Annotated in this window: 97 protein-coding genes (1 of these 97 cut by a window edge); 43 read left to right on the top strand and 54 right to left on the bottom strand. The window is 45.3% G+C overall.

Going from position 1 to position 115,343, the window contains the following annotated elements; all coding sequences use genetic code 11:
• A protein-coding gene (locus ACN0QW_RS11845) for an Hpt domain-containing protein (protein ID WP_299377443.1) crosses the window boundary here: on the top strand, nt 1–55 show its 3' portion. Its footprint begins 308 nt before the window's first position; only the last 55 of its 363 coding nucleotides appear in the window; its start codon lies off the left edge, out of view; the stop codon is at nt 53–55.
• A 292-nt stretch (nt 56–347) separates the two neighbouring features.
• Here the strand turns inward: ACN0QW_RS11845 and ACN0QW_RS11840 are convergent, their stop codons facing one another.
• On the bottom strand, nt 348–914 hold the full coding sequence (locus ACN0QW_RS11840) for a hypothetical protein (protein ID WP_417431731.1): 567 nt from the start codon (nt 912–914) through the stop codon (nt 348–350).
• A gap of 549 nt (nt 915–1,463) precedes the next feature.
• Between ACN0QW_RS11840 and ACN0QW_RS11835 the strand changes: the two genes are divergently transcribed.
• From ACN0QW_RS11835 to ACN0QW_RS11825, 3 genes are all read left to right on the top strand, one after another.
• Nucleotides 1,464–3,104, top strand: a complete 1,641-nt coding sequence (locus ACN0QW_RS11835; protein ID WP_417431729.1) for an ATP-binding protein — start codon at nt 1,464–1,466, stop codon at nt 3,102–3,104.
• 176 nt (nt 3,105–3,280) lie between these two features.
• Nucleotides 3,281–4,129, top strand: coding sequence for a DUF2189 domain-containing protein (locus tag ACN0QW_RS11830; protein WP_299378593.1), 849 nt, complete (start codon nt 3,281–3,283; stop codon nt 4,127–4,129).
• A gap of 302 nt (nt 4,130–4,431) precedes the next feature.
• Nucleotides 4,432–4,971: a hypothetical protein gene (locus ACN0QW_RS11825; RefSeq protein ID WP_417431727.1), complete on the top strand. Its 540-nt coding sequence runs from the start codon at nt 4,432–4,434 to the stop codon at nt 4,969–4,971.
• Nucleotides 4,972–5,738: 767 nt separating this feature from the next.
• On the opposite strand, the gene yghU is transcribed toward ACN0QW_RS11825, so the two are convergent.
• Nucleotides 5,739–6,635 (bottom strand): glutathione-dependent disulfide-bond oxidoreductase, encoded by an 897-nt coding sequence (yghU, locus tag ACN0QW_RS11820; RefSeq protein ID WP_417431725.1) that lies wholly within the window; start codon nt 6,633–6,635, stop codon nt 5,739–5,741.
• A 519-nt stretch (nt 6,636–7,154) separates the two neighbouring features.
• On the opposite strand from yghU, the gene ACN0QW_RS11815 reads away from it, so the two are divergent.
• Together ACN0QW_RS11815 and ACN0QW_RS11810 are read left to right on the top strand one after the other, a co-directional pair.
• The gene (locus ACN0QW_RS11815) at nt 7,155–8,060 is read left to right on the top strand and encodes an HAD hydrolase family protein (RefSeq protein WP_417431723.1); all 906 of its coding nucleotides are present in this window, start codon (nt 7,155–7,157) and stop codon (nt 8,058–8,060) included.
• Nucleotides 8,061–8,548: 488 nt separating this feature from the next.
• On the top strand, nt 8,549–8,776 hold the full coding sequence (locus tag ACN0QW_RS11810) for a DUF1127 domain-containing protein (protein ID WP_299373118.1): 228 nt from the start codon (nt 8,549–8,551) through the stop codon (nt 8,774–8,776).
• A gap of 183 nt (nt 8,777–8,959) precedes the next feature.
• On the opposite strand, the gene ACN0QW_RS11805 is transcribed toward ACN0QW_RS11810, so the two are convergent.
• The 3 genes from ACN0QW_RS11805 to ACN0QW_RS11795 all read right to left on the bottom strand — a co-directional run bounded on the left by ACN0QW_RS11805 (nt 8,960) and on the right by ACN0QW_RS11795 (nt 11,764).
• The gene (locus ACN0QW_RS11805) at nt 8,960–9,451 is read right to left on the bottom strand and encodes a PAS domain-containing protein (protein WP_417431720.1); all 492 of its coding nucleotides are present in this window, start codon (nt 9,449–9,451) and stop codon (nt 8,960–8,962) included.
• A 152-nt stretch (nt 9,452–9,603) separates the two neighbouring features.
• On the bottom strand, nt 9,604–10,125 hold the full coding sequence (locus tag ACN0QW_RS11800) for a PAS domain-containing protein (protein WP_417431718.1): 522 nt from the start codon (nt 10,123–10,125) through the stop codon (nt 9,604–9,606).
• 49 nt (nt 10,126–10,174) lie between these two features.
• Nucleotides 10,175–11,764, bottom strand: a complete 1,590-nt coding sequence (locus tag ACN0QW_RS11795) for a PAS domain-containing sensor histidine kinase (RefSeq protein WP_417431716.1) — start codon at nt 11,762–11,764, stop codon at nt 10,175–10,177.
• 402 nt (nt 11,765–12,166) lie between these two features.
• Here ACN0QW_RS11795 and ACN0QW_RS11790 point away from each other — a divergent pair, with 402 nt between their 5' ends.
• The 4 genes from ACN0QW_RS11790 (at nt 12,167) to ACN0QW_RS11775 (ending at nt 18,913) form a co-directional block, all read left to right on the top strand.
• Complete coding sequence (locus ACN0QW_RS11790) at nt 12,167–13,186, top strand: ABC transporter substrate-binding protein (RefSeq protein WP_417431714.1); 1,020 nt, start codon at nt 12,167–12,169, stop codon at nt 13,184–13,186.
• Nucleotides 13,187–13,231: 45 nt separating this feature from the next.
• On the top strand, nt 13,232–15,244 hold the full coding sequence (locus ACN0QW_RS11785) for an ATP-binding protein (protein WP_417431712.1): 2,013 nt from the start codon (nt 13,232–13,234) through the stop codon (nt 15,242–15,244).
• Nucleotides 15,245–15,430: 186 nt separating this feature from the next.
• Complete coding sequence (locus ACN0QW_RS11780) at nt 15,431–18,016, top strand: ATP-binding protein (protein ID WP_417431710.1); 2,586 nt, start codon at nt 15,431–15,433, stop codon at nt 18,014–18,016.
• Nucleotides 18,017–18,091: 75 nt separating this feature from the next.
• Nucleotides 18,092–18,913 (top strand): class I SAM-dependent methyltransferase, encoded by an 822-nt coding sequence (locus ACN0QW_RS11775; protein WP_417431708.1) that lies wholly within the window; start codon nt 18,092–18,094, stop codon nt 18,911–18,913.
• 107 nt (nt 18,914–19,020) lie between these two features.
• Here the strand turns inward: ACN0QW_RS11775 and ACN0QW_RS11770 are convergent, their stop codons facing one another.
• From ACN0QW_RS11770 to ACN0QW_RS11735, 8 genes are all read right to left on the bottom strand, one after another.
• Nucleotides 19,021–19,878, bottom strand: a complete 858-nt coding sequence (locus ACN0QW_RS11770) for a branched-chain amino acid aminotransferase (protein WP_417431706.1) — start codon at nt 19,876–19,878, stop codon at nt 19,021–19,023.
• 206 nt (nt 19,879–20,084) lie between these two features.
• Nucleotides 20,085–21,713, bottom strand: coding sequence for an ATP-binding protein (locus ACN0QW_RS11765; protein WP_417431704.1), 1,629 nt, complete (start codon nt 21,711–21,713; stop codon nt 20,085–20,087).
• Between the two features lie 188 nt (nt 21,714–21,901).
• A complete protein-coding gene (locus ACN0QW_RS11760; RefSeq protein ID WP_417431702.1) occupies nt 21,902–22,876 on the bottom strand; it encodes a quinone oxidoreductase family protein in 975 nt (324 codons plus the stop codon).
• Between the two features lie 207 nt (nt 22,877–23,083).
• The gene (locus ACN0QW_RS11755) at nt 23,084–23,488 is read right to left on the bottom strand and encodes a carboxymuconolactone decarboxylase family protein (RefSeq protein WP_299381572.1); all 405 of its coding nucleotides are present in this window, start codon (nt 23,486–23,488) and stop codon (nt 23,084–23,086) included.
• A 76-nt stretch (nt 23,489–23,564) separates the two neighbouring features.
• Nucleotides 23,565–24,653, bottom strand: coding sequence for a lipid A deacylase LpxR family protein (locus tag ACN0QW_RS11750; protein WP_417431700.1), 1,089 nt, complete (start codon nt 24,651–24,653; stop codon nt 23,565–23,567).
• Nucleotides 24,654–24,870: 217 nt separating this feature from the next.
• On the bottom strand, nt 24,871–25,497 hold the full coding sequence (locus ACN0QW_RS11745) for a hypothetical protein (protein WP_417431698.1): 627 nt from the start codon (nt 25,495–25,497) through the stop codon (nt 24,871–24,873).
• A gap of 167 nt (nt 25,498–25,664) precedes the next feature.
• On the bottom strand, nt 25,665–26,504 hold the full coding sequence (locus ACN0QW_RS11740; protein ID WP_417431696.1) for a cyclase family protein: 840 nt from the start codon (nt 26,502–26,504) through the stop codon (nt 25,665–25,667).
• 289 nt (nt 26,505–26,793) lie between these two features.
• Nucleotides 26,794–27,609: a helix-turn-helix domain-containing protein gene (locus ACN0QW_RS11735; RefSeq protein WP_417431694.1), complete on the bottom strand. Its 816-nt coding sequence runs from the start codon at nt 27,607–27,609 to the stop codon at nt 26,794–26,796.
• A 543-nt stretch (nt 27,610–28,152) separates the two neighbouring features.
• On the opposite strand from ACN0QW_RS11735, the gene ACN0QW_RS11730 reads away from it, so the two are divergent.
• From ACN0QW_RS11730 to ACN0QW_RS11715, 4 genes are all read left to right on the top strand, one after another.
• Nucleotides 28,153–28,794 (top strand): LysE family translocator, encoded by a 642-nt coding sequence (locus ACN0QW_RS11730; RefSeq protein ID WP_299381557.1) that lies wholly within the window; start codon nt 28,153–28,155, stop codon nt 28,792–28,794.
• A gap of 112 nt (nt 28,795–28,906) precedes the next feature.
• Nucleotides 28,907–29,662: a Crp/Fnr family transcriptional regulator gene (locus tag ACN0QW_RS11725; RefSeq protein ID WP_299381554.1), complete on the top strand. Its 756-nt coding sequence runs from the start codon at nt 28,907–28,909 to the stop codon at nt 29,660–29,662.
• 62 nt (nt 29,663–29,724) lie between these two features.
• Entirely contained in the window at nt 29,725–30,456 is a 732-nt protein-coding gene (locus ACN0QW_RS11720) for a Crp/Fnr family transcriptional regulator (RefSeq protein ID WP_417431691.1), read from the top strand.
• Nucleotides 30,457–30,491: 35 nt separating this feature from the next.
• Complete coding sequence (locus ACN0QW_RS11715; RefSeq protein ID WP_417431689.1) at nt 30,492–31,034, top strand: hypothetical protein; 543 nt, start codon at nt 30,492–30,494, stop codon at nt 31,032–31,034.
• A 42-nt stretch (nt 31,035–31,076) separates the two neighbouring features.
• Here the strand turns inward: ACN0QW_RS11715 and ACN0QW_RS11710 are convergent, their stop codons facing one another.
• From ACN0QW_RS11710 to ACN0QW_RS11700, 3 genes are all read right to left on the bottom strand, one after another.
• Nucleotides 31,077–31,868, bottom strand: coding sequence for a formylglycine-generating enzyme family protein (locus ACN0QW_RS11710; RefSeq protein WP_417431687.1), 792 nt, complete (start codon nt 31,866–31,868; stop codon nt 31,077–31,079).
• Nucleotides 31,869–31,932: 64 nt separating this feature from the next.
• Nucleotides 31,933–33,141, bottom strand: a complete 1,209-nt coding sequence (gene nirK, locus ACN0QW_RS11705; protein WP_417431685.1) for a copper-containing nitrite reductase — start codon at nt 33,139–33,141, stop codon at nt 31,933–31,935.
• Nucleotides 33,142–33,471: 330 nt separating this feature from the next.
• Complete coding sequence (locus ACN0QW_RS11700; protein WP_417431683.1) at nt 33,472–34,317, bottom strand: hypothetical protein; 846 nt, start codon at nt 34,315–34,317, stop codon at nt 33,472–33,474.
• Nucleotides 34,318–34,561: 244 nt separating this feature from the next.
• On the opposite strand from ACN0QW_RS11700, the gene ACN0QW_RS11695 reads away from it, so the two are divergent.
• The 5 genes from ACN0QW_RS11695 (at nt 34,562) to ACN0QW_RS11675 (ending at nt 40,841) form a co-directional block, all read left to right on the top strand.
• Nucleotides 34,562–35,017, top strand: a complete 456-nt coding sequence (locus ACN0QW_RS11695) for a c-type cytochrome (protein WP_299381537.1) — start codon at nt 34,562–34,564, stop codon at nt 35,015–35,017.
• A 16-nt stretch (nt 35,018–35,033) separates the two neighbouring features.
• Nucleotides 35,034–36,380, top strand: coding sequence for a cbb3-type cytochrome c oxidase subunit I (locus ACN0QW_RS11690; protein WP_417431680.1), 1,347 nt, complete (start codon nt 35,034–35,036; stop codon nt 36,378–36,380).
• Nucleotides 36,381–36,480: 100 nt separating this feature from the next.
• A complete protein-coding gene (locus ACN0QW_RS11685; RefSeq protein WP_299381531.1) occupies nt 36,481–37,263 on the top strand; it encodes a CbbQ/NirQ/NorQ/GpvN family protein in 783 nt (260 codons plus the stop codon).
• A gap of 70 nt (nt 37,264–37,333) precedes the next feature.
• Entirely contained in the window at nt 37,334–39,322 is a 1,989-nt protein-coding gene (locus tag ACN0QW_RS11680; RefSeq protein ID WP_417431678.1) for a nitric oxide reductase activation protein NorD, read from the top strand.
• Between the two features lie 133 nt (nt 39,323–39,455).
• The gene (locus ACN0QW_RS11675; protein WP_417431676.1) at nt 39,456–40,841 is read left to right on the top strand and encodes a hypothetical protein; all 1,386 of its coding nucleotides are present in this window, start codon (nt 39,456–39,458) and stop codon (nt 40,839–40,841) included.
• 127 nt (nt 40,842–40,968) lie between these two features.
• Here the strand turns inward: ACN0QW_RS11675 and ACN0QW_RS11670 are convergent, their stop codons facing one another.
• From ACN0QW_RS11670 to ACN0QW_RS11660, 3 genes are all read right to left on the bottom strand, one after another.
• Nucleotides 40,969–42,345, bottom strand: a complete 1,377-nt coding sequence (locus tag ACN0QW_RS11670) for a tryptophanase (protein WP_417431674.1) — start codon at nt 42,343–42,345, stop codon at nt 40,969–40,971.
• 261 nt (nt 42,346–42,606) lie between these two features.
• Nucleotides 42,607–43,677 (bottom strand): TIGR04552 family protein, encoded by a 1,071-nt coding sequence (locus ACN0QW_RS11665; RefSeq protein WP_417431672.1) that lies wholly within the window; start codon nt 43,675–43,677, stop codon nt 42,607–42,609.
• A 403-nt stretch (nt 43,678–44,080) separates the two neighbouring features.
• Entirely contained in the window at nt 44,081–44,593 is a 513-nt protein-coding gene (locus ACN0QW_RS11660) for a 2OG-Fe(II) oxygenase (protein ID WP_417431670.1), read from the bottom strand.
• Between the two features lie 382 nt (nt 44,594–44,975).
• Between ACN0QW_RS11660 and ACN0QW_RS11655 the strand changes: the two genes are divergently transcribed.
• From ACN0QW_RS11655 to ACN0QW_RS11620, 8 genes are all read left to right on the top strand, one after another.
• Nucleotides 44,976–46,511, top strand: a complete 1,536-nt coding sequence (locus ACN0QW_RS11655) for a multicopper oxidase domain-containing protein (RefSeq protein ID WP_417431668.1) — start codon at nt 44,976–44,978, stop codon at nt 46,509–46,511.
• A gap of 28 nt (nt 46,512–46,539) precedes the next feature.
• Nucleotides 46,540–46,878: a c-type cytochrome gene (locus ACN0QW_RS11650; RefSeq protein WP_417431666.1), complete on the top strand. Its 339-nt coding sequence runs from the start codon at nt 46,540–46,542 to the stop codon at nt 46,876–46,878.
• Nucleotides 46,875–47,612, top strand: coding sequence for a phytochelatin synthase family protein (locus ACN0QW_RS11645; protein ID WP_417431664.1), 738 nt, complete (start codon nt 46,875–46,877; stop codon nt 47,610–47,612). Before ACN0QW_RS11650 ends, ACN0QW_RS11645 begins: the two co-directional genes overlap by 4 nt.
• 95 nt (nt 47,613–47,707) lie before the next feature.
• On the top strand, nt 47,708–48,184 hold the full coding sequence (locus ACN0QW_RS11640; protein ID WP_417431662.1) for a hypothetical protein: 477 nt from the start codon (nt 47,708–47,710) through the stop codon (nt 48,182–48,184).
• A complete protein-coding gene (locus ACN0QW_RS11635; RefSeq protein ID WP_417431660.1) occupies nt 48,184–49,821 on the top strand; it encodes an FAD-dependent oxidoreductase in 1,638 nt (545 codons plus the stop codon). The genes ACN0QW_RS11640 and ACN0QW_RS11635 overlap by 1 nt, the downstream gene beginning before the upstream one ends.
• 89 nt (nt 49,822–49,910) lie before the next feature.
• Nucleotides 49,911–51,389 (top strand): hypothetical protein, encoded by a 1,479-nt coding sequence (locus ACN0QW_RS11630; protein WP_417431658.1) that lies wholly within the window; start codon nt 49,911–49,913, stop codon nt 51,387–51,389.
• Nucleotides 51,390–51,402: 13 nt separating this feature from the next.
• Nucleotides 51,403–51,714, top strand: coding sequence for a hypothetical protein (locus ACN0QW_RS11625; RefSeq protein ID WP_417431656.1), 312 nt, complete (start codon nt 51,403–51,405; stop codon nt 51,712–51,714).
• A gap of 3 nt (nt 51,715–51,717) precedes the next feature.
• Nucleotides 51,718–52,248 (top strand): L-2-amino-thiazoline-4-carboxylic acid hydrolase, encoded by a 531-nt coding sequence (locus ACN0QW_RS11620; protein ID WP_299377799.1) that lies wholly within the window; start codon nt 51,718–51,720, stop codon nt 52,246–52,248.
• A gap of 112 nt (nt 52,249–52,360) precedes the next feature.
• Here the strand turns inward: ACN0QW_RS11620 and ACN0QW_RS11615 are convergent, their stop codons facing one another.
• The 3 genes from ACN0QW_RS11615 to ACN0QW_RS11605 form a co-directional block, all read right to left on the bottom strand.
• Nucleotides 52,361–55,099 carry a type I secretion C-terminal target domain-containing protein gene (locus ACN0QW_RS11615; protein WP_417431653.1) on the bottom strand — a complete coding sequence of 913 codons (2,739 nt, stop codon included), beginning with the start codon at nt 55,097–55,099 and terminating at the stop codon, nt 52,361–52,363.
• 503 nt (nt 55,100–55,602) lie between these two features.
• Entirely contained in the window at nt 55,603–62,190 is a 6,588-nt protein-coding gene (locus tag ACN0QW_RS11610; protein ID WP_417431651.1) for a DUF5801 repeats-in-toxin domain-containing protein, read from the bottom strand.
• Nucleotides 62,191–62,385: 195 nt separating this feature from the next.
• Nucleotides 62,386–62,532: a hypothetical protein gene (locus ACN0QW_RS11605; protein ID WP_417431649.1), complete on the bottom strand. Its 147-nt coding sequence runs from the start codon at nt 62,530–62,532 to the stop codon at nt 62,386–62,388.
• Here ACN0QW_RS11605 and ACN0QW_RS11600 point away from each other — a divergent pair.
• Nucleotides 62,522–63,154: a 2-hydroxychromene-2-carboxylate isomerase gene (locus ACN0QW_RS11600; protein WP_417431647.1), complete on the top strand. Its 633-nt coding sequence runs from the start codon at nt 62,522–62,524 to the stop codon at nt 63,152–63,154. The two genes, ACN0QW_RS11605 and ACN0QW_RS11600, sit on opposite strands and share 11 nt — an antisense overlap.
• Nucleotides 63,155–63,298: 144 nt before the next feature.
• Here ACN0QW_RS11600 and ACN0QW_RS11595 read toward each other — a convergent pair whose 3' ends face one another.
• The 3 genes from ACN0QW_RS11595 to ACN0QW_RS11585 all read right to left on the bottom strand — a co-directional run bounded on the left by ACN0QW_RS11595 (nt 63,299) and on the right by ACN0QW_RS11585 (nt 66,542).
• Nucleotides 63,299–63,997: an MOSC domain-containing protein gene (locus ACN0QW_RS11595; RefSeq protein WP_417431645.1), complete on the bottom strand. Its 699-nt coding sequence runs from the start codon at nt 63,995–63,997 to the stop codon at nt 63,299–63,301.
• A gap of 155 nt (nt 63,998–64,152) precedes the next feature.
• A complete protein-coding gene (locus ACN0QW_RS11590; RefSeq protein WP_299377204.1) occupies nt 64,153–65,499 on the bottom strand; it encodes a dihydroorotase in 1,347 nt (448 codons plus the stop codon).
• The gene (locus ACN0QW_RS11585; protein WP_417431643.1) at nt 65,496–66,542 is read right to left on the bottom strand and encodes a glycosyltransferase; all 1,047 of its coding nucleotides are present in this window, start codon (nt 66,540–66,542) and stop codon (nt 65,496–65,498) included. Before ACN0QW_RS11585 ends, ACN0QW_RS11590 begins: the two co-directional genes overlap by 4 nt.
• Before the next feature lie 456 nt (nt 66,543–66,998).
• Here ACN0QW_RS11585 and ACN0QW_RS11580 point away from each other — a divergent pair, with 456 nt between their 5' ends.
• Nucleotides 66,999–68,024, top strand: coding sequence for a glycosyltransferase family 9 protein (locus ACN0QW_RS11580; RefSeq protein WP_417431641.1), 1,026 nt, complete (start codon nt 66,999–67,001; stop codon nt 68,022–68,024).
• Between the two features lie 88 nt (nt 68,025–68,112).
• Here the strand turns inward: ACN0QW_RS11580 and ACN0QW_RS11575 are convergent, their stop codons facing one another.
• Together ACN0QW_RS11575 and ACN0QW_RS11570 are read right to left on the bottom strand one after the other, a co-directional pair.
• Complete coding sequence (locus ACN0QW_RS11575) at nt 68,113–68,922, bottom strand: glycosyltransferase family 2 protein (RefSeq protein WP_417431639.1); 810 nt, start codon at nt 68,920–68,922, stop codon at nt 68,113–68,115.
• A gap of 30 nt (nt 68,923–68,952) precedes the next feature.
• A complete protein-coding gene (locus tag ACN0QW_RS11570; protein ID WP_417431637.1) occupies nt 68,953–69,921 on the bottom strand; it encodes a glycosyltransferase family 9 protein in 969 nt (322 codons plus the stop codon).
• A 182-nt stretch (nt 69,922–70,103) separates the two neighbouring features.
• Between ACN0QW_RS11570 and ACN0QW_RS11565 the strand changes: the two genes are divergently transcribed.
• Together ACN0QW_RS11565 and ACN0QW_RS11560 are read left to right on the top strand one after the other, a co-directional pair.
• Nucleotides 70,104–70,997, top strand: coding sequence for a YgfZ/GcvT domain-containing protein (locus tag ACN0QW_RS11565; RefSeq protein ID WP_417431635.1), 894 nt, complete (start codon nt 70,104–70,106; stop codon nt 70,995–70,997).
• A complete protein-coding gene (locus tag ACN0QW_RS11560; RefSeq protein ID WP_417431633.1) occupies nt 70,994–71,515 on the top strand; it encodes a GNAT family N-acetyltransferase in 522 nt (173 codons plus the stop codon). The genes ACN0QW_RS11565 and ACN0QW_RS11560 overlap by 4 nt, the downstream gene beginning before the upstream one ends.
• A gap of 11 nt (nt 71,516–71,526) precedes the next feature.
• Here ACN0QW_RS11560 and ACN0QW_RS11555 read toward each other — a convergent pair whose 3' ends face one another.
• From ACN0QW_RS11555 to ACN0QW_RS11545, 3 genes are all read right to left on the bottom strand, one after another.
• Nucleotides 71,527–71,859 (bottom strand): DMT family transporter, encoded by a 333-nt coding sequence (locus tag ACN0QW_RS11555; RefSeq protein ID WP_299377191.1) that lies wholly within the window; start codon nt 71,857–71,859, stop codon nt 71,527–71,529.
• 124 nt (nt 71,860–71,983) lie between these two features.
• The gene (locus ACN0QW_RS11550; RefSeq protein ID WP_417431631.1) at nt 71,984–73,210 is read right to left on the bottom strand and encodes a Card1-like endonuclease domain-containing protein; all 1,227 of its coding nucleotides are present in this window, start codon (nt 73,208–73,210) and stop codon (nt 71,984–71,986) included.
• Nucleotides 73,207–74,157, bottom strand: a complete 951-nt coding sequence (locus ACN0QW_RS11545) for an ArgK/MeaB family GTPase (RefSeq protein ID WP_417431629.1) — start codon at nt 74,155–74,157, stop codon at nt 73,207–73,209. Before ACN0QW_RS11545 ends, ACN0QW_RS11550 begins: the two co-directional genes overlap by 4 nt.
• 153 nt (nt 74,158–74,310) lie before the next feature.
• On the opposite strand from ACN0QW_RS11545, the gene ACN0QW_RS11540 reads away from it, so the two are divergent.
• Together ACN0QW_RS11540 and ACN0QW_RS11535 are read left to right on the top strand one after the other, a co-directional pair.
• Nucleotides 74,311–75,186, top strand: coding sequence for a class I SAM-dependent methyltransferase (locus ACN0QW_RS11540; RefSeq protein ID WP_417431627.1), 876 nt, complete (start codon nt 74,311–74,313; stop codon nt 75,184–75,186).
• 119 nt (nt 75,187–75,305) lie between these two features.
• Nucleotides 75,306–75,737, top strand: a complete 432-nt coding sequence (locus ACN0QW_RS11535; protein WP_417431625.1) for a VOC family protein — start codon at nt 75,306–75,308, stop codon at nt 75,735–75,737.
• A 139-nt stretch (nt 75,738–75,876) separates the two neighbouring features.
• Here ACN0QW_RS11535 and ACN0QW_RS11530 read toward each other — a convergent pair whose 3' ends face one another.
• From ACN0QW_RS11530 to ACN0QW_RS11520, 3 genes are read right to left on the bottom strand one after another with little or no spacing between them, the layout of a single operon-like run.
• On the bottom strand, nt 75,877–77,181 hold the full coding sequence (locus ACN0QW_RS11530; RefSeq protein ID WP_417431623.1) for a hypothetical protein: 1,305 nt from the start codon (nt 77,179–77,181) through the stop codon (nt 75,877–75,879).
• Nucleotides 77,182–77,193: 12 nt separating this feature from the next.
• Nucleotides 77,194–78,015 (bottom strand): outer membrane lipoprotein-sorting protein, encoded by an 822-nt coding sequence (locus tag ACN0QW_RS11525; RefSeq protein ID WP_417431621.1) that lies wholly within the window; start codon nt 78,013–78,015, stop codon nt 77,194–77,196.
• Between the two features lie 18 nt (nt 78,016–78,033).
• Nucleotides 78,034–80,376 (bottom strand): efflux RND transporter permease subunit, encoded by a 2,343-nt coding sequence (locus tag ACN0QW_RS11520; protein ID WP_417431619.1) that lies wholly within the window; start codon nt 80,374–80,376, stop codon nt 78,034–78,036.
• 328 nt (nt 80,377–80,704) lie between these two features.
• On the opposite strand from ACN0QW_RS11520, the gene ACN0QW_RS11515 reads away from it, so the two are divergent.
• On the top strand, nt 80,705–81,385 hold the full coding sequence (locus ACN0QW_RS11515; RefSeq protein ID WP_417431617.1) for a TetR/AcrR family transcriptional regulator: 681 nt from the start codon (nt 80,705–80,707) through the stop codon (nt 81,383–81,385).
• A 96-nt stretch (nt 81,386–81,481) separates the two neighbouring features.
• Here ACN0QW_RS11515 and ACN0QW_RS11510 read toward each other — a convergent pair whose 3' ends face one another.
• The gene (locus ACN0QW_RS11510; protein WP_417431615.1) at nt 81,482–82,987 is read right to left on the bottom strand and encodes an aldehyde dehydrogenase family protein; all 1,506 of its coding nucleotides are present in this window, start codon (nt 82,985–82,987) and stop codon (nt 81,482–81,484) included.
• Nucleotides 82,988–83,365: 378 nt separating this feature from the next.
• On the opposite strand from ACN0QW_RS11510, the gene ACN0QW_RS11505 reads away from it, so the two are divergent.
• Nucleotides 83,366–83,890 (top strand): hypothetical protein, encoded by a 525-nt coding sequence (locus ACN0QW_RS11505; RefSeq protein WP_417431613.1) that lies wholly within the window; start codon nt 83,366–83,368, stop codon nt 83,888–83,890.
• Nucleotides 83,891–83,952: 62 nt separating this feature from the next.
• Here the strand turns inward: ACN0QW_RS11505 and ACN0QW_RS11500 are convergent, their stop codons facing one another.
• The 3 genes from ACN0QW_RS11500 to ACN0QW_RS11490 form a co-directional block, all read right to left on the bottom strand.
• Complete coding sequence (locus tag ACN0QW_RS11500; RefSeq protein WP_417431611.1) at nt 83,953–84,726, bottom strand: ABC transporter ATP-binding protein; 774 nt, start codon at nt 84,724–84,726, stop codon at nt 83,953–83,955.
• Nucleotides 84,723–85,850 carry a FecCD family ABC transporter permease gene (locus ACN0QW_RS11495; protein ID WP_417431609.1) on the bottom strand — a complete coding sequence of 376 codons (1,128 nt, stop codon included), beginning with the start codon at nt 85,848–85,850 and terminating at the stop codon, nt 84,723–84,725. The genes ACN0QW_RS11500 and ACN0QW_RS11495 overlap by 4 nt, the downstream gene beginning before the upstream one ends.
• A 141-nt stretch (nt 85,851–85,991) precedes the next feature.
• Entirely contained in the window at nt 85,992–87,155 is a 1,164-nt protein-coding gene (locus ACN0QW_RS11490; RefSeq protein ID WP_417431607.1) for an ABC transporter substrate-binding protein, read from the bottom strand.
• 262 nt (nt 87,156–87,417) lie between these two features.
• Between ACN0QW_RS11490 and ACN0QW_RS11485 the strand changes: the two genes are divergently transcribed.
• Nucleotides 87,418–88,302 (top strand): DMT family transporter, encoded by an 885-nt coding sequence (locus ACN0QW_RS11485; protein ID WP_417431605.1) that lies wholly within the window; start codon nt 87,418–87,420, stop codon nt 88,300–88,302.
• A 3-nt stretch (nt 88,303–88,305) separates the two neighbouring features.
• Here ACN0QW_RS11485 and ACN0QW_RS11480 read toward each other — a convergent pair whose 3' ends face one another.
• From ACN0QW_RS11480 to ACN0QW_RS11425, 12 genes are all read right to left on the bottom strand, one after another.
• Nucleotides 88,306–89,022: a substrate-binding periplasmic protein gene (locus tag ACN0QW_RS11480; RefSeq protein WP_417431604.1), complete on the bottom strand. Its 717-nt coding sequence runs from the start codon at nt 89,020–89,022 to the stop codon at nt 88,306–88,308.
• Nucleotides 89,023–89,285: 263 nt separating this feature from the next.
• Nucleotides 89,286–90,029: a substrate-binding periplasmic protein gene (locus ACN0QW_RS11475; protein ID WP_417431602.1), complete on the bottom strand. Its 744-nt coding sequence runs from the start codon at nt 90,027–90,029 to the stop codon at nt 89,286–89,288.
• Nucleotides 90,030–90,138: 109 nt separating this feature from the next.
• Nucleotides 90,139–92,079: a methyl-accepting chemotaxis protein gene (locus ACN0QW_RS11470; RefSeq protein WP_417431600.1), complete on the bottom strand. Its 1,941-nt coding sequence runs from the start codon at nt 92,077–92,079 to the stop codon at nt 90,139–90,141.
• A 73-nt stretch (nt 92,080–92,152) separates the two neighbouring features.
• A complete protein-coding gene (locus ACN0QW_RS11465; protein ID WP_417431598.1) occupies nt 92,153–92,566 on the bottom strand; it encodes a rhodanese-like domain-containing protein in 414 nt (137 codons plus the stop codon).
• 653 nt (nt 92,567–93,219) lie between these two features.
• A complete protein-coding gene (gene ppdK, locus ACN0QW_RS11460; RefSeq protein ID WP_417431596.1) occupies nt 93,220–95,880 on the bottom strand; it encodes a pyruvate, phosphate dikinase in 2,661 nt (886 codons plus the stop codon).
• Nucleotides 95,881–95,888: 8 nt separating this feature from the next.
• Nucleotides 95,889–97,970: a glycine--tRNA ligase subunit beta gene (gene glyS / locus ACN0QW_RS11455; protein ID WP_417431594.1), complete on the bottom strand. Its 2,082-nt coding sequence runs from the start codon at nt 97,968–97,970 to the stop codon at nt 95,889–95,891.
• Nucleotides 97,971–97,974: 4 nt separating this feature from the next.
• Nucleotides 97,975–99,036 (bottom strand): glycine--tRNA ligase subunit alpha, encoded by a 1,062-nt coding sequence (locus ACN0QW_RS11450; protein ID WP_417431592.1) that lies wholly within the window; start codon nt 99,034–99,036, stop codon nt 97,975–97,977.
• A 92-nt stretch (nt 99,037–99,128) separates the two neighbouring features.
• On the bottom strand, nt 99,129–99,392 hold the full coding sequence (locus ACN0QW_RS11445) for a hypothetical protein (RefSeq protein WP_299379368.1): 264 nt from the start codon (nt 99,390–99,392) through the stop codon (nt 99,129–99,131).
• Between the two features lie 140 nt (nt 99,393–99,532).
• The gene (locus tag ACN0QW_RS11440) at nt 99,533–100,429 is read right to left on the bottom strand and encodes a S49 family peptidase (protein WP_299379365.1); all 897 of its coding nucleotides are present in this window, start codon (nt 100,427–100,429) and stop codon (nt 99,533–99,535) included.
• Between the two features lie 107 nt (nt 100,430–100,536).
• Nucleotides 100,537–101,319, bottom strand: a complete 783-nt coding sequence (locus tag ACN0QW_RS11435) for a tRNA1(Val) (adenine(37)-N6)-methyltransferase (protein WP_417431589.1) — start codon at nt 101,317–101,319, stop codon at nt 100,537–100,539.
• On the bottom strand, nt 101,319–101,537 hold the full coding sequence (locus tag ACN0QW_RS11430; RefSeq protein ID WP_299379359.1) for a DUF2007 domain-containing protein: 219 nt from the start codon (nt 101,535–101,537) through the stop codon (nt 101,319–101,321). The genes ACN0QW_RS11435 and ACN0QW_RS11430 overlap by 1 nt, the downstream gene beginning before the upstream one ends.
• Nucleotides 101,538–101,852: 315 nt before the next feature.
• Nucleotides 101,853–102,773 carry a LysR family transcriptional regulator gene (locus ACN0QW_RS11425; protein WP_417431586.1) on the bottom strand — a complete coding sequence of 307 codons (921 nt, stop codon included), beginning with the start codon at nt 102,771–102,773 and terminating at the stop codon, nt 101,853–101,855.
• A 190-nt stretch (nt 102,774–102,963) separates the two neighbouring features.
• Between ACN0QW_RS11425 and ACN0QW_RS11420 the strand changes: the two genes are divergently transcribed.
• From ACN0QW_RS11420 to ACN0QW_RS11395, 6 genes are all read left to right on the top strand, one after another.
• Complete coding sequence (locus tag ACN0QW_RS11420) at nt 102,964–103,668, top strand: glutathione S-transferase family protein (RefSeq protein ID WP_417431584.1); 705 nt, start codon at nt 102,964–102,966, stop codon at nt 103,666–103,668.
• Nucleotides 103,669–104,168: 500 nt separating this feature from the next.
• Nucleotides 104,169–105,167: a polyprenyl synthetase family protein gene (locus ACN0QW_RS11415; protein WP_417431810.1), complete on the top strand. Its 999-nt coding sequence runs from the start codon at nt 104,169–104,171 to the stop codon at nt 105,165–105,167.
• A 332-nt stretch (nt 105,168–105,499) separates the two neighbouring features.
• Complete coding sequence (locus ACN0QW_RS11410; protein ID WP_417431582.1) at nt 105,500–106,117, top strand: LysE family translocator; 618 nt, start codon at nt 105,500–105,502, stop codon at nt 106,115–106,117.
• A gap of 156 nt (nt 106,118–106,273) precedes the next feature.
• Nucleotides 106,274–106,924, top strand: a complete 651-nt coding sequence (locus tag ACN0QW_RS11405) for a hypothetical protein (protein ID WP_417431580.1) — start codon at nt 106,274–106,276, stop codon at nt 106,922–106,924.
• A gap of 245 nt (nt 106,925–107,169) precedes the next feature.
• On the top strand, nt 107,170–108,063 hold the full coding sequence (locus ACN0QW_RS11400; RefSeq protein WP_417431578.1) for a DMT family transporter: 894 nt from the start codon (nt 107,170–107,172) through the stop codon (nt 108,061–108,063).
• Nucleotides 108,064–108,173: 110 nt separating this feature from the next.
• Nucleotides 108,174–109,877, top strand: coding sequence for a methyl-accepting chemotaxis protein (locus tag ACN0QW_RS11395; RefSeq protein ID WP_417431576.1), 1,704 nt, complete (start codon nt 108,174–108,176; stop codon nt 109,875–109,877).
• 107 nt (nt 109,878–109,984) lie between these two features.
• On the opposite strand, the gene ACN0QW_RS11390 is transcribed toward ACN0QW_RS11395, so the two are convergent.
• From ACN0QW_RS11390 to ACN0QW_RS11370, 5 genes are all read right to left on the bottom strand, one after another.
• A complete protein-coding gene (locus ACN0QW_RS11390) occupies nt 109,985–110,227 on the bottom strand; it encodes a hypothetical protein (RefSeq protein WP_417431574.1) in 243 nt (80 codons plus the stop codon).
• 283 nt (nt 110,228–110,510) lie between these two features.
• A complete protein-coding gene (locus ACN0QW_RS11385; protein WP_417431572.1) occupies nt 110,511–111,620 on the bottom strand; it encodes a DUF2336 domain-containing protein in 1,110 nt (369 codons plus the stop codon).
• A 259-nt stretch (nt 111,621–111,879) separates the two neighbouring features.
• The gene (locus ACN0QW_RS11380) at nt 111,880–112,626 is read right to left on the bottom strand and encodes a substrate-binding periplasmic protein (protein ID WP_417431570.1); all 747 of its coding nucleotides are present in this window, start codon (nt 112,624–112,626) and stop codon (nt 111,880–111,882) included.
• 254 nt (nt 112,627–112,880) lie between these two features.
• Nucleotides 112,881–113,525 carry a class I SAM-dependent methyltransferase gene (locus ACN0QW_RS11375; protein WP_299375399.1) on the bottom strand — a complete coding sequence of 215 codons (645 nt, stop codon included), beginning with the start codon at nt 113,523–113,525 and terminating at the stop codon, nt 112,881–112,883.
• Between the two features lie 199 nt (nt 113,526–113,724).
• Nucleotides 113,725–114,228 (bottom strand): DUF302 domain-containing protein, encoded by a 504-nt coding sequence (locus ACN0QW_RS11370; RefSeq protein ID WP_417431568.1) that lies wholly within the window; start codon nt 114,226–114,228, stop codon nt 113,725–113,727.
• Between the two features lie 399 nt (nt 114,229–114,627).
• Between ACN0QW_RS11370 and ACN0QW_RS11365 the strand changes: the two genes are divergently transcribed.
• Nucleotides 114,628–115,146 (top strand): adenine phosphoribosyltransferase, encoded by a 519-nt coding sequence (locus ACN0QW_RS11365; protein WP_417431808.1) that lies wholly within the window; start codon nt 114,628–114,630, stop codon nt 115,144–115,146.
• Nucleotides 115,147–115,343: the final 197 nt, after the last annotated feature.

Below are 115,343 nucleotides of genomic sequence, written 5' to 3'. Positions count from 1 at the left end.
TATACAAACCACAGAAGAGACAATTACTTGGTGGAACAACAAATTAAGCTCATAAATCCGAGATACCATTGTTCGTACTCGAATTCACCACTGACAATCTAGTTAAGGGCCTAAAAATCACTTTCTCTCCAGCCCCAAGCAACAGCATAAATGCCTGTAGTATAAATTTTGGATCACGGTTGCTGTAGCCAAAGATACTACTCTGTGTGCAGTTTATATCCCCTGCTCAGTTTTTGTTCAGCTTGCGGGATCGGCTGAATGCTTACCGACCCCCCATTCTGCAAGTGGCGTCTATAAAAATTCACCCCTCTTAAGGCATCCCTTTCAAGGCGTCCCCCTTCAAAGTATCAATGCATCTGACCCTTGGGCACCGGGCCAGTTGAAAACCCTGCTTGTGTTGCCCGCCCTTGCCTGAACTGTCTCTCTTCGGGAAAGACTTCGTTCAAGACACCGCCCAAATGTTTGGCTTTGTCCAATAGTGCCTCTAATCCCGGCCAATACCCTGCTTGGTCCAGCGTCAATCGTCCGGCTGTTTCCATCGCAAGGCTGTTGTCAGTTCTCGCCGCCTGAATTAACCACAAAGCATTTAGTTCGGTAACACAAACCTGTTGCCGACAAACCTCGCAACAAGAAACAATAAATTCAAACGACGCCTTACGTTCGTAGCGAATTGCACGAATAAATGATGCCGTCGCATTTACAACCCATGCGCCATCATAGGGTCCAAGCTCTTTTTCCGCCAAAGTAACCGCCTTTTCCCAAGCTTGGGAATCAGGGTCGGCATATGACTGGCAAAAATAACGCAGCAGCTCTAGAACCAATAGTTCAGAGGGTTCAAAACGGTAATTTTTAAGGGGGTAACTTTTAGATAATTGAGACCAGTTTCCTTGGCCCGGTGTTTTTGAACAGGTCATTCTCTTCACTTTCCAGCCCAATATTTCAGAGAGAAACAAGCACTTAACTACTTATTATCAAGTCTAAAAATCAGACCTTATGTTTTAAAATGTCCTGACGTTTTTATATGCCTGTCATTCTTTCGTGACGGCCACGGGATTATTGAAAATACCCTATCAAAGGTCAAGAGAACGATTTGAAAATAATCGACGCAAAGCCACATCCGGAAGTCACAAATTGACGGATATAATATAATATTAACGATTTAAGCGATAAGATACCTGACACTATAAGCACATAGGTTGAGTGAGTTTGGGTTTCGTTGGTTTGACATAATACCAACCGCGCAAAGGCTGGCAGGCAAAGGTTATCAGAAAGATGCGGAACAGAAAATTTCACTCTTTCTGATTAGGAACATTTATATCAAATCAGATAACGGGCCCGTTTTAGGTTTAGGTTGTTACAAAATATGGAAAAGATAACGGCGTTTCAAAAAATAATGCCGTATAAAAAAAATTACATCTACCATCCACGCGATGAACAGATAGCAAGCCCGAACGGGGTCGCCTATGGCTGATCTGATATCACCTGAATGGCAAAATCTTTGCGCAACTGCATTACCAATACCTGTACTCTATGTCGATGACGACACTGCTTTTGTCGAAGACGTAAAACAGGCGTTATTACCTTTGGACTACAAGGTCACATCCTTGCCAACGGCCCAGGATGCCCTTGATTTTCAAAATGTTTCCCCTGCATTCCTTGTTATTATCAACCATACACTCCCCGATAGTTCCGGTATTGATCTAGTCAACAAGATGCTCTCCATAAATCCGCAGCTTCAAACTGTTTTCATCACGTCCCAAGAAACGGAAGCCGAAGCAGCTAAAGCACTGCGGGCTGGTGTAACCTGTTATATAAACAAAGATCCAAAAGCCATTTTCTTTGAAGTCCTACCCGCTATTCTAGAACGTACCTTGTTACGGGCAGAAACGGCAAAGAGACAACAAACCCTAGAAGCTGAGATCAGACTATCACAATTAAGGCTCTCACAGGCGGTGACAATGGCAGAATTGGGGTTCTGGGAATGGGACGAAACCAGAAACACGGCTCTCTATTATTCTCCCGAGCTTTTAAAAATCTATGAAATGGACGCCAGTCAAATTGATTTGGGTTCCTGGACAGCTAACGAGGACTTGAAGCACCTTCATCCCGATGACTTCGAGAACTATCGCTATAAATCGCATTTTCACGACGGCAAGACCGATCGATTTGATATCGAATTCAGAATCATAAAAAGCAGCGGCTCAATTGCCTATCTGCGTGAAATTGGACAGGCTGTTCGAAATGACACGGGTGAAATTATCCGATCTTATGGAACAGTTCAGGACATCACGCGCACCAAAAACATCGAACAAAGCTTGCAGTTGGCTTTAAGCCAAACCGAAAAAGCAAATATTGCCAAGACATCATTTCTGGCAACCATGAGCCACGAACTGCGCACACCATTGAATGCGATATTGGGGTTCAGTGAAATTTTAACCCAAGAGCACTTCGGACCTCTTGGTTCTGACAAATATAAAAAGTATGCGCAAGACATCCATCATTCCGGTAGCCATCTTTTGAGCATGATCAGTAATATTCTGGAAGTATCATCAGCTGAAACCGGAAAGCTAGAGATAGAAAAAGAAAGTTTGCCTCTCTGCCAGCTCATCAAAGAGTGCTACGACGAAGCCACACCTATCTTTACAAAGGCAGACCTTCGGACAGAACTCTTCACTCCACAGCACGTAACATCAATAAATGCAGATGCCAGAGCAATCAGACAAATATTATTTAATTTGCTAACCAACGCCGTTAAGTTTACTCCGAAAAATGGTTCTATCGCCGTTACATTGAACGAAGTAACTTTAAGTCAAACTGCCCCAGAACAAACTAATCCCCAGACAAAACGACCTAATGGCGAACCAGCCCGGCCAGGACATGCGCATATCTCTATCGCCGATACTGGCGTCGGTATGAACTCAACGGATCTATTCAAACTACAGCAACCCTTTGCCAGAATGAATATTGATCCCCATCTCACCCAAGAAGGTATGGGGCTGGGCCTGACCATCGTGAAATCATTGATTGAAGCCCACAACGGCATCATGGAAATTGAAAGTCGCCTTGGCAAAGGGACAACCGTCCACCTTTACATTCCCTTGTAACACTTTCGTTGAGTAGTATCAGCATGTTAGGAAACACGAACAAAAACTAGGTTCCATATGAATATTTCCTAAACTGAACAATTAATAGTATAAATTCTATAGAAAATACCCTACCCTGTTGGCAAAAGAGCAACTACTGATAGAACCAGTTGCCACATGTTATTGGGGAAATAAAAATGGGAAATAAGTCAAAGGAAATTAATCCGTCCAGCCCTGTTGGGAACCAAGTGCTTGGGGATAATTCCGTCGTCAAAAAAAGAAATCCAAACTGGCCTGATGTTTATCATATTACCCCGTCTATAATTCCGGAAATACTCCGTGCTGGTATATCAGATTTTTTAAGCTCAATGACATACGGGTTGTTTTTTGGCGGCATTTACGCGGTCGGCGGCTGGGTCCTGATCATACTTTTGCTGGAACTAGAACTTCCCTACCTTGTTTACCCCCTCGCAATAGGATTTGCCTTGATTGCCCCCTTCATCGCCAGTGGGTTCTATTTCATAAGCCATCAGTTGGAAGAAAATAAACCGCTTAGTTGGGGACGGGCCTTTGGCGTCGTGGGATCAATGTTCAACCGGGATTTAGGTTGGATGGCTCTGGTTACTGGGTTTTCCCTTTTTATCTGGCTGGATATGGCCGCCTTTATCACACTCAGCTTTTTCGGGTTCAAACTTTTCAGTATGGCAGAACTCGTTGATCTGATATTTACGACCGAAAAAGGCTTGTTATTCCTGCTGATCGGCCATACCGTCGGGGCCATTATCGCCTTGATCGTGTTTTCTTTTTCTGTTGTATCTTTCCCAATGCTCTATCATCGGGATATTGATTTCGTCACTGCGATGGTCACATCGGTTCGGTTGGTTAAAAATAATCCAAAAACAATGATACTTTGGTGTATCACCATCGCCGCACTGACCCTTTTATCTATATTGGCAGGTCTTCTGGGATTATTTGTCGTCCTACCTATTCTGGGGCATGCAACCTGGCATCTGTATAAACGCGCCGTCGGCCCAAGCCCAACATGATATGACACCCCGCGCGACAACTCTAGATTAATGAAATTATGGGTAAAAGCTTTTTACGGGAATTTTTTACAGGAAAAAGTCTGTTAAATATCTCGTCTTTAACCCAGCGTTAATTGCCGCAAACTAAACTTCTAATTAATGAAGGATAGTGTGATAAGCCCGAAACCAACATATTTGATAAAGGAAAATATTCTTAACTTTCTCTGTACATATAATTATTGTGTTTAACCATACACTTGAGAATATCAACTCCTTTCCTCACATACCGATAGTGAGACACTGATTTTGGGGCAAAATTTAACATGGCTTACGCTGCAACAGACCAACAGCTTCACAAAGAGCTTGAAAAATTAATTCTCTATGTTGAACGCTTTCGTCAAGAGTTGGCAGATACCACACGAAAAAAGGGCGATAGAACTGATTTCGAGAATGTCTCGGACCAACTGGACGCACTTATCAGGAATACAGAAGAAGCCTCGAATGGTATTCTCAAATCATCAGAAGATATTCTGGATGTCGTTGAAAAACTGCGCGAAGAAAACACAGAAAAAGACCGCAATGCCCTTTGTGATCAGATTGTTACCCACGCCACAAATAACCTGGAAGCCTGTAGCTTTCAGGATATAACCGGACAGCGCGTGACCAAAATATTAAGATCCATCCAATTCGTTCAAGACCGGGTGAATGCCATGGCCGAAATATATGGTCATTCAACAATCCATACACTGGGCATGGAAATCTCAGCCAGTGAAGTACCGGAAGAAGAAGTCGCCATGGACGGCCCGGCAATAGAAGTTGAAGAAGCCATCTCTCAGGATGAGATCGACGCCCTATTTGATTGAGGGTTTCGAGATAAATTACTTTGATTGGGACACAGAACGCGAAACACATTCATTGAGAATTCTACACAAAATAATGTTGCTTGCTATAAAGATCTTATTAATTTCTGTCGGAATTTCTTCTCAACTAGCATCAACAGTTAAAGCCGATGGGGTCAACTCACAAAACTTACTGTCTACGCAAAATTGTGCAATTGAGTATTTTCACAATGATTATTCTCAAATATTTGACTGCACGAATGTGATTCTTAATGAATGCCAAAAAGACACGAGAATAACTAGCTGTATCTATCGCAATCGGGCATCCTGGATAAGAATAATTGAAATCTCTATGGAGGATTTTTGTGCCCTTGAGAATAGTGAGAATTTATGCACCCAATTAATTAAGAATTCGAACTCATGGGAGCACACATCCAAAGAATTTTGCCTTATTCTAGCTGATACATATCCTGTGGGCGCATTAAGAAATATTGAATATGCATCCTGCTTACTTGATCAAACAATTGTGCGAACGCTAAATGTAAATAATATTTTGCAAGTAATACGATCACAATAGAGAGAACTTGCACACTCACTCACTAAAGGTATCGATGACTTCATAAACTAAGCTTGCTAGCTGCCAGCTCCAGAGAAAGCCTATGATCAGCTTAGTTTCAATAACAAAGCTCGATTTATTAAACCTTTCAGGCCAGAGAACAATAGCCCAAGGCCCGAAAGGTTTTCTTTAACATATCATTGCTCAAGAAGCAGATACACAATACTAAAGCAACTTACTCCGCAGCAACTTTGTCCTGTGTCTTCAGGTCGAAATCACTGGCGTCATGGCGTTCGTGCAACTGCATATCCAGATCACCCCACGTACGGTTGACCATTCTGCCGCGCTGTACAGCCGGCCGCTTGTCGATTTCTTTGGCCCAACGTACCACGTTTGTATAGCTCTCTGCCTCTAGGAATTCAGCCGCATCATAGCTTCTATTCAACACCAATGACCCATACCATGACCAGATTGCAATATCGGCAATGGTATACTCATCACCTGCCATGTATTGATTATCGCTCAGGTGTCGATCCAGAACATCAAGCTGGCGTTTGACTTCCATGGTAAAGCGGTCAATGCAGTATTCGATTTTGAACGGTGCATAGGCGTAGAAATGCCCAAATCCGCCACCTAGATATGGGGCGCTGCCCATTTGCCAGAAAAGCCATGACATACACTCGGTACGCTTCGCCGGATCTTTTGGTAAAAACGCGTCAAACTTCTCTGCCAGATAAAGTAAAATAGCGCCAGATTCAAAAACCCGCGTTGGCGTTTCAGTGCTGGTGTCAAGCAATGCAGGAATTTTGGAATTCGGGTTAACATCGACAAAGCCGCTGGAAAATTGATCGCCGTCACCAATTTTAATCAAATAGGCGTCATATTCAGCCCCTTTGTGTCCTTGGCTTAACAGCTCTTCCAACATAATCGTCACCTTGATACCATTCGGGGTCGCAAGGGAATAAAGCTGTAGCGGATGATCCCCGACTGGCAAGGCTTTTTCATGGGTCGGCCCGGCAATAGGGCGGTTGATACTGGCCCATTCACCACCGTTTTTACTATCCCACTTCCATACTTTAGGTGGGGTGTAATCGGTGGGATGGTTCGCGGGACTAGTCGCAGGATTGCTCATTGAATTTCCTTACCAGATTTTTTTTACTAAATATAATAACCTATGGGAAAGGTCGCTGACGATAGTATGATTTAAACACCCTATTCATGATGCTATCCAAGAACGCATAAAATCAGGCGTATTATTCCCAAATCACTTAGCGACTGATTCTTCTTTTTCAAGAACCAGCACCCGCGATAATACATTGAGACAAGAAAATTGTACGCTGGGTAAAACGCCGATTATCTTTACGGCAATTATATCTGTCGCCAAAGAAGTCATGGCCCACAAGATAGTACTGATACCCAGAAGATATAATTTGTTACACACATATACTCCCCCCTTTAAAAGCGCCTCTCCCTAAAAAGAATAACACAGTTCATGAGCGTCCCTTGTCGTATAGGCAAGATCACTTACCTCTTTTACCATCTCAATAAATACGCTAGATCAATATCTGCGCACGACATAGGACCGCACGACGCAGCGAAGGCAACAGGCGTCTCCCTATACCCTACACGCCTAAATACCTGAGGACCCATTTTGAAACTCTTTATCTCTGATCTCGACTTCACCCTTTTAAACGCTGTTGGCGACTTACCCAAAAGCTCCGCCCTTCGGCTCAACAGATTAATCGAGACAGGCGTGCATTTTACAATCGCAACGGCACGGGCAACTCCGTCGATAAAGCACTTGATGGAAGGGGTTAATCTCAAGCTGCCGATCATAGAACTAAACGGTGCCATTATCCGGGACCTAAACACGGATCACATTCTTGATCACAAAGGTCTGGGATTATCTGATGCCGCTCGGGCATTTGACTGCTTTCAGGAAGTCGGCTTAATCCCGTACGTTTCCGGACTGAAAGGTGACCAAACTCCGTTGTATTTTCCTGAACTCAAAAACAACGGTATGCAGTGGTTTCACGATGAAAAAATCATCCGCCAGGATCCAAGGCTAGCAGAGTTACCCGCAAACATCTTCGCCTGCCCCATCGTTGTCAACGCCCCCCCATCCTCATCCCCAACTGTCCCAATGCCACAGGACAATCCTTTTTTGGATGATGTTCTTTGTTTTGTCTATCTGGGCACAAAAGAAGAAATCTTCACAATCAAGAACCTGATCGAAGAAAAATTACCCCACCTTTTGATTACGCTTTACCCCAATCACTATATTGGCGGGTGGGAAATCGTTATTTCAGCAGCAGAAGCAAACAAAGGTTTTGCGATAAAGTCCCTGTTGGACCACATCGAACAACGTCATAACCTAGGGATCAAAGAAACCACCGCTTTTGGGGATAGTTCAAACGATTTGGAAATGTTGCGTAGCGTCAATACCCCTATCGCTGTTGCAAACGCCACAACAGAGATCAAAGCCCACGCCCATGAAATTATCGGGCACCATAGCGAAGAAGCTGTTTTAAGCTATATCGAAGCATTGCACGCCTAGGATACTTCTAAGCCTATATGTGATTATGAGGAACTTTGGATCGATTAAAGATTCGGAATTATCAAGAATTCAGGGCGATTCTTTTCTTTTACTCGTTTCTTTTAGTAAAGTCTCTCCCCTATCAAGACAGTAAAACGGGTGCAAAGATAGTAAAACGAGACCGTTTTTTGGCAAAAATTTTAATCTTTTATTAGCCATAATGCGAATTTTTGATGATTACCACACCCTTATCACGATTGAAGACAAGGGGTTTAAACAACCGAAAATCAAGCAAATTCAATAGCTTTCCAAGCGAACCCGTGTGAAACATACCCACTCTCTATCCCGCAGAAAATGTCGAATTTGTGACATGCACTTTCTGCATATCGGCGTTGTAGGAATGCCACTCGTAAAAATAAATCAGTGGGATTATATCATCCTTATCGGACGAACACGAACTTTCGCGAAGCGTCTAAACTTTATTTACCTACTGTTTAGGAGTTAAAACAATGGCTACAGTAACATTCACAGAAACACTTCCTGTAAACCCAACTGCAACTTATGCAGAACGTATTGGTTTTGCACTTGGTAACCTTTTTGTTTCGGCGATTGATGCCATTGAAAATTACAAGCTTCGCAGAGAAACACTTATCGCTCTTGAAAATTGCAGCGACTCAACTCTTGAAGACATCGGTCTGGCACGTTGCGATATCTCTGGTATCGTTTCTAAGATCTAATAGATCAACTGACCGTGTTCATAGAAGGCTCGCGTTAAAAGCTATCCTCCCTTAGGTTTTAACGCTTGTAGCTTTCTCGATAAAAAGACCTCAAAGATTATTCTTTGAGGTCTTTTTTTATCTGGTGATATATCCTTGCTGACATCTGATCATCCATACCAATAATTTGTATTTAAACAGCTTTTATTCTGAACAATTCAAACACTTTACAGAATAGAGCATAATGATATTCACAAAATTATCGTCATCAGAAAGAGGAAGAAACATAATTTCTTCATGGAAAAATTTACCTATTTTATCTTCATCAATGGTGTGATCATAAATGAATGACCTGCACTCACACACATAACGATAATTCTCTTCCACTTCTTCCCAGCTATCTCCGTGAAAATTTTCCCGTACAGGTTTTCCCGTAGGATCCTGTTTGCGTAGTTCCACTGCTTCTGTTCCCGCCAGGCGATAAAAAAGCTCTCCCGTTTCACGATTTTGCTCAACAAGGGTAATACCAGAGAGATAGCTCTTTAAATCCAGCGGATCAAAATCCCCCCGGCTAGGCATTTTCCGCCCTTTTTTGCGCGAACAGTATTCCTGATAGAAAGCAGCAATTTTCGGATCACATTTATCCAGAAAACTTTCATTGTAAATCTTGTTACGCGGATACTTTATTTCGAACATAAAGTTTTTTTCCAGATTATAGATAAACGAATATGACGGTTATTATCCCGTTTAATTATTATTCTTTTGTAAAAGATGGCAGTTTAATCAGTGTAAACAACAAAAACTCAAATCAGGATGGGAAATTAAAAAGTCTCTGTCTATTCCCTTGCTTATCTGTTTTGTGCGTATTGTTGTACGGAAAACAACATAATCATATTAACGGTGTTCTCATCATTTGAAAGCGGTAGAAACAACGTTTCATCATAAATGATTTTACTGGATTTTTCGGCTTCATTGGTATGGTCATAAAGGAACGTTTTGTATTCTTTTACATATCGGTAATTTTCCTCGACCTCTTCAGGAAACTCCCCATAAAATTCATCTTTGATACTTTTCCCAGTCGGGTCTTTTCCTCTGATTTCTACTTCTTTTGTCCCAACCAGCCGATAAATAAAATCATTTGTCTCTGGCTTAACATCTACCAGGGTAATACTTGGCAGGTATTGTTTCATTTCCAATGGATCAAAATCAGAACGGGACGGCATTGATCTGCCTTGTTTTTTAGAGCAATAAAATTCAAAAAATGCACGAATGTTTGCATGACAAACGTCAAGAAAAGACTCATCATAAACTTTGTCGGTCTTATGCTTGAGTTCCATCATTTCTCCCCGTGTTCCTGTTTTTGTACTCATTGGCTTTTGTTCTTGTAACTCGATTTTCATACTTCGGCCAGACAGTACGCTATGAACCAGCCGGAAAACATAAACAAGCACAGGTTCCTTTATCGGGTTCGCTTTCTATTTCGAGTGTGCCGCCATGTAATTCAATGAATGATCGAACCAACGGCAAGCCAAGCCCTGTACCATGATCCGTGTTTGTAGAGACATCACCAACTTGCTGGAACGGAATCAAAGCCAAACTCAAATCAGCCTTATTCATCCCAATACCAGTGTCTCTAACACCAATAATTTTTCTATTGTTTCTATCTTTTTCAAAGAACAATACAATATCACCCCCTTCCGGGGTGTATTTACAAGCGTTTGAAAGCAAATTGACAATCATCTGTTTCATCATTCTTGAATCAGCATAGATAGTGGCATCATCATCTTTGATGTCAATATCAATGCTCACCCCACGCGTGACGGCCAACCCTTTCATTAGGCGCGCGCTTTCCTGAATGATTTCAACTACATTGATCTGCTCACTATCCAGCTCCATTTTACCGGACTCTACCTTTGCCAAGTCGAGGATATCATTAATAATGGCTAAAAGATGTTGGCCGCTTTCATGTATTAATGTCGGGTATTCTTCATAACGCTCATTACCGATTGCCCCAAATATCTTCTCGGTCATCATCGATGAAAACCCGATAATCGCATTCAACGGTGTTCTCAATTCATGGCTCATCATTGCCAGGAATTCACTTTTACTTCTGTTCGCTTGTTCAGCTGAAATTTGCGCCCTAAGAGCATCAGCATGCGATTGTTCCATAGCTTTTGCAACGGTGGCCAACTGCTCATTTGCTTGGGACATTTCATCCCGGAATTGCTTTTCAACTGTTATATCTCGACGTAGATTAACGAAACCAACACCCGGAATTCGCATTTCGCTTACCATATGCCAGCCCACACCTGTCTTTTGCTCAAAAGGTCCATCAGGTGGGTTATGTAATCGTTGCAGACGTTTTTCAAGATACGCTTCCGGGTCAGAAGTGCTAAGAGGATCAGTAATAACACCGGGGACTTCCATCGTGTGTCTAATAACATCAAGATAGTGCTTTCCCATCATTTCTTCCAGCGGTGGCATATAGGAAAAAATCTGGCGATATGCCTTGTTAAAATACATCAAGCGATCATCAGTATCATAGATAATCATGGCATCAGGCATATGCTCAACCGCCAACCGCAACAAGGCGCCGACTTTTAACAATTTTTGATCATGCGATATCGGGATTAGAGTAATTATTTGCTGAACACAGCCGCCAACGTCTAAACGCCCAGTCAAAACGCGGCAAAAAATTGCCTGCCCGTTTGCATGGCGAAGCGTTACCTCGTCTTTCACAGAGGCCCAAGAATGGTCTATTTTTCCTTTTGGGGTTTCACTTAGATAAGATGAAAGAGAAGGGTAAGAAGGAGAGGCATCTATCAATTCATCAGGGACCAAAGCTTGTAATTCATCACGCGAATAACCAAGCATATCCAAGGCACGAGAGTTAGCGTCAAGAAGCGACAGATAATCATCAGAAAGAACAAGGATCGCAGCTTCCAGCCGGTCCGCTTGATTCGTTTCAGATAGCCCCCCCACATCAGGCCCCTTGATTTCTACTGACATCCCCTAAACCTACTCACCTTTTGCCAGTATCTGACATTGCGGCCCCGAATTCAGAAACGAAACACACATGGCATACCCTATCCATACAACTTGTTGTGAATAAAACCTACCCAAAACAAACTAAATAACTCTTAATTTCTACGTGCAGGGATATTCAAATTCAGCTTTTACGTCACACCAACCTTAGTTATTTCCCCCATAAAGTGCAATTAGCTCATCTTGATGATTGTGTCTTCCACTTGAAAAACCAACCTATGGCCACATGAAAAAGGTAAAATTTAACCAATAATTTTAAGGTGCTAACTTAAAATTCATATAAGTCAAAACTGCTCAAATAAATATTTAATCTTTTTTCTCTAAGCTTTGAGACAACCAAAACAAATGCGGGTCACGAACAACAATATGATCAGGCTTCCAATACGGAAAATACCACTTTCACTCAATATTTCCTTGAAGAATACCAACCGATTTCTCTTGGCAATCAGCCTCTTATTGACGTCAAATTATGTTATTCCAACCCCAGCCAATGCATTCGTCCCCGAAAGTAAAAAGCCGATTAGAATTATCCTGAACAATTGGACCAGTCAGATCATCATGGCGAAAATCTATGGTAAAACCCTTGAAGCAAAAGGCTATAAAGTTGAATACAAGGAATTATCAACAAAAGATCAATGGGCGAGGCTTCATCGAGGTCTGGAACACGTTCAAGTAGAGGTATGGGAAGGAACCATGTCCGAAGACCTTGAGCGAGTAAAAGCAAAAGGACAGATAGTCGTTGTTAGTGACCATGATGCAAAAACGCGCGAAGAATGGTGGTACCCCAGCTATGTTGAACAACTTTGCCCAGGATTACCCAACTGGAAAGCCCTAAAGAAATGCGCCTCCCTCTTTTCTGATAGCTCGACAGCCCCACAAGGCAGATATGTTGCTGGTCCATGGGAAAAACCAGAAAAGGCACGTATCAGAGCGCTTGAAATGGATTTCACTGTACGTCCGGTAAAACAAGCCGATGATCTATGGGTTGAATTGGAAAAATCGTATAAAAACAAAGAACCGATTGTGCTGTTTAATTGGAGCCCCAATTGGGTCGAAGACCGATACGATGGTAAATTTGTAGAGTTCCCGAACTATAGCGCAGAATGCGAAACTGACCCTGCTTGGGGGGTTAACCCCAAACGAATTCACGATTGCGGTAACCCAAAAGACGGGTGGCTCAAAAAGGTCGCCTGGGTCAAAATGGAAATCACATGGCCCTGTGCCTATGCCGTTCTCAGCGATATGAATTTTACCAGTCCGATGATCAGCCAGGTTGCTGCACTTGTTGATGCCGATGGAATGACGCATGACCAAGCCACCAATCGTTGGATTGATAAGAACCAGGAGTTACAAAAATCGTGGGGCAATCAGTCTTGCGGAAAATGACAGCAACTTCTTGTTCCAAAATATATAATATTTTGAGCAGATAACGTGTCGACGAAAGATCCACGCCCCCCAAAGCTTCAAAGACGGCTTGCTTCCAAAGTTGCAAGATCTGTCATTTTTGTCGCCCTTGTCATCGGATTGATGATGAGTACGATTGTTGCTTATCTGGACCTGAAAGAAACGAATAATAATTTCAGGAAAACCGTTGCACAGGTGATCAAAACAGCCCACGAACCAGCTGCTAGATCTGCCTATAATGTGAACGATGACTTAGCTGGTGAAGTTGCAAACGGCCTCATGGAATATAAATCCATTATATCCGTGACAATTCTGGATGACTTGCACAATACACTTACAAGCAGATCCCGCATTCACGAAGCATCGCCACATCGCTGGATTGCAAACAATGGATTTGGCGGACTACAATCCTTTGAGGTAGAACTTCGAACTATTGATGACCCCGAAGTTACAGCAGGGTACTTACAAGTCATAGCAGACCCCATAAATGTCGCAGAAGAGTTCATCCAGAGGGTCGCGCTAGAAGCCTTGGTCATCATACTACAGAGTCTTATTATTGCGGGTATATTTTCGTTTATTTTTTATCGATTGCTGATTGGCCCTTTACAAAACATCTCTCACGCGCTGGCCGCAACGGACCCCGATGCCCCGTTACAAACACAACTGGCTGTGCCCAAGAAAAACCGCGGCGACGAACTTTATGTATTGGCAGAATCAGGAAACCGACTTTTACAATCAATTTCCAAACGTATCCAGGAACGCGACACGGCAGAATCAGACCTTAGAAAAGCAGCGGAATCATTAGAGCAACGAATTATAGACAGAACAGTTGAGCTGGAAAAACAATTTGAGGCAGCCCAAGCGGCCAGTAAAGCCAAGCAAGAATTCCTCGCGTCTATGAGCCATGAAATAAGAACCCCGATGGCCGGGGTGCTTGGTCTGGCAGATATGCTATTGGACGACAGTATAACACCGGACACACGTGAAAAAGTTGAAAAAATAAAAGAAACGACCCAGTCGCTACTTGTCATCATTAACGATATTCTTGACCTGTCGAAAATTGATTCAGGTAAACTCAAGCTGGAAAATATAGATTATCAATTACGCCATGAGCTCAACAAAACCATAGAAATTGTTGAACAATCTGCCCGGCAAAAATCTCTAAAGCTGAGTATCGAAATTGAAGATAAAATCCCTAACCATCTTTACGGTGACCCCACACGTCTACGACAGGTTATAATCAATCTGCTGGGCAATGCCATCAAGTTCACTGAAAAAGGGTACGTGACACTTTCAGCTCGACAAGGAATAGAAAACGAAGGCAAATCGTGGCTTGTCATTAGTGTCACAGATACTGGCATCGGCATTCCCCACAATCGGTTAAAAGAAATATTTGATGATTTTACCCAGGCAGATGCCTCTATTTCCCGCCGTTACGAAGGGACAGGGTTAGGGCTTGCGATATCAAAGCGTCTAGTTGATGTCATGAATGGCAGCATCGAGGTTTCGTCAGAGGAACACAAAGGCACTATTTTTGAAATCAAGATTCCCTTAAACAAATCAAACAAAGAAGCGGCTGAACCTGTGCAAAAAAATGTAGCAGCCATTTACGAAACACGCCGCAATCTATCAATTCTGGCGGTTGATGATAATCCCCTCAACTTGCGTATTATTTCAGTACTTATGGGGAAATATGGACATCACGTTAAACAAGCCGATACTGGAAAAAAAGCCGTCGACATATTATCTGATCCCGCGCAAGATAATATTGATCTTGTTCTAATGGATATCCGTATGCCGGAAATGAGTGGCCCCGAAGCAACAAGAATTATTCGGGATTTAGAAGGCAGTATTGCCAAGGTTCCCATCATTGCCCTTACTGCTGACGTTGTCGAAGATCATGTCAACGAATATTTAGAAGCCGGCATGAACGCATTTGTTGCAAAACCAATAAACCCGGGCGTGCTTCTTGAAGAAATGAATAATGTCATGCAGGAAATAATCCACAAGCCCGTCACAGAGAAAGAGCAAAGCGCCTAAGGCTGCTCTTATCTGATCGGCCTTTATTTGTAAGCAAGACGGAAACCACCTCATGATGTATAAAAAATAGATCTGATCACACCTGCTGACACTGTTTCCAATCGGTTTCGTTTACCATTTTGTTGGTATTAACTGTGCTTTAATGACAAAGTCTTAGGATACGATACGGGAATCAGGTGCTTTTATATGTCGATCCGTGTTCGGGTTATTATCATCTTTACCCTTCTTATGGTGTTGCTGGGAGCGACAACCATTACTCTTGGGTTAATATATAACAATTCGACAGAATTAACCCAAAAAGAACGACAACGCCAAGAAGCCTTAAAACTCGCTGATCAACTTCGTCAATCATCTGACGATTTAACACGCATGGCACGAAGTTATGCCGTAACAGGGGAACAGCGTTTCAAACAATACTTCAATGATATTCTAAGTATTCGAAATGGGGGGAAACCAAGACCCAAAAATTACACTAGCATCTATTGGGACTTTGTTATTTCCGGACAGACGAGTACGGATGCTCCGAAACCAGCAGCATCCCTTTTATCACTGATCCAAGCTGTGGGCGTTAGTGAAAAAGAACTTCATTTTCTGGAAGAGGCCAAATCAAATTCCGACGAACTTGTGTTTCTTGAGCGTAAAGCGTTTGCTGCACTTAATGGCCTGTTCGCAGATAAAAACCGAAACCTGGCCCGTAAGGCCCCGCCAGACCCTCAGCTTGCAGCAGATATTTTGTTCAGTGATGCCTATCACGTTGCCAAAGCCAAAATTATGCGCCCTATAAATAACTTCCAGAGAGAAATCGATCAGCGGACAGCAAACGAAGTTGCTGTGATCGAAAATAAAATCAACCAGTTAACAATTCTTGCTGCTATTTTGGTTATATCCACAATCTTCTTTGTCCTGATTAGCTACTTTCACATGCAAAGCAAATTAATCAGTCCGATCCTTTACCTTGCAGAAGTTAGTAATGAAATCAGAGGCGGTAATTTAGACGTCAGACTTGGCGATACAAATGCAGACGAAATCGGTCAGCTCGGGGTTAGCTTTAATGCCATGCTCGACAAGATTCAGGAAAGCCTAGCATCACTGCACAGCGAGATATCAACCCGCCAAGAGCTTTCTGAACGATTTGATAACCAGAATTTTAACCTGCTACGCGCTCAACGGGTTGCCAAGATGGGGCACTGGTTTTGGGATTTAGCAAACGGGTACGAAGAATGGTCTGAAAACCTGCCAAGTGTATACGGACTTCCGGCAACCGCAAAGCCCGGGTACGACACATTTATTGGCTGTGTACATCCAGATGACCGAGAACGCGTCGAAAGAATTCAGGGTGAAAACCTCGAACAGGGGACAAATTTTTCACTCGCCTATCGTGTGGTTCATCAAAATGGTGAAGTCCACCACGTGATTAGCCACAATAATCTGAATTGTGATCTTACGGGAAAAGTTCTTCAGGCCACTGGACTGGTTCAGGATGTAACAGAATTAAAACGTGCTGAAGAGAAACTGGAAGGCTCAAAAAGAGAAGTAGAAGAACTCAATCGCAACCTTGAAACCAAAATCAAACAACGCACCAAAGCACTAGAAAAAGCGAAGGACGACGCAGAAACTGCCAACTCTGCAAAATCTGATTTTCTGGCAACCATGAGCCACGAAATCCGCACGCCTTTGAACGGCATCATTGGTATGACTCAGCTACTCAAAAATACAGAGCTAAACATTGATCAGGAACATAAAATTTCAACCCTAATTTCTTCCAGCCAAGGTCTATTGGAAATTATCAATGACGTACTGGATATGAGCAAAATCGAAAGCGGTGCACTGGAACTAGAAAGCAGAATTTTTGATTTAACCGAAATGCTCCCCCCCCTTAAAGCAACCTTTGGCGCACTCGCTGAAGAAAAGGGTATCAAATTTGTTACCGAAATTGACCTCCACGATCACAAGCTGGTTTACAGTGATCAGACACGCTTGCGCCAAATATTAAATAACTTATTGGGCAATGCTTTTAAATTCACGAGCGAGGGTCAGGTCACTCTGTCGATCTTGCTAACAGATTCAACAACGCCTCCGAGCCTGAAAATTATTATCGAAGATACAGGGGTCGGAATTGCCGGAGACAGGCTGGATAGTATTTTTGATGCCTTTAGTCAGGCAGACAACACTATTACCCGCAAGTTCGGCGGGACAGGACTAGGGCTCAGTATTACTCAAAGTTTGATTTCGTTGATGAACGGCCGTATCAACGTATCCAGCGTACTTAACGAAGGATCTTCCTTTACAATAGACTTACCCGTAACGCTGCCGACCCAAGAAGAAAACGATCAATATTTCCAACAATTAAGCCGCCCCCAAGATGTGGATATAGGACAGTTGTCCGTGTTATTGGCCGAAGACAACCCCGTCAACGCAATGATTGCAAAAGCCTTCCTGACCAAATTCGGACACAACACCATTCACGCTGAAAATGGAGAGGAAGCCGTGAACCTTTTTGCTCAGCACGATTTTGACCTTATTCTGATGGATGTACACATGCCCGTCATGAGCGGCATTATCGCGACAGAACAAATCAGGGCAACTGACAAAGGCGCGCATGTTCCCGTTATTGGGCTAACGGCAGAGGCTTTCACAGATCGTCACGAAGTCTTTCGTAAAGCTGGCATGAATGATGTTCTGACGAAGCCATTTAAAGAGGATCAACTTAAATCCCTGATCGAACAAAATTATCTGTCATCTGTAGTCCCACCAAGAACAGCATCTGCGTAAATAGCTATTCCAGCATATCCAACGCACTTTAGTGTTGTCTTTTTCTCAAAATATGAACAAAGCGTCCATAAGAATATGTCCGATAACAAGCCACAAGATCACTATCATGATCCGCTTCTCTCACGCCTGTACGACAGCCAAAATCCTTGGGGACCGGATTGTGATTTTTTCCTCTCTTTGATTCAGGACGCGCCTGTACCCCGAAAAGTACTTGATGTCGGTTGTGGAACAGGGCTACTGACCGCTGCTTTTGCCAATCTAGGGTATGACACGACCGGAATTGATCCCGCTTCAGACATGCTTAATATTGCCCGTCACCGACAATCCGGTGACAAAGTTTCCTGGGTTCAATCAGACGCAGCACAATTTAAATCTGATCAGCTTTTTGACCTGATTATCCTCAGCGGTCACGCATTTCAGGTCTTCCTGACAGATCAAGCGATCCATGATGCCCTTTCTAATCTAAAGGCATTGCTTTCCCCTAATGGAAAGATTGCGTTTGATACCCGCAACCTCGACGCCAAAGCGTGGGAACGCTGGATACCGAAAGAAACAACCCAAACTTTCGTCCTTCCTGCAAACAGCCAACACCAGAAAGATCAAAAGATTGAGATCTGGCATGACCTTGGAAATGTTGAAAGGTATGGCGACGGCAGAATTGTTGAGTACTTTACTCTATACAGAACAATGCCTGTCCAAGAAAATAATGTCCTGTCTAGTGGACAGTCGCTACCACCCCCGACAAAAACTGAAGCAAAAATAAGGTTCCTCAGCCACAACGAACTTTTAGCACATCTGGATAAAGCAGGGCTTGTTCTCGAACATTTATTTGGTGATTGGAACCAAACCCCACTTCAGAAAGACAGTCGAGAGATGATTGTCGTCGCGCGCAACTGATGCTTTTCAGGCGACGTAAAAAGCCCATAGCAAATGAAAGCTATGGGCTTAAATAATACTGGACCTCAATAATAGGCTTGGATAGGGAGCGCAGTGTCAAAAACGCGTTATCGCTTAGCCCATGACCAGTAAAGTTCGCGGGCAAGTTTGCTTATGGGGCCGATGGGATATTCCACGTCTTCAAACTTAACCACGGGTGTGATCTTAGAGATATTACCACTCATAAAGACTTCGTCAGCACCTTCGAAATCTTCAAATGACAAGGTTGTCTCCACAACCTCTCGTCCCGCTTCGCGAAGAAGCCCAATAACGCGCTGGCGAGTAATTCCGTTCAGAAATGTACCATTTGGAACAGGCGTATAAATCACATCGTCTTTGACCATAAACACGTTCGATGTACCAGTTTCCGCAACATTGCCCAAAGCATCTGCCACAAGTGCATTGTTATAACCACGCGACTGTGCCTCGCGGATCATTCGTCCGTTGTTCGGGTACAGACAGGCTGCCTTGGCATTTACGGGTGCCATAGACACCATTGGACGTACAAACTTGGTCCGGCAAAGCGTTTGCGTATAGCTGGTTGGTGCCATAGGGAACTGTTCAAGGCACAGACAAAACTCTGTAGAGTTCTCGTCAGGAACAACCGTCCCTGCCCCGCCTTCTTTTGACCAATACATTGGGCGAATATAAACCGCGGCATCATCAGCAAATTTTTTAAGACCTTCGATCGTCAGATCAATAAGCTGTTGGGTTGTCATAGTTGGCTTCAGGCCCATAACCTCGGCAGAAGCATTTACACGCGCAGAATGAAGATCTAAATCCGGCACGACGCCTTCGAATGAACGGGCACCATCAAAGACAAGCGACCCTAACCAAGTACCATGATCTGCGGCGCCCATAATCGGTAAATTACCTTCGTGCCATTCACCTTGGAAATACGTCCAGATTACTTCACCGATAGCCATTCCGCTGCCTTCTCTGTTTTCGAATAGGGTTGTGAAATTTTATACAATAGCTTTATTAGGCCCAAAGCAACTCTTCAAGCCTAGTTTATCTAATGCGTCATAAAAAAATTCTAATCCGAGGAGATAATTAAATCCAATGATAAAGCGACCAAAGCTACACACGACAGTAAAGCCCTGTCGAAGTTAATGAGCTCAAAACAGTAAGATTAGTATTGCAAAGGTAAGCTAACGTAAACTGTTGTCCCCTCGCCATAGACGCTCTCTATCCTAAGATCGCCCCCTTGTGCCAGGGCCAATTTCTTGGAAAGGCTCAGGCCGAGGCCAACACCTTCATGAGCCCGTGTCATACTATCAGCAACCTGATTAAAGGGCTCCATAACCCGTTCAAGGTTTTCTTCGGTGATACCAATGCCATTATCACGAATTACAAAATCAATATATTCTGGCCTTGTCACTTCAGCACAAAATTCAATTTTGCCTTTTGCTGGTGTAAATTTGATCGCATTGGTAAGCAAATTGGCAATAATCTGTTTCACATGCTGCTTATCAGCATAGATGTAGTAATCATCATCAGGTTCTATAATCTCATAGGAAACATCTTTGTCACTTGCCCGAGTTTTGATCAATTGGATACAACAGTCCATCAACTTTTTAACAGGTAAATTTTCTGGCTCGGGAGATATCTTTCCCTCTTCGATAAGCGAGATATCCAAAATATCATTAATGATATCCAGCAAAAAACGAGCCGACGTCTGAATATCCCCGGCATACGTCTTATATCTATCAACGCCCAACGGGCCAAAAAGCTCACGTTCCAGAATTTCGGAATAACCAATAACCGCATTTAACGGTGTTCTTAATTCATGACTCATGTTCGCAAGAAACTGATTTTTGGCGTGGTTTGCGGCTTCCGCCCGGTTCTTCTGTTCAATCAATTCATAACGCGCATTATGGGTTTCAATGGCACCTCGACAGCTAAACGCAAGCGATTGAATAAAATTAAGTTCTATCTCTGTCGGTCCACGTGTTGTTTTATAATAAATGGCAAAAGTTCCATAAGTCACTCCAGTGAGACTAACAATTGGATGGGACCAGCAAGCCCGATAATCGGTTTTCTTAATAACATCCAGATAATCACCCCAATTGGGGTGGTCGTACACATCTTCAACAATAACAAGCTCTCTCCGATGAGCTGCAGCCCCACAGGACCCCACATAATCGCCGATTTCCAAACCATTAACCAATTCAATATATTCGGCGGGAATAGAAGGCCCAGAAAAATTACTAAGATAACGCTCATCCTCCAGAAACATAATCGCGCAGTTCATATGAGGAAATATAGTTTCAATATTGGTAATCAGTAGATCAAAATTTTCCTTTAAGGGGACGCCCTTGGTCACATTAACCAGCATTTCGTTGTAGGCAGACATCGTTTTTTCACGGGTCTTTAGCTGAGTAATATCAACACTAACACCCAGATAATACTTATTTGGATCGCCTTTAAGTTCCAACGGGCACAAGGATAATTCTTCCCAATAATAAGCCCCAGATCGACCCGTACAGCATAATTCACCTGTCCAGGTCTTTCCTGCACGAAGCAAAGCCCACAATTCGGAATAAAAGGTATCAGGATGATATCGGGATCTAAGCTTTTGGACTGATGCGCCCTCTAACTCGTCAATCCTATAGCCAGAAACATCTGCAAGTTTCTGGTTGGAATATTTTAAAATACCATCATCAGACAGAATATATACAAGCGCGTGATTATTGATTAATCGAAGCAGATCTTTCGCAGGGCCATCGATAAAGTCATCAAAAATCGGGGGTTGATCCATTAAGTTACACTCACACATTCTGTTAGAGTTTTGTAATATCTCGCGCCTAGAACGAGATTATACACAAGTAATAAGGGATTTTCTAGCAACAAGAATCCGCATCCCGTTGCGATACTATCACCATACACTTAATTGAACTTAAATGACCAACCCCCGCTGTTTATTTTCTCAATCTACTACTTTGCCTTTTATGGCAACAGAACAGTTGACCCGGTTGTCTTACGCGTTTCCAACTGGTCATGGGCTTTGGCAACATCAGACAGGTTAAACTTCTGATTGATGCTAATCTTTATTTCCCCAGACGAAATCATGGCAAAAAGTTCATCCGCAGCAGACTGTAAATACCCCGGTTCTGCCGTGAAATGGAACAATACTGGGCGCGTAACGCTATAGGACCCCACCGCCAGGTCAGACAATTTAAAATCAAGTGCTGGTCCCGAAGACTGCCCAAAACTCACCAAGGAACCAAAGTTTTTCAAGCACTGTAATGACCCGGGATAGGTATCTTTGCCGATGCTGTCATAGACGGCATCCACCCCCTGCCCGTCGGTTATCTCTTTTACCCGCTCGACAAAGTCTTCGGATTTATAATCGATCATCTTGCTATAACCATGGGTGGCAGCAAGGGCACACTTTTCTGCCCCACCAGCCGTTCCATAGGCCGTAACACCTTTTGCTGCCAGCCATTGCCCGGCGATCAGACCAACACCGCCCGCTGCGGCGTGAAAAAGAACTTTCCTTCCTGCCTCGGCAACATAGCTACGATGTAAAAGGTAATGCGCGGTCAATCCTTTGAGCATTGATGCAGCAGCAACTTCGTCCGAAATCGTATCCGGTAATTTCACCAGATGTTTGGCATCGATCACGCGGTGCGATACATAGGCCCCATTCGGAATGGTATAGGCCACACGCTCACCAACGGCAAAGCCAGAGACACCGTCGCCCACGGCTTCAATCACACCTGCGGCTTCGCTACCAAGGACGAGGTCTTTCTCGACAGGCCAGGGATAAAGTCCCGTACGAAAATAGGTGTCGATAAAGTTCACCCCAATGGCCGCGTGACGGACCAGAACTTCGCCAGCAGCTGGGGATGGTTTGGAAATTTCTACCTGTTCCAGAACATCACTACTGCCCTGTTGGCGCGCAACTATTGCATAGGTCATCTTTATCTTTCGGGTTTATGGTTTATTGAAATGATACGTTTTAGATACGGCGCAAGAACCGGGGTTTCAATCTTTTAATCGATCCTCGCACAATTTTGAAAAGTCCGTAAATTCAGAGTTCCAAGATCACTGAAGTTCCGTGGCCTTGGAACTCTGTATTTAAGAAATACAGAACTGACGCGAGAACAGAACTTCCGAGGAGAATTATTATTCTTCCAACAAAAATTCCGGATCGGTTGGCAATTGCAGGGCCGTCGCCAATTGATTTGTTTTCGATGCCAGCGCCACGATTTTGAGAACTTCGGCATGTTGCGTGGGGGTCATGCCCTTGGCTTTGGCCCCTGCGGTATGGGAATGCACGCAATAATTACAGCTATTAACAATGGACACCGCAAGATACAGCATTTCTTTGGTCAATGGATCAAGGTCAGACGGTGTTGCCATTACGGCCTTTACCTCGGCCCATGTGCGCTCTAACAGATCCGCATCAAAAGCCAGATAGCGCCAGATATTGTTGATAAAATCCGTCTGGCGCGTCGCCCGAATATCATCAAAGACAGCTTTTACCCGGGGATTATTTTCCAGATCTTCCGGCGGCAGAACAGTGGACATAAGGTGCTCCTGAAATAGCAAAAATTAAGTAACGTTTGCCAATAGAATAATCACATCTGCACAGGCACGACCAGTCTTAAAACCGCACACCTAAGCTTACGGCACCAAAGACAGCGGGGTCGTCTTGTCCTTCGAACTCTTTGGTGCGGTACACCATGGTATAACTGACGCGGTAACGGTCATAGGTCATCGCTAAGCCAGCATTGGCATCGGCGACAAAGTGATGTTTGTCCACGGAATGTGAATCGCTAAAGGTATTACCGTCCAGAAAGATATTGCGTGCCACGGCACGCCCTTCTATCCCAGCGAAGAGATACCAGCTCCAGCCATCATCAGGGGTATCAAAATACCCCGTGCCGGGAAGACCCGGTTTGACACGCAGCGGTCCGTCTTGCCAGACGTCCTTTTCCGGGGTCAGTCGAAAGTTAATCCCTACATCGGCAAAGGTATGCACATTGCCCAGTGTCGCGCCATAGTAAGGGGATGCCGACAGGCTTAACCCACCGGCGTCAACCGACATATAATCAGGGAAGCGTCGTTGCCACCCCAAAGAAAAGGTCGGTTCGTGATTAAGCTGATTTGACCAGCCATGGGGTGTCGGGCTGCTAGGGGTGACATGTGTGTGAACAAATTTTTGGGCCTGTTCGCCCAATGCCGCTGGGCCAACGATCCCAAGAGATGCTTCTATTTCATCCAAATGGTTATCCGTGACGGTTACCAAACCAATTGATCCGTACAGATGCGCGGCCCACGGGCGATCATTGGGGTCCTGTTCACGCTCGCGAATATTTTGTGGGGTATAGATATTCTGCCCCAAAGAATAAAACACACTGGATGTTTCATTAATGCCAAAGGTCGGGATAACACGATCCAGAGTATAGGCTATTTCTGGTAAATCAGCATTTACATCCAAATACCCTAAGCGGACGCCACTGGTATAATTTTTATCGGTTCCTGCTGTGCCAAGGGAATCATTTTCGATGACCAGCGAAATATACTGGTCTTCTTTTTTAGACGCGACGCGACCCGTTAACTGTTCTTGAAAGGTAACATCTGGATCTGTTAATAGATCAGCATCCTGCGCAAGAGCTGGCGAATTACTGTAAACCAGCGCCGCCGATACCAAGCCAGAAGAGAGTCCAAAAAAGAGCGATCTAACTTTCAAACCGGGATACCCCCACTATAAAATAATTTGATAAAAATTTTATCCACCACACCTAACACCCTATCCCTACGAAGAGATCATGGCGGAAAAATGTCAGCCCCATTGTCTAACAGATAACCGGTACAAGATAAAATCTCCCTTCGTAAGAATAGGGAGTTTTATAAATTTTCCATAAATTGTGTGATGGTAAATCGTTTCGAGAAGCTATTACGATTTTTCAACGGCACACAGTTTTCTGAAAAGACGTTGAAAGATAATAGTCCAGACCGTCGCCTATGTTTTCAGGATTGGAACCTTTAAAAGCTGCTAAAAATTTCGTTGATAATGCAGGCACAAAATTCACAGAATTGGGGTTCAAAAACCCGTGCCCAGCATCGCTTTGATAACACGTTACATTGTCTTTTTCAGCCACCGATTTCATAACATCCTGAACGGAAAAGTGGGTTTCAGTCTTTGGAAAAACCAATGTCGCAGGACATATGGGATAAACAGAAAGATAATGCCGTATCTGGCCGGGATAAAAGCCAACAAAGCGTTTTACCCTGTCGGCATAGGCAACATTTCCCAAGATACGCCATGCTGTCGATGCACCGACACTGAATCCTATAAGAAACATTGGTCCTTCTGTCTCTTTAATCGTTCTTAGCAACAAGTCCAGATAGCCATCATACCCACATTCGTTCATGAAATGATCATAGGCTTGTTGCTCGTTATCAAAAACAGGTTGCTTCCCGCCTAAGGGATCAAGCGTCTGCACCGCAAATTCCCGATCGAGAAATTGCGTCTCTAATGCCGTAATAAAGGACGTTCGCCCAAAAATTTCGGGCAAGATAATAGTCTGCATACATTTCCCAAGGTTTGGTCTCACCACCCTGAATAGGCGTGGCGCGGATATAGCATATTTTTTTACATATAGTACGGGATATATAGTTGGGGCGTTGTTTCTTCCTTTGCTTGGAAAGAACAACGCCCCGACAATTAATACTGAATAGGCTTGTAGGGTAAAAACCCCTAGACCATCGCAAAAATGCGAGATGGGCCACCTGTACCGCCACGATGTTTTGGAGCCCCGACAACCAATGTCGCGCCACTTTCCGGAACTTTGTCCAGATTGGCAAGACATTCAACGCCCCAACGATTGGTTGGCAACCAAGCATAGTGGGTCGCAAAATCACCGGACTGACCGTAATCCAGCGACAGACTATCCGTAGCCAACCCAACAGCATTGGTTTCCATTAGCATCTGCGCGGCTTCAACATGAAAGCCCGGAAAATGCATCTTTTCATCACTGCCAACATTTCGGAACTTATCACTGTCAGCAAATTTATCCCAACCAGAATTCATGGCAACACAAGCCCGGTCAGGAATAGGACCATTTTTAGAAACCCATGCCTTGATATCATCAGGCGTAACCTGTGCATCGGCATTTGCCACTGCTTTTTCTCTGATATCAACAACGCAGAGGGGAACCACCAGATTTTCCACCGGAATTTCGGCAACGGATTGACCATTTTCTGAAAAATGCAGCGGTGCATCCAAATGAGTACCAGTGTGTTCATTCACTTTTAATTCAAACAGGTTGAACTTGTGCTCGGCATAGTTAAATTTCTGTTCTTTGAAAAAGCCCTGTTCCCCGAAATAAGTCGGGAAATCTTCGTGAAGTTCATGGGTCATGTCTTCGACTTTACTGGCACCTGCAGCCATCACAGGCGTCGATGAACCAACTGAAACAGCCCCACCAACAACACCAATCGCCCCAGTGGCCGCCGCTGTGGCCGCTGCTTTTCGGAACAAATCACGACGGGATAACATCTTTTCTTTGACGGCTTCGATTACACACGCATCACACATAAACATTTCCTCCCAGATTTTTCAGACTTAATTCTTAGTAAAATAAGCTTCAGAAATTATTTTCCAAACGGGTGTTCAGAATGAACTTAGGGAATGTACTGGCGAGATAAGGAGGCCAATACAAAAGTGACTTCGAAATTATATCTCTTCGTAACGTAGCTTAACACGAACAAAAAAAAGCATAAAGATCAGGCATTATTCAGTCCGGGACTGTCACAAGCCATAATGGTACAAGAAGGTGAGAAGCAATCAGCTCCTTTTCATATCCTTACAATTTATGATCTTAACGTTAATAGGCCTTATCTTCTAATTGTTGCTTAAAGATGTCGCTACTATTCAACAGGCTTCCCTCTAACTCGGCGACGGCGTCGTTAATATCAGACAAGTGTTTATCTGCCGCAACCTTGGGGGACAGGGCAGAGGAAAAGAACACCATATTAATTGAAGCCACGACTTGCCCACGGTAAAATACAGGTCTGGCGATTGACGAAATTCCCTGCGCCGTTTCATCGATACTTTGCGAATACCCGCGTTCTCTGGTGATCCGTACCAGATTATCAACATGGGTCTGATCTCGCGCCATACGATCCCCAGGATCATCAGATGCCCGAAGAACCCGCAGGATTGATGCTCGCGTTTTCTCATTAGAAAAACAGAAAAAAGCTCGGCCCAGAGATGAAGAAAGAACAGGCCACCTGACACCAACCATAGATCTGTGATTTGAAAGCGGGCTGAATTTATGCGTTGTTTCGCGTATCAACATGCCCTTACCATCAAACGCAGCCAAGTCAGTTGGCCATACAACCTTTTTCAGCAAACGTCCCAACACAGGTGCGCCCAGTTGTGTTACCCAGTCGCGATGATCATATCCCTCGCTGAGAGATTTAACTTCCATCGTTAAGTGCCAAAGCGAAGAAGAGAGCGCGCCAGACTGTACAAAACCGTCCTGTTCCAAGGTTTCCAGTAAACGATAGACTGTTGTTCGGTTTAACCCACTCAATCGGGCAAGCTCCTGAACAGGTAAAGGCCCCTCTCTGTTCAAAACCTGTAAAAGTGTTAATCCCCGTGAAAGCGCCCTCACAGGTTTATAGACCTCACCATCCATAAGAAAAAACCATCCTCATCCCATACTCCGATTTAAGACCTCGATCAGCTTCTCTGGCTTGCAGTTCTGAGCTTGATATTCTGGACTTGCTGACCTCAGGTTAATGTCCGGGGCTTAATGTCCCAAACTAAGTCATCCCAAATTTAACATCATGAAAAAGCTCTGAAGCAAAACCATGTTCGTATAGTGAACATTTATTAGCATTTTATTGTGAAAGAACCAAAAGCCTTTAAAAATACGTACAAGGAGATCACGTTGTTCCGTAAGTAATAGGAACACAGGAGCATTCACCCCTTTAACTTTAGGTGGTAAATGTTCTGTTAGTACCAGACACAGTTTATAGCATCTGATTATCAAGATCAGGTCTATTTAAACCAGAGGCATTTGAGGTGAGAAGTTCTGTTGCCGAACCAGATCTTCACATTGTTGAAGAATGCCAAAGGGCCCTTCCCCACTATGTCTGTTACGACAACGTGATCTTCCAAAAACCAGAATTCATCAGAAATTCCAGACCTATCGCAACCCAGAAATTGGAACTTGCCCGTGCTACCCCTTGACGTCATCGCGCTTTTCTTTCCGCTTTGCATTTTACTAGCCTTAACACCCGGGCCCGATAATATTTTTGTGCTGACCCAATCTGCTTTGAATGGCAAGTTGGCAGGAATTCTGGTGGTTTTGGGTCTTTGTACAGGGGTTCTCGTCCATACCACAGCCGTTTCTTTGGGCGTGGCGGCAATATTCAAAGCCTCGCCAACAGCATTTAACGTTCTGAAGATTATCGGTGCCCTTTATCTGCTTTATCTGGCATGGGGGGCTTTCCGCGCAAAAACAGAAAATATTACTGTCGATCAGCACAAGCAAAATCGCGCACAAAAAGTCGGATATTTCAAACTTTATCAGCGGGGAATCATCATGAATGTAACCAACCCCAAGGTATCTATTTTCTTCCTGTCCTTCTTGCCACAATTTGCCGACCCAACCCGTGGTAACATGTCGTTACAAATGATCCAGCTTGGGGGCTTCTTTATTCTTTCCACTATTCTGGTTTTCGGGGGCATAGCCTTTCTGGCTGGTGCCGTTGGCGAATATTTACAACGATCATCAAAAGCACAGACCATAATGAATAAGACGGCTGGCGTTGTTTTTATTGCTCTGGCCATAAAACTTGCCACCATTCAGCAATAGCGCCCCCTATTACTTTGACTATACTCTTGCTACCCTGATTCTTTGGGCTTGATCCAAATCAAGTTCGAGCCAAAAAAAATAGAGTACTCTCGTTCAAAATCAGTGCTCAATTATGCCCTGTGCCCAAACTATGTCCGGTGCCAAAATATATCCGGAGAAGGAGATCAATCGGCATGCCGCAACAAACGTATACATCCAAGGAGAACCCTTTTCATTCTCCTTTTCTAGAATTGGCCGCAGAAAAAAAAAAGTTCTCTTACCCCTTAGCCGTATAGAAACTTTTCCTGCGGGGGCAACAATTGTAAAATTCGGCGAAAAGGCCGAAAATTTTTATGTCCTTGAAGATGGTTATGTACGGCTTGTCCTGAACTCCACCTGTGGCGATAAAAAATCAACTATTGATGTTCTCGGCCCGGGCAGCGCCTTTGGCGAAGAGTCGATCACACGATCAGCTTTGAATAACTTCACCTGCATCGCACTGGACGAAGTTGAAACACGCGTTATTCCCGGTGATGTTCTTAGGCGAATTTTACTCGAAGATCCTGTGCTTCTCTTTCGGATGATGGGCAGCATTTCTCTTAACATGCATTCTTTGATGACCCAGATTGCGGATCTGAAGATGCGCTCAACAGCCGAAAGGCTGAGCATGTTTTTGTTAGGACTATCAGGAAAAGAGGACGGCGATGATATCGTCACCCTACCTTACGACAAACGTGTTATTGCTGATAAGCTCGGTATGTCACCAGAAACCTTGTCACGAACCTTTGCAAAATTGAAGAAAATCGGTGTAAATACACAACCTGGGAATCAGGTTGTGATAACAGATATTGAAATGCTTGCAGATTACTGCGGCTATTCTTTTGTTTAAAACTTTGGCGCCTAAAAAGAACACTTCAAGAAATAGTCCTGCAAAAGGTAGAGGCTCTTAACATGAAACATTTTGCCATCGGGGATAGCGAGCTTCAGATCCTGAACAATGTTGCTATTTTTTCTCAGCTCCCGTCTAATCTTCTACAGGGATTGTTTGAAAATACATCCGGCACCTTTTACCAAAACCAAACCGACCTGTTTATGGCTGGTGATGAGGCTGACGGGTTTTATATTCTCTTGTCCGGCGAAGTTCATCTGACAATCCTGACCGCTGACGGCGCACAAAGTCTTGTCCGTATTGTCGAACCTGGTGAAAGCTTTGCCGAAGCAGCCATGCTTGGTCTTGGGGAGTTTCCAATCAATGGAACAGCAATGTCAAAATCGGCGATTGTTAAAGTCTCTAAATCCCTGTTCGAGAAAAAAATATCAAGCGATCCAGAAGCATCCTTGCATCTGTTAAGCGCCCTAATTAAACGGCAACAATTCCTTATCAGCGAGATTAAAATACTCAAAAGCCTTTCCCCCTGCCAACGTGTCGCGTCAAAGTTGCTGTCGCTATACGAAAGCAACAAATGGAAAGGATCAGGGAACTTACCCCGCTGTAAACAAACCATGGCAAGCAATGTAGGTATAGATCCCGCGAGTTTTTCGCGGGTACTTCGTCGCCTGGAAGATGCTGGCATCGTGTGCGAGGGGCAAGAAGTTATCATTACTGATCCCGATAAACTTCGTCAGTATTGCGCGGGATTTGGCTATGTGTTTGACGAAAACAAGCTCTTGATGTCTGCATAAGCACGTGATGCGTCACCAACCAGGACTGATCTGCTATGGATAACGAGATTACTTCCGATAAAGATGACGAAAATTCTCACTACCTCAGGGTCGAAGATTTAATCGCAACAGGCCGAATACCTGTTGATGTTGTCACTGGCATTCTCTTTGAGTCTGAGCAAGAAGCACGGGTAATATTACAATCGAATTTTGACCCGATCCCCTTACGACTAAAACTAACCAAGCTGGGATGTATTATTGATCGCAAAGAAACAAAAGATGGATGGCTATTCCACATCCATCGCGATGCCCCCTTATCAGAAAAAGAAAGATCCACACAGCCCGCCAAGGCAACCTTTCGCTTTGACGACGACATCATAACCATTGATGTCAGGTCTTTTGACTATCCCAATGACCTTCTTGAAGTTTTACGTTTTATGGATACATCCCTTGATACCAATTATTTCGGTGTAGAGATCAAGAGGTTCTCAACAAAATTCAAAGACGTACTATCACAACGTGGATGGACCAGCGTTTCAGAAACAAAGCACAAAGATGATCAAGGGGATTTTCTGGCTTTGATACTTGAGCAGAAATAATCAGGGATCATAAATCAGCTGTCGATCCTCACGGATCACCCCTTACACCTTTTGTTCCAACACAAGACGAAAGCCAACGTTGTTAGGCGGTGATCCAACAGAACATCCACCAATCTTAGGGTCCCTAATCAATTCAGACTGATAGGATCTGTGTTCCCCCTGCATAATGCGTACACCGCCACAGGCCTCGCTGCGTTCCTTTGATGTTGTCAGATCGCTGTAATCAGTGCTCCAACAAGTTTGCGTCCACTCCCATACATTGCCCTTTAGATCTACCAACCCGTATTGATTTTCACCATACCCACCAACCATTTTGGTCTTGCTGGATTTTGGACGGCTGCTAAAGGTGACGTAGTCTGCAGCCCAAGCCAGTCTGGGATCATCAAAAAGTTTTTTCGGGGGGCTTATCACATCACGGGAAAAATAATTCCATTCAGATTCCAGCGGCAATCGAAAAGCCTGTCCTGTTTTCAGTGAAATCCAGCGAATGAATTCTTCTGCATCGAAATAACTCACCTGAGTTACAGGATGCTGAGGGGTTTCATTCTCGCGTATCTTTGGCTGGTAACTGCACCCACCGTCATCGTAACATGCTTGCCAATGTGCGATCGTGACTTCTGAATAGGTAACAAATATCGTTTTTGGTTCTGTGTAACCGGATGTGGCATTTGGCTCTAATTCAACCTTAACCAACTTGGGGTGATATGCCGGATTTTCAGCTAAAACAGCATCCAGTCTGCTCTTTTCCGCATGGTGCTCTTTCAAAACAAGTGCACCACCGCCAACAACGAGACCAAGTAACAAGGTTACTAAGATATGTTTACTGTTTATCATCACATCACCCCAAATATCTGGGTAAATCAGCGCCAAGTCACTCTTGGCTTATGCCAAACTCTGCTTAGGCACTCTCGTCACCCTTCTTGATTTGCTTCATCAAATCATCGTTCCACTCGCCCTCAACCACCATGTGGGCGACGGCACCAAGTTCAGTTGCTTCAATCAGATTGTGATTGACATAGGCATAAACACCCGGTTGTTCGAACTCATAATGAAAAGCCCCTGCGGAACCGCCACGGATGATCGCAGTTTCATGTCCGCGTCCGGGAACGTCACTAAAAGACCCAGCTTCCCATGAGAAATTCCAGTGCCCACCGATTAAGTGCGGGCGACAGTCTCTATTTGCTTGGGAATGGATAAAGAGAACCTTTTCACCAACCTTGGCCGTCATCGCCCCTTCACCTGTCAACGCACCGACTTTACCGTTAAAAACCTCATGTGTCGGGATCAAGCCACGGGCAACTTCCATAACTTCAGAGAAATCTTCACCAGCTTCAGAGAACTTCATATAGTTGCCGTTTTCATCTTTTGGTACGTAGAAGTCCTGTTCGCCGATGTAATACATTTTATCATAGGTGATTGGATTACCGTGCCCATCTGTCAGGCCATCACGGGGTAGAACAACAACCGCGCCATTCATTCCTTTGATTACATGGTAAGGGATCATAGATCCACCTGGTGCGCAGTGATATACAAAGGCCCCCGGTTTTGTAGCTTTCCAGCGCAGGATAGCTGTCTCACCCGGCAACACGTGGGTCAATCCACCACCGCCCAAAGCACCTGTTGCAGCGTGGAAATCAACATTGTGTTCCATCGCGCTGGTTTCGGGGTTTTCCATGGTGACTTCGACATAATCCCCTTCGTGAACAACGATCAAAGGACCAGGAACACTGCCGTTGAACGTCAGCGCAATCGTCTCAGCCTCGTCATCAAGTTTCCAAGGCATTTCTTCGACAGTCAGAGTAACCTCAACCACTTTGGGTCCACCTTTGGCCACCTGATCATGTTCTGGTGCAAAGGGCGGCGCGACCATTTTCTGTTTCACGCGGGGTAGTTTTGCAATTTCTGCTTCGCTTAGGGATGCTGATACCTTAACTTCTGCGCTCGCAACCTGATCGTATTCCAGATCTGTCTGTGGTTTCACCGTCAGACCAGAGGCACTGGCCTGACCTGCAAGTGTAATCGCACCCAAAGCAGCACCCGTTGAAGCCAGTGTTGTGCCCCGCAAAAAGCTGCGACGATCCATTGTTTTATCGTTATTGTTTTCCATGATCTTGCTCCTAGATAAGGTTCCGATCTCTGCCAGAACTCTTGTGACCCCTTAGGTTTACAGGAAGGGATAGGCCTCTTTCGCGAGCCGTCCTAATATCAACCCACGACCAAGAATTAATCCAAATTTCCTATCAGTGATTTGACTTTGAGCAAGAAGAATAGCCGGGCTTATTTCCCGAATAAATTCACGAGAATAAGTATCTGTTTTATAATAATTAATTTAAATTTGGTACATTTTGACGCAGTCATCAAATTATACTTAGCGCTAAAGAAAATTCGCCATTTAGACAGGAAAACATACTCTGGAAAGCTTGTTAGCAAATAAATATTACGGTCGATACAGGTATTTTTTGTAACTTTCGTCGATCCCTTGTAAAAAAGGGTTTTCGATTTCAAAAAAGCGACGGGACTTTAAATTTACAAAATCAATACTGGGTCCATAAAATTGCCGCCACAGCTTTTGCAAAGATCCATCATCATAGGCCATGACAAGCCCCCTATACACCCTTTTAGCTGCCTCTTTATTTTGCTTTGAGGTCAAGAAGAAACGGGGTAGCGGATAATATAATAAAACGTGCTCGTCATAGGTAAGGCCCGGAATATGCTTATAAGTTGTCCATTCGGCCAAAAGCTCATTTACCCCGCGTAGAAATAGATCAGAACGGCCGCTGGCAACAATCTTGAACATGCCATCATACGACCCCACAGTTTCAACATTAAAGCCATTTGCCCTGAGTATCTTTGTATCCAACCAGCCTAGCCCTTGAACAACCGTGTGTTTCTTTAAATCATCCAATGTCGTTACAGATTGCAAAAGGTTTTTCTTCGCGACAAAAGCCGCCCTATATCCAACAATTCCAAGGTCGACAGGAAAAGGAACAAATTCAAATTCGGACAGACTTGTCTTTGAAACGGAATCTCTGATGAAAAAATTTTCATACGATCCGCGCCTGAGGTCAGCAAAGGAACGTTTCATTGTTGAGCTGGGCGGTGCTAACTCCAGAACATAGGGACCATATTCTGCCTCTGTCTTTTGCAAAGAAAGTTCAAGCACTTTTCTGACGTATTCTTGTCTTTTGTCACCATCACTTTCCGGTGCACGTGTCGTAAAGACCGTCTGTGCCTGCACATAGCTGGTATAGCTACAAAAAAATAAAATAATGAGCCACTTCATGGCATCGTCACCTAATACCTTAAATACCTGATTAATATAGGATGAGAGTTAATAAGTGATTTATTGAACAGGTATGGTTTTTACTCGAATAAATTCCCTCCTGAAAATCCGTACGTACCTTCCACTCACTTGACCAACGTCAAATCAAAAGATGCAGCGTGAATGTATCTATAGATTTGGTGGAAAGATTGATGGCAGTCAGTCGCGATCTTTTGCATCTGTCTAGCAAGTTGGGAGATCCATTATGAATGAGCGCTTATCAATCAGCGCCGCCCGGAACATCTTCTACGGAGGGACAATTTTCTTTGCCGTGATCTTTATAGGTCTCGTCATCCACTCGGTGAATTACGCAACTGATCCTGAAACATCAAATGCGGAAGACATCAACGAGCAAGTTGCCCTTGGTAAAGAAGTATGGGAACGGCATTCCTGTATTAACTGTCACAGCCTTCTTGGCGAAGGTGCTTATTTCGCACCGGAACTCGGGAACGTTTGGGCACGCCGTGGGGGCGAAGAAGATGCTGAAAGTGCTGCCGACTACATCAAGGAATGGATGAAGTCACAGCCAACAGGTGTCGAAGGCCGCCGCCAAATGCCGAACTTTGACCTCAATGAAGAGGAATTGGACGCCCTTGTCGAATTCTTCAAGTGGACCAACGGGATCAATACCCAAAATTGGCCACCAAACGAAGAAGGGTGAGCCGGGGGACTATCTTATGAAATATCAAACTCAAAAAGTCGCACTCTACTATTTTGTCGGTGCACTCGTTTTATTCCTTTCCCAAGTGACCTTTGGGGCCTTGGCAGGGGCTGTTTATGTGTGGCCAAATCTTTTGGCTGAAACACTCCCCTTTAATATCATTCGTATGATCCATACCAACAGTCTGATTGTCTGGCTGCTGATGGGCTTTATGGGAGCAGCCTATTATCTGGTCCCCGAAGAAGCAGAAACAGAGATTTATAGCCCTTTCCTTGCAAAGTTGCAGTTCTGGCTATTTCTGGGGGGCGGTGCCGCAGCAATCATAGGCTACATTTTCGGCGTTCACGGCGGACGTGAGTTCCTTGAACAACCCCTATGGATCAAAATCGCGATTGTCGGCGTGATGTTGATCTTCCTCTTTAATCTCAGCATGACTGTGCTTAAAGGCAGAAAGACAGCTGTCTCCATGATCCTCGTGATCGGCTTGTGGATGGTTGCCCTTCTCTTCCTTTTTGCCTTCTACAATCCCGTCAACCTCGTCCTCGACAAGGTATTCTGGTGGTTTGTTGTCCATCTGTGGGTTGAAGGTGTCTGGGAGTTGATCATGGCATCTATCCTCGCCTTTTTGATGATCAAGATGACAGGTGTTGACCGTGAGATTGTTGAAAAATGGCTTTACCTGATCGTCAGCCTCGCACTTTTCACCGGATTGCTAGGAACAGGTCACCACTATTACTGGATCGGGACACCGGGTTACTGGCAGTGGATCGGATCTGTCTTCTCAACATTGGAAGTCGCTCCATTCTTTGCCATGGTTCTCTTTACCTTTTACATGGTCTGGAAAGGTGGTCGGAAACATCCGAACCACGCCGCTATTCTCTGGGCACTTGGTTGTTCTGTGTTTGCTTTCTTTGGTGCCGGCGTCTGGGGCTTTCTCCATACCCTTGCCAACGTGAACTACTACACCCACGGCACTCAGGTCACAGCGGCCCATGGTCACCTCGCTTTCTATGGTGCCTATGTCATGGTCAACTTGGCGATTATCACCTATGCCTTGCCAAAACTTCTGGGCAGAGAACCTTACAACCAGACACTTAACATGTGGGGCTTCTGGATCTGTTCTTCCGGGGTTGCCTTCATGACTTTTACCCTGACTTTTGCCGGGGTTATCCAGTCTCACGTCCAGCGTTTTCTGGGTGAGTCCTATATGGATGTACAGGATCAGATGATGTTCTTCTATCAACTGCGTCTTGGTTCAGGTCTGGTCGTTGTCATTGGTGCGTTTATCATTGTCTATGCCCTTCTTGTTCCAAGAAAAGAAGAGCAACAGGCAAATGCGACAGCACAACAATCTGCTGAATAACAGCGTTGTTCATGGCATTGGGGCTCGGATATTCGAGCCCCAATCAGCCCCTTAAAAACAAAAGTTATTCGTTACTTCATTTTTTAAACAGGTGTTTGTTATGGCACAGTCACAACCTTATTATGAACCAACGGCAAATGAGTGCCTTCTTTTTGAACAGGCTTTCAAAAACAAGCTTCCCCTGTTGCTCAAAGGACCAACAGGGTGTGGTAAAACGCGTTTTGTCAGCCATATGGCTCATCAAATCGGTGTGCCGCTTCACACTGTTTCCTGTCACGATGATCTTTCAGCTTCTGATCTGACCGGACGTTACCTTCTCAAGGGCGGCGATACAGTTTGGACCGATGGCCCCCTAACCAAAGCAGTCCGAGAAGGCGGCATCTGTTATCTGGATGAAGTGGTAGAAGCACGCAAAGACGTCGCCGTCGTCCTTCACCCCCTTACCGATGATCGACGGTTACTACCTTTGGAACGGACTGGCGAGATGTTGGAAGCACCAGATGATTTTATGCTCGTGGTTTCTTATAACCCCGGGTACCAAAACATGATGAAAAGCCTCAAGCCCAGTACACGACAACGCTTTATCGCTGCTGAATTTGACTTTCCAGATGCCCAGACTGAAACACGCATTGTGTCAACTGAAAGCGGCCTTGATCCGGATAGAACCATGGGCCTTGTCCGGCTTGCCCGCAAACTACGCGATATGAAGGGGCAAGATCTGGAAGAAGGCGTATCAACCCGTCTTCTGGTCTATTGCGCAACTCTGATACAGGCGGGGCTAAGCTATGACGAAGCCATCCGCCACGCCATGATTGAACCTTTAACAGACGAATACGACGTCAAACAGGGTTTGGAAGAAGTGGTGCGGGTCAGCTTCGGATAATTGAATGTCATCACCCCCAAGTTTTCCAAGTTTGTACGGATAAATACAGAGCAAAGCAGGACGTCACACCATGGGCATAATGGAACTGATAGAGGTAGAAGAGTTTGTTGGCCGACAATGGCACAAGCTTATTGCCAACGCAGGAAGCTATCCTGCTTTTGCCGATCAGGCTGTGGTCCTTGATGACGTAAAGGTTCTGCTCAGCGTATTTTTTCGTGCTTTGGGGGGCGAAAATGCCATTGAGATTGCGGCGAGTGGCAGTGAAAAGTCCAGCCACCGCCTTTCTTTTCGCCAAAAACTGGGCATAGATATTGAAAAGCTATCCCGGCCGACCCTTGATGGCCGGACCATGATGCTGCCGGATCAAATTGCCCTTTTTCCTCAACGTTCTCTCAACAGAGACCTATATCTCTGGCTGGCTGCCTTTTTTTCCCAACATCAAAACGAAAAGCCCGTTGATGCTAGCAATCCATTGTTAGCTGATATCCTTTTTATTCGCCAAACGTATCAGATAACACAGTTTATTTTGGACGAATTGCCAGGCCTTCAAAAAGTCTATGGAACACTATGCCATAACCTGCTGGCGCTACGCCCCAAACGAGATTACCTGCCCGATCAGGAAAAAGCCCTTGAAGATGTGATTCTTTACTTGCTGGAACAAAATTCAGAAAGGCAAGGATTAGAAGACCGGACCACGACTTTTACTGATCGATCCAAGCTGTATCTTGCGATTATACAATGTCCATCCTTGAGCAATCTGGACCTTAGCGGGTTTGAGCAAGCCAAACCAAATTATCGTCCCTTCCTACCTATCCCCTTATGGGGAGAAATCATCCCGACAGCCAGTGCCAATAGTTCTTCCGAAACCGAAAGCGGTGGTGGCGCAGAAAAACAATCACGGGATAATAAAAAGCGCCGCGCAGAACGCCAAGAACTGGACCAGACACAAAAAGGTGATGGTTTTTTTGTCAGCGTTTACGACAAACTCATGGCCGTGTCTGATGTAATCAACCTCGACAGAAATATCAAAGAAGACGAAGAAGAAGACGCGCTGGAAACAGCCGATGACATCGACCGTATCACCCTGAGCAATCACGAAGAAAAAGTTGCCACTCAAATCAAGATGGACTTGGATTTACCCGCCAATGAGCTGGATGAAAGCCGGATAGAAGCAAAACGCACCGTCCACGAATGGCACTATCGCAAGAATGCTTTTTTGCCAAACTATTGCGCCATTACCATGCGAGAAGCATCGGACGAAGATACAGGCTGGGAACTGGGCAAGGAAGCAGGCAAACGTATCCGTCTGGTTCGCCGACAGTTTGAAGCCTTTAGAAATGATCGCAAACTTTTACGCGCACAACCCGAAGGCAATGATCTTGATATCGAAGCACTGGTTCGGGCACGTGGAGACTTAAAAGCAAGTGGTATCTGTTCTGATCGGATTTATCTCAATACGCGAAAGATTGATCGTGATATTGCTGTTTCTATTTTGATGGATGTTTCTCTTTCGACAGACAGCTGGCTCGATGATCGTCGCGTGATTGATGTGGAAAAAGAATCCCTTGCTATTCTTGCGAACGGATTGGATGCCGCAGGTGATGATCTGTCCATTCATACCTTTACCTCTCGCAAACGTCACTATATCCGTCTGGATCGGGTTAAGGGTTTTGACGAACCGCTGAATGATGAAGTCATGCAACGCATTGGTGCGTTGAAACCGGGTTATTATACCCGTATTGGCGCCGCCATCAGGGTTATGGGCGAAGAACTTGAAAGTCGTCCCAACAAACAGAAACTCATGTTGGTTCTAACCGACGGTAAGCCCAACGATGTCGATCATTACGAAGGTCGCTACGGCATTGAAGACGCCAGAAAGGCGGTGCAGGAATGTCGTCGTAAAGGTATCACAGTCTTTGGCGTCACAATTGATCAGGAAGCAAAAGACTATTTCCCGACAATCTTTGGTCGAGGAGCCTATCACATCGTCGGGAATGCCGCGCGGCTCTCACAGGCTCTGCCAAAAATCTATCGCCAACTGGTAAATGCAACGAATTAATATAAAATTTTCAGATATTTTTTGGTAAATTCGAAACAAAAAATCAAAATAAAGCTAGAAAAGACAATCCATTAACTTTATTTCATCATTCAGGTGCTACCTTTACGCGGGTTTCTTGAATATGGAAAATTTTATGGCTGCTTCTTTGCCATCATTACAACGCTTTGCGCGGTTAAATAGTAATTCAGACAAAACCGAAGTTCGCGAGGTTGTGGCTGCGGTTATCGATGACCTGCGCACAACGGTTAAGAACACCATTGATCCAGCAGCAGCCCGTAGATCTATTGCAGACCTTCTGGACTTTTTAAACAGTCTTAAATCCACTGTGCATCCAGGCCGTGTAGAGCTTGCGCAATCCATATCACAAAAAATAATTCCCGAGCTTTATCAAAAGGATGAGCCAACGGAATACGACGACTATGAATATCTGCGGGCAGAGTATTTATTGGTCAATCACATCAGTACCAAGATTGCAGATAATCTTTCGATAATACGCGGTGAAATTTCAGCCCATCCCGGGTACAGAAAAGGGCGTCGAGAGTTTCCCGTTCACCCCTTGTGTATCTATGCCAACTTGTACGCATCTGGCATCCGAGATCTTATAATCAAGCTCGTCACACAGCGATTTCGTAACAAGAAAATTCAAACCACTATCTATGAGCCTTTGACCCGAGACGTCATTGGGGTTGGGAAAAATCATGAATCTTTTTTCGAAGATAATGTGATTTACATTGATGAACAGGTGACGAAGCTTCTGGATTGGGGGATCGCAGCCGAGCAAAGCATGGCCGAAAAAAAATCTGAAAGCTCCAATTCAGGCACCAACTCTGCCGCTCACGATTTCACGCCCGAGGAACTATTGGTTCAAGAAGTACGCGACAAACTAAAAGTCCATTCAGAAATCAACGAATACTTCCTACCGCAAACGGCTGGATTTGTATTAATCAAACAGCTTTACACCCTCAACAAAGGGCGTTTCTTGCACTCGGTCAAAGAAATCCAGAACGCAACCAAGTATGGCAATGATCATAGCCAAACCGTCCTCCAAATCGATCAGATCGTGAATGAAACCGAAGATCTGGAATTTGATATTATCGCCCTGTCTGCCCATGCGGTTGGCGACGAGCAAAGCATGCTTTCTCACAAAGCGTTACAAGACATCTGTATCGGATCGGCCCGAAGCCGCGACACGATGCTCGAAGCGCGCCCGCTGATCGCCGCAGAACTTGGTCGCCAGCCTATTCACATGGCGAAACAAATTATTGCGGAAACCCAGAAAACAGTTGGCGACATCCAAAGAATAGAAGAGATGTTGGAAAATTTCCGGGAAATGATCCGCCGCCTCAACCAAAAAAGATTTGAGCCAGAAATAAAAACCTGTGCCAGTATGATGCTGCCTTACAAAAGTCTTCAACCAATCGTCAAATGGTTACAAACTGAAGGCGCTGAAGAAGGCACTTTCTTCCTGCGCATGCAACAGGTCCAGATTACCCTCAAGAAAAAATGGAATATCGTCTAGCTGTCATCAGTTACCTGATTTAAGAACCCAGCAGCATACATAATATTGTAAGTATCGGCGTCAAGGAGACTGGCAGAGAGAACGATAATCACCTCTGCCAAGCTTACTCACACTATATTTTCACCTTTTACCCGACCTCTGACAACGGCTCAAAGCTGGCAGTAAAGTGGCGCAGCATTTTGGGCTCTTTGGTAATGCGATATCCCGGCAAAATATCTTTTATGGCCGAAAGCTCTTCAAAAACCTCGATCATATAATCCGCGTGGGATTGCGTATAAACCCGTCGCGGAATAGCCAAACGCACCAGATCCATAGCTGCGGGCTTTTCCGTTCCATCAGGGGCACGTCCAAACATGACCGTGCCAATCTCGCACCCTCTGATACCCCCCTGTTCATACAGTGCACAGGCGACGGCCTGGCCGGGGTATTGTAGCGGTGCGATATGTGACAGCCAGCGCCGGGCATCAATAAAGACCGCATGTCCACCTGCGGGCTTCACCACGGGAACGCCCAATGCATCCAATCGTTCACCGATATATTCATTGGTTCGAATGCGATAGCGTAGATAGTTCTCATCAACAATCTCGGTCAACCCTTGCGCAATCGCATCCAGATCTCGTCCCGCAAGACCGCCATAGGTGGGAAAGCCTTCTGTCATGATCAAACGCGCACGACATTTTTCGGCCAGCTCGTCATCATTAAGCGCAAGCCAGCCCCCTATATTGGCAAAAGCATCTTTTTTTGCCGACATCGTCATGCCATCCGCAAGGGCAAAACAATCACGTACAATTTCCTTGATCGACCGTTTGCCCTGTCCTTCTTCACGCTGCTGAATGAACCAAGCGTTTTCCGCAAAGCGGCAACCATCAATAATAAAAGGTTTGCCAAAACGTTTCGCCAGCGCAGCCGTACTGCGAATATTTTCCAAGGATACGGGTTGCCCGCCCCCGGCATTATTGGTGATGGTCAGCATCACACAAGGCACTTTATCGCCATGCTCCCCAAGATAGCCTTCCAGCTTATCCAGATCCATATTGCCCTTAAAGGGATGGATCAACGCCGGATCTTTCCCTTCGGCAATCACAAGGTCTGTCGCCTCGGCACCACTGTTCTCAATATTTCCTCGTGTGGTATCAAAATGCGTGTTCGATGGAATGTACTTCCCCTCGCCCCCCAGAATAGAGAAAAGGATTGCCTCGGCCGCACGTCCTTGATGTGTTGGAATGATGTGTTTGAAATCCATCAGGTCCCGCACAGCGGCTTCAAAGCGATAGAATGACGGCGAACCAGCATAACATTCATCCCCTGCCATCAGGGCGGACCACTGTTGTGATGACATAGCCGATGTCCCGCTGTCAGTTAACAGGTCAATCAACACATCATCAGAATGCAGCTTGAAGAGATTGTATTCAGCCTGTTTCAACAAATCACGCCGTTCTTCAGGCGTGGTCATGCGAATAGGTTCAACAGATTTAATACGAAAGGGTTCTATTATGGTCTTCATCAAAAGGGTTCTCCGCTTTCGCCCCTTTTAGATGCTTTACTCCGCACAAAAACGTACAGAAAAGATAAAGACCGTATCCAATCGGGGCAAAGCGCCGCGGTTGCCTGCTGCTCATCAGCCTGCCGCGCTCAGCGCCCAAATTCATACCTTATAAAATTAGCTCGTTCGGAAAAATCTTGCAAGCGGGAAGTCATTTTGAAGACAGGATTTTCGCCCTCTACCAGTCAACAAGATTCAAGAAGGTAAGAACACCATTCAAAACTAATCAGTCACCCGATTAATTTTGCGGCAGAGGATCCCCAGCACACGATGTCGGGCTGATCTGGTCTGGCGTTGCTTGTATTGCTCGTGCGATGCTGCGCCATTGCGATTGCTCTGATAGCTTTCTTCATCCTGAATCTGAATTTCATAGGGGAAATAAAAACGACGCGGGCTCCCGTCTGTGTCCCTTAACTTGATGCGCTGACGACAAGTGAATTGCAACGCACGATAACTATCCCCACTAAAGGCATTGTCCGTCATACGTCCCACTTCCTTGGGATACTGCATTTCCTCTAGATCGACGCTTAGCTGTGTCAAATCTTCCACGCCTTTCCAGCGCTCTTCAACCCAATCTACATCAATCAAACTATTGCGAGAGCGCGATGGTTTGATATTAGCAAACATCACCACATTCTGATTACGCAAATAACAAAGGACCCGCAAGGCATCCAGCGGATAGCGTGTCACCATGCGAATACCTATCCAGTCAAAAATATCAGCGGCAACGTTTTCAGCCTTATGCAACAGCTTGAGTACCGCAGACTTCCGGGATTTAGACGCACGACTTTCATAGGATACGAGCTCTATATCTCCAATAAATATACCATTGGATGTATAGCGAATGTGCTGTTCAAAGCGGCTAAAGATCTGATCTTGAATTTGGCCATGATAATTTTCATTAAAAAATGACCCACAGTGCGCATAGGTATGCATTACACGCAATAACGCGCAACTCCACCGTGAACGTGCTGTAGCCTCTGGCTCAGATACCCACATTAAAAGATGCAGGATGTTTTCTTGATTGCGCACTTCCGGCAAGATTTCCTCGCCATCTTCCAGTAAAATATCTTCGATAAAATCGATCGCTTCCAGACGGATAGATTCAATCTCTTGTCGATCTTCCAGCTGATCGTAATCATAACCGTAACATTCAAGAAAGGCTTCGGCCTCTTCCAGTGATGTGACCTGTAATCGCGGGGAATCAATAATGGACTGACCATTCAGCACCGTCTTTAACGATGCGCCAGCCCAGAGTTTGAGTTCTTCGTTCATTAAATCAGTATTTCCCATTTGTATCTTGCCCGGATATCACACTGGGTAAGGACGGGTGGGGCAAAACAAACTGACGACACAAGCAAGCTAGTATTCACAATACAAATGCTTACAAGCCGATACTGCTTTAGCTGGTACTCTGGCAAATGAAAGCTAAATAAAGATTAAGTTTGCCTATCAGAATAAAATCGTCCTGTAAGACTTGCTCGAAATGATTTCCTTCAACTGCCCCACCAATGAAGAGGCGTAAGATTAAACGTCCGGTTAAGACCTTTAATTTATCTCGTAATATATCTGGTTTAGAAGAAAGATTCTTCAAGCAAGGTGCGGATCAAAACTCTGTGAGCAATCCCGCCAGAAATCTAACAATCAAATTTTCAAAAAATTAAATCTAAAGGGACTGGCTATCTAAAGGGGTTGGCTATCTAAAGGCTGGCCCATGTACCCACGCCACCAAAGCATAGCGTGTACCTTTTGTCACCGGACGCACCTGATGCTGCAGAAAGCTAGAGAAAATTACAGCTGTTCCCTGATCTTTTTGGGCTACCCAGTCTTTGCCCTCGTTATCGACGCTCAGCTCACCACCATTATAGCTTGCGCCATGACTGAGTTGGATCGAGATGGATAGCTTACGACTGACCGTAGAACCTGATGCACCAATATCCATATGTGCACCATAATGCCCGGCAGGAGCCTTAGGATCTTCAGGCGCATCATACCGGATCACCTGTAAACCTTCTTTGAAATCTTCCAGATCAAACTGGAACCAGTCCTGATTAACTCGAGATACCAGCCCGGCAAGCTTTTTGAAAACCCAAGACGTTTCATCCGTATCATCCAGCCACAAATAGCTGCATTCTCGAAGTGTGCTTTTTACCCCGCCAGCCAACCTAGCATCAGCCACATCGGATGAGGCTTCAAACAAATCAATCAACTCCTGACATTCCCTGGGGGACAGTACTTTTTCCCTCACACAGGGACGGGTCATTTTCATGATAAGGATAGCTCACAAAATTTAAATAAATGCACAATCTTGTTGTGGGTATATCCGTCGTAAAATACAAGGAAAATAATTTAAAAAGCAATTGTATGTTTCTGCTGATCAGTGCATCCTCTGTAAAAAAATAATGATCTATTTCAGGGTACTAAGCGAAAACTGTAACAACTTATAATTATAAAATACAAAGTAACTTCAAATATAAGAATATAAAAATAATAACGAAGACCAACGATTGTGGCAGAGTTGTGATATGCTGCGGGCGTTAACGACACATTAGTATTTTTCGCCTCAATATTATGCTGTCAGGGGAAACATAATGAAAAAAATAAAACGGCGAACGTTTTTGAAAGGGGCTGCCGCCCTTTCAGCTGGTGGTATCGTGCTCAAGGGTATCACGGACAGTGGTTTCAGTTACGCACAGGAAGTTCAAGCCAGTCGCTCGCCACTGGGAATTTCTGACGATCTGCCCAATCCACCCGAACTGCGATCTGTGGATGGCCAGCTCCGCGCCCAGATTTATATGAGCTATAACAAGGTTGAGCTGCCCAGTGGCACCGCACTGTTGCGAAATTTCAACAACAGTCTGCCCGGTCCGACCCTGCGAATTGATCCCGGCGATACACTCGAACTCGCCTTCGAAAACCGTATGCCGGAAAACGCGCCGGATCAACCGACAGAAGTGAATATTCCCAATCACTTCAACACCACAAACATGCACTATCACGGCTTTCACGTCAGTCCCAAAGGCAACAGCGATAACGTCTATCTGAATATCAAACCAGATCAGAAGTTCAACTATGTCGTTGAAATACCCGACGATCATCCCGCAGGCAGTTACTGGTATCACCCACACCGCCACGGATCTGTCTCGGCACAGGTTGCGTCTGGTGCTGCGGGCATGGCAGTGATCACCGGTACATTGGATGATGTGCCGGAAATCAAAGAAGCCGTTGAACGTGTTCTGGTCATTCAGGCACCGATCCCCGGAGTTGATGGTATACTGGATGCTGAAGATCCTATCTGGCCACTTGATGCCGAACGAGACTTTCTGGTCAACGGTGAATACAAGCCCCGGATTTATATCCGCGAAGGTGAGGTTCAGCGGTGGCGTATTCTCCACGCGGGGGATGCCCAATTCTTCCCCTTTAAAATAGACGGGCTGGAGATTTACGAGATCGGCCGCGATGGCAATCCCCTGCCCAAGGCCCAGCGTCGCGAAGAAATTCACCTTGCCCCCGGGAACCGTGTTGATGTTCTGGTCAAGGGCATCAAAGCAGGTGCCTATGAGTTACGGCGTCCAAAATTTAATCAGGGTAAAGAGCCGCTGCCATCTGTTGAACTTGCGAATATCTTTGTCATCCCAAAAGATGATCCCCGCGTTCCGGCTGGAACGCCCTTTGGCCATGCAATTCCACAAGGCGATTTACCGAAAAATAAAATACTTACCGATATCACCGACGATGAATTGACAGGGCATCGCAAGATCGTTTTGGGCGAAGAGGATGTGAAAGGCTTTTTCGACGACACGCTTTTCACCATTAACGGTGAACCCTTTGATCCGCGTAGAGATGATGTGGTTTCCAAGGTTGGGGCTGTCGAAGAATGGACCTTGATCAATACTACACCCTATCCGCACCCTATCCATATTCATGTGAATCCTTTTCAGGTGAGATCGATAAACGGTGTCCCTGACCCGGACAAACCGTGGATGGATACCATAGGCGTGCCCGCCGCTGGTTCTGTAACATTCCGCACCCGTTTTCTCGATTTTTCAGGTCGTTATGTCATGCACTGCCACATCCTTCCCCACGAGGATACGGGCATGATGATCAATGTGAATATCGAAGCCTAGATCCGCGCAACGAACTGGATAACTGAACATGACGAAATTACGCACAATTTACGCCACCAGTGCCCTTTTGGTTGGCGGCATATTCCTATCACAGGCAGCAATGGCTGATACGTCATCGCCGTCCCCTACTCCCATCCCCGCATCGGGTTCGCAATGCCTTTCCTGTCATGGTGAAGATGGTCGCCCCGCCTTGGCTGATGTGCCAATCATCGCCGGGCAACAGCCGATCTATCTGGCAAATGCCCTGCGCCACTACAAAAACGGACAGCGCACGGGCGGGCAGGCCCTCGTGATGCAGGAAATGGTCAAAGACCTCACTGACAAAGATATTGAAGAACTCGCAAAATGGTTTGGAGAACAGAAATGAGAACGTTCCTATTAAATACAGTTGCCACTCTGAATACAATTGCCTTGGCCACTCTTGTTACTCTGTCTCTTACTGGTGCCGTACAGGCTGACAGTACTGCCAAGGTTGATAACAACATCTATCTGACTTCACCCGAGGGTGAGCAACTCTTCCGCGATGCCGAGATCCTGACAGATTATCTAAAGCTGGCAAGCTATCTGGAAAGCGAACACATCCTGACTTTTTGTGGCCCCGCCTCCATTGCCGGGGTTATGAACTCGCTGGATATTGAACGTCCAGTTCCGCCACAACTGTATCCTTGGCCTCTCTTTACCCAAACATCGATATTCACCCCGGAAAACCAAAAGGTGAAATCCTATGCTATGGTTGAACACGATGGGCTGGAGCTGCCACAACTGGCACAGTTCTTTATCAATCTGGGGGCAAAGGCAGAGTTTAAACACGCTGATGAGTTCGATGAAAACTGGCTGCGGGAAACCATCACCAAGGCACTCGCCGATCCGAACAAGCGCTTTGTCGCCAACTATTCGCGCAAACCCATCGGTCAAGTTGGTGGGGGACATATTTCACCCGTAGCTGCCTATGACGCCGATACAGACCGTGTTCTGGTGATGGACGTTGCCCGCTACAAATACCCGCCTGTGTGGTTGACGATTGCTGAACTCTACGCCGCAATGATGGACAAGGATTCCACATCGAACAGAGCACGTGGTGCCGTCATCGTCAGTCAATAGATAGATCCTAGGATATAACTTCTGGACATCAGATCCATCGGGTCGCCAAGAACAAAAAAAGCAAGGCCTCTACAGAGGCCGTCAGGAGAAATCACATGAAACTAAGCAGACGCTCTTTACTGGCTTCTGCTGCGCTAATCCCCTTGGCAGGACAGGCACAGGCGTTAAGCCTGGGGTCAGGTTCGCGGGTATTTAGCGAAGCAGTTCGTCAGATTGGTGGTGTGGTTGATATCGCCGATCATATGGTCCGTGCAGTCGAGACTGAATTCCTCGCCGTCTATGGACAGGACGCCATGAATAGCTTCATCCAGCTGGTTGACGGGCGGTCTATAACCGAGGCTCTGATTAACGCCAATGATAATTTCAAGGAACAAACAAAGCTGATTGCCCGGGTGCTTTACACTGGGGAAATCACGCGCACGGATGATAAAGGCAACAGTACGACAACGGTTCCTTATTACCCTTGGTCCTTAGCCTGGTCATCCCTTGCCTTTGCTAAGGCCCCCGGTATTTGTGGTGGCCCCAAGTTTGGTCACTGGACGCACGGTCCTCTTCAAGGGGGAGAAATGTAATGACTGAAGAAAACAAAATGAACGCTGATGTCGTTATCATTGGTGCAGGTATGGCCGGGGCGCATCTGGCCCGATCCTTACGCGAAAAAGGCATAGATGTCCTAATCTTGGAAGCTGGCGACAGACGTCCGCGCGGTGACTTCCTCAAGGTGTTTTACGAAAATCCGGTCAAAGGCCCGCAAGCCCCCTATCCAAGTATTCCGTCCGCACCTCACCCAGAAGACAACGGTTACGCTGACTTTTACGTACAAGACAAAGACACGCTAAACGAAAACCTCTTTATCGGGGCTTATCTGCGCATATTTGGCGGAACCACGTGGCACTGGACAGGTTTCGCAGATCGCCTGCGTCCGGCAGACTTTCGTATGAAAAGCTTATACGGCGTCGCCGAGGACTGGCCCATTGATTATGAGCTGCTAGAACCCTTTTATGAGGTTGCTGAAAAACGCTGGGGTGTTGCGGGTGACCCCAATCACGTTTGGGGTGCCCCACGAAAAACGCCATACCAAATGCCTCCTATTCCCGAAACTTATCTTGATAAGCAAGTCACCAAAGCACTTTCCAAGATGGGCTTGCATTCGGCAATTTTCTCTCATGCCCGGAACTCTGTGATCTATGATAATCGTCCGGTTTGCTGTGGCAACAATACCTGTGTGCCAATCTGCCCTATCGGCGCCAAATACGACGCTTCTGTGGATGCACAAAAGGCCGAAGAAGAAGGCGCACGCGTAGAGGTCAACGCCCTTGTCACCTTTATGGAAGTTGATAAAAATCAGAAGATCACCCGTGTCAAAGTTCAAAAGCCGGATGGATCAACCTTCTGGGTTGGCGGCAAGGCCTTTGCTCTTTGTGGCCACGCCATCGAAAACCCAAGACTTTTGCTGAACTCAAAACAGGAAACCGCAAACAAAGGCGTTGCCAATTCGTCTGATTCCGTTGGGCGTTATCTGCTAACCCAAGCAAATCAGGACACCACCGGATTTACCCCAGACCCGGTCTTCCCTTATCGCGGACCACAACAGACGTCTGGTCTGGTAGAACGCCGTGATGGTGAGTTCAGAAGCGAGATGGCCGCCATCGGTACGTCCTTTATGAACAACGGCTGGTCAGGAAACAGTGACGCCATCAACATGGCGCATGATCTTATCGATCAAGGCGTCATCGGGGCAGATCTATCAAAACAGATTAACGAAAACGTTTCACGTCACTTACGTTTGAATTCATCGGCAGAGGTTTTGCCGGATCGAAACAACCGTCTAGAGCTTTCCGATCAAATGGATACCGCTGGCATTCCCAAGCCCAAGATTACCTTCAAGATGGATGACTATACCAAAGAAGGTCTCAAGGTCGGTCTGGACATCAATCTCGAAGTTTTCAAAAACATGGGCGCGACAGAGGTCAAACACAACGATCCTTACCTGTCCAATGCCATTATTGGCGGCACGACACGCATGGGCACTGATGTTAAAACATCTGTGGTCAATGCCGATCTGGTTGCTCATGACCATGATAATCTGTACATCATAGGTTCTAGCAGCCATGTGACGACACCTGTCAATGCACCGTCCCTGACCATTGCTGCGCTTGCCGTACGTGCGGCTGGTCATATGGAAAAGAAACTGGCCGAAATGCCATAAATGATAAGATCGCTATGACGAAACAATCACGATGACCAGTCCGGTACTTGCCCCATGAATAAGATTTTAACGAATAAGGTTTTAGCTGAATGAACAAGTTGCTTGGCGTTGTCAGCTTGGCAATTCTTTCCTTTGTCTTCCTCGGGAACGCGTTGAAATCGGTTGTTACCTCTACCGTTTTTGTTTCCGAGGGCGAATTTGCCAGCTTTTTGAATATCTCGGTCGACAAAACCCAAATTTTGGTCGAACTGTTGATCGGTAGCTCAGTCATGGCACTTGCTGTAGCTCCTTTTCTTCTGACCCGTCAACGGGCACAAAAGATCGCCACCATTTCTGCATTGGTTGCCGGGGCCTGTTATGCCTTACTGGGACTGACCATGACAATCGGGCCATCCCTATACGTCCGCGAGTTAATGGTCATCACCACCTTTGCCCTCGGCGGCTTTTTCATCTCGTTCTTTGCCCCCATCGCACAGCTAGCCATCAACAATGTGGATAATGAGCGAGAGCGGGTTTTCCTGACAACGGTCTGGACGTCGGCACAACCTGTCGCCTTTTTGATTACACCACAGTTGGTTAAATACGTTGCGCTGGATATCGGAACTGGAAATTACTTCCTGATTTTTGCCATTTTCCCAATCTTTTACCTGTTTCTCACCCGAACCGTTTTAAAGACCGTCACAGATCAAAACACACGTCGAACAGCAGAACAAAACAAACCGCTGGAAAGTGACCGAATTGACTGGCGCACCATTGGCTTTATCATCGTCGCGATTGCAGCATTCGAAGCATGGACCCTATCCAATTCCCTTGCGGGCGTTATCTCGCCCATCAGTCTTTCATTGATGGTAGCATTTTTTGTGATTGCGGGAATTTCCAGCATTTACCTCAAAAGAAGACAACAAAAAACAAAGGCACTCAATAGCTCCACAACATCTGTCCCCAAGGGCCTGCCGCCAACAGCGACCTTCTTGCTGATTGGCCTTTTTATTATGGAAATTCCCTCTACAGGTTTTTTTGACGGGGCCTATCTTGTTCGACATCTTTGCGCACCGGGATTGATCGAAGATCGCGCTTCGTTAGGTGCTGCCGCCCAGATTGCAGCCGTCGCCCTTGGCGGCGCACTTTTTGTCCGCTGGCCCCGCATAATGCCCGCCTTGCTCATCCTTGGCATTCTGCTGTTACTCGTCGGATCACTTGGATTTATTCGTTATCCAGACCTGCCCGTTGATGCCGCTTTCTTCTATTCTTCTAAAATGGTTTCGTCAGCGGGCATGGGACTGGTGACGACCATCATCGTTGGTGTTGTCATGGCTGAATGCCGTGGGAACCCGGTTATGGCGCTGTTACCTGCCCTCGTCATCATGTTCGGTACTGAATTTGGCCTTGAGATACTGGAAATCGTTTATCAAGGGGCCAAACTTTATGGCTTGGCAGAAGTCGAAACCTATCGCGCCATCTTTATCGCGCAAGTCATCGTCATTGTTGTTGCCTTGATCCCCTGTATCGAAGGTTTGTATCTCAGGCACAAACAACTCAAAGCGTCACAAATCGCGACAACTTCATAAGGATACCGCCATTATGATTGAAACTTATAAAATCCTTGAAGACACGCCAGAACGCATTACCTACCAATACAGTTCTCTTTTGACCTGGGGGATTTTCGTCGCCCTAAGCATTGGTTTAGCCGGGGTTTTTCTCGGGATATTTTTGTTACAGGTACTCTGCGGTATTGCGATGGTGATTTACCTCTATATCGGTTTCACAAAGGTCAATCCCGTTAACAAAAAGGTCCGCGCTGCCCTGCGCGACGGGACCCTTACGATGGAAGGCAGCAAGTATTCCTTTCAGCGTCCCTTATGCCTGACAATCACACACAGCAATACAGAGTAATCGATGAGCAAAACAGATTTACCAATTCTGGAACAACGCCGAATAGAAGCAAATATCATCAAGCCAATCTATGATGAAATGATTGCCGAAGTCGGGGTTGAACGGGCGAAGTCAATTTTGAAAAATGCCATTGTTAAAAATGCGATCTCACACGGCAAAGCCTATGCAGACACGCAAGAAAAAGACACATCACTGTTAAGTTTTCATGCTCTGTTGCCACAGTGGATGGCAAATGGTGCGCTAGAAATTGATATCCTACAGGAAAACGAAAACAACGTAGATTATAACGTGACGCGTTGCCGCTTTGCAGAAATGTACGCTGAAATGGGCTTAGGCGAAATCGGTCACATTCTGTCCTGTAGCAGGGATGGCACCTTTTGCACAGGCTATGACCCCAAAATAAAACTGGACCGCAGCCAAACGATTATGGAAGGCGCAAGCCATTGTGACTTTCGCTATCACTACAGCTCAGATGATGGCCCAAATCATAACGGTCCAAGCCACGAAGATCGTGGCGATGACAAGGACACCTAAAAATTAGGCCTTGAAGCAACAGTTTTCCCCATTGCTTCAAGGCCATTATTTACCACCAGATATATCACTGGCACATATCACCGGATATGAGAAACTATTCTGTCTGGAATAATTATCCCAACACATCCAAACTATCTGAATCCAACAACGACTTAATTGCGTCCAGTTCAGAAATACCGCCGTTTAATAGGTTCACATTATCCAGTTCAATCGTAACGTTATCGCCACCCGGTAATGCGCCATTACTATCAACGGTAATGGTTGTATCCGACCCATTAGTCGAAACATTAAGATAATCATCCAGTGCAGCAGCAAGTTCAGAATTATCAGTTGCAGCAGCCAATGATCCATCATCCAGTAGCAACTCGCTCAGGTCCAGAACATCGCCCTGTCCAACATTAAAGCCGACAATCGTATCTGTATCACCAGCATCTGCGCCAGAGAACTGGTAAGTATCGGCCCCTGATCCACCGTTCAGTGTATCATCACCAGCACCACCGATCAGAAGATCGTCGCCGCTTTCACCGGATAGAATATCGTTACCAATACCACCGATCAGCGTGTCGTCACCGTCGCCAGTCCACATTCTGTCGTTGCCAGCGCCACCATCAACGGTGTCATTGCCAGACCCATTATAGCGATCATCAAAAGTATCATTGCCACCACCTAATGAAATTTCGTTATCTGCGGCACTACCATATACGTAATCGCCGAAATCAGTTGCGACCAAATTATCGATACCTTCAAGGCTATCATCGCTGATCAGTTCTTTCGAAAGCCCGACTTGGCCTTTTATCTCGGCATTATTCGCACCGCCAGAAGGTGCATTGGCACCACCAACCGGACCACCGTCATAATCTAGGAATGCCTGAATACCCGCAGTTGCGGTTGAATAGTCAGCATTGGCACCATCCACGACCAGACTTAACGTGCTGGATGTTGTATCGCCGTCGCCATCTGTGATTTCATAGGTAAAGACATCTGTGCCTGTACCCTGTTCTTCTGTGGTAAAGCTAACCTGACGCACAAAATAATCAGATGAATCACCGCGACTGCTTCCGCCATTGGCATAGCCAACAGCATCGAACACCAGATACTGGAACTTAACGCCCCCGGTATCAATTGTCGCGGTGCCCACATTGCTGTCGTTATAATCAATTGTCGGGTCGTTTAGAATGCCTGATGCAACCTTGTTGCCATCGGAATCATAGGCCGTCCACTGCCCCTGTTCACCCTGATTTTCTGTTTTATAAAGGTTAGAAACCGTGACCGTGGCTGATGTTGCATCCGCTTGCAGATCAATAACCAGCTTTTCGCTTTCACCAGTTACCGCGTCATGATTGATCTGGGTCGGTGCAGGCGATCCACCGGATACACCAATACCGCGACTGCCAAATGTTACATTTGCACCTGTGCTAGCCAAAGCATCAAAATCAGGTGTGTCGCTCATGCCATAGGCATAGAGCTTAACATCGCCCCAATCACTACTGCGACCACCCGTTCCCGAACGTCCAACAGAAAAATCACCACCAGCCTGATACCCTGTCGCCGTATAGGTATAAGCACCATCTGCGGAAATTTGTAGCGTACCGTTCGTGCCAACGATCTCTGTCACACCATCTGCAGCAACAGCATGTTCTTTACCGTCAAAAGTAACCGATGTAATCGTCCCACCATCAGCACCGACACCGTCGTTATCAAGCACATTACCTGTTACTGATGTATTTGTACCCGTACCCGCCAAGGTTTCACTATCGGCAACTGCCACAGGAACGTCGTCTTCAATTGTAACGGTAACCGCAGTTTCAAGAACAACCTCATCACCATCAGTATCAAAAGCCTTGAAAGCACCTGAAATATCAAGATCAAGTGACTGACCATCATCATTGGCAGGGGTATTCGGTGTATGATCAATTTGATCTTTAAGAGCAAAGTTAAAATCGTCACCATCTTTGGTTAGCTCAAAAACAACGCGCTCACCATCACCAGAACCTGTGACACCTTGAACAGCAATAACCGTCCCCGAACCATCGGTAATGACTTTATAACTAACCGCTTCACCCTGGGAGGTTACACCAACCGGGCCAGCGATATTTTCGTTAAAATCAAATCCGCCAAGACCGTCCGTTCCGGCATCAACCGTCGTCGCCAAAGCTTCAGAGGAGATTGTAATCTCAGACGTCTGACCTTGGCCAGATTCAGCATTCGCCCCTTTTAGGGCATCTTCGTGAACTTCGACATTTACAGGCGCCACGTCATTATTAACTGGCACACCGTTCAGCGCAGCCAAGGTTTCTTCGTCGCCATCGTCAAGCAGATTAAAATTAAGTTCGGTACGGCCTAATGTGTCCTGTGCGTCCAATAGATCAACAAGATCACCCGTCTCATCATCATACTGACTGCCACCACCACCTTGTGGACCAGCACCTGCACCTGCAGCTGTTTCCAAAGTGTCTCCGGCGTTCAGTGCCTGTGCCTGACCAATCAGAAGACCTGCGGAAAGTTCAACACCACCGATAATCAGAACTGGTGCATCAGCGCCCTGGGATGCGTCGACAAGATTTTCAAAAACAATACGGCTATCGGATGTCCCATCGCCGTTATTGTCAAAGGTCAATACAAAGTTATTGCCCTCAATAACCGGGGTTGCACCAGAAGCATCAAAGTTCAGATTGGCTGTTTGGCCTTTGCCAAGCGTAATTGTCGATGTCTCGCCCGCGTTCGGTACAGCAACATCAATAACTGTTGCCGCCTGACCTACAAGCTGTTCTTGCCCGACTTCACCAGATACGTCACCCGACACGCCGTCAGTAGATTGGGTAGAGATCACTTCGCTTGCAACTTGGTTCAACACATTCACCATTATCTAAATTTATATCTAAAACTCTTTGTTCTATCCGCCATCTAAAAACAGATCAGCCAAAGAGCTTTTTGCACAGATATAACTTAGCTGAAATTGCAAGTTTTAAGTAGAAAAATATCTAAAAAAACAACACCAATATGTATGATATAAATTTAATAATTATGCTATTTTTGTCTTTAATTTTATATAGTTAGGAAAAACACCCAATTATATAAAATTAGATATAAATACGCGATAAACATACAACAAATACACGATAAAAATCATTTAGATTTGTAACAAATTGACCTTTGATTTTTGGGCGCCCTTGCATGTCATTAAAAGCAATTTCATCCCCGTCTAACCACTCCCTAAAAACGCCTCAATAGATAGTGCAACCTTAAAACTGGACACACTGGATTTAGTAAAAAAAGCCCCGAACAGATTGTTCGAGGCTTTTTTTAAAGTCTTCCAATACCAGACACTTTTGTCTGGAAGGTTATGAAAAGAACTTAACCTGTGATATCAGCAACATTGATTGTGTATTCCTCATTATCAAGGATAACCTTAATCTGGCTGGTACCATCAAGTCCTTGAAGGAACGCAACAGTTTCATAATCACTGCCTGCACCATCCGCATTAACCTTGAGCTCGATACCACCGCGACCATTATCAAAGGCCTGAAGATAATCAGAAAGATCACCGCCATTAGCTGCATCATCGAAACTAACCACATCACTTACGTTGATCACATCACCTTCATCAATATCGTAATCTGTAACGACATCACGGTTACTGCTATCTAGTGAACCCGTAAAGCCAAAGATATCAGCCCCTGCACCACCGGTTAGCGTATCGTTACCTTCTCCACCGATAAGGATATCGTCACCAGCACCGCCGATAAGGATGTCATCACCATCACCACCGATCAGGATTTCATCCGCATCTGTGCCAATGATCGTATCACCGTCCTGTACCTCGACAGAAACATTGGCATCATCGCTATCAACACCATCTGCTGCTGTATAGTCAAAGCTGCCTTCTGTTCCCGGACTAACAATCGCAGTACTGTCGATTGAGAGTTCAACCTCGTAATCATTTACACGGTCGCTATCTCTTGCAATCGGAGCATTGTCTTCAACTCTAACAAAAACCTCAATCTGACCACCGGTAGTATTTTCATAGCTACCCGTTGTGAAATCTGGATCCAACTCAACACCTGATGAAGAATAGAGCTTGAAGTCAGGGTTACCTTCTGAAGAAAGCACACTGACGGAAAGAACTTCACCAGCAAGAAGCGTTACTTTGAAAGCATCAGCATCTTTTCGGACTATATTACGATCAGGTCCAAATCGTCTATCGTAATCACGCGCTGATTTGAGGCTTCCTTCAAAGCGGATTTTATGAACGATCTCATTCCCAGCGGAGGTATCTTGAGTCCAATCAATACGTGGCAGATCAATCGCATTTGCAGTCGATCCATTATCATTCGATCCAGAAACATAGTCACCAAAGAACCACCCAAGATTATAACCGTCGCCTGATGCTTCAGTAACAGTCTTCAAGGAACCCGAACCAAAACCAAGTGAAGACACATCGCCACCTTCTAATGTGAAGGAAACAGTCTCACCAGCATGAGAAACAGTGCCGTCAACCGGGTTGCTGACACCATCAACAGTCAGTGTATCGCCATCAACATCCGTATCATTCTGGAGCAATGTCCAATCCGGGATATCAATTTCACCCTGAACATTTGTCAGAACGATATCATCAACAGCAACCGGTGCATCGTTAGAGCCCGTAACAGTAATGGTCGCGGTAGAGTTTGATGACGCCCCATTACTATCACTCATGGTATAATTGATAACCACTGTCGCGGTTTCACCATCAGCCAGATAATCAAAGTCAGCACCTGGATTAAAGACCAATTTGCCAGCAGAGATAGTTGCCGTTGCCGTAGGAGCATCCGGAACACCAGAAGCAAAGCTTACATTATCCAGAGAGAATCTTGCAGGGCTGTCACTATGGTCAACATCGGTGTCATTTGCCAGCACATCAATAGCAACAGACGCATTTTCATCAGTTGTAATTCCTGTATCAGCAACAGCAACCGGCGCGTCGTTGGTACCTTTGATGAAGATCCTCAGCGTCGCTGTATCGCTATCACCATCAGCATCTTCCATACGATAGCTAAATGTCTCAGAAACAGTTTGACCATTAGCCAGTGCCTGAACATTCGCTGCACCATTGTTAAGTATATAGGTGTAGTTACCATCAGCATTGATTGTCAAAGAACCATAAGTACCGACCATTTCGGATGTTGTAGTAACAACGGCACCATCCGCACCTTGATCATCATTTGTAAGCACATTACCGACGGAAACCAGATTGCTATCTTCTTTGAGGATATCAGAAGAATTGGTATCGTAAATAGCTCTAACACCATCATCAGTGATATGGAATTTCAGCGTTGCAGTATCTGTATCACCATCGGCGTCGGTTATAACAATCTCGAAATGTGGTTCTAGTTCATCGCTAATCCCTGTGCGATTTGCATCTGGATGATCAACGGCTTCATGAAGAATAATTTCATAGTTACCATTTTTATCAACCTTAAGTGTGATAACCGGAAGTTCCGCACCATTCGGTCCGATCGCGGCAACACCAGTCAGAACCATGAAGCCACCATCAGCGACAGGATCCCCGAACTCAATATCCTTGCCACCAGAAGTGAACGGTACTTTCGCACCCTGCGCATAATCCGGATCTTTGACAAACTTGAGATCTGTAATTTCAATTGATCCAGCACCATCAGCACCATAAAAACCGCTGAAAGAACCTGTTACTTTATCTGAACCGTTATTGTGAAGATCACTCTCACGAAGGTGATCTGCCGTCGCGTCATTAATATTTGGTCCATCATCATCAATATTCACGCGGATATTTGCTGTCGCCGTATCACCGTCACCATCTGTCACAGTATAGAACAGCGTATTCAGGTTGATGTCTTCGTCATGAGACCCTGTATTTGGGTGTTCAATGCCACGATACTGAGCGAAATACAAATCTGCACTTTCAGAAGATGTCGAATGCGACATATAGGCAACAAAAACAATTTCGCCGCTATCCAAACGTCCGACAACCGTATTTTCATCTTCGCTGTAAAGCTTGATGTCCTGATCTGTCGTTGCATCCTTCAGACCTGATAGCTCACCGTTGTAAGCGTTACCGTCTGCGTTTGTCAGATCAACTTTTCCACCAATTTTGTCTTTACCAAAATCAAAGGAAAGGCTCTCTTTAGCAATAGAAAGTGGATACCCCTGAACAAGGTCAGGGAAATCGCTTGGCATATCACTGACAAAGATTTCATCTGTATTACCCTGAACGCCGGGTGTTTCATCTGTATAAACTACATCTGCCTGGGCAGAAGGACCATCATCATCAATGTTGATCGTGGCAACCGCAGAAGCGGTGTCACCGTCACCATCAGTCAGTGTCACAGTGAAACCAAGTGCGAGCAGGTCATCATGATCCGCAGGTGTAGAACCATCCTGATCGTGATCAAGCTGACGATATTGCGTGAATTCGTATTTACCGTTCGTGGTATCAAATACAAAAGTATAGACGTCATCACCGCCTGTGGTCTCAGCTTCGATTGTGATGAAGCGACCATCAGCAGAAGTCGTCGTTGTCGTCGTAACCGTTTCTGTTGCGGATGTAACACCAGTAGGTGCCTCTACACCAAAACTATGTCCAACAACGTCGGTTCCAATATCAAATGTCATCTGACCAACGGCCACACCACATCCATCAACAGGGTCAGCGCCAGTTATACGAACACGAAGGTTCACATCGTTATAATCGCCATCACCTTTTGGATTACGCAAATCTTCCCAGTTTTGATTACCCGGATAGCGGTTATCCACAACATGTGTAGAACCATCAGGGTTTAGACCAGAGTTAGAGAAGTAAGCAGGCTCCTGACTGCCAGAAAGCGCGTCAGTACCTTTATAAGCAACCCACTTGCCGCCTTCAAATTTGAAAGTAACATCATCACCAGCCGCAAGACCTGTATTTTGGCCATCCCCATTCGGGATCAAGAAGATACCTACGGTCGCACCCTCTGGATAATCAGCTTTGTTAAATGTAACAGAGGTAGAAGTCAGATCATGTGCATCTGGTTGAATGATTTCACCACCAATCGGGTTACCGTCAGCATCGGAAACATAGTATCCGATCGTGTTATGATACCCAGCAGATTCTTGCCCCGCATTGGCAACATCAATCGTTACAGTATCATCAGCACCAAACAGGCTGTAAGTACCATAAAGCGCATCGCTTTCATCCATAGCCGCTGATGACGCTTCAATTGATGGACCATCATCTTCAATTGTAATTGTAGCAGTAGCAGGATCGCTCACATCGCCTTCGCCATCAATTGCCACATAATCCAATGTTAATGATAGCGCATCATCATGTTCACCAGATGAGTTATCACCATCAACACCATGATTGATCTGTTGATACTGAACAAACGTCATTGTCGCTGTACCAGAAGATGTTGTTGGCTGTTCAAGATGTACAGAGAAGACAGCATTGCCATCGCTATCAAGACCCCAAACGATATTAGGATTAGCATCATCGCGTGTCAGGAAGATTGGACTAGAGTTCTCGTCGCCTTCCCCACCAGCTGTCATCCCCGGAACTTCAAAACTGTTATAATCTTCAAAATGCAGTTTTTCTGTGCCAACATCAGATGCATCAGTTGGTGTTGTTGGTCCATCCGTTTTGAAGTCATGTGCAACTTCAGCTTCTGCCTGACCGATAACCGAGCCATGAACACCAACAGTGCTTGCAACCAATGCAGCTGCAACAGCAGCATTCAATGCGGCAACATCGCCTGATCCAGCATCAACACCCTTGGTTTCATCATGAGTAAAGGTCACGCCCTGAACTTCAGGGATATCTTCGATTACCTTGATCGTGTGGCTACCATCAGTTTCTGCACGATTGTTCAGATCAGTCAGCTCATCGCCAGAAAGGTTAGTTTCTACAGCAATGGCTTTCAAACCGATTGTCGCATCCCCATCATCATGGGATGAACCGTCACTCCAACGTGACGATGTCCAATCTTGCGGGTTAAAGGTCAAGTCAATATCAACCAAACCGCCCACGTCATCCAGATCTGTTACATCAATTGTGATGCTATAAGTTGTGTTCAACCCGATATCGCCTGGGTTTTGTCCATCTGCAAGGCCATCTACGGTAAATTCGTAGGCAAATGTCGGGATCCAGTCAGAAGGAATACCGCTCAACACAATTGTGTGGACTTCTGAACCATCAGTGTAATCACCGAAAGTAACATCGACGGGTACAGTGACCTCGGCCTGTTCATCATAAACATTATCTTCAGGGTTTGAACCTGTACCACCCGAGGCAAGAATATTAGCCAACAAGTTAGAGCTATCAGATGTCAACTCGTGTACTTCACCAACGCCCAAATAATCGACCAACGCCTGATATTCAGAAACATAACCAGATGTCGCCATAAAGATCGGAACGATACCTGAAGCATCCAATGCTGCTTTCAGTTGTGCAAGAGATGGGTAATCTTCGTCCAGATCAGCCGTCAAATCACCGTCGCCATCGTTTGCGCCAAGACTAGACGCATCACCCGCTTTGTGGAAAGAATTATCGGTTGTCAGAACAACATATTTCGACGCACCACTGCGGAAACCAAGATCACTTGCGTTCTGAGCCAAGTTCAAAAGAGCTTCAATCTGGCTTTCTGGCCCATCATTACCGCCCGTAGCACTAAAACCATCAACCGCACTTTGAACCGCAGCAAGATCATCTGTTACATTCTCGGCATTCTGGAAAACATAATCAGAACGATCACCATAAGGAGAAAGAGGTTTGTCTTTGAAACTTCCCGTACCGAGGTGTATATCCGCAGAGAATTCACCGCCGTCAATCTTGCCAATCAGACCAGACATAGCAGTACGCACATTCGCTAGATCGTTACTGAAAGACCCGGTCAGATCTTGCAACAGATACATATCGACCAGACCATCGCCATTCAGACCGCCATCATCGCCAAACACAGGCTTATCAGCAGCCGCATCCACGATAGCAACAGCAGTTGCCGGGATCGAAGCGCTATCACCAGAATCAGGATCTGAAATATTTGCTATCGCGTTAACGGTGATATCAGCATCTGAATCAGCTGGCGGTAAAATGAAGATCGCATCATAATCTTCAGGAAGAATTGTTACAGGGAAAGAACCTGCAAAGATATTCGCAGCATCTGTACCACCTATATAGAGCGTAACGCCGTCAGGTAGTGCGTTGATAACGACGGAATCAAGTGTTTCATTATCAGCAGGCGTGAAGTTGAATTCAACCTGCATGGGATATGTACTCTCATCACCCAAATGCTGGTTTGGTTGCCAGTCTTCAAATCCGCCAGAGAAAGTACCGGAAACAAAGTTTTCACCGCCATCATCAGGTATTTCTGTGGTCACTGTCAGGAATGACAGATCAAAAGTACCTTCCGCCGGGTCAGAAATATCTTCTGCGCCCGCCAGTAGACCAAATTCCAAACCAGTACCACCAAGTCCCTGCTGTGCCTGGAGCAGATCGATAATATCGCCTAGATTTTCGTCATAGGTGCTACCGCCACCGCCTTGTGGGCCAGCGCCTGCACCAGCGGCAGTTTCAAGGGTTTCACCATCGACAAGGGCCTGTGCCTGACCGATTAGAAGTCCTGCTGAAAGCTCAATACCGCCAATAACAAGAACGGGTGCGTCTGCACCCTGAGCGTCTTCAACCAAATTCAGAAAAACAATACGACTGTCGGCGCTACCATCACCGTTACTGTCAAAGGTCAGAACAAAGTCATTGCCTTCCAGTACCGGGGTTGCAGCCGTCGCATCAAAGTTCAGGGTTGCTGTCTGACCACGTTCCAAAGAAACAGTCTTGGTTTCACCACCGGTTGGCGCTGTAATTTCAATTGCAGAAGCAGCCTGCCCAACAAGAAGGTCTTGACCTTCTTCACCTGAAACAGTTTCGTTGCCTGTAGTCGCAAAGCCTTCAGTCATAATGTTAGGACCCCTTATCCTAGTTTTTGGCAAAACAGGTTGTCAGAATTTGATTCGACTAGCCCGTCATAAACAAAAAAATTATTAAAATTCATTGCCGACAACTATACAGATTAGGAAAGTAATCGCAATTACGATTCATCGACAAACAACATAGTTATGTATGATCTTTATGCCGCAAGAAAACTTTTTGATTTATACACCTCGTGTTTCCATCACGATTATCTTACCAAGTATTTGATTAGCAATCATACCAGCGAACTTGCCATCATTAGCTGTAAGACGCATGATCACCAAAACAATAACCTTCACCTTTGGGGATGTATAAACTGTGCGCACCATCGACTACTACTATTCAACGCGTTCAAACTTCACTTATCTGGGGGCTGCCCGCCTGAATGCTTTGGCCAGAAAATATGATTGCAAAATTATACATCGCCCCATCGTGCTCTCTGTAACAATGCCAGCAATAGGTGGACTTCCCTTTGATAACCGCCCCACGATGTTACGTAACTATGCCATGAATGACGCCTTGCGATGGGCAAAACATCTAGGTATCTCCCTACAGCGCGAACCTATCCATCACGATGGCCCCGTGGAATTACCTTCTGGAATTGTCATTGCCGCCCAGCGTGCAAAAGAGCGTGAGGAAAAAGGTGATTTGGATTTACTCAGCCTCAAGGTCGTAGAAGCTCTTTGGCGGTATGATCGTGACATCGCGGATAAAGAAGTTATTACAGAGCTTTGCGAAAGCGCGGGCTTTGGTAACGTGACAAGCCTTATCAATGAAGCACTTTCACCCGCAGTTCAGGCCGAACTGGAACGCAACTGTAGGGAAGCCATCATGCGCGGTGTCATTGGTGCGCCAACTTATTTTGTCGATGGCGAGAATTTCTACGGACAAGATCGGTTGGATTTTGTCGAGCGTGCTTTATCTGCGCGGCACAAAATCGAGGAAAACTAAAAAAGAGAAAAAAATATATCTCGTGCTAGCGGATTTCTCGTAAAAAGATGCTTTATAAGAGCCACCCAAAGCAATAAAATTTTGCATTGATTTCGACAAAGCATAGCTGGGTCCGCCGACAGGCTACAGTCACGCGGTTACGATTTAATCAGGCGTTTCCAAGCGCCTGCTCCAATCTTCGACTTCCAAACGGGATAAACGTTTTTGGACTAGTGCTTGCCAATTCTCGGCCAACTCTTTCAAGGAAGAAAGCGACTGTAAATCTCTCTTATTAAGAGTATCCACATAGAGAACCTTTTGAATACGCGCTAAAGTCCATTCCGGATTAGGACGCTCTATCAAGGTTAGCTGCTCTCCTTGCTGAACAGCCCCTTCGTCCAGAACACGGTAATACCATCCGGTTCGCCCCGATTTTTGAACAACAACAGCCATTTTGGGATAAGAAAACCGCACATTAAGCTTCCAACATGGTTGACGCCCCTGCGAGATCTGAACCGTCGCCGAACCAAGCTTGAAAATATCTCCAATACAGACATCCTTTTCCTGTACCCCAGTAGTAGAAATATTCTCCCCAAACCCGCCAACATTTAAAGAATTAGGATTAATATCCGGGTATTGATCAAGCCAAGTCTGATAATGATCTCGCGCATAATGATGAAGTGCTTTTTCTGGCCCACCGTGATGTCTTGGGTCGGCTTGCTCATCATCGGTAAAACCAAGACTGGTGATCTCTAGTCTGCCTGAGACAGGTTTTTTTCCAATAGCACTGGGTTGCCCCTTAGGACCAAAAGGAACAGATTTCCCTGTCAAAATATTTTCGAGAATATAACTTGGATTGGCCATAGGCTTAGGTCTCAACTTTGAAAGTCAGCATTATAAGGCCGGTTAGAACTTAGTTAAAAGCGCCCTATTAAAACAAAATCAAACAAAGGCCTGAAATCAGTTCCAGGCCTTTGTAATAACAACATTACTTCAACATCATTTTTGGTGCTTTTGGATCAAGCATTTTTGGCTGGTTCGGTATCGGTAAACCGAACAGGTTTCCCCTGTGGGTCACCAATCAACTCGCCATCTTTCATAACCACAGCCCCACGAATAATCGTTGCCATTGGCCATCCCTTAACCGTTACGCCTTCAAAAGGAGACCAGCCACATTTGTATGCCAGCCAATCTTTGGTAATGGTTTCTTTCTTGTCCATATCAACAATCGTGAAATCAGCATCAAAACCACAAGCAATGCGTCCTTTACCCGCAATATTATAGATGCGGGCCGGACCAGACGACGTCAGGTCAACCAATCGTTCCAACGACAGGTTACCTTTGTTCACATGATCCAGCATCAAAGGCATCAACGTCTGTACGCCCGGCATACCGGATGGCGATGCAGGATACGGTTTCTGCTTTTCTTCCAGTGTATGGGGGGCATGATCTGATCCAAGCACATCAACAATACCAGTACGAATGCCTTCCCACAGGCCAAGACGATGTTCTTCATCTCGAATTGGCGGGTTCATCTGGGCAAATGTTCCAAGTCTTTCATAACACTCCGGTGCGCTAAGCGTCAGATGCTGCGGGGTGGTTTCAACGGTCACCAGATCTTTGTTTGCCGCAAGGATCGGCATTTCATCTTTACTGGTGATGTGGAGCACATGAACACGACGACCAGTCTGACGCGCAAGGCGACAGATGCGGGTTGTTGCCAGAACAGCCGCTTCCGGGTCTCTCCAGATCGGGTGCATCGTCGGCTCGGCGCCATCACGCACCAGCGCAAAACGCTCTCTTAAACGGTTTTCATCTTCGGCATGTACAGGACAGCGGCGGGTTCCGTTTTTCAGGACCTCAACCAGCAGGCCTTCTTCTTCGACCAAAAGACTTCCCGTAGAGGAACCCATAAAAATCTTGATCCCTGCACAACCCGGAAGTTTTTCCAGTTCACCAAGCTCATCCACATTCTCTTCGGCAGCCCCGATAAAGAAAGCATGATCCGTCCAAGCTCTGTTTTCACACCGGGCCAATTTGTCCGCAAGCTCAACAGGCCCAAGCGTATTGGGGTTTGTATTTGGCATTTCAAAAATAGCAACGATACCACCCAATGCCGCAGCCGCCGTACCACAAGCCAAATCTTCTTTATGCTCAAGCCCAGGCTCGCGAAAGTGAACCTGAGTATCAATGGCACCCGGAAGAACATGTTGCCCCGTCGCGTCATATTCTTCCTTTGACGTCGCACCATCAAGATTACCGAGAGCAATAATGCGCCCACCCTTCACACCGACATCAATTTTCTCGGTCCCGTTGGGCGTGACAACATCACCGCCCTTAATGATCAGGTCGTAGCTTTCGCTCATGAAGCAATCCTTTTTTCTTGCGCTAATAGTTTATCAAAGAGGCTTATATAATTTTGCACGCATGCCTCTTCAGTATAATCTTTTTCAAAGGTCTTAAAACCAGCTGCCGTCAAGCACTCGGCCAGACCTTTTTCATCCATCATCCGCGTGATAGCCGCGGCCATTCCCTTATAATCATCAACAGGTACCATAAGTGCATCATGATTGTCAGTGGCCATTTCTTCCGGGCCGGCTGTACGGGTTGTCACTAGGGGTGTTTTTGTAGCCCACGCTTCGATCATCACAGACCCAAAAGGTTCAAACCGCGAAGGGAAAACACAGATATCAGCCGCCGCTAACAATGCACCACGGTCATTGCGCCACCCTAAGAAGCGAACCCGATCAGACACTCCAAGTTCTTTTGCAAGCGTTTCCAGTTCTTCTCGCAAGGGACCTTCCCCAGCTATCCATACATAAGGGCGGGTTTCAATTTCCACAGCCCGCAGCAAGATATCAAAGGCCTTGTTTTCATGCAGCCGTCCCAAAGCCAACAACACAGTCGCATCATCAGGTGTGTTCAGATCTGCTCTGCTTACGGGTAAAGCATCGGTTTCTACCGAGGCAAAATTTGGAACATGATGAGATCGTTCAGCGGGCCATCCTACAGAAGTTAGATAGTCTACAATATCTTTGGTGTTACCAATCAAATGGTCACAATTCTTATAATTCTTGAGCTTGTAATAACCACCCAACCGGGCAATATGTAGAAAATTACCCTTGGGGCAAAGGGACGTAGCCCGGTTCATAAAGGTCATTACCACATCAGGCTGAAAAGCCTTAATCTTCTGCTTTAGCCCCTTTTTAGTTTTGAAATCAAAAAGTTTACCAAAGGGAAGAACTTGCGTCTCAATACCCGCAGCTTTAAACAGATTAACACGGTTATCATTCTGTCTGAGAGCAGCATGAGTTTCAATACCAGCACGATGAAAAGCAAGCGCCATATGAGTATAAAAGGTTTCTGCACCACCTTCACCCCCGGCACCTAATACCAATAGGATTTTCACCTTGTTATCACTCCTTGCCTCAATCTGCGCTTAAATCTAACAGACAACTTTTCGAAACATGTATGCGTTCGTATTAAAAATAATGTCTATAGAAACTAAGGTTAAACTGCCTCCTGTTTAAAGGAATTTCCCCTAAAAACAAACTGTATCCCGGCAATAAATCAGAAATAATATATAGGACTATTAAAAAAGAATTTTTGTGACCAAATTGCGGCTTAGCCCAAAATATATATGACCAAACAACAAATTCAGCTAAGCTATTACACTATAAGGTTTTCATAACGTTATTTTCCGATTACACCCTTTATTATTAACATATGTTATGGTTGATAGAATAATTTTTGCCTCTAAAGAGAACTCGCGGCATAAAAACGGGCAAAGCCCTGCCCTTACGATAATATTTATACAAACCAGATTAACAGTGTGTTTGAACAAACAAACTTACATGGTAAAAGCGTGACTATTGAACGCCCTGAAATAACAACCGAAGACCCCGACCTCGTCGCTAATGACGATACAACCAGTGTCGGAGAAACGGTGCCAGCATCCGCAAGCCCTAAACGTGTTTTGGTGATAAAGCTCTCTGCGTTTGGAGATTTCATTCTCTCTATCAGGTCATTTCAGGCCATCAGAGCCTACCACCCTGATGCAGACATAACACTGCTCACAACAAAACCCTATGTCGCATTAGCCAAAGCCAGTGGCTGTTTTAATTCTGTATTGATGGACAGTAAGCCCAAAATATATGAAATCCCCTCTATTCTAAGACTGCGCAAAACCTTGCGTTCTTTCAAATTTGACCGTGTTTATGATCTGCAACGAAACGAACGCACGGGATTTTATTACAAGCTTTTCCCAACTAAGAAACCCGAATGGGTCGGCAACGTTCGGGGCTGTTCACACTATTACGAAAAACCTGACAACGGTGTTTTCCACATCGCCGTTCGTGAAAAAGAACAGCTTAAAACGGCTGGCATTACAGATGTACACCTACCTGATTTATCTTTCATCAAAGCTGATATCGAAGATTTGGCTCTTCCAAGATCCTACGCCTTACTTGTGCCCGGTGGCGCCCCACACCGGCCAGAAAAACGATGGCCTGTAGCACGTTATGCCGAGTTGGCAGATCACATGACGCATTTAGGAATCACACCCGTTCTTATCGGAACTGAAGCAGAGCGCCTAGAATGTGACCAGATCAAACAGACTTGTTCTGCAGCCCTTAATCTCTGTGGAAAAACCAGCCTTGAACAAATCGGCGTTATCGCCAGAAAAGCTCAATTTTCAGTCGGCAATGATACTGGCCCCATGCATCTGATTTCCGCTTCGGGCTGTCCCGTTATTGTTCTCTTCTCCCATGCCTCGGATCCAGACAAGATTTCTCCCATCGGTCCCAATGTGGAGATAATTCAGGAAGGTAACTTACAGGACCTTGAACTTGAGAAGGTCGCAGCTGCTCTTCCCGCGATCAACACAGATTAAACTTTTAACAACTTCCAAAGGCACCAATTGAATAAAATAATTCCCAAAATTACGACACCAAAAAAGACCATAATTGTGGCGTCAAAAATTACGACTTCAAGCGATCAGCCTCGTATCGAGCTTTGATATGGGAAACCATGGGATAAAGCGCCGCAAAAGTTGCGATAAGAAAACCGTAGCCCCCTTCACGATAGCCCCTTCGGCTGATAAAACAGCGCCAAAACCGACTTACGATACGACGAGCATTATGTGGCATGGTTCCGATGTCACCGTTATCTAGTAAATCTTTTGCTCTCGCTGTTGTATAGGAATCAAAACGCCGGATCATATCGGATATGTTGTCATCGACATAGTGCACCAATCTGTTTTGTAACTTGATGCCCCGGCGCGCACCTTCTTTCCAATGCAACTTAGGATGAACCCGTTCTTTTCCCCAACGTTTGATACCCTTACGACATAAACAAGAAGCTGAAGCTTTGCCAAACTGTGCCCCCCATCCATATCTTACAAGATTACCACCGACATAATTATCCACCGGAATTAAAAAATAATCGGCATCGTTCTTTTGTATGGTAGATCTAATTTCCGTGGCCAATTCAGGGGTAATATGCTCATCCGCATCAATTTCGAGAACCCACTGCCCGCGGCATGCATCATTACCCGTATTTCGCCGATCGCCCTCTATCGGCCAAGCACCTTCAACGATACGATCCGTGTATTCCAGAACAATATCTTTTGATCCATCAGTGCAGCGGTCAAGAACGACAACAATTTCGTCACAGAACTTAACCCGTTCGAGACAATCACGAATACGCGCCTCTTCATTATGAATAACCAGCAACGCAGATAATTGAATATCAACTTTATTATTTAGCGAAGAAGAAGCGACTGAAGACATCTATTTTCCGTTACTTAACTTGATTAAATCTCAAGAGTTATCTGCATTACCCTTGCCACGGTTGTATAATTCAGCAGCGGCATTGACAACCATATCCAACGTTAACGTTTTCATATAACTTTCGACACCATGGCTATAGTCAAAATCGGGATGGTGCGTCATCTCGTAATATCCTTCAGGCGTCCGAATACACGCACAATCGGCCCCCCAGGGATGATAACGCCATTCGGGGCTAGGCCCAAACAATCCCAGTGTTTTAACCCCTGCCGCCGCAGCAAGGTGCATAAGCCCGGAATCATTACCAACAAAAAGATCACTCCGCTTCAGGCAAGCCGCAGCCGTCACCAAGTCATAACCTATCAGGTCGATAACCTTCTCTGGCGGTAAAGCCGACAACACAGATTTAATCTGTTCACGCTCGTGAGGTGCCGCCAAGACCATAAGCCGTGCGTCCGGAAGTACGCCCTTTGCACCTGTGAGAGCATCAATCAATTCAATGAAATTTTCCACAGGCCACTGTTTACCACTCCAGTTAGCAGCGGGACCTACGGCCAGAATTTTTGATCCCTCAGGAACCAACTCTACAGCTTTTTGATTGTGGCTGTCGTCAGTCCAAACCACAGGGGACGGTGGCTCAATACTATTCAGGACCTTAGAAAGCTCAACAATACGATGAACCTTGTCATCCTTGGCAGAGTTAACCAACCTGCGGCGGGTCCAGAGGAAATAACTAATGCCAGTTCCCCGCATGTCAACGACAACGTCCCAACGCTTTTTCGCACAACGCGCCCATAGCTTTAACCAATGAGCATGGTACTTCTGTTTTTTAAACGCGATGATTTCTTCCAGTCCGGGCACAGCCTCGTACAAAGAGGCAGACGCTTGCCCAACGGCAACGGTCACCTTTGCACCCGGATATTGATCCAACATCGCCTGTAAAACACCATTAGATAAAACGGCATCGCCAATCCGGTTAGACGTAATAAAAAGAATTCTCAACGCAGTCGTTCCAACAGTGAGTGAGTAAATCAAGTGTAGATGATTTATAGCAAGCTTACTCTTTCATCAACACTTCTAACACCTTATATATCATACTATATGACTCAAGTTAGGTGACGATCCTGACAAACCGTTCAGATGCTGTCTTCATCAGACAACTATTTACAGAGATTGAAGAAAAAATGAGTAACACTGCCGCGACAATACTTGAACACCGCACCGTCCTGAAACTGGATGGTGAAGACCTTGTCCCCTTTCTACAAGCAGTCGTTACTCAGGATATAAGCTTGGTAACGCCAGAAAAGTCGGTGTGGTCAGCTTTATTGACGCCACAGGGAAAATTTTTGCACGAATTTTTTGTAACAGCACCTCCAAAAGGCGGGCTTCTACTTGATTGTGAAAAAGATCGGGCGCCCGATCTGTTACGACGTATGAAGCTTTATAAGATGCGTTCAAAAGCCACACTTGAGCCAACAGATGATCAATACACGGTCCTTGCCATACAAGGTCCTGATTTATCTGAGACGTTAGGACTTCCAAAAAACAAAGGCGCCAGTAAAGAAATTTTAGGTGGCTGTGTTTACATTGATCCTCGTCATCAAGCTATGGGCGCAAGAGCCATTATTCCTACAGAAAACCTTTCAAAGTTTATAGAAAAATACGACCTTATAAAAAGCACACTAGAGACGTATGACCAGATAAGAGTTATACTTGGCGTTCCCGATGGTAGCCGCGACCTTGAAATCGAGAAATCAATCTTATTGGAAAACGGCTTTAATGAACTCGGTGCCATCGATTGGGACAAAGGGTGCTATATCGGGCAAGAACTCACAGCCCGAACCAAATATCGCGCCCTGATCAAAAAACGTCTTGTCCCTGTCAAACTAACTGGCCCAATACCCGAGATAGGGACAGATATTACAATTGCGGGCAAAAATGTCGGTATCCTCAGGTCTGTATACGGCAATCAGGGCTTGGCGACCCTAAAAATCGATGCTCTTGGCTCTGATCAGCTACTTTGCGACGCTGCAAATGTGACACCCCTGCTTCCGGAATGGATAGAAATCGACGCATGAGTAAGCTTGATCAAAAATTCAAGCAAAATACCCTAACAGATAATGATGCCTCTTCTCTAATTGACTTGGTAAAGTCATGTTATGAAGAATACGCAGATCGTGGCGTTATATTTGATATCCAAGAAGAGTCAGATCTTTTAAAACCTGCGTCTTACTTTAAACTTCATAACGGCCAGTTTCTTGGAGTTAGTACCTCAATAGAGCCTGAAAGATTAATCGCAGTTTGCGGTTTCACACAATCAGATCCTGATTATTTAAAAGCTCATTCTATGGAGTTAAAAAAACTTTATGTTTGCTCTGATTATCGGGGATATGGCCTTGCACAATATCTTGTGAAAGAAGTTATTCAGGAAGCAATTATAAGAAATGTCGCGGAACTATTTCTTTGGACTGACACACGATTTACAAAAGCACATCAATTGTACAACAAGCTCGGCTTTACAAAACAGAAAACGATCCGAAAATTATCAGACAAAAGTAATACAGAAGAATTCTGCTACCGCTTAGCTATCTACTGAACAAAGTTGTATCAATGCCCCGAAGCACTTGAAACTAAATTAAGTATCAACACGCCACCAATGATCATGCCAATGCCGACAACGCCAGCAAGATCCATTTTTTCGCCATATATCACCATGCCGAGACCCGCAGTAAGAACAATCCCTGCGCCGGACCACACCGCATAGGTCACGCCAATCGAAAGTTGCCGGGTTATTATGGACAAAAGATATACCGCGATTAAATAACCAACGATAGAAATGGTCGTTGGCAAAGGCTTAGTGAAACCATCAGCAGCTTTTAAAGAAAGTGTCGCAACGACTTCGCTTGCAATGGCAATTGCCAAAATCCAATAAACAGACATAAATTTCGCCTAAAAAGAATAAAGAGCCGTATAAGAATATACAAAGCAACCAAGAGGAAACACTCGGTATGAAACACCCGAATGAACGTTCGCCATTACTTAGATCACAAAATGATCTATAGAACTAGCTTGCAGCTGGCACTTCGATCCAGTTTTCGAGAAAGGTTCTCAAATTCATAATATCGGGCGCCCCAGCGACAACATCGATGTTCATTTGCTCTGCCCGCTCCAGATCATGATCAGGTAAAGAACGATAGCTGAAAATCGCTGTCTTACTTGCCGGTGCCCCTAAATCTTTTAACCAGTCAAGTTTGTAAAGCATGGTGCTTGAAGGTCCGGAAGGGTGAGAGCGTGGATTAAAGTAACCCGTTTTACATTCAACGAGGTAAAGCCGGTTATTACAAAGAAATGCGATATCGATTTCGTTTCGCGAACCAGTTGGTGACTCAATGTTCAGGCCACAGGCAATGTCCCCGATCTGAACGGGATAGTTCTGTTCTGCCCAGTCTCGTTTCAGCTGATTGACAACACCATACCCGAATAATTCGAACCAACCTCCTCTAAGGAACCTTGCTGCCTCTAACCCTCTGAACACCAAGTGCTTCTTTTTCCATTCCACCAGTCCGGTCTCACAGAAATAATCAACCATTTGCTCAAAATCCGGGTTCTTCATTAATTTATGCGAAACAGGGCCAGCCCGATAATAGCCCTCGTTTTCTTTTGCCCGGCTCATATATCCATTAAAAGCCCCAATGACCGACGAAAAATTTTTCACATTGTCCGCCATTTTACGACCTAACAACATCTGGCGTTTATCCAGCGCATGCCGTATTGGTTTTGGCGCGACAACTTTAAAACCATTCCCAGACAACACGTCTTCAAGTAAGGCATTATCGGGAATATCAACTGTATTCCCCACCTCACCATTTAGCCATACAATCCGGTCGTTACGCGCGTCTACCAAAAATGCAGGTAAATGATTCCGCATGAAAACGGACACCGCGGCCAGACTTAATGCTTTTCCCCCACCAGATGCATTCAAAACCGTTGATCGTTTTTCTTCTGGTGAGAGCGTTTCAAAAACAACTGAAATTTGTCCAATAAGATATGACATATCAACGGGGTCAATGCCGTCATCGATCGTGTGTATATCCACAACAAGTCCATGCCCCACCAACGTTTCCTTAAGGTATCTGGCTTGATCAAGATGACGATTATCACACAACAACAAAACACGTTTTGGCGGGAAAAAATCATTATCTGCGATGTCGGCAAGGGCCGGATTTAAGTTTGGTAAGCTGGTATCAGACACCAAACAGATATGCACAGGCCCTGTTTGAGTATCTGTCATGCGCTGAGCGCAAAATCGAGTTTTGCCCCCATTACACCCAACAAATCAAAGGGTGAAACACCGTCCAACTGCTCAGGAAGGAGATCATTCTTTTGAATGAACTCTATTCCCTTAGTTCCAAAATTGTCCCTCAAGCCTTCAAACAACCATTCCTTCGCTTGTTTTTTGCGCCTCGTTGCAAGTTCACCCGTCTCTTTCATCCATTTATAGTGTTCATCCAGAAGAAATAAAAACGCCTGTACGTCATCCACATTAGAAGATGATAGCGATAAAATCTTTACGTCCCACTGATCCTTGCGTTTTACAGCCAGCGATAAAGCACCACGCAAATCGGCCTTGGCTCTTTCTGCGACCTTTCCCAAATCGGCTTTGGTCACCAATGCAATATCAGGAATCTCTGCAATACCAGCTTTCATAAACTGTAGTGAATCACCCGATCCCGGCTGAACGCAAAACACAATTGTGTCCGCAACACTTGAAACATCGGTTTCAGACTGACCAACCCCGACAGTCTCGATCAAAACGATATCAAATACAGCACGCATTAAAACCATCGCAGCAACCGTATGGTCAGACAAACCGCCCAACCGTTGTCGCGCAGCCATTGATCGTACAAAGACCCCTTGATCATCCGGATCAGTAGAAAAGCGTACCCGATCCCCCAAGAAAGCCCCACCGGACTGCTTAGACGACGGGTCAATTGCAATCACCCCGACGGTCCAATTGGCCTGACGATAGCGGGTAATCATTTCAGACAATAAAGTCGATTTGCCCACACCCGGCGGCCCTGTAACGCCGATGACCTGAGCACGGGGTTGACCATAACATTCACTTAAAAGAGGCAACATCATTTCATATGACTGTTCCAGTCCCGAAAGAGCACGAGAGAAAGCCAGCTTACCGCCGTCCTGCAAAGTTGTCAGATCCGGTATCACACACTCTTTCATGATCCAATTTGCCCTTTAGTCCTGATCCACAAAATACAATGCTAGCAAAACCACTTTGGGTGAGCATTAAATAATGACGCCCTTTGCTTATTTCATTATAAATTCCTAGAATAAAAAAACACCCCGAAATAAAAATGACCAATAAGGCTAGGGATGATAGACGAACAAGGGATACAATATGGTGACGAAAGTAATCTTGCCGAAAAGGTTGCAAGCTTGCTTCAAGTGGATATCGCTTCTGTAAACAGCGAAGAGAACAGTGCCCAAAAGCCACTCTTCAGTGCAAAAGATTTCTCTGTTTTCGACCACCTGCATTCCAGAGGTCGCGCCTCAACGCAGGAATTGAGTGAATATCTATCCGCGCATCCCGGATCGAAACTTTTGGATATTGGCTGTGGCATCGGTGGCCCGGCCCGTTTCATTGCCGAAAGATTTGTTTGCAAGGTTCATGGCATTGATCTGACAAAAGATTTTTGCGAAACAGCCGTCTTACTAAACCGCTTGTGCGGGCTTGATAATCGTATCCAGATCACTCACGGCAATGCATGCGACATGCCCTATGATGACAATTATTTTGATACGGTCTGGACACAACACACATCAATGAATGTTGCTGATAAACAGGCTTTTTATGCAGAAATCAAACGCGTTCTCAAACCCGGTGGAACCTTTCTGTTTCACGATATATTTTCCAATGACAATTTAGAAACGGATGAAGATCGACAAATACATCTGCCTGTTCCTTGGGCAAGCCAACCCGAACACAACCACCTCGTTGCCGGAGAAGTCATTCGGGACACCTTAAAGGATTTAGAATTTCACCGGGAAATCTGGACGGATGTTACCGCCGAAACTCACCTGTGGTTTCATAACTACAACGCTGTAACCAGTGATCAAAACAAACTGTCAAAGGCGCTAAACCCGACACTCTTTATTGGTAAAGATTTCCCCGAACGCGCCAAGAATTTGAAAAAGAACCTAGCGTTAAATAAAATCTCTGTCATTCAGGGCGTCTTCAGAAAAGGGTGATTGACCCTTTGTATCACTTAAAACAACAGTAAACGTACAACATCAAGATCTGGCATTTCTGCCACTGAATATTCAACAAGTTAAAAACCCACAATTTAAAACAAAGAAAAGGCATAAAAATGCTAACACCTTTCCATATTGCAGTACCTGTTCGCGACATTGCCGAAGCCAGAGAATTTTATGGCACAAAAATGGGGTTTTCCGAAGGTCGCAGTAGCGACAAATGGATAGATTACAATATGTTCGGTCATCAGTTCGTTGTTCATCTGGACGAAACATTGGGTAAAGACGGATCAGTTGGGCAAATTCGCAATGCCGTTGATGGTCACGGTGTCCCCGTTCCCCACTGTGGTGTTGTCCTACAGATGCAAGACTGGCAAGAACTGGCAGACCGTATGCGCGATATCATCGATGATTTTATTATCGAACCTTACATTCGTTTTGCAGGTGAAGCCGGAGAACAAGGCACTATGTTCTTTACGGACCCTTCGGGCAATGCACTGGAATTCAAGGGTTTCAAAAACATTGAAAAGGAACTCTTCGCAACCTGAGAATCTTATCCCAAAGCGAAATTTTATGTTTCTTCATTACAGACAAAAAGGGCCGCAAAATGCGGCCCTTTCTTCTTTGCTTTCGGACGGAACCTATCGGGGAATAGAAATATCCGAAAGCGCAGAATGAACTCTAAATCTAAAAATAATAGCTTAGACGAACTTGAAGGTGATCATCCCGGCGAACGTCATATTGAAGTTCTTTATCCGTTAGCCCATCTGTAATCCGTAACTCGGCTTCAATTGTCCATCTATCGCTCAAACGACGATCGGCTTCGATGGAAAAACTACGCGCATGGCTTAGGCGATCAATAATAACCCCCGCCAGAAAGTCTGTATCTTCGACATCGTTCAGAGTTATACGCGCGCCAACAAAGATATCATCGTCCAGCACAGCACCCGGAGCTTCGTCCTGATCCCGTCCATCATAATGATATTCTGCCAGCAATCCTAAATCTCCGGCATCACCAATAATCCCAAAGAAAGTGTATTCAAGGCCACCAGAGAAGGCGAGGAAGTCATCCCCCTGTCCCCGTCGATAGATCCCTTCACCCTTCCAGAGCCATTCATCAAAAGTAGCCTGAACATCAATCGAGCTTTGGTTAATAATATCGTAGAATGGGACCAGCTTTGGCTGGCCGTTGCCATCAGCACGCGCAACAAATCGCGGTTCACGGCTGGTGCCATAAAAATGAGCCAGCCCCAAATCCCAATCCCCGAGAACAGTCGAATAACGCAACGCAAAATCTGGATGGAATTCTTCCATATCAGATTCATATTCAGCGTTATCAGTATCTATGGTCATCGAAGACCTAAGTCGTCCTTTACGACCAGGAAAAGTACGTTCCCGAAAATAAGGCATAGCAAAGATATTGAAATCACCCCAGTCATTCTGGATACCCAGATTAACCATTGGCTGACCAAGTTTATCTTCGCCATCAACATCTTCAACCGCATCAGTTTGATTGATAATATCGACCAGATGACGGGATTCCGTAACCCCCCAAAAAACCTTATCGGCACCGACTTTTAAATCCCAACCATCACCGATATGTTGATATTTCAACTCGCGAATATCACCATGTCTGCGCTCACTGTCCTGTGCATCTAGTCGAAGGAACGGTTTGAAATCAATACGATCATCACCATCATTCCATTCCACCAGGAATTCTGGTTCAAGCGCAATAGATGGATTTAAATGCTGATCCCGTTGCCCACTGTGCAAAGCGGAATCAGGAAACACTCTAAGGTCCAAATTCGCGGCACCAGAATATTCCCAGTAAAATTCGCTTTCTTCCTCATCAGCCTGTTCCTGAGCCTGAGCCTGACTGGCTGATACGGCAGAAAGAATTGACGCCCCCAATGCGACGGCCCCAGTTACAATAACCAGGACTGCCAACTTGACCAGCTTCACTTTTTTAAAAAGTATGAAACGCGATCTCATCTCTGAACTTTCTTATCTCACACGTTTGAGCGTATTTTTGGTAAGCTCACTATCTTCAAGTCCTTTTTGGAACTCAATTTTAGAAAAGACGAGACGTGTCTTTTTACCTGTCTGGTGGTTTTCCATATACATGTCATATGGGCGCCAATACTTATCCAGATGTTGCTTAAATTCAGACGACGTCAGCGTTTTAAGCAACTTACCTTTACGGTCATAGTAATCAATTTTCTGTTGGCGATACTCAGACAGATCATACCATGTGATCATTTTGGTATAGCCAGAATTTTCATAGGTTGGCGTTTGTTCAACCACGGCACATTGAAGTTCACCACACGGTTCGTCGCGCAACCATTTGTAGGTATATTTTTTCAATTCCTGCGCAGATAGATCTTCATACGCAAACTCCGATCCCAAGAACGGCCCAGATTTGTTTTTGGAAGAAATACGTTTCACACGTTTAACAGCTGGCAAGTACATCCATTGATCATCCGGATCAAAGATCTTTGCAAAACTGAGGAAAGCAGTACCTTTAACATCCCGAGGCTTATCAAAAATCGTCAGACTTTTATCACCAACGTCATTGCCGGGTACTTCCAGCGTTTTTTGACGCATTTCACGGATAGACTTGTCACCATGGCGGTTTTCCAACTGCATTTCCATGTGGGATTCAGTATCACCAAATCCCCAATCGCGACGGTCCCATTCTTCGGCAATCTCTGTTCCCTTTGCAATATCTGCCGCTTCATCAGCCAGTGCAGCGCCCGAAAGCGCTGTACCAGAAGAAAAAGCCACAAGAGAAAGCGAGAAAACAGTCGATAGTAATTTTTTACTCATAATAAAAACTCCAACTTCTTATTCAGCAGGCGCAGCAGGTGCTGTGCTTGCGGCTGTTGCCTGTTCGCCGTCAAACAGCATCAATAATGGTGGCAGCAGAAGGAAATCAATGAACAGCGCGAGGGCAATTGTTATGGCTGTCAACAAGCCCATATCTGCATTCACAGAAAATGTTGACAGAGACAGGATTGCAAATCCAGCAACCAACACAGCCGTTGTAATCCAAAGCGCACTACCAACTGTTCTGAAACCATAACGAACAGCATCCGCCGAGGATTCACCCCGTTCCTTACGGGCACGGTTATACTTGCTGAGGAAGTGAACAGTCGCATCCACAATCAAACCAAGCGATGTCGCGGCAATCACAGACACAGCCAAACCGACCTGACCAACAAACAGACCCCAGACACCAAAGGCCATAATGGCAGGAACCATATTCGGGATCAGACTGATTAGACCCAGTTTCAAACTGCGCAAGGCAAAAACCAATGACAGTGAAATCAAGACGAAGGCTAGCGCTGTACCACTCAGCATGGATTTGATGTTACGATCAGCAAGGTGAGCAAACATTACCGCAGCACCTGACCCATCAGCTTCCATATAACCCGGGGCATTATTCTGCAGCCACTGTGTTGATTCCAAAGCGATCGCGCGCATGTCATTGGACGAGACATTATCCAGAGTGACGGTCATACGAGACGCCGACTTGTCAATATTGATCTGACTATTAAGATCCAGACCGTATGGCAAAGACATTTCGTACAACAACAAATACTGGGCTGCCAAATCACGCTCTTCCGGCAGTTTGTACCAAGTATCATCATCCCCGTGCATGGATTTATTCAATCGCTTCAGAATATCAGTGATTGAATTCACATGAACAACCTCTGGCTTGGCACGTAACCAATTTGCGAAGTCTTCCAGATGTGCCAGATAAACCGGGCTGGAAACGCCACCTGACTCTTCTGCATTGATCGAAAATTCAACCTGATAAACCCCGGTCAGGTTATCGCGGGTAAAGTCACTATCAACACGGAAAGGAACAGTGGTATCGAAGTATTCGATGAAACGGTCATCAAGCTCGATCTTTGAAATGAAAGAGGATGTTCCGACAACGATCAGCCCCATACCGAACAGAAGTTTGGTTCTGTGACCGATAACAAATTCGCCAAGACGTTCCATCACAGATGACTTGCCAGTCACCACAGGTTTAACCCGAACAGGCATCACCGCAATGAACGCTGGTAAGAAAGCGATAGAGATTAACCAAGCCGCAATAACACCAACAGCAGCAATATTCCCAAGATCATGAAACGGTGGTGCTTCTGAGAAATTCAAGCTCAAGAAACCAATAACCGTTGTCAAAGACGTCAGGAACACAGGCTGCATGTTTACACGCAAGCTTTCGACGATCGCGTCCCGCTTTTCTTTACCGTGACGCATTTCATGGAACATTGTCACCAGAATATGGACACAGTCAGCAATCGCAATTGTCAGAATAATTGTTGGCGCCATGGCTGATGGCGGCGTCATTTTAATACCGGCATACCCCGCAGCACCCATCGCGACCATCGTCGAGAAGATCGTTACCAACAGTGTTCCCAGAGTACCAGTAAAAGAGCGTAAGAAAGCAACCAGAAAGATAATGATCACAAGGAACATCAAAGGCGTCAACGTGCTCATATCTGCCATGGACGCTGCCGGGAATGCATTACTTAACGGTGCAAGGCCCGTGATAGCCACTTCTAATTCAGGATTAGACGCCTCTATATTCGCAGCCATGTTTTCCGCGTACTTGACCGCTTCATCAAGTGCCACGGCATCATCCGGGGGCAACTGCAAGGTAATTTGCACGCCCGTCGTTGTGCTGTCTTCGGAAATAATACGCTTAGCCAAAGCAGGTTCGCTCAAGGCAATTTGTTCAATCCGATCCAAACCTGCCTGGCTAAGTCCACCCGTTTCTTCAACCAAATCAGCAACGGTCAGATCATCTTCGACAGCTTCTGTATGTTGAAAATTGGTAATGGAATCCACACGTATAGAATAAGGAATTTGCCAGGATTCTTCGGTTAAATCCTGAACGACTTCCAACCATTGTGGTGTAAAGACTTTGCCGTTATTTGGCTTGAGGACAAAAAGAATATTATCTGTTTTTGTATAAACATCCTGCAAACTTTCGAATGCATTCAATTGGGGGTTATCGTCGCCGAAAAAGACGCGGTAATCACTTGTAAAGGAAAGAAAACGCCCACCCGATGCAACACCTAGTGTCGCTAAAATTGTGATCAGGAGGACGAGCCAGCGCCAACGGATTATGCCTCTTGCATAATTGACTGACAGGCGGTCCATGAAATTGCTCATTTGCCAAGCTCCGAATAGATATTGTTTCCTTCAGCGCCTGTCATGGTCTTGTAATCCTAAACCGTAAAATAACATCCAAAAACCACATTCATTTTACTGAATCCAAAATAAATCCAATAAAAAAGCAGCTTTGCTTTGGAAATCATACGTTCTTACGGTATTACCATACTTGAAACATGGGTATCACTGAAGTAAACTAGTCGGTGTAGTTTACTTATTTATAATTCGATGTAAACTACACCGTGTAGTTTATTTGGAGTCTGATTTGACAAAAGATAATTGTATCCTAGGCGCATTGGGGCGTAGAGCTTCAAAAAAAGAAATAAAAATGGATCAAGACTCGGTTCAAAAGCCATCAGTTTGGGACCGCGATGAATGCCTTTTTGCTTCTTTAGGTCAAAAATTAACCCGCTCGGAACAGAAAAGAAATGACATCCGAAACGCCGCCAGTGAAATTTTTATCACCCAGGGTTTCCAAGCAGCGAGTATGGACAAAATCGCTGCCCTCGCAGGGGTTTCAAAGAGGACGGTGTACAGCCACTTTGGATCAAAAGAGGAACTCTTCGCGTATATCATCACCAATTTTTGCGACCTGAAGCGTGAAGAACTGGACGTAAAACCAGATCACAATCTTCCTTTGAAAGATTGCCTCATAAAGCTGGGAACCAAATTCCTGCATATGTTGCACTATCACGGCAGCGCTTCGCTTTTCCGAATTTTGATTTCACAAGCAGAAACAGATCCGTCCCATGGCATAGAGTTTATGAATACGGGTCCAAAAATCTCGCGCGAGTTGCTTGCGACTTACTTAGAAGAAAAAATTGCTGCCGGGGAAATTGATGTCGATGATCCGCTCGAAGCTGCACAGAGTTTCTATTCTATGCTCTTCGGTGCCCGCTACCTCACTTGCCTTGTCACAGGGTCACCGCCCCCTTCCCCGGAAGAAATTGATGGAATTGTGGAAAGCACGGTAGAACGCTTTATCTATGGGCTGAAGGTAAAGACCTAAATATCGCAACAAAACAGGCCGCGCACTGGCGACCTGTTGTTCTTTCAAATTATACAGTCGAACCAACCAGCATTACCTGATTATTCCATTATCTGGTTAATCAATATCAAACGTAATGCCCTGTGCCAGTGGCAATTCCCGTGAATAGTTCACTGTATTCGTCTGACGACGCATATAAGCTTTCCAAGCATCTGAACCACTCTCACGGCCACCGCCGGTTTCTTTCTCGCCGCCAAAAGCACCGCCAATTTCCGCGCCACTTGGGCCGATATTTACATTCGCAATGCCGCAGTCTGATCCGACATCAGAAAGAAATTGTTCAGCTTCGCGCACATCAGTTGTGAAAACACAGGACGAAAGACCTTGTGGAACATCATTCTGCATATCGATTGCCGCATCAAAATCATCATACTTCATGGCATAAAGTATAGGGGCAAAAGTTTCTGTTTTAACCACATCATTCTGTTCCGGCATTTCAACAACGGCCGGGCGTACATAAAAACCATTGGGGAAAGTATCTTCCAGTTCACGTCCCCCACCATGAACAACACCACCGGATTTTTTGGCGGTAGCCAAGGCACCCTGCATGTTATCAAATGATCCCTGATCAACCAATGGACCAACCAAGGTACCTTGCGCCAAAGGATCACCGACATTGACTGTTTCATAGGCAGCAATAACACGGGGAATAAGTTGATCATAAATATCTTTGTGAACGATCAAACGGCGCAGGCTCGTACAGCGCTGTCCCGCCGTTCCCACAGCGGAAAACAGAATAGCGCGCACAGCCATATCCAGATCGGCACTAGGTGATACAATCATCGCATTATTACCGCCGAGTTCTAGAATAGAACGACCGAAACGTGCGGCAACTTTTGGCCCAACCTGACGCCCCATAGCCGTACTGCCAGTGGCAGAAACGATTGGAACGTCTTTACTTGCTACAAGAACATCACCCACGTCGCGACCACCAACAATAACATGGTGCAAGTCTTTCGGCGCATCATCACCAAACCGAGCGACAGCGCGTTCAAAAATCTTTTGACAGGCCAAAGCAGTCAAAGGCGTTTTTTCTGATGGTTTCCAAATAACAGAATTTCCACAAACAAGGGCTAGGGCCGTATTCCAAGACCAAACAGCAACCGGGAAGTTAAAGGCGGAAATCACGCCGCACACACCTTCGGGGTGCCAGGTTTCGCGCATATGATGCCCTGGTCTTTCTGACGCAATTGTCAGGCCATAAAGTTGACGCGAAAGACCCACTGCAAAGTCACAGATATCAATCATCTCTTGAACTTCGCCCAAACCTTCTTCGTAGATTTTCCCACATTCAAGGGTGACCAATCGTCCAAGATCTTCTTTGGATGTCCTCAGTTCTTCACCAAGTAATCGGACCAACTCTCCACGTCTTGGTGCAGGCACCTGTCGCCAAGCTTTGAAAGCTGCTTTAGAGGCAGAAATAACACCATCAACCTTATCGGCGGGGGTTTCCGGGATCATGCCGATTTCAGAACCATCAATCGGTGAGGTAATGCATAAGGTACCACCGGACGTCATTTCCTTTGTTAATCCCAAACGCTCTAGAATATCTGTATAACTCATAACGGTCTCCGGCACATAAATAGCTTTAAAGCTCAATGATAAAATTGTATATTTTCTAAAATATTAAATTAATCATATCCTGTAGTGACGCAATAGAGGAATAATCCTAACCCCATAACAAAAACTCATGAAGTAGCTTGTTATAAGGTCAATTCAGAGATAATTCAGGGGCAATACCACTCTATCTATATGATTTAGTATCAAATATATTTGGGTAAAAATTCTACCCTAGATATAAATATCATTTTATTAATTAGTTTTTTTGTATAGGTTGTGACAGGATACTTCTTACTTAATTAGCAATTACAAAATCCTCCCTTCCCTTCTTTCCAAACACACAACACAACAGATTTTCTGTAAAACCTTGCGAGTGTCGACTTGACGATTTCAGGAAAAAAACCCGAGAATTCCACGCCTTTGACGGACGATTCTGACGCGTCCGTTCGCTCACTCAAGGCGAAAGAAATTGAGCTAAAATACGTAACACCTCTTTTTTACAGTTCAGACAATCCCCCCGCCCCAAAACCGCCCAGAGTAGAATGCTATCTGGATCGGGAAAACCACATCAGACACATGGTATATATAGGCGCGTTACATCACGACCAGCTTGTCCGTGAGGTTCTTGAGATTTGGAGAAACATCAACCATCTCGATAAATATAATAACCTGATTGATCTCAGATTTCATAAAGGCGATGTCGGTTGGCACACGGTGAAAGAAATTGGGCGGCAATGGGATCTCTTTTTCGAAGGAAAAGCGCCGCCCGTTCGCACGGCTTTTATTTCCCGCCATATTGCTTTCAATCTTTTAATTAAGGCGATGCAAGCCCTCGCCCCTGAGCACACCTTTCAAGCCTTCAAAACAAAGCAAGAAGCCATGGACTGGCTGGCAAAAGCCACATAGTCTCAAAGTAATCAGGCCTTATTCTTAGAACTTACGATGAAAATCAACCCATCATAACGTTCTTATGCAGACAAACGGGCATCAACATAAAGAGTATCACGGCTGGTTCGTTCTAGGTTAGTTCTCACCCGATAGGTATCATCAATCGCATTTAGCGATAGTACATCGGCTGGCTTACCGTCTGCCAGAACTTCCCCCTCTTTAATAAGAACCAGCCTGTCACAAAACTGGGCGGCCAAATTCAAATCATGAAGCGCCGCTACAACGATCATATTCTTGTCCTGCATAAAGCTGCGAATGGTCGAGAGAATAGAAAGTTGATGATGTAGGTCCAGCGCAGAAGTCGGTTCATCCAAAAGCACCAACCGAGGTTCTCTGACCAATGTCTGGGCCACAGATACCATTTGGGCCTGACCACCACTTAGCTTTGAAATACCTCGATCAGCAAGATGCGATAGCCCTAAGGCTTGCAGTACTGAAGAAACCTGTTGAAGATCACTGTCTTTCACCCGCCATCCTGTCGTCTGTTTCAAGGCAAGTAACACACATTCGAACACCGTTAAAACAGCGTTACATCCATAAGATTGCGGCATATAAGCCACCACTTTGGACCGCTGTCCCCGGCTAGCGTGCCTTAAATCCCGCCCATCAAGCGTAATTGTTCCACCCGTTGATTTCACAGCACCGGCGATTGATTTGAACAACGTTGATTTGCCCGATGCATTTGGACCAATAAGCCCAACAAATTCGCCACCGTGAACAGTCGAAACAGAAACATCTTTTAGGATCTGTTTACGACCATAACCGGCACAAAGTTCCGAAATCTCAAGTGTCATGATAACCGTTCCTTTCGGGTGCTGAGAATAAGAGAGATGAAGACAGGAACCCCAATCAGGGCCGTAATAATGCCGATCGGGTAAATGATCCCCGGAGTAATCATTTTGCTTATGATAGATGTGAGAGAAAGTGTCAGCGCGCCAACAAGGGCAGATAAAGGTATAAAGAAACGTTGATCTTCGCCAACAATCAGGCGCGCAATATGGGGGCCAACTAAACCGACAAAACCCACCGTACCGACGAAGGCAACTGCCGTTGCTGCCAGCAGAGAGATCACGATCAACATTTCAATCCGTAATCGGGCGACATCAATTCCAAGACTGATCGCTGTATCATCCCCCATACGCAAAGCAGTTAGCTGCCAAGTTCGATAAAAGCTATATGGCAGCGCAAAGCATAACAAGATCGCGCCCAAAGATATCTTCTCCCAACTGGCCCGAGATAAAGATCCCATCATCCAAAATACAATCCGGGCAAGCTCATCTTCCGATGCCATGTACTGCATCATCGCAAGCGCGGCATTAAAGGCAAAAAAGATGGCAATCCCGAACAAAATCATCGTCTCGGTCCCCACCCCTTTAATTCGGGTAGCAACCAAAATAAAGATGCAGGTCAACAAAGCGAAAACGAAGGCATTAAAGGTTACCAATAATGGCCCGAGATTAGGAACAATACTCCACCCGACAACAATCGCTAGGGCAGCACCAAAGGAAGCCGCGGATGAAACACCTAAGGTAAAAGGCTCTGCCAGAGGATTGTTCAAGACCGTTTGCATCTGTGCACCTGCCAGCGCAAGAATAGCACCGACCAATACCGCGGTAATGGCAATCGGCAAACGATAATCCCAGATAATAACCTCTAGCTTGATCCCATGTGCCTGAGGATCCAGTAGCGTTTCAAAAACAACAGAAAGTGGAAAGTTCCCCGGCCCGTTAGCCACGTCAAAGATAAAGCTGGCGAAGAGTAAAAGGGTCACACCCAACAGGATCAAATACCGATGTTTAAGCTGACGGCGATACCCCATCTGAGCAAGCGTAGAGCCTGAATTATTTGGAACGGCACTAACTTGTCCATCCCCTTCGGGGTGATCCGTACCCACAACCTTATCCGTACTTAAGGACATATCTGATCTTTCTGCGTCACATACTTGGAAATAAAAACGGAATAAGGAGCAGAGAAAAATATCCCCGCCCCAAAAAAAGAAAATGGCCCACGAGAAAAGTGAAAGGGCGTATCACAAATCTCGCGGGCATCATTTCAGGAGTTACTGTGTTGCAGGTAATGAGCCCCAGAACACACCGCTATAGTCAATCGGGAGAAACTTGTCGTGTAACTCGACAAAGGTCGCTTCCGGATCGAGATCCGCAAATTTCTCGGGATAAAACCATTTAGCGAATGTTTGTAACGCCACAAAATGATAGGGGCTGTTATAAAACTGATGATAAATTGAATGGAAACGTCCTGTCTTCACAGCCTTTAGTTCGCCCCACCCTTTACGGCCAGCCAAGGCAGCCAGTCTTTGATTAACTGCGTCTTTATCAGCCTCGTAACCAAACAGAACGGCCATTGTACCCGGCTGTGCTTTGGACCAGTTTGCGCCAGTTCCCATGATAACATCAGGATCATCTGTAAAGATCACTTCTGGGTTTACTTTCCCGCGAAGGCCGGGGAACTTTTTGGTTCCCCAGTTCAAACCGCCAGCAAGATCAACCAGACGACCAAGATTGGCACTACCAAATGTGCTACAGCATTTATCAGGATTGTATCCGGCAGCATTCTCAATAAAGACAACGGGCTTATCTTCGTCTTTAATTGCCTCAATACGCGAAAACACGATCATCATATTTTTTTGATAATAATCAACGAATTCGTCGGCATTATCCCGTTCGTCAAAGATACGGCCAAGAATCTGCAAGCTCGGCACTGTGTGCTGCGTTGGGCGTTGACGGAAATCTAGGAAAACAACCGGAATGCCAGCTTTATCAAGCTTGGTCAGGATGCCACTTTCCTGAGCCTTCAGAAGATTACCAAGGTTGAGGAAGACCACATCTGTATCCAACGAGATTACAGTTTCCAGACTGTATTCAGCTGCATAGGGGCTACCCAGGTTTTCAATTTCAGCAACCTCGGGAAACTTTGCCTTGTATTTATTATAAGCATCAGGATCATAATTGATCAGATCATCTTTCCAACCAACAACACGCTTAAAAGGATTATCTCTATCCAGAACAGCGATGGAGTAAATCATACGCCCTTCGCCCAGAACAACCTTTTCAGGGTTCTTTTCTACTTCAACTGTACGTCCCGCAATGTCCGTGATCGTCACTTTATCAGCCAAAGCGGCTTGTGGTGCGATGGCCAGACCAACTGTCATAGCCAAAGTTGCTGCAAAACCAGTTGCGGCAACTTTTAAATTTGTGATCTTCATTTGATTTCCTCCAGCGGGGTCAAATTCCGTGTTCAGTAGTGGGGAAAAATAAAGCTTATTTTTCAACCCTTAGCATCGAATGGAGGCAGGATACTTAAAACTACTGAGAATGCAAATGATTCGCATTTATTTATTTTTTAAATTAAATTCTGTTCCCGTGTATATTAAACTCAGCTGATCAATTTACGTATATTGGCTATATCCAACTGCTTTTTTGCCTGATAGGGTGCACCACAAAATCTCTTCACTGGATCACCCCCTCATGAATACAAGTCAGAAACCACTTTGGTTAATCCTCGCGCCTGTTGCCTTCACTGTGTTATGGGCAGGCGGATACAGTATTGCCAAGGTCGGGCTACAATATGCTGAACCGATGACATTGCTTTCAATGCGCTTTTCATCTGTGGTAATTTTGCTGATCCCCTTTTATTTCTTTTTCAAACCTGCCCTTCCCAAACGTTCCGCTGACTGGCTTCATTTGGTTGTTGTCGGGGTTCTGATGCAGGCTGTTTATTTTGGCTTTTGCTGGTGGGCTTTTAAAACCGGTGTTTCAGCAGGCGTGCTCGCGATATTTATGTCGTTACAGCCGATACTCGTCGCCATTCTTGCCCCCAAATTGGCAAAGGAAAAGGTCAGTTGGCTTCGCTGGTTTGGCTTGCTACTAGGCTTGGCAGGTGTCCTGATCGTCATTATAGCCAGATCAGATATCGAACCACCAACCCTGATTGGCGTTAGCTTTAGTGTGCTTGGATTACTGGGAATCACCAGTGGTGTGCTCTATGAAAAACGCTTCGGCGGCGGGTACCATCCGATTGTTACCAACATGGTTCAATACGCAGCTGGTTTTGCAGTCGTTGCCCCTATCGCCCTAGCCTTTGAAACAATGGAAGTTACCTGGACCCCCGAATTCTTTGCCGCGCTTGCTTATTTGGCAATCGGCAATTCAATTCTGGCAATCAGCTTGTTACTTGCCATGATCCGCGCAGGCGAAGTATCGCGCGTATCTTCCTTGATGTTTCTTGTTCCCCCACTCGCAGCACTGTTCGGCTGGGTTCTCCTCGGCGAAGAAATGCCAATGCTAGCTTGGGGTGGCATGGCTGTGGCGGCAATAGGCGTTATTATTGTTTCAAAGAACCGAAAGACTTAATCTTTATCCACCTTCGCCCGGGTGTTTGCGTATGATATTAAATGCATCAAGGTACAACTTATCCAATTCTCCACTTTCACGAAGAAGCTTAATTTCTTTATTCAAAAGTGGAACCAGATCTGAATGACGCTTGTGGACATAGTGGAACAAAGACACAACCTTGAGTGCGGGGCCATGTGCTCTGATCTTGAGGTTTGGAAAATTCTTGAGGACCTCAAGGCCGCCGATCAAATCTGTTGCAATAACAACATCAACATTTCCAGCATCTAGCTGTTCGAACAATTCCCCCACGGAATTAAATAGAACGGGGTTTAAACCTTGTGTTATTTCTTCAGAAATGAAGACCCCTTTTTCGATACCAATTTTTTTATCTTTCCAGCTATCAACAGTCGGTAAAAAGCCAGCTTCGCGCTTGGTATAAACCCGAAAACGAAGATCAACATGCGGGAAAGACAATTGAATAAGATTTGGGTAATTCGATGACAACCCTGAACGGCGCATATTTTCCCCATCTGTAACCCCGGCATTGGCCTTTTTCAAAGACTCATGCCCCTGATAGTCCGCAAAGGAAATCTGGTAACCAATCCGTTCATAGATTTTTTCGAGAACATAGGATATGGCGAGATCACCATCCCCCTGACCCAGACGAGAAATAACAAGCTTCTTTTCTGAATCAGCAAAGGCATTCGTACTTAATAAAGAGACAGCAGCAATCGCCATCCACAAAAATCTAACTGGTCGCATCATAATACTTTTCGATTTTGTCGAACAATTTGATACCTATTTTGTTCGATGACATCTTAATCTTAATATCGTTATTCAAAAACCAAGGGCTTAAGGTGCTCTTGAGCCTCAGACTAATTGACAAAAGTTAATGTATTGTTGCGCTATACCAATTTGTTCGGTGAATAATTTGAATACATTCTAGGCATACCCGTAATCGCCTTTAGTCATTAATCCGGGTTATGAAAGCAAAGGAAAGTTTATTCACTTTTTTTTGGGGCAGCTCGCAGAACGTCAAACCCTTCGACGTAAAGCTTCTGTAGCTCTCCATTTTTTCGAAGACGTTCTATTTCTTTATTGAGGGCTGGCACCAGACTGGCATTGCGTTTATGCACGTAATGATACAGGGGGATTGTTTTGAGGATACCACCCCAAGTTCGAATATTTTCATCTGGATGGTTCATAAACACTTCCAGCCCGCCGATTAAATCTGTTGCAATTGCAACGTCAATATCTCCCTGATTTAACTCGCTGAAAAGCTCCCGAACAGAATTATGTAAAACTGGATTTAACCCCTTTGTGATTTCCTCCAAAGCGATTACCCCGCGAACAATCCCAATCTTAGAGCTTTTCCAGCTCTCAAACCCAGAAAAAAAATCATCCCCATGTTTTGTATAGATACGAAAATTGATATCCACATGCGGATGGGATAATTGAACCAAATTAGGGTACACAGACGCTAACCCAGCCCGGCGCATATTCTCGCCATCGGTTTCACCCGCGTTTGCTTTCTCAACAGACTTTTCACCCGGGTAATCCACAAAGGTAATTTCATAGCCAATTTTGTTGTAAATTTTCTCTAATACATAGGAAACAACTTTGTCTCCATCGGCATTTTTAAAGCGAGAAATAACCAATTTGTTTTCTGCTGCACCTACTACATTGGAACACAGAGCCAGCCAAAAAAAACAAATCGCAAAAATATGCCCTAGCCTTAAAGTCATATTTTTGCCTGTCCACGATAATACAAATCAATAACCTCTGGATACCGATAGATGTAATTTATCTAAATATTAATTCTCAGCCTGTCCGTTGTACACCTAAAAACCCTCACTAAGCTGATTGTGTCTGCCTTACATCCTTTAGAAAACTCTCAACAGCCTCTTGAACAGTTTGGGTGTTATCAGAAACAATGTTGACAGCAGTTACAACTTTACCAGCCTCTTCGCGCGTTTTATTCGCGGCGGTACTAACCTGTTGTATATTGTTGTTAACTTCTGCTGTTCCACCAGAAGCTTGCTCAATATTACGAGCGATCTCCTGTGTTGCAGCCCCTTGTTCTTCAACAGCCGATGCAATCGCGCTCGCGACTTCTTTTACGGTGCCGACAATAGTCGCAATCTCGCTAATTCCGTCGACTGCGGTTGTAGAAGCATTTTGAATAGAAGCAATTTGATCTGTTATCTGCTCTGTCGCTTTTGCTGTTTGAGATGCTAAGCTTTTGACCTCCCCAGCAACAACAGCAAAACCTTTACCTGCCTCTCCAGCACGGGCTGCTTCGATTGTCGCATTTAATGCCAATAAATTAGTTTGCTCGGCAATTGATGTAATTAGATCAAGGACCTTACTAATTTCTTCGGCAGCAACTGCAAGCTGCTTTATATTACCCTCAGTTCTATTCGCCTTCTCAGAAGCATCATCAGCAATCTTGACCGACCCTTGCACTTGTCGATTAATCTCAGAAATTGAAGCATTTAGCTCTTCTGCTGCAGCAGATACGGTCGATACATTGGTCGATGCATCACCCGCAGAAGTCGCCACAGATTTGGCGAAACGCCCCGTCTCATCGGATAGCTCACCAAGACTAGTCGCAGTTGAACGCATATTCTCGATTTCAGATCCCATTGATTTAATCGCAATACCAATGACGTCATCAAAGTCTTTAATTAATTCATCATTTTTGGCCGCCAGCTCAATCTGCCTTGCTTGCCTGTCTTGTTCAGCAGCAGCTAACTGTTCTGATTTGATCATACTCTCACGAAACAACACGACTGCTTCTGTGATATTGCCGATCTCATCCTTACGAACGGCTTCTGGAATATCAAACTCGCGTTCGCCCTTCATAAGTCTGTGCATAATATTAACAATTGCTGTCAGCGGACGTAGTGATCGACGTAAATACCAATAAATACCGAACACTAATACCGTTATCATTACAATAAGAACGGCAAGCATTATTTGGCGAATAATTAGCGCTTCAGCGTATGTTTCGGTTACATCAGAAAACGTAACCCATGTGCCTGCTAATGTTCCATCAACAAAATTCAGAGGACGATAAATAACCTCATAGGTAAAATCATCCAAAGAAATTATTTCTGTACCAGTTTGTTTTTCAATATCCAGCTTGTTAACTGCTTGCTCCCATATGCCTTGCGTTGTTTGGCTGTAAAGAGATCCATCAGTTTTCAAGAAAATGCTGTCTATTAGAGTATCCGTTTTTAATTCGCTAAAAACACTATTTATGTTTTTTTGCAAGATGCCAATACCAATAGGTTTCCCTCGTAAGCTCACCCCACTAGCAACAGAAACATATAACTGTCCGGATTTATCTTGATCTAGGCCCCTTACAATTTTCCCCGTCTCAATAGCTTCATTTACCAAAAGTGATACTGTTTGTTGACCAATGAAACTTTTATCCTGAGAAGAATACCGAAGAATACCGTCCATATCAGTAATTTGAAGACCATCTACTAATCCCCCCGCACTAAAAGCAGTAAATGTCGTCTCTACTGATTCCGGCACTTTATCCCACTGCTTTTTGGAAAGAGCTTTTTTTAACTCTTTATTACGGGCAAGCTTTGGTAAAGCTTCGGCCATTGCCTGTTCGCGGACCGCTTTTGTCTTGTTAAGCAACAAGTTTTGAGAAGACATCGCAACATCATCGTACCGTTTTTCAGATGCAGAAAGCGCAATGTACCCTGCCCCCAACATAACAAGCACAACAGATAACATAGCCGCAATAGCAGCAATCAAGACCCTGACGCGCAATAACATACCTATACCCCCAATAAATCATTTACTTATGCACGCTAAGAGGTGAGTCACCTCACCTCTTACATATTCAGATTTATTCAACAGGGTTACCCGCAGCCTTCCACGCAGGAAAGCCATCCCGGTAATAATAAACATTTGAAAAACCCCACTCGACAGCTTTTGCTGCGGCTTGGGAAGAACGCAAACATTTTTCGCCGTTGCAGTAAATAACAACTTTAGCGTCTTTTTCCACTTCAGCTGTCAGGGTTTCATCACTAAAAACTTTTTTAAGTTCAATATGAATTGCATCCGGCACACGACCAGATTCCCAATCAGAATCTTTCCTTACATCAACAAAATAAACGCCTTCATCAAAAAGGGCTTTCGCCTCAGCAGTGTTAACCGTTGTTGCACCAGGAATATCTGTCGGAGATACCTCGTCTGCCGATACCGCCGTTGTAAGAAAAATTGAAAAAACGATTGTTAAAATACGAGAAACATATTTCATTTTAATCTCCAAATTGATCACACACACTCAATCGAGCACAAGCTCTTAACCAAGTGCAGCGAACGACACTTGGAAATAATCCAGATTATTTTTCTATGAAACATTATTATTTTGATGATTATCTATTCAGACGAGAACAGACCGTACTTTTCTTTATACACAAGTAACCACGACAACAGTTACAACACAAAAATAATTACTCAGCTCCATATCCTAACTCTGGACCTAAATACTTATAAGTTGTTTTTCTTTCTAACTCGTTAACTGATGCAATGGCTAAATCAGGGGGCTAATGTTATCTTTTTCTCACATTAATCTGCACCAAATCAGATTTTCTTTCGTTATTTATACTAATTAAATTACGAAAATTTCGTAGGTATATACTCAAATTAATATAAAAAAAATCACCTATAACGTGTATCAAACCAAGAGCAACCTAGTGATTACATGAAAAAGAAAAGAGAAAATTAATCCTCTTGATAACACTATACTTACATCGGCGCTTTAAGTCAGAATAAGAACGCTAAACAACATAGCTATATTGAGCCTTTTATCCCCTAAAATCTTAAACTTATTGCAGAACGGGGCATCCACCCAAACAAAAAGGGCGGCCACAGCCACCCTTTTCTAACTGCTTTTCATAAGCAATATTATTATTTTTTGATCGCGGCCTGTGCTGCGGCAAGACGGGCGATTGGCACACGGAACGGAGAACAGGATACATAGTTCAACCCAACCTTTTGGCAGAAATTAATAGACGCCGGATCACCACCATGTTCACCACAGATACCAAGCTTGATATCACCACGGGTCTTCCGACCACGTTCTGCAGCAATCTCAACCAGTTCGCCAACGCCTTCCTGATCCAAAGAGATGAACGGGTCCTGTTCGATGATGCCATTACGTTCGTAAGCGCCAAGGAAATTACCCGCATCGTCCCGCGACAGACCAAAGGTTGTTTGCGTCAGATCATTGGTCCCGAAAGAGAAAAACTCAGCTTCTTCCGCAATATCTCCGGCACGAAGTGCTGCACGCGGAAGCTCAATCATCGTACCGACAAGGTACTTCATCTCAACACCTTCGGCTGCCATGACTTCTTTGGCAACGCGATCAACAAGCGCCTTGAGGATCTCAAGCTCTTTCTTCATACCAACCAGCGGGATCATAACCTCTGGCTCAACAGTCTGGCCTTCGGATTTTGATACCTGTGCAGCTGCTTCAAAAATGGCACGGGCCTGCATTTCATAAATTTCCGGATAAGAAATGCCCAAACGACACCCACGGTGCCCAAGCATCGGGTTTGTTTCCGACATCTTTGCGGCACGCGCATGCAGCTTTTCAATCGGCACACCCGCCGCATCGGCAACATCCTGCATTTCTTCCTCGCCGTGCGGCAGGAACTCGTGCAATGGTGGATCGAGCAACCGAATTGTCACAGGTAAACCCGCCATAATCTTGAAGATCTCGACAAAATCTTCGCGCTGCATCGGCAAGATTTTATCCAAAGCTTTACGACGTCCTGCTTCATCATCAGACAGGATCATTTCACGCACGGCAACAATGCGGTCTGCGTCAAAAAACATGTGCTCTGTACGGCAAAGCCCAATGCCTTCCGCGCCAAAACTGCGTGCTGTACGACAATCATTTGGTGTTTCAGCGTTGGTCCGTACCTTCATGGTCCGGATTTTGTCTGCCCATTCCATAAGGGTAGAGAAATTACCAGACATTTCAGGCTGAATTGTTGGGATTTCGCCCAACATAACTTCGCCATTACTGCCGTCGATGGTAATGATGTCACCAGCTTTAAGTTCTTCACCACGAACAATCATGGTTTCGTTTTTGTAATCCATACGCAGATCACCCGCACCGGACACACACGGACGCCCCATACCACGCGCAACCACCGCTGCGTGTGATGTCATTCCACCACGAGAGGTTAAAATACCTTTCGCAGCATGCATGCCATGAATATCTTCCGGCGATGTCTCCGTCCGGCAAAGGATAACCCCCTTACCGGATTGGGCCATTTTCTCTGCTTCATCGGCAGAGAAAACAATCTGTCCGGATGCCGCACCTGGTGATGCTGGCAAACCATGCCCAATAACGTTACGGTCTGCTTTGGGATCAAGTGTCGGGTGCAATAGTTGATCAAGCGCCGCAGGTTCAACACGGCCAACGGCCTCTTCTTTTGTGATCAAGCCTTCATCGACCATATCAACGGCAATCTGAAGCGCCGCGGCCGTTGTACGTTTCCCTGCACGTGTTTGCAGCATAAAGAGCTTGTTGGACTGAACGGTAAATTCAATGTCCTGCATATCGCGATAGTGCTTTTCAAGGATATGACGCGTTTCATCAAGTTGCTTGAACACCTCTGGCATTGTCTCTTCCATAGATGGAAGGTCAGAGTTTTGTTCTTCTTTACCTTTGATGGTCAGGTTCTGCGGCGTACGGATACCCGCAACCACGTCTTCGCCCTGCGCATTGATCAGGTACTCACCATAGAAAGCATTTTCACCGGTCGAAGGATTACGGGTAAAAGCAACACCGGTGGAACAATCATCACCCATGTTACCAAAAACCATAGCCTGTACGTTGACCGCTGTTCCCCATGCCGCAGGAATATCGTTCAGCTTACGATAGGTGGTTGCACGGGCGTTCATCCATGAACCGAAGACAGCAGATACCGCGCCCCAAAGCTGTTCTTTCGGGTCTTGCGGGAAAGGCTGTCCGTATTCTTCTTCAACAATCTTCTTGTACTGGACGATGATACTCTTCCAGTCTTCAGCGGAAAGCTCTGTATCAAGGATCAGGCCGTTATCTTCTTTGTGAAGTTCCAGAACTTCTTCGAAGAAGTGGTGATCAACTTCGAGTACCACATCACTGTACATCTGGATAAAGCGGCGATAGCTGTCATAGGCAAAGCGTTCATCGCCTGATACCTTGGCTAGACCTTCAACCGTGATATCGTTAAGGCCAAGGTTAAGGACAGTGTCCATCATACCCGGCATAGAGGCCCGAGCACCGGAACGAACAGAGACAAGCAGAGGGTTCGCGTTGTCGCCGAACTTTACACCGACAATATTTTCTATCTCGCCAAGGGCTTCATCAACCTGACCAGACAGATCATCCGGATAGTTTCGATCATTATCATAATAGGCCGTACAGACTTCGGTTGAGATGGTAAAACCGGGTGGGACCGGAAGTCCCAGCGATGACATCTCGGCAAGGTTAGCCCCCTTGCCGCCGAGTAGTTCCTTCATGTCGGCTTTGCCGTCAGCCTTGCCATTCCCGAAACTGTAGACCCATTTGGTCATGTTCTCATCTATCCTTCTATTCGTGAGAAGTCTGCAACCTGCCCCAGGATCACACCAATCCGAGATAACAAGCACAGACGGTTTTTTCGCAAGGTCGGGTCATCATCGTTCACCGTTACCTTATCAAAAAACGCGTCCATCGGAGGTCGAAGCCCGGCAAGTGCCGCCATCGCCCCGGTGAAATCTTCACGTTCCAGTGCCTTTGTGGCTTCCTGGGAGGCTTTTTCTAAAGCCCCGTGCAACGCCTGTTCTTCAGACTGTTGCAACAACACAGTATCGACTGTCGCATCGAATACCGTTTTATCTTTTTTCTCTTCAATCCGGACAATGTTCGCTGCCCGACGGTAAGCGGCCAGAAGGTTGACCCCATCATCGGTTTTCAGCAATCGGGCAAGTGCATCAACACGGGCCAGCAACCGAACCAGATCATCTTCGTCCCCAAGGGCAAAGACAGCTGTAATCAAATCGTGACGAACCCCTTTGTCTTTCAATGCGACCTTGAGACGGTCAGCAATAAAAGACATCAAACCATCAATGGTTTTATCTTCGGGTTGCGTCAATTGGCCTGTATAGGCCGAAAAGCTTGCTGCGAATGCTTGACGCAAATTAATCTGCAAGCTATTTTCTGTAATTAGACGAATAATGCTAAGCGCGGCACGGCGCAGCGCAAAGGGATCTTTTGACCCTGTTGGCAACTCATCAATACCGAAAAAGCCAACCAGTGTGTCGATTTTATCAGCAAGGGCAACAGCCACTGAAATTGGTGCAGAAGGACAACGGTCAGACGGCCCAAGTGGGGAATAGTGGTCTGCAATGGCTTCGGCAACCAGTGGGCTTTCACCGTCATGCAAGGCGTAATAACGGCCCATAATGCCCTGTAATTCAGGGAATTCATAGACCATACCAGTGCTTAAATCTGCCTTGGCGAGTTCAGCTGCACGACGGGCATACACAGGGTTACATCCGGTTTGTTCGGCAATGTTACCGGCAAGATCCTGCACTCGAACAATCTTTTCAGCTAATGTGCCCAGCTTGGCCTGGAAGACAATAGATTTCAGCCCATCCACACGGGTTTCAAGCTTCGATTTCTTATCTTGATCCCAAAAGAACTCGGCATCCGATAAACGAGAGGCAAGAACGCGCTCGTTACCTGAAATAATTGTTTTGCCTTCGTCTGCCGCTTCGGTGTTTGCCGCAAAGACAAAACGGTTTGCCAGTTTATCGTCTTTATTAAGAACAGAAAAATACTTCTGGTGCTCTTTCATCGAAGTCGAGAGGACTTCGTGTGGCACTGTCATAAAGCGATCAGCAATACGCCCCATCAACAAAACAGGCCATTCCACCAGACCTGCGACTTCGTTCAAAAGTCCCTGATCATCTTTTAGTGTTACACCCTCGGTAACACAAAGTTCTTTGGCCTGTGTTTCGATCAGATCACGGCGCTCGTTTTCATCTACAAGTACCTTGGCAAGGCGAAGCTTGTGCAGATAATCATCCAGATTTTTAACTTCGAACCAGTCCGGGGCCAGAAAGCGATGACCACGGGTACGGTTACAAAATTCAAGTGTCTGATTGCCAAAATCAAAAGAACCCTTGAGGGTTTCACCCTTGAAAATTGCCAGAATTGAATGCAGGGGACGCACCCAACGGAAAGAATTTTTCGACCACTTCATGGATTTCGGCCATGGGAAGCTCTTGATCGTTTCAACAACAATTTCAGAAAGAACTTCGGTGGTTTCCCGCCCTTTGATTTCGTTGACCACGAAGTAAAAATCACCCTTGGGTGTATTTCGGACTTCAGCCTGATCAATAGAGGTCAGACCGTTGGCCTTCATAAAGCCTTCAAGCGCCTTTTCATGCGCGCCAACTTTTGGGCCTTTTTTCTCTTCACTGACATCGGGCTGCTTTTCAGGCAAGCCATCAATAACCAGGGCCAGACGACGCGGTGTTACAAAAGAACGCGCATCGGTAAAGGCCAGACCAGCACCTTTGAGCTGGTTCGAAACGATATTTTTAAGATCAGCCGCAGCTTTTGTCTGCATACGCGCCGGGATTTCTTCGGAATGAAGCTCAAGTAGAAATTCAGACATACCCTTAAACCTCTTCCAACTGGGTTTTATTCCAGGCTTCGCAACATGCTTTAGCAAGATCTCGCACACGGCCAATATAGGCCTGACGCTCGGTTACAGAAATAACCCCGCGTGCATCCAGCAAGTTAAAGAGGTGACTGGCTTTTAGACATTGATCATAAGCAGGCAGCGGCAACAGGTTACCTTTGGCTTTACCATTTTTCTCGGCATTGGCTTCGCCAAACTTCAGGATGCGGGCACATTCGGCCTCGGCTTCTTTGAAGTGGTCAAAAAGCTCATCCGTCGAAGCGATTTCAAAGTTATAAGTCGAAAACTCTACTTCGTTCTGATGGAAAACATCGCCATAGGTTTTCCCACCGTCTTCAGCAGGGACACCATCCCAGTCAAGGTCATAGACATTTTCCACGCCCTGAACATACATGAACAAACGCTCAAGTCCGTATGTCAGTTCCAATGGCACGGGATTACATTCGATACCGCCAACCTGTTGAAAATAGGTAAACTGGCTGACTTCCATACCGTCACACCAAACTTCCCAACCAAGACCCCAGGCACCCAGTGTCGGGCTTTCCCAGTCATCTTCGACAAAACGAAGATCGTGTTTGGATGAATCAATGCCAATGGCATCCAGCGACCCCAGGTAAAGTTCCTGCGAGTTTGCCGGGGATGGCTTCATAATAACCTGAAACTGGTAGTAGTGCTGCAGGCGGTTCGGGTTGTTCCCGTAACGGCCATCAGTCGGACGACGACAAGGTTGCACATAAGCTGCGCGCCAGGTATCAGGACCTAAAGACCGTAGGGTTGTCGCGGGGTGGAACGTTCCAGCCCCGACTTCGACGTCATAGGGCTGAAGAATAACGCAGCCCTGACGCGCCCAGTAATCCTGTAATTTGAGAATAAGGCGTTGCACACACCTTTCAGGGTCAACAATGACCTTTGTTTTCGCCCGTGTTTTTACCGGGGAAGCCGAAGCTTGAACCGGGCTATTAAGGTCAACGGACTTTACGTCGGACTTTTGTACGTCAGACTTTTTTGCGTCGGACTGGGACATATCGTTATTTGTCATTTTGCTGCAGTGCGAAATTTGAATGAACTTATAATGACCAGCATTTGGAATCAACAGCCACAATGCCGGAGTCGAGATATTTTTTGTCGCTTTTAGCCGTTGCCCCCGCAAGAGCATTTGCTCTTGGCAGGTATATACGCTTTACACGCTGGACACTGGACCATATCCAGCGACCCATTATCATCTTGATTTTCTTGACTTTGACTTGGTGTACGTCCGGTATTTTGCCGCGCGTTTTTCTTGGCTCCATTACCAAGCGATTGTTCCCGCCGGCCTTTGACTTTGAAAAACAGATAAACCCCGCCAATAACCAATCCGAGTACCAGCAACTTACCTATAGAGGGTATTCCGAACATACTATCCTAACCATACCGCGTATTGCGGTGTTTTTTATTGTTTGTCGTTCAGGGGAATCCAAGACCAGATTATCCCGGATTCCATTGTCTTCAAACCGTTCTGAACAAAAATTGACCAGAACCAAAACAGTTCTGATGAGCTACAGACCGTAACGGTCCCAATGAGCGCGTTCTTCAACAGCGGCCATCACACCACCAGCAATATCAGCGGCGTTTACACCACTCAAACCTGCCAGTCCGGCCCCTTTCATAAGGGCATCACCGCCACCAAGGCCCAATTTAGCCTTTAACCAGCTACGCTTGCCTTCGACTTTGATGAGTTTAACCTTTTCACCAAATTCAAAACGCATGATCTGATGCATTGATCCCAGACCATCGATCAAACCGTACTCTTTGGCTGTGACACCTGTCCAGAATTCACCTGAAAAGATTTCTTTTTCATCAGCCTTGAGCTTACCAGTCCGGCGTCCTCGTACCCAATCCATAAAGTTTTCATGGATCTGGGTCAGAATACCTTTCAGGCGTTTGACATCTCTGGGGCTTTCTTTTTCAAAAGGATCAAGCGTGGATTTAAGATCACCAGCGGTGCGTACGCGGCGTTCAATACCATGTTTCTTAATCAGTTCAGGAAAACCAAATCCCGAGGAAATCACCCCGATGGACCCAATCACAGATGATTCCATGGCATAAATTTCATCGGCGGCACAAGCCAGCCAATATCCACCCGAAGCGGCCACATCTTCGCAAAAAGCATAGACCTTTATTTCATGTTTATCTGCCAAGTCCCGGATCAAGCGGCCGATCAGATCAGATTGAACAGGTGATCCCCCGGGTGAATTGATCGACAGGGCAACAGCCTTGATATCATCCATCTTAAAAGCTTCGGTCAATTGATCTTCGACAGAAGCAAGAGTAAGACCAGACCGCATTGGACCTGCGGCACCGATCACGCCATGAAGCGCAACAACAGCAACCTTAGCAGGGGGATTGCGAAAACATTCGATAGGAAGTTTAGCTAATAGCTTTTTAAGCTTCATAATGTGCCTTATTAAAATTGTTCCAAAAACTTGTAACCGTTGAAAAGAAATCCCACAACCGTGAACAGTCGGTCTTTATGAACCAAAAGCGAAAAATCTTTTCGCCCTTAAAGTGGGAGTGCCCCTCCCCGTCTTAAAGCCCCGTCAATTACATCTGTATAAGAGCCATCTGTTTTGTGCAGTTTATGTCCTGCGGAAATCATCATCGGCTTCGATATTCCTCGCCGCGCCCGTACGATAACACGCTTGGCGGGCTGTCCTTCGTAAGGCCATAGCGGACACACTTCGATTGCCCCTGCTTTTTTTTCGCGAAACACAGACAGGATTTCATCCAGACGGTCCGCCCGATGAATAATTGTTACTGCACCTTTTTGCTTCACCAATTTCAAAGCCGCCAACATCCAGTCTCGCAATGTTGCTTCACCTTCGTGATTTGCCAGCAGCTTTATTGGGTCAGGTGATGCATGTGATGATCCTTTGGGCATAAAGGGGGGATTGCAGATAACCTGATCAAAAGACCCCAGAGCCAGATCATCCGGTAACCTCAACAAGTCGCCGTTCACCAAAGACCAGCGATCGTGCAGGTGATTTACGTCTCTGTTTTTTTGCGCAATTTGAAACAGAACGGGTTGCAACTCCAAGGCTGTGACCTTTGCCTGAGGCTCTCGCCCCATCAAGCATAATCCCGCGGTTCCAACACCACTGCCAAGATCCAGTATTTTCGCACCTGATTTGACCTCAACTGTTGCCGCTAATAGCACGGCATCAATGCCCGCCCGATATCCCTTGGCAGGTTGGAAAACAGTCACTTTTCCACCAATAAACTCATCTTCGGTCAGGGCAAAATCCTTGAGAAGGCTTTCAGGAAACCTCTTGGGAAGATCCGGCATTAGATATCTCCCTCAATCTCACCTGCATCGTGTAAGATCCGACGTGCCCGCAAGGCATCTTCTTCTAACACCATAACCCTACGCTGAATAGCTCCAATGGACCCTTCGATAATAGATGCATGTTGATCCAAAACCGCGCACTCTATCCCCCCATCAGACAGTAATGCCTGAAGCCAGGAAATTTTAACAATGTCATTGGTACGATAGATTTCAATCACACTCGATAGCCCGTTAAGATCCAGTATAAAGACAACACACATCAGAACAGAACATCTTACGCAGAACCAGGGAAAGCGAGATCAGCAAAGGTCTTCTTATATTGTTCTTTGCTGGAACCTATCGTTCAAACAAGCAGGCGGCAAGAAAAGATCACAAACAACTTACCCCCACCTTCTTTACCCCCGTCGGTATTCGATCAATACACGACTAAAATTAAACATTGTTACTGAATAACCACTTCCCGTGGAAAAACCTTGCCCGTTAAAAAAATGCCGGTGAATAAGCCCTGTCGGAACATCCATTTCCGACCAATGTCAGAACTCACCCGCGAGAAGATGTTTCTTTTGGTCAATCGCCGAGGATAAAAAATCCATACAAGCCCGAATACGACCAACCTTCCGTAGATCAGGATGCGTCAGAAGCCAAAGTTCATTATCAAAGCCATCAAGTGGCGTCTTCAAAGCCAGCAAACTAGGGTCTATTGCCGCCATAAAACAAGGCAAAATAGCAACACCACCCCCATGACGTACCGCATCAGCAACCGCCAGCAAACTATTATATCGGGTTTTCACCTGCCCGTAGAGGCCATTGCGTTGCAGCCATTTATAGATCCTTAAATGAGCAAGACTTTCATCCGGGCCAATCCAGTTCAGGTCCCTTAATCCATCAAGACTTTCGATTTCACGATTACCATCCAGTAAATATTCATGATCTTGAACACGTCCATAGATCCCGACCCGAATATCAGCCATCTTTCTACCGACCATATTATCCGGACTCTTTTTACTTGGCCTGATGGCTATTTCGGCTTCGCGTTTATTTAAATTAACCAACTCATTCGAACAGCCAATTTCAAGCTCTATGTCAGGATATGCTTTTTGTAGATCGGCAAAGACTGGGGAAAGAAAGTTTATTAACAGCGTATCCGTCGTCGTTATTCGGACCAAGCCACGTGGTTGCAGCTCTTCCCCTAAAATTTGTCGCTCCAGCGCGACAAGATCATGATCGAACTGTTCTACCCTGTGGGTTATGGCTTCACCTGCGGCCGTTAAAACGTACCCGTCCCTGTTACGTTCGAACAACTTAGCTTCCAGCTTTTCTTCGATATGATTTATGTGCCGAAAAACGGTTGCATGACTAATCCCCAACAGCCGCGCAGCACCCGAAAGCGATCCCGCCTTTGCCACAGCCAGAACCGTTCGTAAATCACGCCAATATTCACCCTGTTCATTCATGCAAAGATAATTTTCATATTCATATAATTGAACTCCACAAATGAACAGATTAAATCATAACAAGCAGAAGGACAATTACCTTCCATTTAATTATGCCCATTTAATTATGCCAATCGCTCTGGATTATCCAATAACTGCGGATTACCCAATAGCTCTGGCCATAAAATTTTCCCTGAAACAGGAGAAACTGATGACAAACAATAACCAAACAAAAGAGTTCAGCGACGGGCAGATTGATCTCGTCAGCTTTTCTCTTTGTCCTTATGTACAAAGGGCAATCATCATTCTTGATGAGAAAGAAATCCCTCATAATCGTACCTACATCAACCTGGCCGATAAACCCGATTGGTTCAAAAAGATATCTCCGCTTGGAAAGGTGCCACTATTACAGACAGAACAGGGCGTTTTATTTGAATCAGCCGTCATCGGTGAATATCTGGACGAAGTAACAACAGGATCGCTTCACCCCATTGATCCCTTTGAAAAAGCACGTCATCGATCATGGATTGAATTTGGCTCAACAATCCTTGCTGCGATCGCGGGCCTTTATAGCGCACAGGACAGTAAAGCGTTTGAGGATAAACGCGCCGTTATTACCAGCAAGTTTGAACAGCTCGAAGTTCAATTAAGGGATACGAACTTTTTTTCCTCGGATAATTTTCAGTTCATTGATGCCGTTTATGGGCCTATCTTTCGTTATTTCGATACATTCGATCTATTTATGTCGGATAACTTTTTCGCAACCACCCCACGTGTTCTAAAATATCGACAAAACCTGTCGATACGGCCCTCTGTTATTCAGGCCGTGCCTGAAGATTATCAAAGCAGATTAATCGACTTCTTGCTCAAAAAAGATTCTCACCTTTCCCGAATTATCAACAAGAAAGCAGCCTGAACAAACTATTAGCTTGGCTACACTTACTTAGTGCCAGCCAGTAACAGGCATAGCGAGAGATCCAATCAGAGCAGGCAATCAAATAAAGAAAAATTTTAGACAACTGATTGCCTGCTCAGATTACCTCTCCCGACTATCTGCCCCTGATCTCCAATGCCTTAACCTTTATGTTCACAATCAAAATTTTATCCACTTATCTGTTTCTTAATCATCACACTGGCATAAAAATACCGTTATCCCGCTTATAAAATACTGTTATCCGGTTTACTCCCCTAGCCCCTTCCTATAAGAACGACCTATCGGGAATAACGGTTCTGGGATAGCCATCAGGGAATACGATCGGGAAACTACGATCAATACATAACATTCCTTTCGCTTTCATAGACCTTGGTAATTATTAGGGGAAGAACGTGGCCATTGCTGCGGATGTAAAATCTGATCAAAAAGATCCTGACGTCACCTCTGGCCCCGGATCTAAAAATAGCGGATCTCAAAACGACATGCAAAAAAACGGTGTGCCCAAGAATGGCATGGACGTCCTGATGGACCTCGTATCCGACGACTTGCAGGCTGTGAACGCCTTGATCATGAAGCATATGCAATCCAATGTGGTTCTCATTCCACAGCTTGCCGGGCATTTAATTGCTGCTGGCGGCAAAAGATTGCGCCCCTTGTTAACGCTCGCATCAGCACGTCTTTGTGGCTACCAGGGTGACCGACATTTCGGACTGGCCGCCTGTATCGAATTCATTCATACAGCGACGCTTTTACATGATGATGTGGTCGATGAAAGTGACCTTCGTCGCGGACGCGACACAGCAAACGCCATTTTTGGTAACAAGCCTAGCGTTCTTGTGGGTGATTTTCTATTCAGCCGTGCCTTTCAGCTTATGTCCCGCGACAGTTCTCTCGAAGTCATACGCATTCTCTCAGATGCCTCAGCCATTATTGCTGAAGGTGAAGTGCAACAGCTAATGACAACAAATGATCTGGAAACAGATCGTGATGCCTATCTGGAAGTCATCAGTGGCAAAACGGCTGTTCTTTTCGCGGCATCCTGTCAGCTTGGTGCCGTGGTTGCAGAACGCCCGAAGAACGAAGAGCAGGCACTGGAAAACTATGGTCAGTATCTCGGTATTGCCTTCCAGCTTGTCGATGACATCCTTGATTATTCTGCCAAACAGGCTGCCTTGGGCAAAACTGTCGGGGACGATTTCCGCGAAGGTAAAATGACCCTGCCCATCATTCTCGCCTATGAACAGGCAAATGATGAAGAGAAAGCTTTCTGGAAGCGCGTCATTGAAAATCTTGACCAGAATGACGACGACTTGGACACAGCAATCGCCCTGTTGAACAAATACAACGCGCTTGAAGATAGCATGGCAACAGCCCGTGATTATGTTGAAAAAGCCATAACTGAGCTAAATATATTCCCGGATAGCCCAGAAAAATCCGCCCTCATTGGTGCTGTACAATTCTCAATTGCCCGAGAATTTTAAGAAAGAGCTTTAAGAGAGATTTTTAAAAGCACATAAATTCTATACACCCCAAACCATTATGCCCAAACTATTAAGCATCGAATATATCAATAACACTTAATGATATTATGGGTGGTATTAGGGGCTATTCATTTTGGACTTGTCTTTCTCGATTATCTTTTTGGCCTCCTAAGAGATAGGCAACGCCCGAGAGGTATTGTTATTTCAAAGGCATCACGATACCCTGCTTCCCGCGACACAACTCTCTCTTTATTTAGGCTACCTGTCGCAGCACTTATCACAAGAGGTCGTCAAACTTCGGTTCACCTGACCTTTCTGCAAAGGGAACAGTTATGTCCGTTGAGTTTTTGATTACATCACTTGTCGTGATCCTCATACCCGGTACAGGTGCCATCTATACCGTCGCAATTGGACTCTCCGCAGGGCGAAAAGCATGCCTTGCTGCTGCATTCGGATGCACCTTGAGTATTTTACCTAGCCTGACCGCCGCTGCTTTCGGGGTGGCTGCAATTCTTCATACAAGCGCACTGCTTTTTCAACTTATTAAGTTTTGCGGTGTGGCATACCTTCTCTATCTTGCATACCAAACGCTGCTGGATAAAGGCTCGATAGCGCTTGATCAAAAAAAGGATATTCCTGTCAGCAAACGAAAAATCATCTACACAGGCATATTAATCAACGCCCTCAACCCCAAACTATCCATTTTCTTCCTCGCCTTTTTACCACAGTTTGTCGATGCAAAGTCAGCAACCTGGATGATGGACACCATTACCCTTGGGCTGGCTTTCATGGGCATGACCTTTATGGTCTTTATCGTCTATGGCTTTTTTGCTGCTTTTGTCGGGAATTTTGCCTTAAAGAGCGAACGCTTTATGCGCTGGTTCCGCCGAACAACAGCTGTTGCCTTTGCCGGGTTTGGTATTCGGCTCGCGTTTGCTGACAACAGTTAAGCTTTATTCCCATTCATTGAGCTCTTTAACAAAGATCCTGACGCCAGAAGAGTGGTTAACAACAATTAACACTCTGTCAATCAGGATGATTTATGCTGCTAAACCTGAGTGTTCGGCCAATAAAGCTGGTCAGGGGAGAGTTTGGTACGACAAGGCATGAATAAATTCAAAACTACAAAGGCGGTTAGCCGCTTAAGCATCATACTTGCTATATTAGTTCCATTGGTCTTCATCAGTATTGTCATGCTGAAAAACCAAAAGATCCCGGCTGGCTTTGAGATCGTAAAGTTTGGCGGCATTATGCTTGGTATCGCCATCGCGGTGTGGATTGCAGTTCGCATGACAGCGATGCTCGCCACCATCCTTGGTGATTGGCTTGACCGTATTCTCTCAAAAGCGCTTGGCAACAAAAAACCGGATCAAGACGAAGACAAAATCGGGTCCCACGCCAACAACGTGATTGATGCCGAAATAGTGGACGAAGAGACATCTGACGGCGTTTGGCGGAGTAGCGATACCAACGGCAAAGTAGAACCCGATTGGGCCAAAGCAACAATGGACCCGCATGCTGCCCTTTCATCCCCCCAGAACACCGCGCAAAAACAAAAGCGCATTCTTGCCCCACCTTCAAAAACAACAAAAACCATCATGGTTGCGATTGCCTTTGTTGTGATCTTTGGATTAATCAGAAATTTGTTTGATGACGAATGGTTTACACTACTCGCACCTATTCCCGGATTATGGGCCATTATCAGTTTATGGCGGATCTGGGACCCCAAAAAGGTTGATAAAACAACACAGAATTAACTTGGCCCCAGTAGAGCTTCAACTGTCTGATACAGAAAATCCGACTTAACCAGTTTTTCATTTAGACAATTCTCAGCTAAAGAGCATCAGCGGCCATTTGCATTAGAAAAACTAATTCATAAATATAATTTTTATCGGCTTGCCAGATTTTACAATCCCTTTAAAGTCCTCCCACGGTCAATAAACAATACAACGCAAGACCTAAGCTGTATAAAGCACACGAACTTTCTGTAACAGGACACCCTATGTTTCTCGTTGAAATCGCGGCCCTTTCTGCCGCCACCTGCTGGGCCGTTGGTAGCATTGTATCTGTAATGCCCGTAAAGCGCCTTGGGACCATTGGGTTTAATCGTGTTCGCATGCTTATCGTCTTTGCCATGCTTGGTAGTTACGTCACGATTTTTGGTGGCTGGGAAACAATCCAGCAAGACCAAATTGCGGAAATCATGCTATCAGGTTTCATTGGCATTTTGCTGGGCGATACCGCGCTTTTTGCAACAATGAACAGGCTTGGCCCTCGACGCACAGCCATTCTCTTTTCCACAAATGCCCCCATGAGCACTCTGTTGGGCTGGATATTTCTGGATGAAGCTTTGCCACCCATGGCGCTCTTGGGGACAATCCTTGTCATTGCCGGGGTTATTCTTGCCATTGTCTATGGTAAACGCCGCGATCAGCTCCATAAATGGGAAGCAATTAAAGGGCCGCTGATTATCGGGGTTGGCATCGGTTTGGTTGCTGCCCTGGGACAGTCGGTTGGCTCTCTTATCGCAAAACCCGTAATGGCATCGGGGGCTGATCCCTTTGCAGTATCAGCCATGCGTGTAGGCATAACAGCTATTGGTTTGGTCATTTTATGCTCTGCGCCTGTTCAAGCATTCAAGCTAAAAACCAAACTAGATGGACAGATCATTACCCACATTGTTATTTCTGGCTTTCTCGGCATGTTCGTCGGGATGACTTTGATCCTTTATGCCCTGTCCAAGGGGGATGTTGGTATTGTCGCAACCTTATCTGCGACAACCCCAGTTATCATGCTTCCCTTGATGTGGTTCAGAACCAAAGAACGCCCGGCAATCGGCGCATGGATCGGGGCTATGATCGTTGTTATTGGGACTGGCCTTATCTTTATGGGTTAGGCGAATCCCTAATTTAGTTGAATAAAACAAGACTAATTAATCCAAAAAGATATTTTTAATCTTTTCGTCATACGCTTGTATTCCTGACCTCATATGAACCGGGAAGACAAATGAATATAATAAAAAAAGCGGGGTTCCGTATTGGGCACAGATTAATCGCACTGATTGTCTTTGCCTCATTGGGCCTACTTATCGTCGGTGGAGTTTCTCTTAGCAGTTTACGAAGCGATCTTTTCCAGCAAAAACAGACCGAACTGAAACACATCATTGAATCTGCGATCAGTTTGTCTGACGGATATTATAAACGCGCCCAAGATGGGCAAATGTCAGAAGAAGAGGCTAAGAAAGCTGCTTTAACGGCGATCAACGGCATTCGTTACGGTGATAGTGATTATCTATGGGTCAATGACAAAGATTCAGTAATGATTATGCACCCGATCAAACCCGCTTTGGAAGGAAAAGACCTTAGCAAACTAGAAGATAAAAACGGCAAGCTAATCTTTCCCGCCTTTGTCGACGCTGTAAACAACTCGGAAACAGGAGCTGGTTTTGTTGATTATCTTTGGCCAAAGCCGGGATCTGAAAACCCGGTTGAAAAGCTGTCCTATGTCCAAAAATACACCAATTGGGGCTGGATAATAGGCACTGGTGTTTACATGGATGACTTTGACGCTGCCTTGTTGGAACGGACCCAACTCCTTATTGGTATCATGCTTGCTGTCTTGTTGATAACAATTGTAATCTCCGTTGGTGTCACCCGGAGCATCACATCACCTCTAGGCAAAATGACCCAAGCTATGATGGACCTTGCCCACGGCAAAACGGACACAGCTGTTCCTCAACCCAAATTTAACGATGAAATAAAAGACATGGCTTCAGCGATGGAAGTCTTCCACGCCAACGCTCTTGAACGTGAACGCCTACAGAGTGAACACGAAGAACAGCAACGCCGTGCCAATGACGAAAAAAGAGCTATGCTGGCCGAACTTGCCAGTAACTTTGAACAGTCTGTTGGCGCCCTGACACAACAGGTCGCAAACAGTGCGGTGCAATCCAGCGCAGGCGCACAGGAAATGGCTGCTATTGCCGGTGAAACCAGCAGCGAAGCCAGCGCCATTGTCGAAGTTTGTCATGTTGCGTCAAAAAGCGTTAATGCAGTTACCAATGCATCTCAGCTGTTAACAAGCTCTATTGAAGAGATCGACACACGAGTTCGCGAGTCTTCGACAGTTGCAACCGAAGCTGTTAGTCAGATTAAGAAGACAAATGAAGAGGTCGAAGGCCTTTCCGAAGCAGCGCGTAAAATTGGTGATGTTGTCGGTTTGATTTCAGATATCGCAGAACAAACCAACCTGTTAGCACTCAACGCAACAATCGAAGCAGCCCGTGCTGGTGAAGCAGGAAAAGGCTTTGCCGTTGTGGCGTCCGAGGTGAAATCTCTGGCAACACAAACGGCAAAAGCAACCGAGGAAATTTCGGAACAGATCACATCAATGCAGTCAGCCACTGGGGCGGCTGTTGGGGCGATTAAAGGTATTCAAGATATTATTACCAAAATCGATGAGATATCTGGTACAATATCAGAATCAGTAGAACGCCAAAACCAAGCGACGCAAGATATTGCACAGAATGTACAAGAAGCGTCGTATAGCACAGGACAGGTTACGGATACTATCGATCGCGTTCGAAGTACTGCCGAAAATGCAAATGCTGCGGCACAGGCTGTGGAAGGTATGATTATCCAAATGACTGATAATGCAGACCAACTAGGTAAAGAAGTCGAAGCTTTTTTAAGCAAGGTTAGGGTCGCTTGATCTCCATCCCCTAATTTTTGTTTAATGAGCAGGCCCCGATAAATCCCCCCATCGGGGCCTGTTCTTTATCTTCATCAGTCAGTTCTTTAGACAATACAAGCCACCCCCTATCGCCCCATAGACCTGTTTGCTGACATATGGGCGACAAAATCCTGTCCCCCCAACAACCCAACTAAATGCGGCACCATCAGAACAATAACAATCAGCGCAGCAAACTGTACTGCTGTAGGAGAAACCCAACGGATTGTGCCCGGCACTCTGGGTCTTTTTGCCCACCACCCCGCCAAAAGGATCACGACGAGACCTGCCAACATTATGGCAAGGGTAAGGATTAAATCAGGACCGGGCATTATCGTATCTTTGAACAGCGAAAAACATATCTGTTCGATTTATTCCTCCTGTAGGGTGTTTACAAGACCTTACATCTTAAAAGGACGGAAAGCTCCTCAACATCATCCCAAAAGAATAGGTCAGATAATATCCACAAACTTTTAGACAAAAATGAAACTTCATAGCCGAAAATTGGCTCAAAATATAGGCGAGCAGAATAAATAACAAAAAATAAGCGGCCCGTTTAGAGGCCGCTTATCATCAACTGTTCGTCATCTTAAATCTAGATTAATCAACCCTGTATCAGGCGGAATACTGCTGTAGTTTTGTGACCAGATATTCAACTTCGTTTGGACTTAGCTCATCATCCGGTAGCTCAAACACAGTCAACAAGCGTTCCAACAGACGGCTGGCGAAAATCTCACGATCATTGCCTTCGCCACTGTAATCCATTTCCCGATAAAGCCTGATTGCCGCCGCAACAAAGGGGAAATAGGCCATCAACATGCCCGCTTTTTTATAAAGAGACTTCAGACCAAGTTGCCCGTCATCATGGATAAGAGCCTGCGCATTGGTAAGGCTAATCCCCGCCAATTCAGCCATGGCCGTTTCAAAGAACATCATGTCACCGGAACAAAGCGCCCGCAAAACCAGCGAAGGTGTCAGTTTACCACCTTTATGAAGCTGCTTAACAAGTTTCTCCAGCTCTTCCTGACTTGATCCCTCTTTCAAAAGAGACACCGTCGCACGTTCCCGAACCTGCAGTATTAGGTTAGCTGCCTGGTCATAATCCAGTTCGTGGCGACTGACGATATAATGTCTCAACCGATCAGAAAGTGAATTCATAAGACGTTCAGAAACAGAGGCTGGTAACGATGGTCGTCTGGAAAGAGAGCCCGCAACGATCTCGCTTTCCTTGTAATCAGTCATCACACGGCCATACCCTTGCTCGGTTATTGCCGCACCTTCATTTGCAACCAGCTTTGCAACTGCGTTCTCATTACCAGTGTCGATAACAGCATCAGAGACAGCCTCGGAAACACTTGGACGCAAGGCAATTGCTTCCTGTTTCGCCGCACTTTCTGATTTAAGGATGTTAATCAGGTCTTCGTCAGAAAAAACATCAGAAAACTTGAGCACAGGCAAAGAAACCGATTCAACATCCGCAGCCATAGCAAGCGCGACATCTTTGGGAAGATCATCCGCAACTTTAAGAGAATTTGCCAGGGCTTCCCTGACAACAATTTCAGCATCTTTCACCAATGCCCGAAAGATCTCTTCCGCGACAGATTTCTCTTCCTCGGTAAAATCCTTTGCTTCAAAATGCGAAGCAACTTTGATTGTGGTCTCTGCCCTCACCTCTGGTGAAGAATTTGCCAATAATTTAGCTACATCTTGCTGCGTAAGACTCATGGTTCTCCAGCTTCTTTCAAACCGTTGGTTACTAATCCGGCATGGATTGAAAACATTTCATGCATCATTATGGTCATAGCCAGTTAATTCATGCTTAATAAAAAAATAAAATACTGTTGATTTTTTATTTTCTTCGCTGACACATCAAACATTAAAAAAACAAAAAATAACCATTTAAAATCAATATTTTAAACAAATAACTCTAAAAATAAAAAGTCATTAAGTACTTAAAACTAATATATACCGATAAAAAAATATCTTAAAAAGCAGAAGTCAATGCACTGTTCCAATCTGGCAACCCATAAGATTTCATAATCTCTGGAACACGGCCTGCTTGCACCAATTTCCGCATTTTTTGATCAAAATATTCCATAGCTTTGAGAACAAAAGCCCGTTTCTCTAAATCAGGAGTGAAAGCCATATAAACATTCGCTTTTGAAACACAGCCCGCAGGGACAATTTTATTTGCGTACCCTTCTTTCCCTAGCGCATAAATCGTTGAGTTATAGGTAAAAAGAAAACTATTTAACCTTCCCCCATCAACCATACGAAAGCTAAGAGGTAAGTAACGGGGACCATACGTTAAAAAATGAAAACCTTCTTTATTCTCAGCAATGAAATCATTTAATTCTTCAATAGATGTATCCTGGGCAATACCAATCATCTGCCCCTTTAGCGATGCTTTACCCTGATAGGTCCAAGCCGATCCCCGCGACGCAAAAAAACACATCTTTTGGGCTCCAACTTCTTCTTTGGGATACAAAAGGTCCGGGGCTTCGGCTCTTGCAGGTGACAACAAAGCATGGACTTCACCCGTTCTGGCCATATGAATGGACCGTGACCAAGGATAGGTCACAACCTCTAATTCAAAAGGACTATCTGCAAAAATTTCTTTAACGGTGTCCATGATATACCCCTCTTGCTCACCCTCGGGGCAAAGCTGTGGGCACCAGTCAATAGACGCAACAACCAGCTTTTCTGGGCCATCAGGTGCAGAGGCAAACACAGGATAAAATCCTGACAGATATGCGAAAAGAAAAAACGCCGATATAAGTTTAAATATTGATCCAACAGGCATCAGCTAAAGCCACCCTGCAATGGGGAGAAAATCAATTCTCGCAAGAAAATAACAAGAAAAGCTATAACCATATTATTATCATACAATAACAGATGAAAATAGCTATGGGAAATTATCCCGATACTTCAATTTATTGAAATATGCCAATTGAATGGGATGTGCCGACTCAAGATAATTCTTACTTACCCCGTCATAAAAACATCATATCGCGTTGATTTTCCCATCAACTGATGCGATGGCTTTTTAATACCCGGCAGAGGGTCTGCCTTAGCTGGCCATTTAAGAACCACGCGTTTTTCTGCGACATCTAAAGCCGCTTTCACAAGTTCTTCGGCATCGGGATCAGCACCGACAAATTGGCGAAGTACACGCATCTCTTTTTTGACAAGCGCCTTGGTTTTTCGGGGGGGATGCATGGGATCAACCACAACAACGTCCGCAGACAAATCTGCTAGAAGTTCTTTCGCATCACCAAAAAGCAAGGTCATTCTGGCAGCAATATCCGCAACCTGCCCACCTGCAAAGTGCGCACGCTCCAGTCCTTCCGCTAACATTGCATGCACATCCACAGAGCGTTCAATCAATGTCACCTCTGCCCCCAGAGAGGCCAAAAGGAAAGCATCACGACCAAATCCGGCCGTTGCATCAATGACAGAGGGTGTTCTGCCCTTGGTAAAACCTGCTGCTTTGGGTAATGCCTGACCTCTGCCACCACCAAATTTCAGACGATGGCCAACCGCACCTCCGGTAAAATCACAGACCAAGCGATCTTCAAAAAAACCATCGCCTTCTGTTTCGGGTCCTGTGTCTTTTGCACGGCGTTTCATCAAAGCCCTTTGGGAACGTATGGGATAGAGAACAGATCAAGATACCTCTCTAACCCATCACACAAAAAGGGTAAAGCCATAACAGAAGATCGCACGAGCCCCGAAACCTATATCCTGAAACCTTCATATAGCAACACACTGGATAGCTGTATTAAAAGTTATTCGGCCCCACCCATCATCCTGTTGTGTAAAGAAAAACCTATTGTATCGCGCCCTTGGCAATTTTCTCAAAAATACCATCAAGTTCTTTTGCCATGACATCCAAATCAGCAGAGTTATAAGGCGCAAAAACCGCTGTTGGCTTTCGGTAAGTTAAAACAGATGTTCCGTCGTTGCTTTCTGTCAGGTAGAACCGGATCGGTGCCTCAATACCAGCGGGAATAGATGCACTCAGCATACGCCGGGCAAAATCATTTCGGTAAACACCAACAACCAAGTTCCCGGGAATAGTGATTCCCGCATTGGCTGCCCCACCAGAAGCACTGGCACGAGTTACCAGTCCCATCTTATTATCTTTAATAGATGTCTTTAAATCATCAGCAAGTTCACTGAAGGATTTCTCGCTCTTTACGACTACCATTCCATCATAAGGGTACCCCTGATCAGCTTGAGCTAGAGACACAACACTCCCGAACAGGACCATTGTCAAAAGAGGCAATGATTTTAAAATATATCCGATTAAACCGTAACGGCGTCTGATCAACTGACTTCTCCTACCCCAAAAACTGTTTTTAAAACTAACCCTGATAACGACATTGAATGTTTCAGGTAAGGTTCGACATCTGTCACCACAAGACATGGTTTCCAAATAATTATCTATTCGCAAGATAATGACTTATTCGATAGCAGCATAAACTTTTTCACAAAACAACAGTCCTCACCTCTTTGTGATCATGTATCCCTTAACCTCGCTGACTTATCGAATTTCGATCCGGGATCGGCAGTTTTTCTATACTGTCAGATGAAGCTCTTGTTGCAGAATCATTGCATGTCCTGTGTAAGTTCTGCATAAACATCCGTGTCATTAACAGGACATCCACCAAAGCCTTCCATTCGAAGCAACACAAGATCAGTGAATAAGGGAACCATAGAGACCATGAGCATCAATTTGAAAGATCACATCCGGGAAGTTCCTGATTATCCCAAACCCGGTATTCTTTTCTATGATATCTCTACCCTTTTGGCCCATGCAGAAGCTTGGCACGAAACCATCGAACAACTGGCCCTTGTGATTGAAAAGGAAAAGCCTGATGTTCTTGCAGGCATTGAATCTCGTGGCTTCCTGCTTGCTGCCCCACTGGCAATGCGTCTGGGCATGGGCTTTATGATGATCCGCAAGAAAGGTAAATTGCCGGGCAAAACCATTCCTTTCACCTATGATCTGGAATACGGCACAGACACCATTGAAATACAGGAAGACGCCATCAAACCTGGTCAGCGCGTTGTTATGCTTGATGATCTACTGGCAACTGGCGGTACTATGGAAGCTGCTGTCGCCCTTATGCAACAAGCTGGTGCTGATGTACGCAGAATTGCCTGTATTATCGAGCTGAACTTCCTCAAAGGCCGGGAAAAGCTTGGTGGGATACCTGTGACGTCCCTCATTCAATACGACGACTAAACAAGCGTGAAGAGATTATACTCTTCAGACCGTCTGATCCCTTTAAACTATTTTAGACTATTTCCCGGGGCCGATGTGGTAGCGGGCGGGGGGGGGGAGTTCAAAGATTATTCTGTCCCCTCGCAAACAATAACTCCCTAGAGAACCACACGCTCAACAAAAAGACATCCTTTTATTTTTCATTCACGAACGTCTGG

It is taken from the genome of Kiloniella sp., assembly GCF_048259265.1.
Lineage (GTDB): Bacteria > Pseudomonadota > Alphaproteobacteria > Kiloniellales > Kiloniellaceae > Kiloniella.
This window is presented reverse-complemented; position numbering and strand designations above follow the sequence as displayed.

Excerpts from the sequence above, each read along its gene's own strand:
- ACN0QW_RS11540 (WP_417431627.1), top strand. The coding sequence starts at position 74,311 with ATGATAGACGAACAAGGGATACAATATGGTGACGAAAGTAATCTTGCC.
- ACN0QW_RS11800 (WP_417431718.1), bottom strand. The coding sequence starts at position 10,125 with ATGAGTACAAAAACAGGAACACGGGGAGAAATGATGGAACTCAAGCAT.
- ACN0QW_RS11760 (WP_417431702.1), bottom strand. The coding sequence starts at position 22,876 with ATGACCTATGCAATAGTTGCGCGCCAACAGGGCAGTAGTGATGTTCTG.
- ACN0QW_RS11575 (WP_417431639.1), bottom strand. The coding sequence starts at position 68,922 with ATGTCTTCAGTCGCTTCTTCTTCGCTAAATAATAAAGTTGATATTCAA.
- ACN0QW_RS11670 (WP_417431674.1), bottom strand. The coding sequence starts at position 42,345 with ATGAAGACCATAATAGAACCCTTTCGTATTAAATCTGTTGAACCTATT.
- ACN0QW_RS11405 (WP_417431580.1), top strand. The coding sequence starts at position 106,274 with ATGAATAAATTCAAAACTACAAAGGCGGTTAGCCGCTTAAGCATCATA.
- ACN0QW_RS11745 (WP_417431698.1), bottom strand. The coding sequence starts at position 25,497 with ATGCAGACTATTATCTTGCCCGAAATTTTTGGGCGAACGTCCTTTATT.
- ACN0QW_RS11530 (WP_417431623.1), bottom strand. The coding sequence starts at position 77,181 with ATGAGATCGCGTTTCATACTTTTTAAAAAAGTGAAGCTGGTCAAGTTG.
- ACN0QW_RS11735 (WP_417431694.1), bottom strand. The coding sequence starts at position 27,609 with ATGGATGGTGAGGTCTATAAACCTGTGAGGGCGCTTTCACGGGGATTA.
- ACN0QW_RS11450 (WP_417431592.1), bottom strand. The coding sequence starts at position 99,036 with ATGACAAATAACGATATGTCCCAGTCCGACGCAAAAAAGTCTGACGTA.
- ACN0QW_RS11375 (WP_299375399.1), bottom strand. The coding sequence starts at position 113,525 with ATGAAACGCCGTGCAAAAGACACAGGACCCGAAACAGAAGGCGATGGT.
- ACN0QW_RS11485 (WP_417431605.1), top strand. The coding sequence starts at position 87,418 with ATGAATACAAGTCAGAAACCACTTTGGTTAATCCTCGCGCCTGTTGCC.
- ACN0QW_RS11520 (WP_417431619.1), bottom strand. The coding sequence starts at position 80,376 with ATGAGCAATTTCATGGACCGCCTGTCAGTCAATTATGCAAGAGGCATA.
- ACN0QW_RS11640 (WP_417431662.1), top strand. The coding sequence starts at position 47,708 with ATGAAACTAAGCAGACGCTCTTTACTGGCTTCTGCTGCGCTAATCCCC.
- ACN0QW_RS11500 (WP_417431611.1), bottom strand. The coding sequence starts at position 84,726 with ATGACACTTGAGATTTCGGAACTTTGTGCCGGTTATGGTCGTAAACAG.
- ACN0QW_RS11435 (WP_417431589.1), bottom strand. The coding sequence starts at position 101,319 with ATGCCGGATCTTCCCAAGAGGTTTCCTGAAAGCCTTCTCAAGGATTTT.
- ACN0QW_RS11675 (WP_417431676.1), top strand. The coding sequence starts at position 39,456 with ATGGCTGCTTCTTTGCCATCATTACAACGCTTTGCGCGGTTAAATAGT.
- ACN0QW_RS11635 (WP_417431660.1), top strand. The coding sequence starts at position 48,184 with ATGACTGAAGAAAACAAAATGAACGCTGATGTCGTTATCATTGGTGCA.
- ACN0QW_RS11385 (WP_417431572.1), bottom strand. The coding sequence starts at position 111,620 with ATGAGTCTTACGCAGCAAGATGTAGCTAAATTATTGGCAAATTCTTCA.
- ACN0QW_RS11420 (WP_417431584.1), top strand. The coding sequence starts at position 102,964 with ATGACAAACAATAACCAAACAAAAGAGTTCAGCGACGGGCAGATTGAT.
- ACN0QW_RS11525 (WP_417431621.1), bottom strand. The coding sequence starts at position 78,015 with ATGAGTAAAAAATTACTATCGACTGTTTTCTCGCTTTCTCTTGTGGCT.
- ACN0QW_RS11775 (WP_417431708.1), top strand. The coding sequence starts at position 18,092 with ATGTCCGATAACAAGCCACAAGATCACTATCATGATCCGCTTCTCTCA.
- ACN0QW_RS11630 (WP_417431658.1), top strand. The coding sequence starts at position 49,911 with ATGAACAAGTTGCTTGGCGTTGTCAGCTTGGCAATTCTTTCCTTTGTC.
- ACN0QW_RS11595 (WP_417431645.1), bottom strand. The coding sequence starts at position 63,997 with ATGGCCAATCCAAGTTATATTCTCGAAAATATTTTGACAGGGAAATCT.
- ACN0QW_RS11780 (WP_417431710.1), top strand. The coding sequence starts at position 15,431 with ATGTCGATCCGTGTTCGGGTTATTATCATCTTTACCCTTCTTATGGTG.
- ACN0QW_RS11415 (WP_417431810.1), top strand. The coding sequence starts at position 104,169 with ATGCAAAAAAACGGTGTGCCCAAGAATGGCATGGACGTCCTGATGGAC.
- ACN0QW_RS11610 (WP_417431651.1), bottom strand. The coding sequence starts at position 62,190 with ATGACTGAAGGCTTTGCGACTACAGGCAACGAAACTGTTTCAGGTGAA.
- ACN0QW_RS11565 (WP_417431635.1), top strand. The coding sequence starts at position 70,104 with ATGAGTAACACTGCCGCGACAATACTTGAACACCGCACCGTCCTGAAA.
- ACN0QW_RS11650 (WP_417431666.1), top strand. The coding sequence starts at position 46,540 with ATGACGAAATTACGCACAATTTACGCCACCAGTGCCCTTTTGGTTGGC.
- ACN0QW_RS11410 (WP_417431582.1), top strand. The coding sequence starts at position 105,500 with ATGTCCGTTGAGTTTTTGATTACATCACTTGTCGTGATCCTCATACCC.
- ACN0QW_RS11475 (WP_417431602.1), bottom strand. The coding sequence starts at position 90,029 with ATGACTTTAAGGCTAGGGCATATTTTTGCGATTTGTTTTTTTTGGCTG.
- ACN0QW_RS11390 (WP_417431574.1), bottom strand. The coding sequence starts at position 110,227 with ATGCCCGGTCCTGATTTAATCCTTACCCTTGCCATAATGTTGGCAGGT.
- ACN0QW_RS11535 (WP_417431625.1), top strand. The coding sequence starts at position 75,306 with ATGCTAACACCTTTCCATATTGCAGTACCTGTTCGCGACATTGCCGAA.
- ACN0QW_RS11695 (WP_299381537.1), top strand. The coding sequence starts at position 34,562 with ATGAATGAGCGCTTATCAATCAGCGCCGCCCGGAACATCTTCTACGGA.
- ACN0QW_RS11810 (WP_299373118.1), top strand. The coding sequence starts at position 8,549 with ATGGCTACAGTAACATTCACAGAAACACTTCCTGTAAACCCAACTGCA.
- ACN0QW_RS11625 (WP_417431656.1), top strand. The coding sequence starts at position 51,403 with ATGATTGAAACTTATAAAATCCTTGAAGACACGCCAGAACGCATTACC.
- ACN0QW_RS11495 (WP_417431609.1), bottom strand. The coding sequence starts at position 85,850 with ATGTCCTTAAGTACGGATAAGGTTGTGGGTACGGATCACCCCGAAGGG.
- ACN0QW_RS11725 (WP_299381554.1), top strand. The coding sequence starts at position 28,907 with ATGCCCTGTGCCCAAACTATGTCCGGTGCCAAAATATATCCGGAGAAG.
- ACN0QW_RS11830 (WP_299378593.1), top strand. The coding sequence starts at position 3,281 with ATGGGAAATAAGTCAAAGGAAATTAATCCGTCCAGCCCTGTTGGGAAC.
- ACN0QW_RS11480 (WP_417431604.1), bottom strand. The coding sequence starts at position 89,022 with ATGGCGATTGCTGCTGTCTCTTTATTAAGTACGAATGCCTTTGCTGAT.
- ACN0QW_RS11545 (WP_417431629.1), bottom strand. The coding sequence starts at position 74,157 with ATGAAAGAGTGTGTGATACCGGATCTGACAACTTTGCAGGACGGCGGT.
- ACN0QW_RS11835 (WP_417431729.1), top strand. The coding sequence starts at position 1,464 with ATGGCTGATCTGATATCACCTGAATGGCAAAATCTTTGCGCAACTGCA.
- ACN0QW_RS11620 (WP_299377799.1), top strand. The coding sequence starts at position 51,718 with ATGAGCAAAACAGATTTACCAATTCTGGAACAACGCCGAATAGAAGCA.
- ACN0QW_RS11590 (WP_299377204.1), bottom strand. The coding sequence starts at position 65,499 with ATGAGCGAAAGCTACGACCTGATCATTAAGGGCGGTGATGTTGTCACG.
- ACN0QW_RS11805 (WP_417431720.1), bottom strand. The coding sequence starts at position 9,451 with ATGTTCGAAATAAAGTATCCGCGTAACAAGATTTACAATGAAAGTTTT.
- ACN0QW_RS11680 (WP_417431678.1), top strand. The coding sequence starts at position 37,334 with ATGGGCATAATGGAACTGATAGAGGTAGAAGAGTTTGTTGGCCGACAA.
- ACN0QW_RS11425 (WP_417431586.1), bottom strand. The coding sequence starts at position 102,773 with ATGAATGAACAGGGTGAATATTGGCGTGATTTACGAACGGTTCTGGCT.
- ACN0QW_RS11715 (WP_417431689.1), top strand. The coding sequence starts at position 30,492 with ATGGATAACGAGATTACTTCCGATAAAGATGACGAAAATTCTCACTAC.
- ACN0QW_RS11555 (WP_299377191.1), bottom strand. The coding sequence starts at position 71,859 with ATGTCTGTTTATTGGATTTTGGCAATTGCCATTGCAAGCGAAGTCGTT.
- ACN0QW_RS11445 (WP_299379368.1), bottom strand. The coding sequence starts at position 99,392 with ATGTTCGGAATACCCTCTATAGGTAAGTTGCTGGTACTCGGATTGGTT.
- ACN0QW_RS11795 (WP_417431716.1), bottom strand. The coding sequence starts at position 11,764 with ATGTCAGTAGAAATCAAGGGGCCTGATGTGGGGGGGCTATCTGAAACG.
- ACN0QW_RS11560 (WP_417431633.1), top strand. The coding sequence starts at position 70,994 with ATGAGTAAGCTTGATCAAAAATTCAAGCAAAATACCCTAACAGATAAT.
- ACN0QW_RS11665 (WP_417431672.1), bottom strand. The coding sequence starts at position 43,677 with ATGGGAAATACTGATTTAATGAACGAAGAACTCAAACTCTGGGCTGGC.
- ACN0QW_RS11515 (WP_417431617.1), top strand. The coding sequence starts at position 80,705 with ATGGATCAAGACTCGGTTCAAAAGCCATCAGTTTGGGACCGCGATGAA.
- ACN0QW_RS11655 (WP_417431668.1), top strand. The coding sequence starts at position 44,976 with ATGAAAAAAATAAAACGGCGAACGTTTTTGAAAGGGGCTGCCGCCCTT.
- ACN0QW_RS11470 (WP_417431600.1), bottom strand. The coding sequence starts at position 92,079 with ATGTTATTGCGCGTCAGGGTCTTGATTGCTGCTATTGCGGCTATGTTA.
- ACN0QW_RS11690 (WP_417431680.1), top strand. The coding sequence starts at position 35,034 with ATGAAATATCAAACTCAAAAAGTCGCACTCTACTATTTTGTCGGTGCA.
- ACN0QW_RS11770 (WP_417431706.1), bottom strand. The coding sequence starts at position 19,878 with ATGGCTATCGGTGAAGTAATCTGGACGTATTTCCAAGGTGAATGGCAC.
- ACN0QW_RS11825 (WP_417431727.1), top strand. The coding sequence starts at position 4,432 with ATGGCTTACGCTGCAACAGACCAACAGCTTCACAAAGAGCTTGAAAAA.
- ACN0QW_RS11440 (WP_299379365.1), bottom strand. The coding sequence starts at position 100,429 with ATGAAGCTTAAAAAGCTATTAGCTAAACTTCCTATCGAATGTTTTCGC.
- yghU (WP_417431725.1), bottom strand. The coding sequence starts at position 6,635 with ATGAGCAATCCTGCGACTAGTCCCGCGAACCATCCCACCGATTACACC.
- ppdK (WP_417431596.1), bottom strand. The coding sequence starts at position 95,880 with ATGACCAAATGGGTCTACAGTTTCGGGAATGGCAAGGCTGACGGCAAA.
- ACN0QW_RS11645 (WP_417431664.1), top strand. The coding sequence starts at position 46,875 with ATGAGAACGTTCCTATTAAATACAGTTGCCACTCTGAATACAATTGCC.
- ACN0QW_RS11720 (WP_417431691.1), top strand. The coding sequence starts at position 29,725 with ATGAAACATTTTGCCATCGGGGATAGCGAGCTTCAGATCCTGAACAAT.
- ACN0QW_RS11685 (WP_299381531.1), top strand. The coding sequence starts at position 36,481 with ATGGCACAGTCACAACCTTATTATGAACCAACGGCAAATGAGTGCCTT.
- ACN0QW_RS11840 (WP_417431731.1), bottom strand. The coding sequence starts at position 914 with ATGACCTGTTCAAAAACACCGGGCCAAGGAAACTGGTCTCAATTATCT.
- ACN0QW_RS11710 (WP_417431687.1), bottom strand. The coding sequence starts at position 31,868 with ATGATAAACAGTAAACATATCTTAGTAACCTTGTTACTTGGTCTCGTT.
- ACN0QW_RS11550 (WP_417431631.1), bottom strand. The coding sequence starts at position 73,210 with ATGACAGATACTCAAACAGGGCCTGTGCATATCTGTTTGGTGTCTGAT.
- ACN0QW_RS11700 (WP_417431683.1), bottom strand. The coding sequence starts at position 34,317 with ATGAAGTGGCTCATTATTTTATTTTTTTGTAGCTATACCAGCTATGTG.
- ACN0QW_RS11765 (WP_417431704.1), bottom strand. The coding sequence starts at position 21,713 with ATGGATCAACCCCCGATTTTTGATGACTTTATCGATGGCCCTGCGAAA.
- ACN0QW_RS11755 (WP_299381572.1), bottom strand. The coding sequence starts at position 23,488 with ATGTCCACTGTTCTGCCGCCGGAAGATCTGGAAAATAATCCCCGGGTA.
- glyS (WP_417431594.1), bottom strand. The coding sequence starts at position 97,970 with ATGTCTGAATTTCTACTTGAGCTTCATTCCGAAGAAATCCCGGCGCGT.
- ACN0QW_RS11605 (WP_417431649.1), bottom strand. The coding sequence starts at position 62,532 with ATGGTGCGCACAGTTTATACATCCCCAAAGGTGAAGGTTATTGTTTTG.
- ACN0QW_RS11400 (WP_417431578.1), top strand. The coding sequence starts at position 107,170 with ATGTTTCTCGTTGAAATCGCGGCCCTTTCTGCCGCCACCTGCTGGGCC.
- ACN0QW_RS11790 (WP_417431714.1), top strand. The coding sequence starts at position 12,167 with ATGATCAGGCTTCCAATACGGAAAATACCACTTTCACTCAATATTTCC.
- ACN0QW_RS11490 (WP_417431607.1), bottom strand. The coding sequence starts at position 87,155 with ATGAAGATCACAAATTTAAAAGTTGCCGCAACTGGTTTTGCAGCAACT.
- nirK (WP_417431685.1), bottom strand. The coding sequence starts at position 33,141 with ATGGAAAACAATAACGATAAAACAATGGATCGTCGCAGCTTTTTGCGG.
- ACN0QW_RS11465 (WP_417431598.1), bottom strand. The coding sequence starts at position 92,566 with ATGAAATATGTTTCTCGTATTTTAACAATCGTTTTTTCAATTTTTCTT.
- ACN0QW_RS11740 (WP_417431696.1), bottom strand. The coding sequence starts at position 26,504 with ATGTGTGATGCGTGTGTAATCGAAGCCGTCAAAGAAAAGATGTTATCC.
- ACN0QW_RS11510 (WP_417431615.1), bottom strand. The coding sequence starts at position 82,987 with ATGAGTTATACAGATATTCTAGAGCGTTTGGGATTAACAAAGGAAATG.
- ACN0QW_RS11395 (WP_417431576.1), top strand. The coding sequence starts at position 108,174 with ATGAATATAATAAAAAAAGCGGGGTTCCGTATTGGGCACAGATTAATC.